Raw genomic sequence first — 114382 nt, 5'->3', positions numbered from 1 at the left:
GACGCCTACCCGTTCGCCGGCTATGACCGGGTGATGGACGTCATCTTCTCCAGGGTGGTCGGATAGGGGTCACGTCGCGTGCTCGACCTCGGGTTCGGCACGGCTGCGCTCACAGCGCGCCTCTGCGAGGCGGGCTGCGAGATCTTCGGGCAGGACTTCTCGGGCCGCATGGTCGAGATCGCGCGCGAGAAGATGCCAGGGGCGCACCTCTACCAAGGGGACCTCGCAGACGGGCTCGTTCCGGAGCTGGGTGGCAGGACCTATGACGCCATCGTCGCCACCTACTCGCTGCACCATCTCGACGACGCGCGCAAGGCCGCTCTGATTCTCGAGCTCACGGGGCTTCTCGCCCCAAAGGGGTGCATTCACATCGGAGACGTGGCGTTTGAGACGCGCGCGGACCTGGAGGCGTGCCGACGGCTGGTCGGCGACGCCTGGGACACGGACGAGGTCTACTTCGTGTGCGACGAGCTGCGGCCATTGCTGCCCGGGCTCACCTTCGAGCGCGCGTCGTTCTGCGCCGGTGTGATCACGATACCGTCTGCGCAAGAGCGATAGGCCTGCTAGCTCTACCGCCCGGTGACGGCACGCCGCAGCATCGCAACGTAGGCGTCGATGCCCTCGGGCCTGAGGTGCGTCCCGTCGTCCCAGAAGTACTCGTCGTGCCCCGCGCTCTCAGAGAACCAGTCGACGAGCTCGACGCCGTCGCACTCGGAGGCGACCCGCTCGAGGACGGCGTTGTTACGGTCCTGGAACGCATCAGGCATGCGGTTGTTGACGAGAAGGACGCGCCGCCCCGGCCCGCACCCCTCAATCAGCTCTCTCACGTCGTCCTCGGAGACCGGTCCGTTTGTCCCCAGCGAGAAGATCACCACCGGCGCCTCGTGACCGGCCTCCACGCACGACTGATACACGTCCTCGCCCACGTAGATCTGTCGGTTGATGGCGGAGTCCATCCAGCCGTTGGGAAAGACCTCGCCAAAGCGGTCCAGCGTGTCGAGCGACACGGAGTCCCCAATGAGTAGCACCCTGGCATCGGTGGCACCCGTCTCGGGGTCAACCTCGTAGTCCTCGGGCGCGGGCGGCGCCTCGTCCTCCGCGTCCTCCTGCGCGCCCGTCGCGGCCTGGCCCTCACCAGGCGCGCTCGCACCGGCGTCCCCAGGCTGCTCGGCGCTCTGCACGTGAGCGGGCGTATCGGGGCGTCCCGCGGTCGCGTCGACCGGGACCGCCCACAGCACGAGAACCGCGAGGGCGGACGCTCCGAGCGCGGCGGCGCGAGCCCTCGTCTGCCCAAAGCGCCACGGCGTCCCGAGCCCACGCTCCACGAGCGCCCGTGCCGCGACGCTCGCGCCGAGGATGACCGCGAGCTCGAGCACCCAGCCCCACCATGGCAGTTCGGTCGTTCGGGTGGCCGGGTTCATCACGAGGAAAAGCGGGTAGTGCCACAGGTAGAGCGAGAACGAGAGCCCGCCCAGGGCCACGAGCGCGCGACAGCCGAGCGGCCTCGCCAGCATGCTCCCGCTGCGACACACCGTGCCGACGAGGACGGCCGCGAGCAGCGCCGCGGCGAGCAGGCCCCCGTAGTATGCGACGGGCGAGTACCCGTCGATCGTGAGCGCCATGACCGCGAGAAGCGCGATCGCGGCCCCGCCCGCCACGTCGTAGGCCCAGCGAGGGACGGGAGGGCGCTCGGCGGCAAGACGGGCGGGCATCCTGAGCTCCCAGCCCCGCCCCTGCGTCGCCAGCGCACAGAGGGCGCCCACCAGGAGCTCCGCGGCACGCGTGTCGGGTCCGTAGTAGACGCGGCTCGTGTTCGCCGGGTCAAAGAGCGCGGCCATGGCCACGGCAGAGGCGAGCGCGAGCACGCCGACCACGCCGAGAAGCACCTCGCGCCGCGCACAGAGACGTCGCAGCACGAGAAAGACCAGCGGCCAAACGAGGTAGAACTGCATCGTGACGCCGAGGAACCACAGGTGCGTGAGAGGGGAGGGGAGGCCTGCCGCAGCAAAGTAGGGAACGTCTGCGACGATGTAGCGAATGTTCTCGAAGAAGAGCAGGGCGCTCAGCGCGTCCGCCCTCACCTTGGGCAGAAGCGCGTGCGAGAAGAGGGCGCAGAGAAGCGCCGTTGCTCCCACGACGACCACGACCGAGGGCACGAGCCGCCTGAGCCTCCGCAGGACGAAGCCGGGATAGTCGAGGGACCCCTCGCGATCGAGCTCGCGTTCCACCGACAGCGTCGTGAGATAGCCCGTGAGCACGAAGAAGACCGTGACGCCAAGGAAGCCGCCCGGGAGCACCGTGGGGGCGGCATGGTAGAGCACAACCGCGGCAATCGAGAGCGCGCGCAAGCCCTCGAGCGCGGCAACCTTGCCACCATGCGGCGCCGTCGCGTCCCGAGGCGCCTGAGCGGGCGCCAAGGGCCCGCCGGAGGCACGCGACGTGTCCCTACGTCGCGAGGCCCTTCTCGTCGCAGCAGCGCGTCCCTCTCCGACCTGTGCCTGTCTTGCGTCCACGCGTCGCTCCGTTCGCGTCGAAGGCTCCTTGGGGTCGACAGTATAGGGCGTCGGGCGCGTCGTGGGGATTCGGGGCGCTGCCGCGCGATGACGTATACTGTTTCAGTTGAAGAGAAAGGACCAGCATGACCGCCTCAGAGAACCCCGTAGAGCTCTTTGGGCTCAGGCTCGCCCACCTGGGCGTCAACACTTCCACCCCCGAGGAGGCAGCCGCCACGGCGGATGCGTTCTGCGCCCTCCTGGGCATCCCGCGCGGCGAGGAGCCGTTCCCGGTCTCCTCGTTTTCCGGCAGCCTCGTCGAGGTCATGAACAACGGCGGGCGCGGGGCACGCGGCCACATCGGGCTGCACGTGGACGACATCGACGCCGCCCAGGCCTGGTACGAGGAGCGCGGCGTCGAGTTCAACGAGGCCTCGCGGACGCTCTGCCCCGACGGCTCGGGTCGCACCTACCTCATCTACTTCAAGGAGGAGATCGCCGGCTTCGCGATCCACCTCACCATCGCCGACTAGCGGGGGAGCACGTGATAGCTCTCGCAGACAAGATCACCAAGTCGTTCGGCGGCCGCACCCTCTACACGGGCGCCACGCTGCAGCTCAACGCCGGCGAGCGCTGGGCGCTGGTCGGGCCCAACGGCTCCGGCAAGACCACGCTTCTGCGCATCCTCATGGGTGAGGAGTCCCCTGACGAGGGTACGGTGAGCTTCGCGCGTGACACCACGGTCGGCTACCTCGAGCAGGAGACCAAGCTCGCGGGGGAGAAGAGCGCACTCGCCGAGGTCGTCGACTCCGCGCATGAGGTCAAGCAGCTGGAGCGCCGCGTGCGCGAGCTGGAGCATCAGATCTCCGAGACCTCACCGGGCGAGGAGCTCGACCGCCTGCTCGAGCGCTACGGTGCGGCACAGGACCGCTTCGAGCGTCTGGGCGGCTACGAGCTGGAGGCGCGCGCCAAGCAGATCCTGGCGGGACTCGGCTTCCCGGTCGAGGACTTCGACAAGCCCGCACGCGACTTCTCGGGCGGCTGGCAGATGCGCATCGCCCTCTCCAAGCTGCTGCTGCGCCACCCGGACCTGCTGCTGCTCGACGAGCCGACCAACCACCTCGACCTCGAGAGCGTCCGCTGGCTCGAGCAGTTCCTCGCGGGCTACGACGGCGCCGTGCTTCTCGTCTCCCACGACCGCGCCTTCATGGACGCCTGCGTCTCCCACGTGGCGGCAGTCGAGAACCGTCGCATCACCACCTACACCGGCAACTACTCGAGCTACCTCAGGCAGCGCGAGGACAACCTCGAGCAGATGCGCGCCAAGCGCGCCGCCCAGGAGCGCGAGATCGCGCACATGCAGGTCTTTGTCGACAAGTTCCGCTACAAGCCCACGAAGGCCGCGCAGGCGCAGGAGCGCATGAAGAAGATCGAGCAGATCAAGAGCGAGCTCGTGATCCTGCCCGAGGGCACCAAGAAGGTCCACTTCGCCTTCCCCGAGCCGCCGCGCACCGGCGACGAGGTCGTGAGCCTGGAGGGCGTGGCCAAGTCCTTCGGCGAGAACCACGTCTACTCGGGCGTGGACCTCAAGCTCTATCGCGGCGACCACGTGGCGCTCACCGGCCCCAACGGCGCCGGCAAGTCCACGCTCATGAAGCTCATCAACGGGCTTCTCGCCCCTGATGAGGGCACGGTCGAGCTCGGCAAGAACGTGACGAAGGCATACTACGCACAGCACCAGCTCGAGCAGCTCAACGAGGCCAATACCGTCCTTGCCGAGATGGACTCCGTGGCCGCGGGCTGGACCACGTCCGAGGAGCGCCGCCTGCTCGGCGCGTTCCTGTTCCACGGCGACGACGTCGAGAAGCGCGTCGGCGTGCTCTCCGGCGGCGAGCGGGCGCGTCTGGCCCTGGCCAAGATGCTCGTCGCGCCGGACCCGCTGCTGCTGCTCGATGAGCCGACCAACCACCTCGACATCGACTCGGTCGACGTGCTGGAGCGCGCGCTCGTGGACTTCAAGGGCACGATTGTGCTCATCTCCCACGACGAGCATCTCGTCCGCGCGGTGGCAAACAAGGTCGTCGACGTCCGCGACCACCAGGTCACGGTCTATGACGGCGACTACGACTACTTCCTCTTCAAGCGCGCCGAGCTCGAGGCGCGCGCCGCCGAGGAGGCCGTCGAGGCCCCCGTGCCCACGGCCGCGAAGGTCGTCCCCGAGCCCGCCACCGGCCGTAACGTCAAGACGCGCGAGCAGCGGCGAGCGGAGGCGGAGGAGCGCAACCGTCGCAACCGCGCGCTCAAGGCCGAGCGGACCCGCCTCAGGGAGGTCGAGGCGGCCCTGGAGCCCGCGCAGGCGCGCCTCGCCGAGCTCGAGACGATGATGGCCGACCAGGAGCTCTACAACGACGCCAAGCGCTTCGACGAGTGCATGACCGAGTACGCCGCGCTCTCGAAGAAGGTTCCCGCCCTCGAGCAGGAGTGGCTGGAGCTCACCGAGAAGCTGGAGGAGGCCGCCCGTGTCTAGCCTTCTGCGCCTTGGCGCCTTCGTCTGTCGCACCCTCGCCTGGGCTTTCGTCGCGCTGGTCGTCGCGAACGCCGTCCTGCCCGCCGGCCCCCGCGCGCTCCTGCTTGGAGTCAACGCGCTCGCGTCGGCGGCGGTCCCCGGGCCCGTGGCGGGCCTCTTCGTCTTCGTGACTCCCTTCGGTGGCGCGTTCCGCGGGGACTTTGCGATCGTTGCTATAGTGTTGCTGGTTCTGGACTGGCTTCTCTGCAGGATCTCCGTCCCGGCGCGCCGCCTGGCCGCCTAGGGGGTGCGCGTGCCCTACTCCTTCGACACCCTGGTCTCCGTCGCGATCACCGTCGTGCTCGTCATGCTCTCGGCGATCGTGCACGAGGTCGCGCACGGCTGGGTCGCCCTGCGCTGCGGCGACGCGACCGCGAAGGAGGCCGGTCGCCTCACGCTCGACCCGAGGGCGCACCTCGACGGCTTCGGCTCGGTCGTTCTGCCGCTCGTGATGGCGCTTCTCGGCGGGCCGGTCTTCGCGTTCGCGCGCCCCGTCCCCTACGACCCTCGCAGGCTGCGGCACCCCCGTCGCGACGAGCTGCTCGTCGCCCTGGCGGGCCCGGCCTCCAACGTGCTGCAGGCGCTCGTCGGGGCGCTCGTGCTGCGCGCCGCCTGGGACCCGCTCCTCGGTGCCGTCGTCTCGGGCGCCGCCCCGTTCGAGGTCGTGAGCTGGGTCGTGACGATCCTCTCCACCTACGTGTCGGTCAACCTCGTCCTCTGCTTCTTCAACCTCATTCCGCTGCCCCCGCTGGACGGCTCCAAGGTCGTGCTCTACTTCCTGACGGGTGACGCGCGCCGGGCCTACTACCAGATCCAGCAGTACGCGATGCCGATCCTCGTCGTCGCGCTCTACATCGTCCCGCAGCTCCTGCACGTGGACCCGATCGGACGCTATCTGGACGCCACGGCCGGGAGCCTCTACGGGCTCCTTCTCGGGGGGCTCTGACATGGCCTCCTACCGCGTGCAGACCCAGGCCTACTCGGGGCCCTTCGACCTGCTGCTCCAGCTCGTGAGCAGGCAGCGCGTGACCATCGGCTCCATCTCCATCGCGGAGGTCGCCAACCAGTACCTGGCCGAGGTCGAGCGCATGAGCGAGATCGACCTCGACGTGGCGAGCGACTTCGTGCTCGTGGCCTCGACGCTGCTCGACATCAAGGCGGCGTCGCTCGTGCCTGACGAGCCGATCGCCCGCTCCTCCGACGACCTCGACGAGGAGGACGCGGACCTCGAGGGGCTCACGCCCGACGAGGCGCGCGAGGTCCTCATCGCACGGCTCATCGCCTACAAGCAGTTCCGCAGCGCCGCCGCCGCGCTCGGCGCCCGTGCCGAGGCGGAGGCCCGCATGCACCCGCGCACGGTCGGGCCCGACCCCGAGTTCCTCGGCCTCATGCCCGACTACCTTGAGGGAATCACGCTCCGGAGCCTGGCCGTCATCTGCGCGGACATCGACAGCCAGCGGCAGACGCTCCTGCTCGAGGCCGAGCACGTCGCCCCGCGCCGCCTTCCGGTAGCGCTCACGATCGCCGCGGTCGACCGTCTGGTCCGCGGGCGCGGGCGTGTGACGTTCACCGAGCTCCTCGACGGTCAGGACGCGCCCGAGGCCGTCGTGGCCAACTTCCTGGCGATCCTCGAACTCTACAAGCGCGGTCTCGTCGACGTGCGCCAGGACGAGATATTCGGCGAGATCGACGTCGAGCACGTCGAGGGCGCTCCCGCCTACGAGCTCGACGAGTCGGTCCTCGCCGAGATGCGCGAGTGGGACGAGGACGGCCGGGACGGGGACGAGGGCACCGTGACCGAGAAGAACGACGGGGGAGAGTAGTAGATGGCTGACCTTTCACGCATGGAGTCCGGCTCGCTCAAGGGGCTTCTCGAGGCCCTCCTGCTCGTCTCGGACGACTCCGTCCCGGCGACGGTGCTCGCCGAGGCCGCCGGCGTCCAGCCGGGCGAGGCCGCCGAGGCGCTCGCGGAGCTCGCCGCGGAGTACGCCGACGCCAATCGCGGCTTCCAGCTCCGCGAGGTCGCGGGCGGCTGGAGGCTCTACACCCATCCCGCCTACCACGACCAGGTGGCGAGCTACGTGCTGTCCTGGGACACGCGGCGTCTCTCGCAGGCGGCGCTCGAGACCCTCGCCGTCATCGCGTACCACCAGCCCGTCTCGCGCGAGGGCGTCCGCGCCATCCGCGGCGTCAACTCCGACGGGGTCATCGCCTCCCTGCGCGAGAAGGGCCTCGTCCGCGAGGTCGGTCGCGAGCGCGACCGCGGCGGCGCCCAGCTCTGGGGCACCACGCGCCTCTTCCTCGAGCACTTCGGCCTGCGCAGCCTCCGCGAGCTCCCGCCGCTCGAGGACTTCGCGCCGGACGAGGAGTCCAAGCGCTTCATCCGAGAGCGCCTCTCCGGCCGCTCCATCGCCTCGACGCTCGAGGAGACCGCCGCCGACATGGATGACGAGCGCGAGCTTCTCGACGACTACGAGCGCGACGAGGACGGGGGAGCCCAGGCAGATGAGTGAGCCGCTCCGGACAAGCGGGCTCTACCCGATGCGCCTCCAGCGCTTCCTGGCGCGCGCCGGCGTCGCAAGCAGGCGCGGTTCCGAGCGCCTCATGACCGCCGGGCGCGTCAGCGTCAACGGCGTGGTCGTGACCGAGCTGGGCAGCAAGGTCGACCCCGAGCGCGACGTCGTGACCGTCGACGGCAGGGTGTGTCGCATCGACGAGAGGCCCTTCTCGGCGATCCTCAACAAGCCGTCGGGCTACGTCACCACCATGAGCGACCCGTTCGGCCGCCCCACCGTCGCCGAGCTCGTGCCCAGCCGCGAGCACCCAGGCCTCTTCCCGGTAGGGAGGCTCGACCAGGACACCACCGGGCTCCTGCTCTTCACGACCGACGGCGACCTGGGACAGGCGCTGCTGCACCCGTCTCGCCACGTCGAGAAGCACTACGTCGCCCTCGTCGTGGGCACCCCGAGCGAACGGGAGCTCGACCGGCTGCGCCGCGGCGTCATGCTCGACGACGGCCCGACGGCGCCCGCCCGCGTCGAGCTGATCCCGCATGACGACCCGCGCTTCTCGGTGGTCGCGCCCAACGGGGCGGGCCGCAGGGGAAGCGGCGAGCCAAACGCCGTCGTCGGCCTCACGATCCACGAGGGCAGGAAGCACCAGGTCAAGAAGATGCTGCTCGAGGTCGGACATCGCGTCCTCGCGCTCCATCGCGACGCGTTCGGCCCGCTTCGGCTGGGCGACCTCGCCGAGGGAGCGTGGCGCGAGCTCACCGAGGCCGAGAGCTCCGAGCTCACGGAGATCTGCAACGAGAGAAGGAGTGACCATGATCGTAGCCATTGACGGTCCGTCCGGTTCCGGCAAGTCATCGGTGGCGCGTGAGATCGCGCGGCGCTGCGACCTCACCTACCTCGACACGGGCGCGATGTACCGCTCCGTCGCGCTCACGTGCCTGGAGCGCGGCGTCGACCCCGACGACGCCGAGGCCGTTGCCGCCGTCGCAGACGGCGTCCGCATCGAGTTTCTGCCGTCCGAGGGCGGGCAGCGGGTCGTCGTCGACGGCACCGACGTCACGAGCGAGATCCGCACCGCCGAGGTCGAGCGCGCCGTCTCGGCGGTCTCCGCCAACCCTGCGGTCCGCGTGACCATGGTCGCGCTCCAGCGCCGCTTCGGCGAGGAGGGCGACGTCGTGGCCGAGGGACGTGACATCGGCACGGTCGTGTTCCCCGCGGCCGACGTGAAGGTCTTCCTCAGCGCCTCGCCCGAGGCGCGGGCGCGCCGCCGAGCCGTCCAGCGCCAGGGCGGCAACCTGGCAACGGGCGACGAGGTCGCCGTCGACGCCGGTGACGAGCAGGCGATCCTCGCCGACCTCGTCCGTCGCGACACCTACGACTCGACGCGCGAGACCTCCCCGCTGCGCCCTGCCGACGACGCGGCGCGCATCGACTCCTCCGAGCTCTCCTTCGAGGAGGTCGTCGAGGCCATCCTCGCGCTCTCGCCCGAGCTCGCCGCGCGTGCGGGGAGGGCCGACGCATGAGCGAGAAGGACGGGCGCATGCGCGCCTTCGCGGGCAACACCCTCGACGACTATTACGACCACGACATCCGACAGCACCCGCTGCCCGGGCGGCTCCTCATCGGCGCCGTGGTCCGCATCCTCTGGGTCGTCACCAAGTTCCTCTGGCCCTGGCGAGTGGAGAACATCGAGCTGCTCACCGAGGACCCGCGCGGTCGCGTCATCATCATGAACCACGAGTCCATGCTCGACCCCGTCGTGGTCGTGGTCGCTCTGTGGCTTGCCCACGTCCCCGTGCGCATCGTCTACAAGAGTGACTTCGACCGCATCGGTCCCGCCGCCTGGCTCTTCTCGCGTGCGGGCGGCTTCCCGGTGCAGCGTGGGACGGCCGACATGAAGACGGTCCGCCGCGCCCGTGCCATGCTCGCCCGCGGCGAGTCCGTCCTCATCTACCCGGAGGGGACGCGCGTCCGCGACGACGCGGACGCCCAGACCCACGGCGGCTACGCCATCATGGCCCAGCTCGCCAAGGCACCCGTCCAGCCTGTCGCCATCATCGGCGCGCGCCGCCTGCGCTTCCGTCGGCCCGTCTACGTGCGTGCCGAGAGGCCCATCGAGTGGTCCGAGATCCTCGGCGAGAAGCGCAAGGAGCAGCTCGCCGAGATGGAGCGTCGGGGCATGGAGCGCGTCTACGCCCTGCGCGACCAGATGCGCGCCGACTACCCGGGGGTGGACTGAGGTGCCCGAGATCCGCATCGCGAGCGAGGCGGGCGCCTGCTACGGCGTCGAGCGCGCCCTGCAGATGGTCGAGGCCGCGGCTGACGAGCACGAGGGGGCCGTCCACACGCTCGGCCCGCTGATCCACAACCCGCGCGTCGTCTCCGGGCTCGCCGAGCGCGGAGTCGACGCCGTGTCCTCGCCCGAGCAGGCCGCGGGTGACACCCTGCTGTTGCGCACGCACGGGACTGTGCCCGAGGAGGAGGCGCGCGCGAGGGAGCTCTGCAGGCGCGTCCTCGACGCGACGTGCCCCTTCGTGAAGAAGGTGCATCTCGCCGCCGAGCGCCTCTCCCGCGAGGGATACCAGGTCGTCGTCGTCGGCGAAGCGGGGCACCCCGAGGTCGAGGCGACGCTGCCGCATGCGCCCGGCGCCGTGGTCGTGGGGTCTGCGCAGGAGGCAGCCGGGCTCCCGCACGCGCGCAAGGTCGGCGTGGTCGTTCAGACGACCGCCCGCCGCGCCCTTCTCGCCGAGGTCGTCGAGGAGCTGCTCGCCCGCGCGGAGGAGGTCCGCGTCATCAACACGATCTGCGAGGCCACGGCCGGCCATCAGTCCGCCGCCGACGAGCTCGCCCGCGAGGCCGACGTCATGGTCGTGATCGGAGGGCGCAACTCCGCCAACACGACGCGCCTGGCCGAGATCTCGGCGGCGCGCTGCCCACGCACCCATCACGTGGAGGGCGACGACGAGCTGAGGCCGGAGTGGTTCGAGGGCGCGGGCCTGATCGGCATCACCGCGGGTGCCAGCACGCCCGCGAGCCAGATCGAGGCCGTGCGCGACGCCATTGCCGCCATGGTGGGGGAGTAGCGCGCGCGTCCTTCTCGCCCTCCGGCGAATAACGCACAAAATCGTACGTGTGCGTTATTTTCAACTGGGCATATAGATTATTGTGCTGGATTTTGTACGTTGTTGGTGCGTGGCAGACGTCGGGCGAGAAGAGCGGGGGTGCGGCATGGCCGAGCAGAAGCGCGCGGACTACGCCTCGACGCGCGAGCGCGCGACGGGCGCCTGGGTGGCTGCCGTCGAGGAGGGGAGCCCCGCCTGGGAGGCCGGGATCGAGCCGGGCATGCGCGTCGATCGCGTGAGCGGCGTCGTGCCGCGCGACCTCATCGACTGGCGCTGGGAGGCCGACGGCGCCTGCTGCGAGCTCGAGGTCTTCGACCCGCGCGACGGCAGCGTGACCCCCTGCGAGCTCTGGCGCGAGCCGGGCCAGGACTGGGGCATCGACTTCACTGACGTCCTCTTCGACGGCATTCGCACCTGCGTGAACGCCTGCCAGTTCTGCTTCATGGCGATGCTGCCGCCCGAGGCGCGCGCCACGCTCACGCTGCGCGACGACGACTACCGGCTCTCCTTCCTGCAGGGCAACTTCGTGACGCTCACCAACGTCTCCGACGAGGAGGCCGAGCGGATCGTCGACTGCGGCCTCTCGCCGATGAACGTTTCCATCCACGCGATCACGCCCGAGGTGCGCAAAAGCCTCATCGGGCGCCGCGCGGACCGCGGCATCGAGGTGCTCGAGCGCCTGCTCGCGGGCGGCATCGAGGTGCACGCCCAGATCGTGCTCTGCCCGGGCATCAACGACGGCGCCGAGCTCGCCGCCACGCTCGACTGGGTCGAGGCACGCCCCGGCATCACCTCGCTCGCCATCGTGCCGCTCGGCTATACCAAGCACAGCCGACGCTTCAAGAGCTCCTACTCCGATGACCCCGAGGCCTCCCGAGCCGTGGTCCGTCTCCTCGAGCCGTATCAGGAGCGGGCGAGAAGCACGCTCGGCATCACGCGCTTCCAGCTCTCCGACGAGTTCTATGTCGACGCCGACCTGCCCGTCCCGCCGGCCGAGACCTACGACGGCTACCCGCAGTTCTACGACGGCATCGGCATGCTTCGGAGCTTCCTCGACGAGACGGTGCTCGTCGCGCGTGAGCGCGCCTGCGACCTGCGACGCGTTGACGAAGTCCTTGGCGAGCGGGGCCTGCGCGTGGAGCTCGTCTGCGGCGAGGCGGCGTCCGAGACGATCGGCGCCTTCTGCCGTGCGCTGTCGCCCGCAGGCCGAGCACGGACGCGCGCGATCAGGAACGACTACTTCGGCGGCGACGTCAACGTGACGGGCCTCATCGTGTCCGAGGATCTGCTCGTCCAGATGCCGGATGAGCTCGCAGGCACGCTCGTCGTGCTCCCCGAGGTGATGTTCAACTTCGACAAGCTCACCCTCGACGGCGACACCGAGGCCCGCATCCTCGACGAGCTTCGGGCCCGCGGCGCCCTCGTGACCGTGAGCGTCCCCAACCCAGGCGACTACCTCGACGCCCTTCTCGCCATCCTCGGCCTGACGTAGCCCCCGACCGGCGCGGCCACTGTCCGCCGCGAGTTCTTGCCGAGCGCCCTTCTCGGCAAGCTGTCTGAGCGCCGGACAGTGGCCGCGCCGGTCGGGGGCGGACGACCTGTGAATGTCTCGCGCTCACCGGCGAATATGCACCGTTCGTGGTAAGATTTCCCCGCAAATCGAATAGCGAGGAGACGAGATGCCCAAACCCGTAGTCGCCGTGGTCGGCCGGCCCAACGTCGGCAAGTCCACGCTCGTGAACCGCATCGCGGTGAGTCGCGACGCCATCGTGCACGAGTCGCGCGGCGTGACGAGAGACCGCTCCTATCACGAGGCCGACTGGAACGGACGCGAGTTCACCCTCATCGACACCGGCGGCATCGAGTCCGTCAAGTCCAAGGACGTCTTCGCCCCGCGCATTCGCGAGCAGGCCCTCATGGCCTGCGAGGAGGCCGACGTCATCGTCTTCGTCGTCGACGGCAGGACCGGCGTGACCGACGAGGACGAGGAGGTCGCCCGCATCGTCCGCCGCACGGACAAACCCGTCTTCCTCGTCGTGAACAAGAAGGACGACCCCGCCACCGAGCAGGACGGCCTCTGGGACTTCTACGCCCTCGGCGTCGGCGAGCCGCGCCCGCTCTCGGCCGGACACGGCCACGGCACCGGCGACCTGCTCGACGAGATCGTCGCCGCGTTCCCCGAGGAGGAGGTGGAGGAGCCCGAGGACGACGTCCTCTCGCTCGCCATCATCGGCCGGCCCAACGTCGGCAAGTCCAGCCTCGCGAACCGCCTCGCCAACAAGAAGCGCTCGATCGTCTCCGACGTCGCCGGAACCACGCGCGACGCGATCGACACCATGATCGAGTGGCAGGGCCAGACCATCCGGCTCGTCGACACGGCGGGCATGCGCAAGAAGTCCCAGGTCCACGAGGACGTCGAGTACTACAGCCTCGTCCGCGGCCTCCAGGCCATCGAGCGTGCCGACGTCTGCCTGCTCGTCGTCGACGCCACCGTCGGGGTCACCGAGCAGGACCAGAAGGTCGCCGGCATGGCCATCGACCGCGGTCGCGCGCTCGTGCTCGTCCTCAACAAGTGGGACCTCGTGGAGACCGAGCAGCAGCGCGACGAGATCGTCGCATCGATCGACAAGCGCCTCGCCTTCGCGCCCTGGATTCCCTCCGTTAACGTCTCCGCCCTCACGGGGCGCGCCACGGACAAGGTCCTGCAGCTCGCCGTCCGCGCCGCCGAGGCGCATTCGTCCCAGCTCAGGACCACCGAGCTCAACGACTTCCTCGCCCAGATCCGCGAGGGGGGCCACACGCGCAGCGAGAAGGGCCGCCGCCTCAAGATCCGCTACGCGACGCAGACCGGCACAGAGCCCCCCGTCATCTCCTTCTGGTGCAACGCCCCCGACCTCGTTGACGACAACTTTGAGCGGTTCCTCGAGAACCGCCTGCGCCAGCGCTTCGACCTCACCGGCACGCCGGTGCGACTGAAGTTCCGTCGCTCCACCGAGGGGGGCGAGCGCTGATGCAGGGGCTCGCGCTCTGGACGGCCGTCTTCACGCTCGGCGCCTACCTCGTCTGCGGCATCCCGTTCGGCCTCGTGGTCGCCCGGCTCATGGGCCACGTCGACGTCCGCGAGGTCGGCTCGGGCAACATCGGCACCACCAACGTCGCGCGCTCCGTCGGGAAGGGCGCCGCGGCGGCGACGCTCCTGCTCGACCTGGGCAAGGGCCTCGTGTGGATGCTCGTCGCCCGCCACGCCGTGGCGGCGCTCGCCCTCGGCGGCGACGTCGCCGCGCTCGACCACACCACCGCCTTCGGGGCGTCGCTCGCCTTCGTCTTCCTCGGATGCATTTGCGGTCACGTCTTCTCGCCCTACCTTCGCTTCCACGGCGGGAAGGGGATCGCCGTCGGCTTCGGGGCGGCCCTCGGCCTCTACTGGCCCATCGGCCTCGCCGCGCTCGCCGTGTTCCTCGTGCTCGCCGTCCCCACGCGCTACGTCTCCCTCGGCTCCGTCTTCGCCGCGGCGTCGCTGCCCGTGTGGTGCGTCGTCTTCGGCCTCCCCGCGGCCGCCATCGCCCCCGTCGCCGTCGCAGCCGTCGTGGTGATCTGGTCTCACCGCGAGAACGTGCGCCGGCTCGCCCGCCATGAGGAGCGCCGCTTCTCGTTCCACCGCTCTGACAAGGAGGAGACGCACTGATGTCCGACAGCGTTCTCATTGCCCCGTCCATCCTCTCCGCCGACTACCTGCGCCTCTCCGACGAGCTCGAGCAGGTCTCCTCGGCCGACCTGATCCACTTCGACGTCATGGACGGCCACTTCGTCCCCAACCTGACGTTCGGCCCCGACATGCTCCGCGCCGTCGCGGCGGCGAGCGGCCTGCCGGTCGACGCCCACCTGATGGTCTCCAACCCCGACGAGGTGACCGAGAAGTACCTCGACGCGGGCGCCTCCATCGTCTCCTTCCACTACGAGGCCGCGCTGCACGCGCATCGCCTCGTGCAGCTGATCAAGGACCGCGGCGCCAAGGCCTCGATCGCGCTCAACCCCGCCACGCCCGTGAGCGTGCTCGAGCCGATCCTGGACGACCTCGACATGGTCCTCGTGATGAGCGTCAACCCCGGGTTCGGCGGCCAGACGTTCATCGAGTCCACCCTCCGCAAGCTCCGTCGCCTCCGCCGCATGTGCGACGAGCACGGCGTGAGCCCGCTCGTCGAGGTCGACGGCGGCATCTCCGCACGAAACGTCGCCGAGGTCACGGCCTCCGGCGCCAACGTCTTCGTGGCCGGCAGCGCCGTGTTCGGCTCAGCCGACCGTGCCGCGGCCATCGCCGACATCCGCGCCAACGCGGTCGCCGCCGTCTCCAAGACCGCCTAGGGGCGCCGTGACGGACAAGCTCACATATCTCGACTATGCGGCCTCCTCGCCGCTGCGCCCCGAGGCCCTCGAGGCCATGCGCGCCTACGACGAGGCGCCGTACGCCGGCGCGAACCCCAACTCGCTCCACACGCTCGGCCGGTTGGCGGCCAGGGCGCTTGACGGGGCGCGCGCCGACCTCGCGCGTGCGCTCGGCGGCGGGTTCCGGCCCTCCGACGTCACGTTCACCTCGGGCGGGACCGAGTCGAACAACCTCGCACTTCTCGGCATCGCCGAGGGCGTCCGGGCGCGCTCGAGCCGCCGGAGGCGCGTGGTCGTCTCGGCCATCGAACACGACTCCGTCCTCGACCTCGTGGGCCCGCTGCGCGAGCGCGGGTTCGAGGTCGACCTGGTGCGCCCCGACCGCTCCGGCGTCGTGGGCACGGGCGCCCTCGCCCCGCTTCTCGACGAGACCTGCGCGCTCGTCTCCGTCATGTACGCGAACAACGAGACGGGCGTGATCCAGCCGGTCACCGAGCTCGCGCGAGCAGCCCACGCCGCCGGCGCCCTCTTCCACACCGACGCGGTCCAGGCGTTCGGGCACGTTCCCCTCGACCTCGGGGACGTCGACGCCGTGAGCGTCGCCGCGCACAAGATCGGCGGGCCTGTCGGCGTCGGCGCGCTCGCGCTGCGCGGGCGCGTGCCGCTGCGCCCCCAGAGCTTCGGCGGCGGGCAGGAGGTCGGTCGCCGCGCGGGTACCCAGGACGTGCGGGGAGCGCTGGCCTTCGCCGCGTCGGCCCGTGCCTGCCAGTCCTCGCTGGGTCCCGTGCGGGAGCTCGTCTCAACGCGTGCGAACACGCTCTACGAGCGCCTCTGCGCGCCGGGGACCGGCGTCGTCGCGACCGTCTCCGCCTCGGTCGACGAGGGGCGCCTCCCCGGCATCGTGAGCGTCATGGTGCCCGGGCTCGACTCGGAGACCCTCATCCTCGCCCTCGACCAGTCGGGCTTCGAGGTCTCCGCCGCCTCCGCGTGCTCGTCGGGGTCGCTCGACGCGAGCCACGTCCTGCTCGCCATGGGCATCCCGCGCGACGAGGCCCTGGGCTCCCTGCGCGTCTCGTTCGACGAGCGCGTCGCCGAGGAGGACCTCGACCGCTTCGCCGCAACGCTCCTGAACGTCGTCTCCGAGCGCACCCACCGCTCGAACCGCTAGAGAGAGGTACCGATGACCGAACCCGCCGCCCTCATGAGGCTCCAGGAGCTCGACCTCGAGCTGCTCAAGCACGCCTCCACGCTCTCCGCCATGCCGCAGCGCAAGCGCCTGCAGACGATCGAGCTCGCGAGCCGCAAGGTCGCCTCCGAGCTCAAGGGCATCGTGGGGCAGCGCAAGGACGCGCAGACCGACGTGACCGAGGCCGAGGAGGCGCTCGCGCACTATCGCGCCAAGACAGCCGAGGTCCAGGCTGAGGCGGACGCCGGCGAGCACACGCACCGCGAGATCAGCTCGTTCGAACAGCAGCTCACCTCGCTCGCCAAGCGCATCGAGAAGTCAGAGTTCACCCTCGGGCCCCTGCGCGAGCGCCTGGAGCGCCTGGAGCGCGCCGAGCGCAACGCCCGGCTCACGGCCGATCGGCTCGAGACCGAGCGTGCGACGACGCAGTCCGAGCTCGAGGAGGCTTCGCGCGACCTGCGCGCCCAGATCGTGAGTCTGTCCCGCGAGCGCGAGCAGGTGGCCGCCGAGCTCCCCGCCGCGCTTCTCGAGCGCTACGAGGCCGCTCGCAAGCGCTTCAAGGGGCTCGGGGTGGAGCGCCTGCGTGGCAACGTGCCGTCGGTGTGCCGCGTGAAGCTCCAGCCGAGCCAGTTCCACGACCTCGCGCAGCACGGAGAGATCACCGAGTGCCCGTACTGCCACCGCATCCTCATCACCTCTGAGGAGGAGTAGGCATGAAAGCCGAGAAGAGCCGCGTACTGCTCGCCGTCTGTGGCGGTATCGCCGCCTACAAGGCCTGCGAGGTGCTGCGCGGCCTCCAGAAGGCGGGCTGCGAGGTGCGGGTGGCCATGACCGAGGACGCCTCGCGCTTCGTCGGCACCGCGACCTTCGAGGCGCTCTCCGGATCGCCCGTGGCAACCTCGCTCTACGACTATCCCGGCTCCGCCATCCCGCACATCGAGCTCGCCGAGTGGGCGGACGCCGCCGTGGTGGTGCCCGCCACCGCCAACGTCCTCGCCAAGATGGCGTGCGGCATCGCCGACGACTGCCTCACGACGACGCTTCTTGCCTGCGCATGCCCCGTTCTCGTGGCGCCGGGCATGAACGTCCACATGTGGCGGAACGTCGCCACGCAGGCCAACGTCGTCGCGCTGCGCGAGCGCGGGGTTCGCTTCGTCGGTCCCGACAGCGGTCGGCTCGCCTGCGGGGAGGTGGGCGAGGGAAAGCTCGCGGACGTCGACGAGATCGCGGCGGCCGTGCTCGCGCTTCTCGCCCCGCGTGACCTTGCCGGGCTGCGCGTTCTCGTGGACGCCGGTCCCACGCACGAGGCCATCGACCCGGTCCGCTACATCGCGAACCGCTCCACCGGCAAGATGGGCTACGCGATCGCCGAGGCCGCCGCGCGCCGCGGGGCCGACGTGACGCTCGTCTCCGGGCCCACGTCGCTTGCCACGCCCGCCGGCGTGCGTCGCATCGACGTCGAGAGCGCCGCGCAGATGCACGACGCGATGCTCGCCGCGTTCGAGGGTGCCGACGTCGCGATATGCAGCGCGGCGGTGGCCGACTACACGCCTGCGGCGCCCGCGGACCACAAGCTCAAGAAGAATCGCGAGCATCTGGACGCGATCAGGCTCACGGAGACCGCCGACATCCTGGCCGGCCTCTGCGCTTCCAAGGGCGCTCGCCTCGTCATCGGCTTTGCCGCCGAGACCGATGACCTTCTCGCGCACGCGCAGGACAAGCTCGAGCGCAAGGGCGCCGACCTCATCGTGGCCAACGACGTGAGCCGTCCCGAGTCCACCTTCGGGGCGGACACCAACCGCGTCGCGCTCGTGAGCGCAGAGGGCGTGGAGCAGCTCGAGACCATGCCGCTCGCTGGCGTGGCCGACGCGATCCTGGACTGGGCGCGGCAGAGGGCCGCACGATGAGCGGGCTGCTCATAGGCTGCCACCTCTCCACCGCGAACGGCTACGCCGCCATGGCGGCCGACGCCGTCCACATCAACGCCACCACGTTCGCGTTCTTCACGCGCAACCCGCGCGGCGGCAACGCGCGCGAGCTTGACGAGAGGGACCTCGGATTATTTCTCGCGACGCTCGAGGAGCACGGAATCGGCCCGCTCGTCGCGCACGCGCCCTACACCTACAACCTCTGCTCCTCAAAGCCGGAGACCGTCGAGTTCGCGCGTCGTGCGATGCGCGAGGACCTGGCGCGCATGGAGCGCATGCCGGGACATCTCTACAACTTTCATCCCGGCGCGCACGTCAAGCAGGGAGTTGACGAGGGGATTCGCCTCATCTGCGAGGGCCTGAACGAGGTGCTTGAGCCCGGCCAGCGCACCACGGTGCTTCTCGAGACCATGGCCGGCAAGGGCACCGAGATCGGGCGCTCCTTCGAGGAGCTGGCCCGCATCATCGAGGGCGTCACTCACGACGAGCTGCTCGGCGTGTGCCTGGACACCTGTCACGTTGCCGACGCGGGCTATGACATCGTGGGCGACCTCGACGGCGTGCTCGACGAGTTCGACCGCGTGATCGGCCTCACGCGCCTGCGCGCCCTGCACCTGAACGACTCCAAGAATCCGCTCGGCTCACACAAGGACCGACACGAGCGGATAGGGGAGGGCACGCTTGGCCTCGAGACCTTTCGCGCCGTGGTCACTAACCCGAGGCTTGTGGGCCCGCCCATGGTCCTTGAGACCCCTCAGACGGGCCTTGACGGCTGGGCTGCGGAGATTGCCCTACTCCGGAGCCTGAAGATTGACCATCTCTCACCACAGTAGTCCGACAGCGAGGTAGAGCGTATGGACGCATTTACCTTTCGGCTTCTTACTCATATCAAGCGGGCCTATGAAACCTCCTGCGGCGTCGCTCGCTACGAGCTTGTTGATTCGGGTGCCGCGGTCGGTACGCGTCAGTTCTATGTGCGAGACCTCACGGACAATTTGATTCGCCCTATGAGCGAGCGACACAAAGCGGAGTTCTCCCACGGCTCTGGAAAGGAGCTTGAGGATAAGATGCGTGCCCTACGCTCCTCGTCAGCAATGACCTTCAACGTGTTGGGCAACGAGATTTTTTCTGTACAGACTTCGTCGGAATCGCTCTTCGAAGCGCTTCCACCGGGCTGCTATCACGTCACATACGAGTACCAGATTCCCACGTTGCGACGAGGGCTTCCCGCCAACCTTGACGCGTTGCTCCATGACGGGAAAGGCCGGATCGTCGCCTGCGAGTTCAAGTACCTCGAGTGGGTACTTGGGGCTCCCAAACCGTTAAGGCCTGCGTATTTCGAGCGCGCGAGGTACCGTCATGCTCATGCTGCCGAGGCCTTTGTCCCGGCAGCGAAAGGTTTGGAGTCACGTGGTTTCGAGCGACTTGACTACGCTCAGCTCTTCAAGCACACGCTGGCGCTCTACAACGCCTGCGTGGAAGGTCGTCTCTCGCACGCGCATACGCTGACATTGCTCAATGTGGTTTGGGAGCCACCCAACAGGTCGGAGGCCCTGAGCAGAGACGAACTTCGTCAGCTGGCGGCAAAGTGCGAGGACGAGCGACATGAGTTCGCGAAGTTTTTGGAGGAGATGGCACCGGCACGCAAGTCGTTTGAAGCGTTTGGCGTTCGCTTCTCCATGGTCTATCTGCCGGTCTCCAAACTGATTTCTATTGGCAGCTACCCCGCCGCCGAACGAGAGCGTCTGTACCGCTACGTTTGGTAACGCAGCAACACCCATACCCGTTCGAATCGACTTGTCACCCATTTTTCGCTGGATTTGGGTGATGGCGGACGGACCTGATTACCCTACAGTTTTTTAAGACATCACGTTTGAGTGGACGTAGCACGCCTGCTTGCAGGGGGTAATCAATGGGTATGGCATGGCTCAAAAGATTCGTCGCGCTAATGACTATGTTTACAGTGCTTTTGCTTGCCCCGCCCCTTCCAGCATTAGCGGCGACAGGAAATTCCGTCTACGTCAAGGGCGACGAGTCCACCAGCGGCGAGACCTACGTGTTCCATGCGAACATCAGCAACAACCTCACCAAAACGGATACCACGAACAGGCTCCTGACGGCTGACACGTTCATTCCTGCTTATCAACAGGGCACGTCAACCACTGCGTTCAGCTTCGATGATGACGGGAATCTCTGGGCCAACAGCAACGACCTCGCTCAGTACGAGTTCGAGGTGACGGCGGTTCAGGGCGACATGGACGAGGGGAATCAGGGCTACCACATCCGCATGACCGGACAGAACGTCGATGGTGCCCAATACCTCGCGGTGACACAGACCATCATCGAAACAGTCTATCAACGTTCTGCAGACGCTTACTATCTCACCGGTGGAAAACCAACGGAGTTTGATGGCGTGGTGTACCCGACGCTTCCCTTCGTTTATCTTTCGAATTCCCCGTGCACCTGGCATTGGGACGACGTAGAGGGAGAATTCTACACGCGTTTCACGAGTGATATCGAGAATTCAGGAACCCCAACGCCTGGCTGTCTCGAGGATGGAACCCCATGGGGAACATATTGTTCGTATGATGGCAATGACGGGAATAAGTACCTTATTGGATGGATAGGTTACCTTTCGTACATTGATTATGATGATCCTGAGTACGCAGGTTACTTAAACCTCTATGCCGATGCTTATGAAAATACCAATGGCTCCGATACTAAAGTTTCTCTTGTCGGCGTTAATGCGCCCAATGGAGTCAACAGGCTCGTCCGCAACTCCCTTGCTGAGGTGCTGCGCAATCCCTTGTTCGTCTTCAACAGAATCTGGCCTATCGACGGCGTGACAGCGGGCTGCGCTTCGCTGTCGGTGACTGCCCCCCTTACAATATATGGCGATTATGGTGAAGCTTTTGGTGCCAGTGCCGATGCGCAGAGCCTCAAGCTGTATGAGAAAAGCAACACCTGCACGCTGACCGTTCAGGATGGCCCCGGTGGCGGCGACTATGTCGCTGGGAGCGCCGTGCAGATCTCTGCCTCCGAGAAGACCGCTTCGGGCCACTTCGTAAGGTGGGAAGTCGTCAGTGGTAACGCAACGTTCGGGGACGCGTCATCGGCGAGCACCTCGGTGACGCTGTCCGGGTCCTCCGTGACCGTGAAGGCCGTCTACGAGCCCCACGCCGGCACCGATGACGGGAACTGCACAACAGCTCTGACATGCGATGAATGTGGGTATGAAATCAAGGCGGCGAGTACCGGGCATGTGCTCGGTGCGTACCAGAAGGGGGCCAACGGACAGCACGGGCGCAGCTGCACGAACGAAGGCTGCGCCTATACCGAGTGGGAGAACTGCACCTATTCGATCGAGGCGACCTGCAAGACGCCAGCGAAATGTCCCAAGTGCGGCGGAACGACCGGTGGCGTCGATCCGGGCAACCATGAGGGAAAGCCGGTGTGGGAGCAGACCGCGACGACCCACGAGCAGGCCTACGAGTGCTGCGGCGCCGTCGTGGTCGCCGAGGCGGATCATACGTGGGAGGACGGCGCCTGCACGGTCTGAAACTACGCGTGCCAGCACAGCGGCGGTACCGCCACCTGCGCGGACCTCGCCGTCTGCGCCATATGCGGAGAGTCCTACGGCAACCTGGACTCCGACAACCATGACCCGTCGGACGTGTGGACGCAAGAAAACGGCATGCATTACCACGCCTGCGAGAACGGTTGCGGAGCCCATCTCGACGAGGCGCCGTGCTCGGGCGGCAAGGAAAGCCATTTCGCGCTGCCGGTCTGCGAAGTGTGCGGGAACGAGTACGGTTCCCTTTTGACCGACGTGACGGCTCCCACCGGCGAGATCTCGATCAAGAACGACATGTGGGCCTCGCTTCTGAACACCCTCACGATCGACCTTTTCTTCAAGGAGACCCAGACGGTCGAGATCGCCGCCGACGACGACAGCTACGGCATGGTGGGCCATTCGGATGACGATGCCGCCAAGGTGGCGTACCTGATCGACGACGGCGACACGGCGTTCACGGTCGACGAGCTCGAGGGCATGCGCTTCACCGAGTACACGGGTCCCTTTAGCATCGAGCCCGACCAGCGCCTGGTCGTCTACGCCAGGATCACCGACCATGCGGACAACGTGACCTACATCTCCTCCGACGGCCTCGTGCTCGACGCGACGCTGCCCGCGGTCACGGGCGTCGACGACGGCGGAACCTACTACGCGACCCGGGCCGTCGACGTTGACGATGAGAACCTCGCCACCGTCACGCTCGACGGGGCGCCTGTCACCGGCGGCTTCGAGCTCGAGGGTAACGTGGACCGAAGCTACACCATTGTCGCCACCGACCGGGCGGGCAACGTCACCGAGGTCACGGTCACGATGAAGCCCGTCGAGGACCTCGCCGGCCAGATCGAGGGCCTCACGTCGGACACCGTGGGCCCAGACGACCGCGAGACGGTCGAGGCGGTGAAGGACGCCGCCGAGGAGAACCTCGGGGACGCGACGGATGAGGAGCGTGCCGAGCTGGAGGACCTGATCGAGCGCTGCGACGAGCTGCTCAGTGAGATCGACGCCGCCGAGGCGGCGGTCGCAGCCGAGGCAAAGGCCGCGCGTCTCGCGGGCACCGGCGACACGCTGCCCGTCATGGCGGTGTGCTCGCATCTCGCCATAGGCGTGCTCGCGATCGTAGGCGGGGAGCTCCTTCGCCGCGGCTGCCGTTTCTGAGGTGCGGACCGTCGTCCTTCTCGCCTGGGTTGGAGCCCGTATAATGTGGGACGCAAACCTCAACCGAGAGGCTGTCTCACATGGGAATCCTCATAGGTCTCGAGCGCGTGGGGCACGAGTGGCCCGGCAAGCGCGTGCTCGAGGACCAGACCATAGGCATCAACGAGGGCGAGCGCATCGGCATCGTCGGCCGCAACGGCGACGGCAAGTCCACGCTGCTGGAGATCGTGGGCCATGTGCTCGAGCCTGACGCGGGCGCGGTGACGTGGCGACGCGGCATCAACGTGGGTTATCTCGGGCAGGCGGACGAGCTCGGCGACAAGGACAGCGTGCGCCGCGCGATCTTCGGCGACGTACCGGAGTACACGTGGGCCTCCGACGCCCGCATACGTGCGATCCTGGACGAGCTCGTGGGTGACCTCGACCTTGGCGGCCTCGTGGGCGAACTCTCCGGCGGGCAGCGCCGCCGCGTGGACCTCTGCCGCGTGCTCTGCCACACCTGGGACGTCATCCTCATGGACGAGCCCACCAACCACCTCGACCTAGCCGCCATCGAGTGGCTGGCGGACCACCTCAAGCGTCGCTGGCCGATGGGGGAGGGCGCGCTTCTCGTGGTCACGCACGACCGCTGGTTCCTGGACGAGGTCTGCGAGCACATGTGGGAGGTCCACGACCGCCGCATCGAGCCCTTCGAGGGCGGCTACTCCGCCTACATCCAGCAGCGCGTGGAGCGCGAGCGCCAGGCCGCCGTCATGGAGGAGCGCCGCCAGAACACGCTGCGCAAGGAGCTCAACTGGCTCGCGCACGGCGCCAAGGCGCGCACGAGCAAGCCGAAGTTCCGCGTGGAGGCCGCACGCGCACTCATCGCCAACGACCCGCCGCTCAGAAACCCGCTCGAGCTCAAGCGCCTCGCCGTGAGCCGCCTGGGCAAGCAGGTCATAGAGATGAAGGGCGTGAGCTTTGCCTATCCCGGTGGCCCGCGCGTGATCGACGGCGTGGACTGGCTCATCGGCCCCGGCGACCGCTACGGCATCCTCGGCGCCAACGGCGCGGGCAAGTCCACGCTGCTCGCGCTCATGACGGGAGCGCTCAAGCCAACGTCCGGCACCGTGAAGATCGGCGCGTCGGTGCGCTTTGGCTTCATGAGCCAGCACCTCGACGCGCTGGGCGAGAAGGACGACTGGCGCGTGCTTGAGGTGCTGGGTCGCTACAAGCGAAGCTACCTCGTGGGCGGCAAGATGCAGAGCCCCACGCAGCTCATCGAGCGCCTGGGCTTCGAGCAGCGCGAGCTGCAGAACTTCATCAAAGACCTTTCCGGCGGACAGCGTAGGCGCCTCGCGCTCCTCTGCGTGATCCTGGAGGAGCCCAACGTGCTCGTCCTTGACGAGCCGGGCAACGATCTGGACACGGACATGCTCGCCGTCATGGAGGACTTGCTCGACAGCTGGCCGGGAACGCTTCTGGTGGTGAGCCACGACCGCTATCTCATGGAGCGCGTGACCGACGACCAGTTCGCGCTGCTGGACGGCCATGTACGCCATGTTCCCGGCGGCGTGGACGAGTACCTTCGCCTGCTTGGCGAGAAGAGCGGCGGCGCCGAGCCCGTCACAGAAAACGAGCCACAGGCAGATGGCCCTTCTCGGCCGACCGAAACAGGTCTTTCCAACCAGGAGCGCCGCGAGCTCAAGAAGCGCTTCGACGCGGTGAGCCGCAGGCTGGAGAAGACGGCGGGGGAGCCCGAGCGCCTGAGAGCCGATATGGCCGCCGTGGACGCGAGCGACTACGCCGCCCTCATGGCCGCACAGGAGGCGCTGGACGCGTGCCTCGCCGAGCGCGAGTCCCTCGAGGACGAGTGGCTCGAGCTCTCCGATCGCCTCGGCATCGAATGATTCAAAAGGGGGCTGTCCCCCTTTGGATCATAGTGCGGAGCGTAGGGCGTTCTCGAAAGCTGTGAGGTCGGCGGCGTCGGGATGCCCCAGCGCGCGGTCGAAGTTCTCGATCATCGGCTCGAACCTCTTCGGGTCCTGCTCGGCCATCTTGACGTAGCGCTCGCGCACGGCGGGCGGCATCTGGCCCTGGCACATGAAGCGACCCACGACCTGAGCGCCCTCGGGAAGCGCAGACTGGAAACGGTCGAGCACGCGGTCGTAGTACGCCTGGCTGCCGCCGAAGCCGCAGGTGCCGAAGAGAAATACGCGCTTGCCCGCAAGCGGGGGGAGCGCCTCTGCAAGCGCGGGGTCCATGCCGCCCTTGTCGGTCCAGGAGCCCACCAGCACGAGGTCGGCATCGGCAACCGGGCCCTCGTCCTCCTCGCCCAGGATCTCGCGTGCGCGCTGCGCGAGCTTCTCGGTGTTGCCGGTCTTGGAACTGCAGATGATCGCGTATGACATGGGTCCTCCTTGGTCGACTGGCGTTCTTGTACCCGTTTGCCGGGTGCTAGACCTCCCAGGCGGACTTCTTCATGTCCACGCGCCCGTCCGGCCGGAAGCACACGCCCTCTGCCTCGAGCATGCGGCGCTGCTCTCCCGGCCCTCCGAAGGCAAAACCCGGAGCGAGCGAGCCGTCTGCGAAGACCACGCGATGGCACGGCACGCCGCCGGCGACCCCGGGGCTTCCGTGCATGGCGTAGCCCACCTGGCGAGCACAACGCGGCGCACCCATGAGCCGCGCGACCTGACCGTAGCTGGCCACGCGCCCCTCGGGGATCTGGCGCACCACGTCCCACGCGCGCTCGAAGAACGACTCCCTCATGCGATGTTCACCCCATACTCCCAGGAAGGTCTCAGAGGCAAATTTCGAGCCCACCTGTGTCACTATATGCGTCATCTGTGTGAATATATTCGCTGGCTTCGTCAGATTGAACGAAGGCTGAAGCGTTTTCGCAGGATTATCGCGCCCGTGCGATCTCCGTCGAAGAGACTTCTCTAGGCTCCCCACACAGCAGAGCTAAATTGTGACACAGGTGGGTAGCTATTCTGCCCTGGGGGCATTAGGTTTCCATTCTGCTGCGGATGGCTTGTTTGATCCGTGGCCGTGGTAACGTCCTCGTGACGTCAATCGGAGGGAGCATCATGGAGCTCGACAAGAACACTACCGCACTGCTCGTCATCGACGCCATCGAGGCCGTGGGCGACGACTCGCTCTACGATCCCGACGCCGCGACCGCCGCCTATCGCGCCGCCGTGGCGCGCTCCGTGGCCGCCTGCCACGCCGCCGGCATCCCGGTTATCTACTGCAACGACGCGCATATCCGCGGTCTTGACCGCGAGCTCGACCTCTGGGGCGAGCACGGCGTCGCCGGAGAGGTCCGCGTCTTCCCCGAGATCGAGCAGGCCCCCGGCGACATCACCATCCCCAAGCGCCGCTACTCCGGCTTCTTCCAGACCGACCTCGACCTCACCCTGCGCGAGCTGGGCGTGAAGACCGTCATCGCCGTGGGGGCCGACACCAACATCTGCGTGCTCCACACCCTGGCCGACGCCTACTTCAACAACTACGCCTCGGTCGTGGTGACCGACGCCACGATGACCTTCCTCTGCGGCACCCAGGAGGGCGCGCTCGAGCACTGCGAGAAGTGCTACGGCTCCAAGCTCGTGAGCGTGGCGGAGCTGGAGGCCGCCCTGGCGTAGCGGCGACGAGCCGTGACCTCCTCAAATCACGCATTGACCGACAGGTTTTACCGCTCGCGGGCGAGGGATCGCCTCGGCGAGCGGTAAAACCTGTCACCTTGCCAGGCGGCGAGAAGAGCGGTCGGCAGATACGAAAAAGGACCGGGGAGCAATCCCCGGTCCTCTTCACATCCTGGTCGGGTGGACTGGATTCGAACCAGCGACCCCTTGACCCCCAGTCAAGTGCGCTACCAAACTGCGCCACCACCCGTCGTGCGAGGAAGAACTATAGCATCCCGTCGCACATGACGCAAGCGAGACCGCCAAGTATGCGAAACCCGTGTATCGCGAGCGTTTCAGGTGCGCACCTTACGGGCTCCTCGTGCCTATGATGGTTCCACGGCAAGGCCAACCCTAGGAGGAACGATCATGGCACGCGTGTACAACTTCTCCGCCGGTCCCGCCGTGCTGCCCGAGGGCGTCCTCAAGCAGTGCGCGGACGAGATGCTCGACTACGCCGGCTGCGGCATGAGCGTCATGGAGATGAGCCACCGATCTTCCGTCTTCAAGGGCATCATCGAGGGCGCGGAGGCGCGCCTGCGCTCCCTCATGGGCATCCCCGACAACTACAAGGTGATCTTCACACAAGGCGGCGACTCGCTGCTCTTCTCGACCGTCTTCATGAACCTCGCCACCAACGGCAAGGCCGACTACGTGATTACGGGCAACTGGGCCAAGAAGGCCTTCCAGGAGGCGCAGATCCTCGGCGACGCCGCGGCCGTGGCCTCCTCTGCGGACAGGAACTTCTCCTACATCCCCGACTGCTCCGACCTGCCCATCCGCGATGACGCGAGCTACCTCTACATCTGCGAGAACAACACGATCTACGGCACCAAGTTCGGCGAGCTGCCCAACACCAAGGGCCACGTGCTCGTGGCAGACCAGAGCTCGATGTTCCTCTCCGAGCCGGTCGACGTCACCCGCTACGGCCTCATCCACGCGGGCGTCCAGAAGAACGTCGGCCCCGCGGGCGTCCAGATCGTCATCGTGCGCGAGGACCTCATCCCCGAGGACCTGCCCGGCGTGCCCACCATGCTGCGCCTCAGGACGCAGGCCGACGCCGGATCGCTCTACAACACGCCCAACTGCTGGGGCATCTACGTCTGCGGCCTCGTCTTCGAGTGGATCGAGAAGAACGGCGGCCTCCAGGCGATGGGGGAGCGCAACGCCGATAAGGCCAAGGTGCTCTACGACTTCCTCGACGAGTCCTCGCTCTTCTCGTCCACGGTGGACCCGTCCTGCCGCTCGCTCATGAACGTGCCCTTCGTCACGGGCGACAAGGACCTCGACGCCGCCTTCGTCAAGGAGGCGGCCGAGCACGGGCTCGTCAACCTCAAGGGGCACCGCTCCGTCGGCGGCATGCGCGCGTCGATCTACAACGCCATGCCGCGCGAGGGCGTCGAGGCGCTCGTAAGCTTCATGAAGGACTTCGAGACGCGCAACGCGCGCTAGGGGAGGGGACATGTACGCCGTCCACTGCATGAACAACATCTCAACCGTGGGCACCGATGCCCTCGAGCGAGCCGGCTACGAGTTCGTCGACGACCCCGACAGGGCCGACGCCTGGCTGGTGCGCAGCGCCAACCTCCACGAGATCGAGGCGCCGGCCGGGCTCCTCGCCATCGCGCGCGCGGGCGCGGGCGTGAACAACATCCCCGTCGAGCGCTGCGCCCAGCGCGGCATCGTCGTCTTCAACACCCCGGGCGCCAACGCCAACGCCGTCAAGGAGCTCGTCATCTGCGGCATGCTCCTCGCGTGTCGAGACGTCATCGGCGGCGTGGAGTGGGTCCACGAGGCAAGCGACGACCCGCAGATAGCCAAGCGCGCCGAGAAGGCGAAGAAGCGCTTCGCCGGCTGCGAGCTCGCGGGCAAGCGCGTGGGCGTCATCGGCCTCGGCGCGATCGGCGCGCAGGTGGCCGACGTCCTCATCGCCCTCGGGGCCGAGGTCATGGGATACGACCCCTACCTCTCGATCAACGCCGCCTGGGGCCTCGACCGCCGCATCGAGCACGCGACCGAGCTCTCCGACCTCCTCGCCGCCTGCGACTTCGTGACGCTGCACGTACCCGCGACCGACGAGACGCGCGGGATGATCTCGTCCGTGGCAATCGCCCACATGAAGCGCGGCGCGGTGCTGCTCAACTTCGCCCGCGACGCCCTCGTCGACGAGCAGGCGCTTGCCGAGGCGCTCGACGACGGTCACCTCGCGCGCTACGTGACGGACTTCGCCAACCCCGCATCCGCCAACATGAAGAACGCCATCGTCCTGCCGCACCTCGGCGCCTCCACCGGGGAGGCCGAGGACAACTGCGCCGTCATGGCCGCACGCCAGCTCCGGGACTACCTCGAGAACGGAAACATTGCAAACTCGGTCAACTACGGCCGCGTCGACCTCGGGCCGCTCGGCGAGGGGTCGCGCGTCGCGCTCTTCCACGACAACGCGCAGGGTGTCATCGGCCAGCTCACGCAGGTCCTCGCCAACAGCGGCCTCAACATCGAGAACATGAGCAACGTGAGTCGCGGCGCGTACGCGTACACGCTCGTGGAGGTGAGCGGTGCGGTGTCTCCCGAGACGGGGGCCGAGCTCTCCGCCCTCGACCACGTGACGCGCGTCCGCGTCATCGCCCGCGAGGCCTAGCGGGGGCCCGAGTGAGCGGCCTTCCCGAGAAGGACCCCTGCGCCCACTTCGCGCACGAGGACGACTATCCCGGGCTCGACCTCGAGGGCGCCGCACGGCGTCTCGGGGCCGCGCTCGCGCTGCGCACTGTCTACGACACGCCGCAGACCACCGACTTCGCACCCTTTGACGCGCTCTATGACCTCATCTGCTCCTCCTTCCCGCTGATCTCCCGTCACGGGCGCACGGAGCGGGTGGGCCACTCCATCCTGATAACTGTGAGCGGCACGGATCCAGAGCTGTCCGCCGCGCTGCTCCTCGCGCACCAGGACGTCGTTGACGTCGTCCCCGGGACGGAGGAGCTCTGGGAGCACGACCCCTTCGGCGGGCACGTCGACGAGGAGTGGATCTGGGGAAGAGGCGCCCTCGACATCAAGGAGATGCTCATGGGCGAGCTCGAGGCGCTCGAGCACCTCCTCTCGCTCCACGGGCGGCCGAGAAGGACCGTCATCCTCGCGTTCGGCGAGGACGAGGAGGTGTCCAGCCTCGGTGCGACCGCGCTGGCGGCCGAGCTCGAGAGACGGGGCGTCCATGCGGCGTTCTCGCTCGACGAGGGCGTGAGCACGTTCGCCGACGCCGCGCCCTACGGTGCCCCCGGCACGGTGGTCTCGGACGTCTGCCTCTCCCAGAAGGGCTATCTCGACCTGCGCCTGACCGTGCGCGGCGAGGGGGGCCACTCCTCCAACCCGTTCGGGGGCACCTCGCTCGAGCGGCTCTGCGTGGCCATCGCCCGGCTTGCGGAGCACCCGCTCCCGCCGAGGCTCGTCGGCCCCGTCGCGAGCACCTTCGAGACCCTCGCGCCGCTGGTCTCGTCCGAGCCCGTCCGCTCGCTCGTCGCAGACGTCGAGGGCAACGCCGACGAGCTCGCACGTTACGCCGCCTCGGTGCGCGCGCTCCACCCGCTCGTGTGCACGACCATGGCTGTCGACCAGATAGGCGGCAGCTCGCCCGCCCCCAACGTCATGCCGGCGGACGCGACCGCCACGCTGAACCTCCGCCTCCTGCCGGGAACCACGGTCGAGGACGTGCTCGCCTGGACGAGCGGCCTCGTTGGACCTGAGGTTGAGGTCGAGGTGCTGCACGCCACGCCCGCGGGCCGCGTCGACGAGGCAGGCGGGCCGGGCTACGACGAGCTCGTTGGGGTGATGGGTCGCTACCACCCCGGGACCCTTGTCGTCCCGTCGATCATGTGCGGAGGCACCGACTCCGTCCGCTACGAGCGCGTCTGCGGCAAGCTCCTGCGCATGACGCCCTTCCGCCCCGCGCACGACGAGCTTGCGCGCGGCCTTCACGGCGTGAACGAGCGCATAGCGCGCCGCGTGTACGCCCAGGGCATCCGCGTCCTTCTCGCCCTTCTCGAGCGCACTGTGCTCTAGACGGCTGACGATGCGCTGACGCGCGGAGGGCCCGGGGACGTATCGATTTGCGCTAACATGGGTAGCCTGTGAATGGCTTCAGACAACTTCGAGCTGAGAGGGCGCACGTGTCAGAGAGAGTAGACCGCACCAAGGATCTCCTCAAGAACATCGCGGACGCCGACGCGGCCGAGCGCCAGGCAAACGGTCGCGCCGATGCCCTGGTGGGCACCTCCGATAACCCCTCGACGCAGGTCTTCACCGTCGCCAACGTCATCACGTTCTGCCGCCTCGGGCTCACGATCGCGTTCCTCCTGCTCTTTGCCGCCGGCCACGAGCGCACCATCGCGCTCGTCTGCTACGTCGTGGCGGCGACCACGGACTTCCTGGACGGCCAGGTGGCGCGCCGGACGCAGACCGTGAGCTGGCTCGGGAAGATCATGGACCCCATCATGGATCGCATCCTGCTGTTCACCGGCGTGCTGGGGCTGCTCATCGTCGGCGAGCTCCCGCTCTGGGTGCCCGTCTTCGTCATCGGCCGCGACGTTTATCTCGCCGTCGGGAGCCTTGTGCTGCAGCACTACCGCCGTCGTCCCGTCGATGTCGCCTACGTCGGCAAGGCCGCGACGGCACTGCTCATGTTCGGCTTCTGCGACCTCCTGCTCGGGCTTCCCGTGGTCGAGGGCCTCGGGCTCGTGGACGTCGCGTGGCTGCCCGGCCTCAACGACCTGAGCGCCGCGGTCGGCATCTTCTTCGTCTATGCGGGCGTCATCTGCTCCTTCGTCACGGCGATCGTCTACACCGTCGAGGGCGTCAGGATCGTCCGCGGCACCAGGGCGCAGCGATGAGCGACGCGCGCACCGGCGTCCTGCACGAGGAGCACGCGCTCCTCGGCGCCTCCTTCGTGCCCTCCGAGACGACGGGCCTGCTCGCGGTGCGCTCCTACGCGCGCGAGGCCGTCGGTGCGCCCGCCGCGGGGGAGGCGAGGCTCACCGACCTCACCGGCGCCACCTACCTCCTCGTGAGCGGATCGGACGCGGAGCCTCTCGCGTACGCGACCTTCGCCGGGAAGCCGCTGCCGGTCGGCGAGTGCTCGTTCTCGGCGACGCTCTCGGGCGACGGCTCGCTGCTTTCCATGCCGCTGGTCGCCCGCTGCGGCGACACCGAGTTCGTCGTCATCGACCCGTCTCCGCGCGGGGAGGCGCTCGCCGCCTGGACGGGGCTTCTCGCACGCGCCGAGTCCGATGGCGCCCGAGCCTTCCCACTCGTCTCCATCTGTGACGCGAGCGAGATGCTCGTCCCGCTCGCGCTCTGCGGCCCGGCAGCCGAGCACGTGCTCTCCGACTACCTCCACGACGCCTCTCTCCCGACGCCGGGACAGGTTCGCCAGCTGCGGCTCGATGCCATCGACGTCGTTGTCGTGCGGCCGGGCGCACCGCTCGCCCAGGACATTGTCGTCGTGCTCGTCCCGCCCGCGCGCGCTCGCGTACTATGGAGGAGCCTGCTCTCCTTCACCGAGGTCTCTCCCGTTGGCGTGCCCGCGTTCGCAGGCCTTCTCGCGGGCGCCCTTCCCTGGGGGGAGCTGCTCGTCGGGGCCGGTCCCGAGCGCGTTAGCCGCGACCGACTCGTCCGCTGGGGCCTCGTGAGGGACGGGGGCGACTTCGTGGGCGGCCGAGCGTTGGCATAGTCGTCTTCAGTCGAGAGAGGGGACGCGATGAAGTACTCGATCAACGCCAGGAAGGCGCCGGAGGCCTTCGGACCCTACTCGCAGGGGACCACCGCCGGGCGCCTCGTCTTCGCCTCCGGACAGCTGCCGATCTCGCGCGAGGACAACCGGCGTCTCGTCGACGGGGGAATCCGCGAGCAGACCGAGCGCGTCATCGACATCATCGAGGACATCCTGTCCGAGGTCGACTGCACGCTCTCCGACGTCGCCCAGACCACCGTCTACCTCGCGAGCCTCGACGACATGGCCGCCATGAACGAGGTCTATGCGCGCCGCTTCTCGACGCCCGCGCCGGCGCGGGCCGTCGTCGGCGTGAACGAGCTGCCGCTCGGCGCACTCATCGAGATGGACTGCGTCGCCTGCCGCTGATCCGCGGTATTATTGAGTGAGCTAACCCAACGAGGGGAGAGACATGCCCACAGCCAACCCTGACGCGACCGAGATCTTCCGTATGTCGCCCGCCGACGCCACGGTCCCCGACCTTATGGGCGCCCACCGTCCGGCTCACCCCACGCTCACCATCGTGAAGGGCCCCCAGATCGGCGAGGTGTTCGAGCTTGACTCGCCGCAGATCACGCTCGGCCGCGACCCGCACAACAGCGTCTTCCTGAACGACATGACCGTGTCGCGTCGCCACGCCCGCATGGAGCTCGGTCCGGTGGGCTCCGGTCAGGCCACGATCGAGGATCTCGGGTCGCTCAACGGCACCTGGGTCGACGGCGCCATCACCACGCGCGCCGCGCTCAAGGACGGCTCCACGATCCAGATCGGGACCTTCCGCATGGTGTTCCACACCAACGCCCGTCCGCGTCGGATCGACACAGAGGCGTAAGCCACCATGCCCGACGCCGGCTACCTGACAATCGGCAAGGTCGTCAAGAAGCTGCAGCAGCAGTATCCCGATCTTTCGATCTCCAAGGTGCGTTACCTCCAGGACGAGGGGCTGCTCAACCCCTCCCGCACGCCGAGCGGCTACCGCCTCTACTCGCAGCGTGACGTGCGTCGCCTCGAGACGATCCTCTACCTCCAGAAGAACCGGTTCCTGCCGCTCTCCGTCATCAAGGAGGAGCTCGAGCGCTCCGACGCCGGCCAGCCGAGCGCCGCGTCCGAGACCGGTCCGGACCGTCTCGCCGACACCATCACGCTCCCCGTCGACGACGAGGAGACCGTCGGCAAGCTCCACCCGCTCGACCGCGTCCCCGAGCTCACCGGCGTCTCCGCCAGCTTCGTACGACAGCTCTCCGAGGCGGGGGTCATCAAGCTCACGCGCTCGCCGCACGGTCGCGACCTCGTGGACGGCCACGACCTCGGCCTCATCCGAATCTGCGACGAGCTCAGGCACTTTGGGATCGGGCCCAAGAACCTCAGGCAGTACGTGATCGCGGCCAACCGCGAGTCCTCGATGTTTGAGCAGGCGCTCGTCGTCTACGCCGCCAAGGCGGGCGGGGTGGAGATCGAGGACACCGAGGTCGCACGCAGTAGGTACGAGCAGGCGTTCTCGCGCATGCTCGGCCTCACCAACGCCGTCCGCGACGAGCTCATCGCCCGTCGCGTCGCCAAACCGTTCCAGAACAAGGGTCCCGAGAAGAACGACGGGGCTCGATAGGGGAGGACCATGGACACCTTCGACTTCGAGAGCCGCATCATCGACATCCCGGACTATCCTGAGCCCGGCGTCGTCTTCAAGGACATCACCCCGCTCTTCGACGACGCTGAGGCCCTGCGCGCGGTCGTCGACGCGATCTGCGAGCACTTCTCGGACGCCGGTATCACTAAGGTCGTCGGCGCCGAGGCGCGCGGCTTCATGGTCGGCGCCCCCGTCGCCTACCGGCTCGGCTGCGGCTTCGTTCCGGCCCGCAAGCCCGGCAAGCTCCCCCGCGAGGTCTACTCTGAGTCCTACTCGCTTGAGTACGGCACCGACGAGCTGCAGATCCACCGGGACGCTCTCACCCCGGGGGACCGCGTACTGCTCGTCGACGACCTCGTCGCCACCGGCGGGACGGCCGTCGCCACGGCGCGTCTCGTCGAGCAGTCCGGCGCCAGCGTCGCCGGCTTCGCCTTCATCCTGGAGCTGAGCTTCCTCAACCCACGCGAGGTCATCGCCCGTGACTACCCGCAGGACGTGTTCACGCTGGTCAAGGTCTCCTGATCGGCCTCCCCAAACGTACGACAGGGCCGTATCTGGCCTTGTGCCCATCGTATGGTGCTTGCGTACCTGCGGTGGGTTGCTCCTATAATGGGGTCCGTACACCAACGAAGGGATGACATTGAACCTCTCGAGAAGAGCCGTCCTCTCCGGACTCATCACGCTGCCCGCCGTGGCAGCTTCAATACTTTGCGCAAACGACATCGCCCGTGCCGACACCGCTGACGAGCTCGCCGCCGCCCAGGCGCGGCTTGAGGCGCTCGGCGCCGAGCTCTCGAGCATGCAGTCGCAGCTCGCCTCGGCCACTAACAAGCTCGAGGAGACCGACTACGCCATCGGCGAGAAGAGCGCGCAGATTGACGAGCAGCGCGTCCTGCTCTCGGACAAGCAAGCCCGTCTCGGCGAGCTCATGAAGGCCTCGTACAAGACCGGCGGGACCTCGATGCTCGACTTCGTTCTCAGCGCCGCCAGCTTCGAGGAGCTCGTCACGCGCGTCTACTATCTCGACAGCATCTCCGAGAGCGAGTCCGCCGCCATCGACGAGGTGAGGACCCTCGCCGCCAAGCTCGAGCAGGATATGGCCGACCTCGAGGAGCAGAAGGCCGACCAGCAAGACCAGGTCGACGCGCTCAACTCCCAGGTCAGTGACTACCAGTCCCGCGTCGCCGAGGCGCGCGAGGTGTACAACTCGCTCGACGCACAGCTCCAGGCGGAGCTCGAGGCGCAGCGCAACGCCGAGATCCAAGCCGCGCTCGAGGCCGCTGAGCGCGAGGAGCAGCAGAGCGGCGGCGGGAACGGCGGCGGGAACGGCGGCGGGAACACCAATAACAACCACGACTCCGACCGCGAGCCGGCCCATGACGACGATGACGATGACGACAACTCCGGTGGTGGCGGTGGGAACACCGGCGGCAGCGGCGGGCACGCTCCCTCCGGCGGCGGCGTGGCCACCGCGCTCGCGATGATCGGCAAGCCCTACGTCTGGGGTGCGACGGGTCCGAACTCCTTCGACTGCTCCGGTCTCGTCTGCTACTGCTACGGCTACGCCCGCGGCCGCACGACCTACGACATGATCAGCAGCCTCAAGAATACCGGCGACTGGAAGACGAAGATGTCCCAGCTTAACTATGGTGATCTCGTCTTCCCGCACAGCGGCCATGTCGGAATCTACCTCGGCAACGGCGAGATGGTCCACGCCTCGCAGCCGGGCGTCGGCGTCGTCCGCGGCTCAGTCTACTCCTTCTACGGTGGTGGCCCCTACTAAGCTAGGATTCGCATGAGTGAGGGTGCCTCGGAGGACCAGTTCGTCGGTCGACGGCTCTCCCGTCGCTTCCAGGTGAGTCTCGTCTGGGAGGGCGCGCTGGTCGGCCTCGTCGGCGGGGGAGTGGTGACGCTCTACCGGCTGGCCCTCTCGCTCGCCGAGCGCGCGCTTCGCATGGCAACGGGTGCCGCCGCAGGCCACGCTCTCCCCATGCTCGGGTGGCTCGTTCTTCTCGCAGTTGCGTTTCTCTTGGTTAGACACCTCATTCTCTGGGAGCCGGCGACCTCGGGGTCCGGCATCCCGCAGATTGACGCCGAGGTCATCGGCCGCTACGATGCCCCCTGGGCGCGCGTCGTACCCGCTAAGTTCCTTGAGGGGACGCTGCTTGCGCTCTCCGGCCTCTCACTCGGGCGCGAGGGTCCCTCGGTCCAGCTCGGCGGCATGTCGGGCAAGGCCGTCTCGCGCGCACTCGGGCGCAGGAGGGGAGAGGAGCGCCTGCTCGTCACCTGCGGTGCTGCGGCGGGCATGTCTGCGGCCTTCCATGCGCCGCTCACGGGAGTGCTCTTCGCGCTCGAGGAGATCCACAAGGAATTCACCGCGCCGCTCATCATCTCGGTCATGTGCTCCGCCGTAGTCTCCGACCTCCTCGTCTCGCAGGTTGTGGGCATCTCGCCGGTGGTGAGCCTCTCGTTCGTGACGAACCTGCCTCATGTGGACTATCTCTTCGTCGTGGCGCTCGGGCTCGTGTGCGGGCTCCTCGGCGCCCTTCACAACCGAGGGATGTTCGCCGCCCAGGGGCTCTACGCGCGCATACCCGAGCGGCTCGCCGTCCTCCGCCTGGCGATTCCGTTTGCCGTCGCCGGCGTCGTCGCCTTCACGTGGCCCGAGCTCATGTGCGGCGGAGATGCGATCGTCGAGCTGCTCAAGAGCTCCGCCTTCCCATCTGTCGCAGCGCTGCTTGCGCTCCTTGTCGCAAAGTACGCCTTCACGGCGCTCTGCTTTGGCTCCGGGGCCCCGGGAGGGACACTCTTTCCGCTCGTGGTGCTCGGCGGCCTCGTGGGCGCTGCGTTCGCAGCCATCGCAATGAGACTCGGCTTGCCGGCGATGTTCAGCCCCAACTTCATAGCGCTCGGCGTCGCCGGCCTCTTTGCGGGCGTCGTACGGGCGCCGGTGACCTCCGTCGTGCTCGTCTTCGAGCTGACGGGGTCCCTGGACGCCCTGCTCTCCGTCTCGATTGTCTCGGTCCTCGCGTACGTCGTCTCCAGCCTCACGAGGGTCGACGCCTTCTACGAGCACCTGCTCGCCAGCCTGCTGGGCTCTCTGCCAGAGGAACGGATCACGGACGCCAATCGGGCCGAGAAGGACCTCGCAACCGTGCGGGTGGGGTCGGGGAGCCGCCTCGAGGGGATGCTCGTGCGAGAGGTTCCCTGGCCGGACGGCGTGCGCGTCCTCATGATCGAACGGGCCGGAGAGCATGTCATCCCGACGGGCGACACGAGAATCTGCGCGACAGACGAGCTCCTGTTCGTCTCTAGGTCCGGATTTCTTGACGACGCGCGTCTCAAGCTCTCGCTCATGTGCGAGCAGCGCGTGAGACCCTCATAGGGGAGCGATGCGGTCGCGTATTTCTCTGATTTGCTTGCTTACCTCAAAAATCTCCACTTTACATAAGATATATTATCGCGGTTGTATTTTAGAACCAATTTATCAAAAAGGCAGCCGTAGAGAATCGTTATTCGAACCTCATCCTGCTTATGCGAAAATAATCGTATGGCTGAAGTTCGGAGGCTCCAATGTTCTCACAACTCTACGAACTCTCTTTGATTAGCACTGTATTCCTCCTTGTTGTTATAGGAGTTTGTCTACTCAACCTTTACTTCCGATTCGCCCACTCCCAGTATGGCCGCCAAAGCGATACGAGTTTTCTCACTGCCTATCTCAATGACGGCGCACGCGGCGAATTTGATACCGGCCATCTTGTTGAACGTGCTCTTCCTGGCGCCCGACTATTCTTTAACGCTTACTTACCTTTGAACGACGGTTACACTGAACTCGATGTAGTTGCTGTTCATACTAGTGGGTGTTACGTTTTCGAAAGCAAAAACTATTCCGGATGGATATTCGGCAACTCATCAGACATTAAGTGGACTCAATCGCTCAACCGTCATACTAAGTGCCGTTTCTACAACCCCATCCGTCAAAACTCTACGCATGTAAAAGTTCTAGTTACAGAATCTGGTGTAGAAATCTCAAAGATCATCCCTGTCGTTGTGTTCTCTGAGCGTTGCGAGCTGAAAAAGCTCACTCTTAATCTCAATGACATAGTTCTAAAGCGTTCTGACCTTTCTCGCTGGCTCTCCAACCGCTCATCACTCTCGATTCTCGATGACGAGGAAGTCTCAAGACTCTGTAAGATTCTTGAAACCAGTGTCGGACGATCCAACGAATTCAAACTGCTACACGCTAACAAGGTCGCTGAGAAAAACGCTCATTGATTCCTTCCAGAAAAAATGAGAGCATTTCAACCCTCGACAGGCAGGCCGAGAAACGCCGCCGCGCTCGTGGCGGCCACGGCGCCGTCCGAGGCCGCCGTCACGATCTGCCTGAGCGGCTTGCGTCGTGCGTCGCCGGCTACGAAGAGCCCTGGCGTCTCTGTGGCCATGCCCTCGTCTGTTATGGCATACCCGGCCTCATCGAGGCTTACGAGGCCTCTCAGGGCCTCGGTCTCGGGTACGCGCCCCACGAGCACGAAGACGCCGCGCGAGCCCTCCTCAAAGTTCTCCGCGTACTCTCGTCCCGTCGCATTGTCCCGAAGCCTCATGTCGCTCAGCAGAGCGTCGCCGGAGACGGACACGACGCTCGTCAGATACCTCAGCTCGACCTTCTCGTTACGCTCGAGCTCCTCGACGAGCGCGCGCTGCGCGCGCATGTGGTCCTTTCTCACGACAACCGTGACCTCGGACGCGATCCTGGACAGAAAGAGCGCCTCCTCGGCAGCAGAGTTGCCGCCGCCAATGACGAAGACATGCTTGTTCCGGTAGAACATGCCGTCACAGGTGGCGCAATATGATACTCCCCTGCCTACATATTCCGATTCGCCCTCGAAGCCGGCCGGTCGCGGCCGTGCCCCCGGCGCGGCTATGACGGCCCGCGAGACGTAGGTTGCCTCGAGCCCGCTGACCCTGAAGAGGCCCGAATCGTCTCGTTCGATCGACGTGACGGGGTCCATGACGATTCTCGCCCCAAGCCCCTCTGCCTGTGCGCGCATCGCTTCGACCAGCGAGAAGCCGTCGGCATGGGGCACGCCCGGGTAGTTGTCAATCTCGCTCGTGAGGATCGCCTGGCCGCCGAGCGCCTCGCGCTCGAGCGTCACGGCGTCCAGCATGGAGCGGCTCGCGTAGATGGCGGCGGAGAGCCCGGCAGGGCCGCCGCCGACGATTACGAGGTCATGGACGTGCTCGCTCATGGCTCTCCCCTCTCGGTCCGTTGCCTACTGGATACCCAGTTTCAGACATTCTAGTCTAAATGAGAGGCGGCGACTCACATTTGAGCCGCCGCCCCGAACGTGCCGGTGTCTCCCCTACCGAGGAGCTAGGACTCCTTCGGCCTGGGCAGGACGAGGTTCATGAGGATGCCGACGAGCGTGGAGGTGGCCATGCCAGGAAGCGTGTAGTCGCCGAGCGGAATGGAGATGCCCGACGTCTCCATGCCGACGCCCAGGATGATCACGACTGAGGCGATCATCAGGTTGCGGTTGACGTCGAAGTCGACGCGGTTGGAGACGAGCATGCGCAGGCCGTTTGAGGCGATGAGGCCGAAGAGCAGCAGGCTCACGCCGCCCATGACCGGGCTCGGGATCGACTGGATGAGCGCCGCCAGCTTGGGGCAGAAGCCGCCGACAACCAGCGCGAATCCGGCCGCGTACCAGAAGATCTGGGTCGAGTAGACGCGGGTGACGCTCATGACGCCAATGTTCTCGGCGTAGGTGGTCGTCGGGGGGCCTCCGAGGAAGCCGGAGATGACGGTGGAGATGCCGTCGCCCGCCAGCGAGCGCGGGAGCATCTCGCGGTAGTCCTTGCCGACGATCTCGCCGACGGCGAGGAGGTGGCCGATGTGCTCGATCACCACGACGACGGCAACGGGGGCCACCAGGGCGATGGCACCCGGGTCGAAGCGGGGCATGGACACCTGCGGGAGACCGATCCACGCCGCCTCGGCCACCGGGGCGAAGTCCACGAGGCCGAGCGCGAGCGAGACGAGGTAGCCGACGATGATGGCGAGAAGGACGGGAACGGTCCCGACGATGCCGCCCATGCTCGAGAAGACGACAGCCGCGGCGAGGGTCACGAAGGCGACGATCGCACCGGTGCCGTAGAAGACGCTCGCCCCGGCGTCGTCGGTCGTCATGAAGGCCATGTCGGCGGCCGTGGCGGCCAGGCCGACGCCGATGACGACCATCACGGAGGCGACGAGCACGGGAGGCAGAAGCCGATCGAGCCAGCCCGTGCCGACGAGCCGGATTATGCCGGAGACGGCCAGGAAGACCAGACCAGCCACGACGACGCCGGACATGGCGGCGTCGAGCCCCTGCGTCGCGCCGACGGCGAGGATGGGGCTGATGAAGGCGAAGGAGCTTCCAAGGTAGCTCGGAATCTTGTTCCTCGTGACGAGCAGATAGCAGATCGTGCCGATGCCCGAGCACATGATGGCGACGTTGGGGTTGAGCCCGGTGAGGACGGGCACGAGCACCGTGGAGCCGAACATGCTCATCATGTGCTGGATGCCCAGCGGGATGGCACGTCCCACGGAGACGCGGTCGTCGACGCCGATGACCTCACGCTCGTGTGCGCTCATGTCTCACGCTCCCTTCTTGAGGATGCGGATATGAAAAAAGCGCCCGGGCATGTTGCCCGGGCGCGTCCGCGTCGCTAGACGACGAGGAAGTACACCAGGAAGGCGAGCGCCGCGACCCACATGAGCGGCTTGACCTTCTTGAGCTGACCGGTCACCGCGGCAACGACGACGTAGGCGATGAAGCCGAAGCCGATGCCGTTGGAGATCGAGTAGGTCAGGGGCACGCCGGCGACGATGAGGAACGCGGGCAGACCCTCGAGAAGATCGGACCAGTCGATCTCGGTGACCTCACTCATCATCAGATAACCGACGAAGACGAGTGCGCCGCAGGTGGCGGCGGAGCTGACCACGGAGATCAGCGGCGAGAAGAACGCGGCGACGATGAAGAGGACGCCGGCGACCACCGAGGAGAGGCCAGTGCGGCCGCCGTCGGCGGCGCCGGAGGCGGACTCGACGAAGGTGGTGATGGAGGAGGCGCCCACGAGGCCGCCCACCGCAGCAGCGGCGGAGTCGACGATGAGGATGGGCTTGATGTCCTTGACGCGACCGTCATCCTCGAGGAACTCACCCTGCTTGGCCACCGCCATCGCGGTGCCCATGGTGTCGAAGAAGTCGGACATCATGAGGGAGAACGCGAAGACGAGCAGCGTGGGGTTGGTGACGACCTTGGCAATGCCCGTGACGCCTGACTCGTCGGTCAGGAAGGGCGCTCCGAAGGTGGAGAAGTCGAGGCCGGAGACGATGCCGGCGGGCATCTGGGTGACGCCGAGGGGGATGCCGGCGACGACGGCGATGATGATGCCGAGGAGCAGGGAGCCCTTGACGTTCATGGCGTAGAGCACGATCGTCACGAGGAGCGAGATCAGGCCGACGAGGAAGGTCGGGCTGAAGATGTCGCCGAGGGCGACCATCGTGGACTCGTCCGCGACGATGATGCCGGCGTCGGCGAGGCCGATCATGGCGATGAAGAGGCCCAGGCCGACGGAGATCGCGTGGCGCAGGGACACCGGGATGGCGTCCATGATCGCCTCGCGCAGGCCGCAGAGGACGAGGATGAGGATCGCGACGCCCTCGATGAAGATGACGGCGGAGGCGGCGTGCCAGTCGCCGCCGGCGATCGCGGTGAGCGTGAAGGCGAAGACCGCGTTGACGCCCATGCCGGAGGCGCAGGCGAGCGGGCGGTTGGCGATGAGGCCCATGAGAATGGTCATGATGCCGGCGCCGAGGCAGGTCGCGGTCACCGCAGCGGTGGCCGGAATGCCCGCGGACGTGAGGAGCGAGGGGTTCACCGCGATGATGTACGCCATCGCGAGGAAAGTCGTCAGGCCGGCACGAACCTCCTGGCCGACGCTGGAGCCCCTCTCACCTGCCTTGAAGAATGATTCCATGTAACACATCCCTTTCAAATTGCCACGTACACTGTCGCTCTGCCCGCGCCAGCGGCGCGGGCGGGAAGCCAATCAGACGCCGCTTGAGCCGAAGCCGCCGGCACCGCGGTCGGTCTCGTCGAGCTCGTCGACCTCGACGAGGCTCACCTGGGGGACCCTCTGGATGACGAGCTGGGCGATGCGCTCGCCGCGCTCGATGCAAATGGGCTCGGCGTCGTCGAGGTTGACGGCACAGACCTTGAGCTCGCCGCGGTAGTGCGCGTCGACGAGGCCCGGGGTGTTCGCCATGGAGAGGCCGCGCTTGAGGGCGAGCCCGCTCCTGGGCTGGACGAAGCCGGCATAGCCCTCGGGGATGGCGACCGCGAGCCCGGTGGAGATCAGCCGGCGCTCGTGCGGCGCGAGGGTGACGTCCTCGTTCGCCCTCAGGTCGAGGCCCGCGTCGCCCTCGTAGGCGTAGGAGGGAAGCTCGACCGAGGGGTCGAGGCGCTTGATTGGCAGCTCTATGCGGTCATCAGTCATTGAGACTCCTCAGCTCCTCGCTGAACTCGTCGACGTCCTTGAAGTCGCGGTACACGGAGGCGAACCTGACGTAGGCGACCTTGTCGATGGAGATGAGGCGCTTGAGCACCATGCTGCCGACGTCGACGGAGGACACCTCGAGGGTCCCGCCGTCGCGAAGGCTCGCCTCGACGTCGTCGATGAGGCCCGTGAGCGTGGAGATGGGGATGTCGCGCTTCACCGTGGCCGTGAGAAGGCCCCTCAGAAGCTTCTGCCGGTCGAACGGCTCCTTGTGGCCGTCTCGCTTGACGACGACGATCGGCATCTCCTCGCAGCGCTCGTACGTCGTGAAGCGGAAGCCGCATCCCGCGCACTCGCGGCGACGACGTATCGCATCGTTGTTCTCCGAGGGACGAGAGTCAACGACCTTGGACTCCTCGCAGCCGCATCTGGGACAGCGCATCGAACCTCCTCCGCAATTCGCAGAGGACAAGGTATCACAAAACGCACAAATTTGCCTTCGGCAACCGCGTTGGTAACCTTTTGGAAAGGCCACGCGGCAAATGAAGCGTCCGGTCTACCCCAGAACTGCGGAGGGCACCACGAGGGTCTGGCCGGCGACGAGGGCGGCACCGGTGCCGTTCCTCTCGGCGATCCAGCTGACGATGTCGCGCGTGGGGACCCCGTCCACCCCGAGCGACTCGGCGATGCCCCAGAGCGTGTCCCCGTCGTCGACGACGACCGTGCGCTCGGGCAGCTGGTCGAGGGCCTGGGTGCGGGCGGCCGCGCCGAGGGCGTCCGTGACGAGGCTGGCGACGCACAGCACGGCGATGACGAGCGTGCAGCAGAGGGCGGCGCAGAGGCGCTGGCCGAGGCTCAGGCGCGCCGGACGTGCGGGGCGACGCGCACCCTCACGGGAGAGCCCGCCCTCGATGAGGACGAGATGGGGGCGCATGCGGGTCTCGAGTGCGGCGTTGCCGTCGTAGGCCTGCGCGGCGATCATGGTGCTTGCGGTCATCTCTGTCCCCTTTCTCTTCTGGTCTGGGTCAGTTATACCGACCGGGGCGGACAACAATTGCCCCTTGCAAACCAGAACGTCTGTACCCTATTATGTGAGTACAGATGTTCGTGTCAAGAGATTTTTAGAACAAATGTTTGCGCCCAACGTTCGGGTGTCGTAGTATGGGACCAAGATCAAGGGAGGTACCCATGGCAAAGGGAAAGCTCGGCAAGCGGCAGCTGGCAATCTATGACTTCATCCGCTCCTACTCGGACGAGCACGGCTACCCGCCCTCGGTGAGGGAGATCGGCTCCGCCGTCGGTCTTGCCTCCCCCTCCACCGTCCACATGCACCTCAAGGTTCTCGAGGAGCAGGGCCTCATCAAGCGCGACTCCAAAAAGCCTCGCACGATCGAGGTCATGGGCAAGCAGGAGGAGCCCGCCTCCGACCTCGCGAGCGTCTCCCAGGATCCCAACGACAACGTCATCCGTCTCCCCCTCGTCGGTCGCGTGGCCGCCGGAGTCCCCATCCTCGCCGAGCAGAACGTGGAGGAGACGCTCGCCCTGCCCACCTCGATCGTGGGCGACGCGAGCTCCTTCATCCTGCGCGTGAGGGGCGAGTCCATGGTCAACGCCGGCATATTCGACGGTGACTACATCGTCGTCAAGGAACAGCAGGACGCGCATGACGGAGAGATCGTCGTCGCCCTCATTGACGACTCCGCCACGGTCAAGACCTTCTATCGCGAGAAGGACCGTGTGCGCCTCCAGCCCGAGAACGACACCATGGCCCCGATCTACGTGGAGAACCCCGTCATCCTCGGGCGCGTCACCGCCCTCATCCGCTCCGTCTCATGACGCCTGTGACCCCAAGCTCGTCTGACGATGCGCCTGTCGCCACCGGCGGCGGGCGCATCGGCGTGTTCGACCTTGTGCGAGGCCTCTCCGTCATATCCATGGTCCTGTTCCACCTCTGCTACGACCTCCGCTTCATAGCACAGGTCGGGAGCTCAATGGACTGGTTTGCCCCTCCCCTGCAGGACGTCTGGCGCTGCAGCATCTCCTGGACGTTCCTCTTCGTCGCCGGCTGTATGTGCCCCCTGTCGCGCAGCAACCTACGCCGCGCCGCCCAGTACGGTCTCGTCGCGCTCGCCATATGGGTCGTCACCTCCATCGCATCCGTGGACACGCCCATATCCTTCGGCATCATCTACTGCATGGCCGCCTGCACGCTCGTCGCCTGGGCGCTCGGCCGTGCCGGCCTGCTGCCTCGGGGACCTCTCGCCGCCCTCGTCCTTCTCGCGGCGTTCCTGGCGCTTCAGGGGATCTCGGACGGGGTCGTGGGCTTCGGGCCGCTCTCCCTCGACCTTCCTGGCGAGCTGTACGCGACTCCCTGGCTGTCGTGGCTCGGCCTGCCCGACGCGACCTTCTCCTCGGGCGACTACTATCCCCTGCTCCCCTACCTCGCCCTGTATCTCTGCGGCGCCGCGATGGGCGCCTGGTGGTCAGGGCGCGGCTACCCGGAATGGGCAGGGCGGGCAAACGTCGCGCCGCTGAACTTCGTCGGGCGCCACGCGCTGGCCGTCTACGTGATCCACCAGCCCGTCCTTCTCGCCCTCTGCGCCCTCGTGGGCTAGCCCTCCTCCTCGACGGAGTACGGGGCGAGCGTGGCCGCCATGCGGGCGTCGGCGCGGACGGTGGCGAGCAGGCCCTCCTGCACGTAGCTCTCTCGAATGACCTGGCAGCGCTCGTGGACCATCTTGAGCAGCAGACCCTTGTCATAGGGGACCAGCACCGTCATCGAGACGCTGTCGGCGCTCGCCTCCTGGGCGATCCGGTAGAGCAGGCCGTGGACGCCCTCCCCCGAGAGCGCGGAGAGGAACTGGACGTCGGGATGGGAGACGCGGGCGTCGCGCAGCTCGTCGGCGTCGAGCAGGTCGCACTTGTTCATCACCTCGACGCAGCGGATGCGGTCGGCGCCGATCTCCTCGAGGACTGAGCGGACCGCCGAGATCTCGAGCTCGCGATGCGGGTCCGAGGCGTCGACCACGAGCAGCACGAGGTCTGCGGCGCGGACCTCGGCTAGGGTCGACTTGAACGACTCCACAAGCATCGTCGGCAGCTTCTGGATGAAGCCGACGGTGTCCGTGACGGTGATCTTGCGGCCCTCCTCGAGGTCGAGGGCGCGCGTCGTCGGATCGAGCGTCGCGAAGAGCTCGTCTCGCACATAGACGCCAGCCCCGGTGAGGCGGTTGAGCAGCGTGGACTTTCCGGCGTTGGTGTAGCCGACGAGCGCCACGCGGTAGACGCCGGAGTCCCAGCGCGCCTTGCTCTGGACGCCGCGACGCCTCTCGAGGCGCTCGAGCTCGCGCCGCAGCGTGGAGATGCGAGCGCGTACGAGGCGACGGTCGACCTCGAGCTGGCTCTCGCCCTGGCCGAAGCGGCTTCCGATGCCGCCGCGCGTCTGCTCGCCGACGAGGTGGCTCCACATGCCGCGCAGGCGCGGGAGCACGTACTGGAGCTGGGCGAGCTGCACCTGGAGGCGACCCTCGTGCGTCTTTGCGTGCACGCCGAATATGTCGAGGATGAGGGCGGTGCGGTCGATGATCTTGACGGGCTCCCCCACCGCCCGCTCGAGGTTCGCCTGCTGGGAGGGCGTGAGCTCGTCGTCAAAGATCACGACGTCGGCGCTGAGGTTGCGCACGTAGGAGCAGAGCTCCTCGACCTTGCCCTTCCCGATGAAGGTCTTGGGTACGGGGGCGTCGAGCCGCTGCGTCATGGTGAGGACGACCTCGGCACCGTCGGTCTCGGCGAGGCGGGCGAGCTCGGCGAGGGACTCCTCGCAGCTCCACTCGGAGCGTCCGAGGTCGACGCCGACGAGGATGGCCCGCTCGGGGGCCGGTGCGGTGGAGAACGGCTCGAAGCGCGCCATCTAGCCCTCCCTCCGCTCGAGGTCGGAGACGATGCGCTCGCAGGCCTCCTCGAGACTCACCTCGCCCATTTCGAGCCACCTGACGCGCCCGTCGTGGCGGAACCACGAGAGCTGGCGCTTGGCATAGCGACGCGTTCGGCGCTTGACGAGCTCGACGGCCTCCTCGAGCTCGATGCGACCGGAGAGCACCTCGAGGATCTCCTTGTAGCCAATAGCCTGTCCCGCGGTGACGTCCGTGGTGAGACCCCGGACGGCGAGGGCGCGCACCTCCTCCACAAGGCCCGCCTCGACCATCTGGTCCACGCGAGCGTCGATGCGAGCGTAGAGGTCCTCACGGGGCCACGAGAGGCCCCATATGCGGGCCGGGTAGTGGGCCGCGCGCTCATGGAGGCCCTCGTGGTGGCGGGCATAGGAGACGCCCTCGTCGGACATCTCGAGCGCGCGCACGACGCGCCTGACGTTGTTGGGGTGGATGAGCGCGGCGCTCTCGGGGTCGCGCTCGGCGAGGAGCGCATGCAGGGCATCGGCGCCCCGATCAGCGGCGATGCGCTCGTAGCGCTCGCGGACGCCGCCGTCCTTCTCGCCGACAGGGAATGCCATCTCGTCGATAACGGCGTTGAGATAGAGCCCCGTGCCGCCGCAGAGCACGGGCGTGAGACCCTCGGCGAGGAGCGCGTCGACGCAGTCACGGGCGTCGGTCTGGAAGCGTTGGACGGAGTAGTCCTCGTCGGGGTCGACGACGTCGACCATCAGAAGCGGGCGTCGGCGCTCGGCGACGGGCGTCTTGGCGGTGCCGACGTCCATGCCCCGATACACCTGCATTGCGTCGACGGAGACGACGGAGCTCCCCAGGCGCGTCGCGACGAGCTCGGCGAGCGCGCTCTTGCCGGACGCCGTGGGCCCCACGACGCAGACGACGGAAAGCCCTCTCACCGAGGCTCGCCCTCCACGCTGCCGCGGAGGTACCAGGTCCTTGCCTCCTCGACGCGGACGTCGACGATGCGACCGACCAGGTCCTCGGCCGCATGTCCCTCGGGAAGCGAGAAGTGCACCGTTCGGTTCTTCTCGCTGTGCCCGACGAGAACGCCGCCGTCCTTCTTAGAGCCCCCCTCGACGAGCACGCTCACGAGCTGGTGGAGGTCCGACTGGTTGGCGTCGTGCGCCTGCTGGGCGACGAGCTCCGCAAGCCGGTCGAAGCGCTCCTGGATGACCTCGCGCGGCGTGTCGTCCGGCATCTCGGCGGCGGGCGTGCCGGGGCGCGGGGAGTAGATGAAGGTGAAGGCGGAGGAGAAACCGGCCTCTCGGACGAGCGAGAGGGTGTCCTCGAAGTCCTCCTCGGTCTCGCCGGGGAAGCCGACGATGATGTCGGTCGAGAGGGCGAGGTCGGGCATCGCGGCGCGCAGGCGCCCGACGAGCTCGAGGTACCCCTCGCGCGTGTATCTGCGGTTCATGGCCTTGAGCACGCGCGTGGAGCCGCTCTGGACGGCGAGGTGCAGGTGCGGCATCACCGCAGGCGTCTCCGCCATGGCGCGAATGACCTCGTCGTCGAGGTCCTTGGGGTTGGAGGAGGTGAAGCGAATGCGCTCGATGCCGGTGGCGGCGACGCGGCGCAGGAGCTCGGCGAACCTCGGCTCGCCGTAGATGTTGCGCCCGTAGGAGTTGACGTTCTGTCCGAGCAGCGTGACCTCGCGCACGCCGTCGGAGACGAGCTGCTCGACCTCGGAGACGATGGCCTCCATGGTCCGGCTCTTCTCGCGCCCGCGGACGTAGGGGACGATGCAGTAGGTGCAGAAGTTGTTGCATCCCGTCATGATGGGCACCCACGCGTGGAAGCGCTGGGCGCGGTGGCTGGGAAGGTCGGTCGAGAAGGGACGGTCCTCCTCGACCGTGTCGACGGCAACGCGCGACCCGTCGCCGACGAACGCATCCGCGAGCAGCGTCGGCAGGCTCGCGAGGGCACTCGTGCCGAACACGACGTCGGCGCAGGCGACGTGCTCGCGGATCTTCTCGCCGTCCCGCTGGGCGATGCAGCCGCCGATGGCGACGACGCGGCGTCCCGAGGGAGGCACCGGGGCGCTCACCATGGCCGAGGCCTGTCCGTAGAGGTGCTGGTCCGCCTTCTCGCGCACGCAGCACGTCATGAAGACGACGATGTCGGCCTGGTCGGGGTCGTCCACGCAGACGCACCCGCACTCGTCGAGCACGCCGGCGACGCGCTCGGAGTCATGGAGGTTCATCTGGCAGCCGAAGGTCTTTACGTAGTACGTCTTTCCGACGAGCTCGACGGGGTGCTCCATCAGGCCTCGACCGCCTCGACGCCCGCAGGGGTGGCGGGGGCGGTGATACGGTGCACGTAGACGGCGATGCGGATGGCCGTTCTGCTCTCGCCGCCGATCTCTACGTCGGAGAAGGTCGGGGCGCAGGAGATGTCGATGCCGGTGGGGATGAGGAAGCCGCGCGCGATCGCGATCGCCTTTATGGCCTGGTTGACCGCGCCCGCGCCGACGCACTGGATGTTGACGGGGATGCCGTCCTTGACGAGCCCGGCGATCGCGCCGGCGACCGACGCCGGCGAGGACTTGCTCGAGACCTTCAGATAGTCCATGTGAAAACTCCTGTTGCGTTGCTACGACGTTACTGCTTCGTTGTTGGTCTGTCGATCAATTCTAGAGGTTGTCGGCCGTGCTGAGAAGTGCGGAGCCGCTAGTCTGAGGGCCTGAGGTCGAAGGTCACGGTCAGGCGGTTGCCCGTGACGCGGACGCGCGGCTCGCCGGCGAGCGAGAGGTAGTACCTGTCCGCGAGAAGGCCGAAGTCGCGCTCCATGACGCGGGAGAACTCGTCGACGTCCGCGGGGGCGAGCCTGAGGCCGCGTCGGTCTCGCGTGAGGTCGACCTCGTGGGCCGCGGCGGCGCCAGGGCTCGCTGAGGAACGCGTCAGCCGCGCGAGGACGCTTCGGACCGGCGCGATCTGGCCGGAGACGATCCGGTGGGCCGTGCGCTCGGACATCTCGAGGCCGAGCGCCGTCGCCTGCTCGCGAAGCTCGCGGGCATCGGAGGCCGCGCGCAGGCGCTCCACCACGGGCAGCTCCTCGAATGAGTCCAGGAAGAGCAGGTCCGCACCCTCGACGGTCTGCCGCGCGCGGGCGCGAGCCGTCGCAGCGACCTCAGCCGGCGAGCCGAGGTAGACCTCGCAGGTCCCGCGCTCCTCGAGCGCGAACTCGCAGCAGGTGCGCACGATGTTGTGAGGCCCGCGCACGCACGTCTCGTTGCCGTCCTCATCCACGCCAAGTGCGGGCCAGCTCGACTGGTCCGCGCGCTCCGGGAGGACCGTGGTGTCGGTGACCACGCGAAGGGCGGACCCCTTGCCGGGGGCCGAGGACATGACCTCGGCGGAGACGGCGTTCTCGCGGATGGAGAAGAGCGCCATGCCGCGCCCGTGGACGCCCCATCGGTCCATGTGGACAGACTCGAGCTTGGAGGTGACGCGCGCCTCGAAGACGCGGTCGTGCATGTCCTCGGGGATGCCGGAGCCGTCATCGAGCACGCAGGTGGTGCGGCGGTCCCCCTCGCGGGAGGTGGCTACGTAGATGTGTCGCGCGCCGGCGTCACGTGCGTTGCGGAGCATCTCGATGAGCGCGTCCTCCACGCACCTGACGTCATGCTTTGCCTGACGGCGCTCGGCCTCGGCGACGCGGAGCCTGACGAAGCCCTCGCCGAGGCTCTCCTCGACGCGGAGGGCGCGGTCCCCGCCCATGGTGGAGACGAAGCCAGCGAGGTCTGAGGCGCCGGACATGGTCCTACTTGGCGACGTCGACGGCACGGGACTCGCGAATCACGACGACGCGCACCTGACCGGGGTACTCCATCTCGTCCTCGATCTGCTTGGCGATGTCGTGCGCGAGCACGGTCGCCTGGGCGTCGGAGATCTTCTCGGGCTCGACCATGACGTGGAGCTCGCGACCGGCCTGCATGGCGTAGGTGCGCTCGACGCCCTCGTGGGCGTTGGAGATCTCCTCGAGCTTCTCGAGGCGCTTGATGTAGTTCTCGGCGGACTCGCGGCGGGCGCCGGGACGGGCGGCGGAGATTGCGTCGGCGGCCATGACGAGGACGTCGAGGACGGTGTCGGGGTCGACGTCGGCGTGGTGGGCCTCGATGGCGTGGACGATCTCGGGGCGCTCGCCGTGACGACGGGCGAGGTCGGCGCCGATGACGGCGTGCGGCCCCTCGACCTCGTGGTCGATGGCCTTGCCGAGGTCGTGGAGAAGGCCGGCGCGCTTGGCGGGCGCCTCGTCGAGACCGAGCTCGGAGGCCATGATGCCGCAGAGCGCGGAGACCTGGATGGAGTGCTGGAGGACGTTCTGCCCGAACGAGGTGCGATAGCGCAGGGCGCCGAGGGTCTTCACGAGCTCCGGGTGCAGGTCGTGGATGCCGGCGTCAAACGCGGCCTGCTCGCCGGCCTCGCGCACGCGCTCGGCGACGAGGGCCTCGGCCTTCTTGTAGAGCTCCTCGATGCGGGCCGGGTGGATGCGGCCGTCGGCGATGAGGTTCTCGAGGGCGACGCGCGCGGTCTCGCGACGGACGGGATCGAAGCTCGAGAGGACGACGGTCTCGGGCGTGTCGTCGATGACGAGCGAGACGCCGGAGACCTGCTCAAAGGTGCGGATGTTGCGCCCCTCGCGGCCGATGATGCGACCCTTGAGGTCGTCGGAGGGGATGTGGACCGAGGTGACCGTGATCTCGCCGGCCTGGTCGGCGGCGCAGCGCTGGATGGCGGTGGAGATGATCTCGCGGGCGGTCTTGTCGGCCTGGGCGCGGACGCGCTGCTCGGACTCCCTCAGGATCTGGGCCTCCTCGCGCACGGACTCGGAGCGGACGCGCGCGAGCAGCTCGTCGTGGGCCTCGTCGGAGGAGAGCCCGGCGATGCGCTCGAGCTCGGCGCTCTGACGGTCGAAGAGCTCGTCGAGGTCGCTCTTGCGGCGGTCGAGCTGACCCTGGAGGCTGGAAAGCTGGTGCTCGCGGCGGTCGAGGGCGTCGTTGCGGTGGTCGAGGGACTCCTCGCGCTGCATGATGCGGTTCTCGAGTGACTGGAGCTCGCTCTTGCGCTTCTTCTCCTCGGCCTCGGAGGTCTGCTTGAGCGCGAGGATCTCCTCCTTGGCCTCGAGGACAGCCTCCTTCTTGGCGTTCTCGGCCTGGCGCGCGGCCTCCTGGGCGATGCGCTCGGCCTCGGACTGGGCAGAGGCGAGGCGCGCCTCGGCGTCCTTGAGCTTGGAGCCGCTCTTGCCAGCCAGGAAGAAATAGACGAGTGCGGCGCCGACGACGAGGCAAACCGCCCCGACGACGATGGTAATTGGGTCTGTCATGTCTGCTCCTCAGGTTCAGTTCATCAGTGGGTTCAGGAGACCGTGCGCGAGCGCGACGGAACCCGCCGTGGAGGTGCAGTCTGACGCTTGCCGCATGAGCGGCTATGGCAGCTATCGTGACGTACAGAGAAACATAATCGGCAGCTGGCAGACCAGCGAGAGAATGCGCTCCACGAGCAGTCCTATCCTAGCCCCGTTGTAAGGATTCTGTCAAATGCGCCGCAGGTAGGACCACGCCGCCGTCCCGAAGTCGACAGGATTCTCGGCTTGCGAGAAAGACCCGTCTTGTTTTCGACGACCTTCCGCACGCGGAGGGGCAAGGCGTCCCGATATCGGCGAGGTTCCCCGGTCGCACCGCGCGCCGGCAGCGGAAGGCCGCCGTTTTTGGGACAGGATTGACGGCTGTCTGCGGAACATCGCCATTTCCGGGAAGACCTCGGCATCGAGGTGCGGAAGGCCGTCAAAAGCTGGACAAGGATGGCGTCATGTTGCGGAAGGCCGTCGATTCCAGGAGAGTCTGTAGCTCGCGCAGAAGGCTGCTACCCCTCCGCCCGGTCGAGGACCTCTCGCGCGACGGACGTGGAGATGCCCACGGAGAAGCCGCGAGAGCACAGGAAGCGGACGAGCTTCTGATAGTCGTTCCTTCCGGTCAGACGGCGTCTCGAGGCAAGGGACAGGGCCCGCTCGCGCTCGTCGCCGGCAGAGACGAAGTCCTCCGGCCAGCCGGGAACGTCAGAGGGCGAAATCCCGCGGCGGGAGAGCTCGCGCTCGATCTTCAGCCTCCCCCACCCGGCCAGCACCTTGGAACGGGCGAAGGCGGCGGCGTAGCGGCAGTCGTCGACGATGCCGACCTCCACGGCACGTTCGACAAGCTCATCCACGACCTCGGAGCGATAGCCGTCGCGAAGAAGACGCTCGGTGAGCTCCGCTCGGGAGTAGTCACGCCGTCCGACGAGGTCCTCCATGCGGGAGTGCGCGCACAAGCGCGCGATCTCCCGAACCGCGTACAGAAGCTCCGCACGACTGGAGGGTGCGAAAGAATCGTCCTTGGCCAGGGCCTCGAGCCGTCTCCCAACGGCGACGGGGATCGACAGGGACTCGTCGCCGTGGTCAACGGAAGAGACGAGCAGGGTCGCACGAGGGGCCCTGCCGGCCATGGATGCCCTCGAGCCGCGCTCGGGCAGGCGGACCTCCCAGGAAAAGGCGGGGGCAGACACTAGAGGGCGTCCCCGTCGAGCCCGGGAACCTCGACGCCCTCCACGATCTCGCCCACGCGCTCGTCACCGAGCTCGAGCCCGCAGGCGACGCGGACCTTGTGGTCGATCTCTTCCATGAGGTCGGGGTTGGAGGCGAGGAACTCCTTCGCCGCCTCGCGACCCTGGCCGAGGCGCTCCTGCCCGTAGGTGTACCAGGCGCCGGACTTGTTCACGACCTCGTAGTCGACGGCCATGTCGAGGATGGAGCCCTCCTTGGAGATGCCCTGGCCGTACATGATGTCGAACTCGGCCTGCTTGAAGGGCGGGGCAACCTTGTTCTTGACGACCTTGACGCGGACGCGGTTGCCGATGACCTCGTCCTTGTTCTTGATGGAGTCGATGCGGCGGATGTCCATGCGGACGGACGAGAAGAACTTCAGCGCGCGGCCGCCCGGGGTGGTCTCGGGATTGCCGAACATGACGCCGATCTTCTCGCGCAGCTGGTTGATGAAGATGCAGGTGGTGTTTGACTTGGAGAGCGAGCCGGCGAGCTTGCGCAGCGCCTGGCTCATGAGGCGGGCCTGAAGGCCGACCGTGGAGTCTCCGATCTCGCCCTCGATCTCGGCACGCGGGGTGAGCGCGGCGACGGAGTCGACGACCACGACGTCGATGGCGCCGGAGCGGACGAGCATGTCACAGATCTCGAGCGCCTGCTCGCCGGTGTCCGGCTGGGAGATGAGGACCTCGTCGATGTCCACGCCGATACGGGCGGCATAGCCCGGGTCGAGCGCGTGCTCGGCGTCGATGAAGGCGACGACGCCGCCCATGGCCTGCGCCTCGGCGAGGATCTCGAGGGAGAGCGTGGTCTTGCCGGAGGACTCGGGGCCGTAGATCTCGACGATGCGACCGCGGGGGACGCCTCCGATGCCGAGCGCCGCGTCGAGCGCGATCGAGCCAGTCGGGATGGCCTCGACCTCGAGGCTGGGGCCGTCGTCACCGAAGCGCATGATGGCGCCCTTGCCGAACTTCTTCTCGATCTCGCTGGTGGTGTCGTCGATTACCTTCTGACGCTCCTCGCCGGTGGTGCGGGGACGAATCTCCTTGGTGATGCCCTTGCTCTTGGCCATTCCAGCTCCCTTGTTCGCGTTCCGATGCGATGGTATACGAACACCCGTTCTGTGTCAACGGGTTTGGGAAAAGCGTACCGGGACGCTCTTGCGCCAAAGTGACGCTCGCTCCCCGCTGGCTGACCGGAAGCTGCCGGGCCGACTGCCGCACGCCGTGAGACCCGAGGCAGCGGGCCCGGTCGGAATTCTCACCGCCAGGTGGCGTCCAGGACGAGAGACGAAAGGCTCACAGGCTCTCCATGACCGCGGCACGCAGGAGCTCGACCGCGGCGGAGACGGCGGCGTGACGCACGTCCGCGCGGTCGCCCTCGAAGCGGAAGAGCCGTGACGCGGCCACGTCCGGGCCCGCGACGCCCATCCAGACGGTCCCCACGGGCTTGCCCGGCTCCTCGCCGCCCGGTCCGGCGATGCCGGTGACGGACACCGCGTAGTCGCACCCGAGCACGCACCGGGCGCCCGAGGCCATCTGCTCGGCACACTCCGCGGAGACGGCACCGAGGGAGGGGTCGTCGAGGACGTCGCCCGAGACGCCGAGGACCTCGTGCTTCACGGGGATCGCGTAGCTCACGACGCCGCCGTGCACGACGTCGGACGAGCCCGGGACGGAAGTGAGGGCGCCGCAGACGAGCCCGCCGGTGCACGACTCGGCGGTGCCGACGGTGACGCCCCGTGCGCGCGCAAGGTCGAGAAGCTCGGAGCAGGCACCGTACAGCTCGGGGTCGTCCGAGAAGATCGAGCGCTCCCCCATCGCTATCTCCCGAAGACGACGTGGCGGGCGTTATAGAAGTACTGCGCCCCGGAGATGACGGTGAGCACAACGGCGACCATCATGAGGTCCCAGGCGAGGAGCCATACGGGTCCAGCGAGGTCATAGATACCCGCGGCGTCCAGGGCGAGGTAGAGATAGTACGCACAGAGCGAGACCATCGTGACCGCGGTCTTCGCCTTGCCGAGCTTGTCGGCCGCGATGACCTCGCCGTTGGAGGCCGCGACCATGCGCAGCGCGCTCACGAGGAACTCTCGGGCGAGGATGACGAAGACGACCCACACGGAGACGTAGCCGTGCGAGAGCAGGAGCAGCAGTGCCGAGAAGACCAGGAGCTTGTCGGCGATGGGGTCGAGGAACTTGCCGAAGTCGGTGATCTCGCCACGCGAGCGCGCGAGGTGCCCGTCGAGCTTGTCCGTGAGCGAGAGCGTCGCGTAGATGAGGAACGCAGCCACGGCAAGGGGGGCGTCGTCGCGGATGTCCGCAATGGCGGCCACGATCATGAAGACTGGGATGAAGGCGATCCTCACGCAGGTCACGATGTTCGCGGGCGTCCAGATGTCCTTCTCGCCGGCCATGTCACTCACCCTCCCCCACGAGCTCGCCCACGAGCTCGTAGCAGAACGAGTCGACGAGGTCGACGGTCACGATGTCGCCGACCGTGGCCTCGCCGTACGGAATGTGCACGGCACCGTCGGAGTCGGGCGCCTGGAACCAGGCATGTCCGATGAGCTCGGGGCCGTCCTCGCCCTCCTCGATGCCGTCGACGATGACGCGGACGCGCTCGCCCACGTGCGAGGCGGTGGCGGCAAAGCCGAGCTGCTCGGTAAGGTCGATCAGGTGCTGTGTCCGCTCGAGCTTGACGTCCTCGTCCACCTGGTCGGCCATGCGGGCCGCCGCGGTGCCGTCCTCCTGGGAGTAGGCGAACACGGAGCAGTAGTCGAAGGCCTCCTCGGAGATGAACTCGTAGAGCTCCTCGGCCTCCTCGTCCGTCTCGCCGGGGAAGCCGGCCATCCCCGTGGTCCTGAGAACCATGCCGGGAATCTCGGAGCGAAGGCGCGCGAAGAGCGCGTGCAGCTCCTCGGGGGAGCCACTGCGACCCATCGCCTTGAGCACGCGCGCGGAGCAGTGCTGGATGGGGATGTCGATGTAGGGGAGGACCTCGGGCACGTCGCGGATCGTGGCGATCAGCTCGTCGGTCATGCCCTCGGGCTGAAGGTAGAGGACGCGGACCCACCCGCCGTAGGGACCGACGGCCTCCGCGACGCGACGAAGCAGGGACGCAAGCGTCTCCCCCTCGCCGAGGTCGCAGCCCCAGACGCCGGTGTCCTGGCCGATGAGGACAACCTCGCGGACGCCGCCCTCCATGAGCGAGCGCACCTCGGAGACGATCTCGTCGGCGGGGCGCGAGTGGTAGCGCCCGCGGATGTAGGGGATCGCGCAGAAGGTGCAGAACCGGTCGCAACCCTCGGAGATCTTCACGAAGGCGCTGGTCCCCTCGACGGTGCGGAGCGTCTCGGGCCTCTCTTCTCCGTCGCTCTCCCCCAGGCCGAGCACGCGTCGAACGACGGCGACGATCCCGTCCTCGTCCTCGGCGCGCACGAAGGCAGCGACCTCGGGCAGCTCGGAGGCGAGTGCGTCGCCGTAGCGAGACGGGACGCATCCGCACATCACGATCGGGAGGTCGCGGACGCCCTCCGCGCGCTCCTCGGCGAGGGAGAGGGTCGCCTCGACGGACTCCTCGGTGGCGGAGGCGAGGAAGGAGCAGGTGTTGACGATGGCCACGTCGGCGTTTGCGACGTCGGCCGTCTCCTCGAAGCCGTCGGCGAGCAGCAGGGCCCTCATGCGGTCCGAGTCGACCTCGTTCTTGGCACAGCCGAGCGTGACGATGAGAAAGCGCACGATGCTCCCCTCGCTAGCGGTAGTTGACGAACTGGAGCGGCTGGCCGTAGTCGCGCTGCCTGAGCTCGGCGATGACGGACTGGAGCACGTCCTTCGAGGCGGAGCTCACGCGAAGCTTGTCGCCCTCGACGGTCGCCTTGGCCTTGAGCTTGAGGTCGCGGATGTCCTTGGCGATCTTCTTGGCGGTGTCCTGGTCGATGCCCTGGATCACGGTGCCCGTCTGACGGACGCTCATGCCGGACGCGGACACGGGGTCCGCCCAGCGCACCGCGGTGAGGTCGACGCCGCGCTTGACGAGCTTGGACCCGAGGATGTCGCGAACCTGGGACGCGACGAACTCGGAGGGGGCGGCGATCTTGAAGACCCCCTCCTTCTTGGAGAGCTCGAGCGTGGCGCCCGTGCCCTTGAGGTCGTAGCGCTGCGTGAGCTCGCGCGCGGCCTGCTGGCACGCGTTGTCGACCTCCTGCATGTCGACGACCGAGACGACGTCGAAGCTGGATTCCTTTGCCATGCTCAACTCCTGTTCCCGGGGCGGCGCCCCGAACGTTTGCTATTCGCCCTCGTCGGCGGCGCTCCCGTCGGCGGAGGCGTCGGCCTTGACGGCCGGCGTGCCGTCGATCTTGACGGAGCCGAGGCCGCCGGCGCGCTGGGAGAGGGCGACCTTCTCGCCGTTCTTGGTGACGGTCACGGCGTCGGGGTTGGCGACCTGGATGGAAATCGAGTCCTCGACGGTGTAGGACTTGGTCCAGGGGCCGGTCACGCTCTCGGCCACCTCGCTCTTTCCGTCGCAGGTGATCTCGACCCAGGAGACGGAGCCCTCGGCGACGCTCACCTCGACGACCGTCTCGGTGGGCTCGTCGGCCTTCGCGTCCTTGCCGTCTTCGGCCGCCGCGTCGTCGGCGCCCTCCGCGGGCTCGGCGTCGGCGTCCTTGCCCTCTGAGTCGTCCGCGGCGTCCGCTGCCGGCTCGTCAGAGTCTGTCGCGTCGTTGTCACCGGCGGCGCCATCGTCGTCCGACTGGGTCCCGTCCGTGCTCTGGACTGGGACGACCTGCCCGGTCGCCGGCTGGTTGCGAGCGTTCACGCAGGAGCTCACCGAGAAGACCAGCACGGCCGTAAGCACCACGGCGAGCAGCAGGATGAGCGCGAAGAGCGCCCTGCGGGGGTCGGAGAGGAACTGTCCCACGAGGCCGCCCCGCGCCGGCGGACGGCGCCCGCGCGACCCGTCGGACTGCGCGCGCGGCGCGCGACGACGGACGTTGGGGCGCTCGACGTTGGCGATGTTGCGCGAGGAGCGACGGCCCGACGCCGTGGCGGCGGAGACCGACGGGCGCGCCTCGCCGTCGAGGCGCAGGTCGTCGGTGTACTCCCCCGCGCGCACCCGACGCGTGCTCACGTCGTCGCGCATGTAGACGGCTCCGTCGGCGCCCCGCGTTCCCCGGGCGGGATAGCCGCGGGCGCCGTCGAGCCGCGCGGTCTGGTCGATTCCGCGCCGGCGCGAGGCGGGCGGCCTGCGCCGTGACGTGCTCGAAGACTCGCGCTCGCGCGCGGACGGGGCGTTGTAGGGTCGCCCGGATCCGCGACGGCCCGGGCGCTCGTCCTCGCGCGCCGGGGCGCCGGTGTAGCCCCGCGTGCCGGGAGCGGCCGTCCCGGCGCCGGCGAGGGGCACCGACATGCGCGGGCGCGCGGGCGCCGTGGTCGCAAAGTCACCGAGGTCGCCCGCGGGGCCGCCGCCGCTCGGAAGCAGCGGCCGGTACTCGACGTAGGCCTTCGGGCGGGACTCGACCTCGTTGGGGGTCTCGTACCCGGAGATGATGCGGCCGGACTGCGTGTGGCGGGTGCGACGCCTGAGCTCATGCGACGACGTCCCGTGCTGGTACTCGTAGAGCTCCTCGGTGAAGAGGTCGACGATCTCACGGGCGTTGAGCCCGAGGTAGCGCGCGTAGCTCGAGAGCATGCCCTGGGCGTAGCCGCTCTGGGGCATGTGCCCGTAGTCGCCGTTCTCGAAGGCGAGAAGCACGTCCTCGCGCAACTTGAGCACGCGCGAAGCCTGCGCGGTCGTGAGCCCGAGCTCACGACGGCGCGAGGCGAGTATCTCACTGAAGCGGGGAATGGCCATCTCCCTACTCGACCTCCCGGTACGTCTCCTCGGCGACTCTCAGCTCCTCGAGGCCGTCCTTGTCCAGCAGGACCTCCCTCGGCTTGGAGCCGTTAGCGGGTCCGACGACGCCCTTTGCCTCGAGCATGTCCATGATGCGGCCGGCGCGGGCATACCCGACGGAGAGCGCCCGCTGCAGGCCCGAGGTCGAGCCGAGCTGGGAGTCCACGACGATGCGCGCAGCCTCCCAGATCAGCGGGTCGTCGTCGGAGCGCGCGCCACCCTCTGCGCCGCCGGGCGAGTTGGGGACCACGGCCGTGAGGATGTCCTCGTGGTAGTCGGCGACGACCTGATCGCGAATGAACGCGACGGTCTTCTCGATCTCCTCGTCCGAGACCCAGCAGCCCTGGGCGCGCCGGGGCTTCTTGCCGCGGAGCTTGACGAGCATGTCGCCCTTTCCGAGGAGCTGCTCGGCGCCCTTCTGGTCGAGGATGATGCGCGAGTTGATGGAGTTGTCGACCGAGAGCGCGACGCGGTTGTCGATGTTGGCGCGGATCAGGCCGGTGACGACGTCGGCGGAGGGGCGCTGCGTGGCGACGATGAGGTGGATGCCCGCGGCGCGGCCGAGCTGCGCGATGCGCACGATCGACGACTCGACGTCCTTGCCGGCGACCATCATGAGGTCGGCGAGCTCGTCGATGACGATGACGAAGTACGGCATGTGCTTCGGCGGGTTCTCCATGTCCGCGTACTTCTCGCCGTCGACGTTCTTGTTGAAGGTCTTGATGTCGCGCACCTTGTAGTGCTCGAAGACCTTGAGGCGGCGCTCCATCTCCGTGACGCCCCACTGCAGGGCGCTCGCGGCCTGGCGGGGCTCGGTGACGACCGGCACGTAGAGGTGCGGCAGGCCTGCGTATCCCGTGAACTCGACGCGCTTGGGGTCGACCATGATGAGGCGCACCTGCTCGGGGGTGGCGCGCATGAGCATGGACATGATGATGGCGTTGAGCAGCACGGACTTGCCCGAGCCGGTGGTGCCGGCGACGAGCAGGTGCGGAAGGCCGGCGAGGTCGACCACGATGGGCCGCCCCTCGGAGTCGCGGCCGAAGGCGCAGTCGAGCGGGCCGCCGGTCGCGTAGGGCAGCACGTCGGAGAGGAACACGGGCTGGGGCTTCTCGTTGGGGATCTCGATGCCGACGAGCGAGGTGCCCGGGATCGGCGCGAAGATGCGCACCGACTTTGCGGCGAGCGAGAGGGCGATGTCGTCCTCGAGGTTCACGATCTTGCTCACGCGCTCGCCCTCGCCCATGGAGATCTTGAACGTGGTGACCGAGGGGCCGGCGATCCAGCCGGCCACGCGAGAGGTGAGGCCGAACTCCTCGAGCGTCCCCTGGAGACGCTCTGCGGTAGCCCTGAGCTCGGCATCCCCGGTGAACGAGGCGCCGGCGTCGGGGTTCTCGCGCAGGATCGAGAGCGGCGGGAGCCGATAGGTCTCGTCGCCGTCACCGGGGCGGCTGAGCGTGGCGGGCGGCTCCTTCGGGGCGGCCTTCTGGTCCTTCTTGGCCCTCCCCTTCCCCTTCTTGGCGGCGGCGCCGAGAAACGCGGGCACCGCGGAGGCGTCCGACGCGGCCTCCGCGTTCGGCTCGGGGGCCGCGACGTGCTCGAGGGCGGCGGTCGGCGCGACCTCCTGGACCGGGTCGAGAAGGGCGGCGCGCCCCTGGGCTCGACCACGTGTGCCGCGCTTGAGGACCGTCGTCTTCCTGTTGCCGATGAAGGTGGTCGCCCCCTCCTCCTCGGGCGCGGGGGCGTCGAAGAGGGACTGTGCGGGGGCGGCGACGAGGTCCTCGTCGGCCGCCGCGTCGATGATCTCGCGCTCGCGACGCTCGCGGACGCGCTGGTCGTGGGCGGCCGCGGCCGCGGAGAGACGCTCGCGGGCGTGCGAGACGGCACCGGACACGGAGAAGCCGCACACGACGACGCCGGCGAGAATCACGCCGACGAGCAGGATGTTGCCGACGACCGTTCCGAGGAGCGTGAGCAGCGCCCACGCGAGGGCGCCGCCGACGTAGCCGCCCGTCGCGCGCGCGACCTCGGGGTCGAAGACAGACTCGGGGCTCGCCGCGGAAGCGGGCGCGTTGAGCGAGACCATGGCGAGGATGGCGATGACGACGAGACCCAAGCCGAGCGCTATGCGACCGGGCAGCCCCTGCTCGCCGTCGACGAAGAAGGTGCACGCGAAGGCGAGGACGGCGCAAGGGACGAGGGCGGCCGCGACGCCGAAGGAGAGCGCGAGGAAGTCGCGGACGGCGCTCGTGACGACGGCCGTGGAGGGGACGAGAAGCGCCGCGAGCAGGGCGCAGGCGACGACGACGAGAACGATGCCGACGATGTCACCGCGGACGGTTCCGACGAGCACGCCCGAGCCCGCGCGCGCGGCCGCGGAGCGGGAGCGAGACTTGGAGCTGCCCTTTTTTGCTGCGTTTGAGGTGCGGTTTGCGGGCATGCGCTAGACCTCCATGACGACCGGGATGATCATCGGCCGCGTGTGCGTCTTGTTCCAGAGAAGGTTGGAGAGCGAGTTGCGGACGCCGCGCCTGAGCGCGTCGACGCTCGCCCCGTCACCAGCCATGAGCTTGGTGACCTGGGAACGGACCGCCTCGCGCCCCTCGGAGGCGAGCAGGCCCTCCGCCGAGGAGGAGAGGCCGCGCCCGAGCACCTCGACGGCGCTGACGGAGCCCCCGCGCTTGGAGACGACGACGCTGGCGGTGATGACGCCGTCGGCGCCGAGCTTCTGGCGGTCGCGCAGGACCACGGGGTTGGCCTCGGTGACGGTCCCGCCGTCGACGTAGACGACGCCGGACTCGACGGCGCGGCCGCGACGGACCTTGTGCTTGACCATCTCGAGCGAGTCGCCGTTGTCGAGCACGAAGACGTGGCTGGCGGGCACGCCCATCTGGACGCCGAGCTCGGCGTGGGCGCGCAGGTGCTGGGCCTCGCCGTGGACCGGCATGAAGTAGCGCGGGCGCGCCATGGCGAGCATGAGCTTGAGCTCCTCCTGGCTCGCGTGGCCGGAGACGTGCACCGTGCCCTTCGACTTGTCGTAGATCTCGCAGCCGATCTTGGAGAGCTCGTTGATGATCGACTGGACACTCTTCTCGTTGCCGGGGATGGGCGTGGAGGAGATGATCACGGTGTCGGACTCGTGGATGGAGAGCGACTTGTGCTCGCCGGTCGCCATGCGCGCGAGCGCGGAGAGCGGCTCGCCCTGGCTGCCGGTGCACAGCACCACGACCTTCTCGTCCGGGATGCGGTCGACGTCGTAGGCATCGATGATGTCGTCCTCGGCGATCCTGAGGTAGCCGAGCTCGCGCGCGACCCGGGTGTTGGTGAGCATCGAGCGGCCCGTGACGACGACCTTGCGGCCGACGGCCACCGAGGCGTCGCAGATCTGCTGGAGGCGGTGGATGTGGCTCGAGAAGGCGGCGACGAAGACGCGGCCCTTGGCGTTCTTGATGACGTGGCGCAGGTCGCGGCCCACCGCGGCCTCGGAGGGCGTGAAGCCCGGCCTGGTGGCGTTCGTCGAGTCCGAGAGCAGCAGGTCGACGCCCGAGGCGCCGAACTTGTTGATCGCGTGGAAGTTGGGGCGGCGGCCGTCGATCGGGGTCTGGTCGAACTTGAAGTCGCCGGTGTGCATCACCGTGCCGGCGGGCGTGGACATGAAGATGCCGAACGCCGCGGGGATGGAGTGCGTCATCGAGAAGAACGTGATCGTGAACGCGCCGAGCGTGATCGTGGTGCCGTCACTCACCTCGCGCGTCTTGGGGTTCTTGATGTTGTGCTCGTCGAACTTGCCCTGGATGATGCCCAGGGTGAGCTTGCTCGAGTAGATGGGGACCTTGCGGGTTAGGTCGGCGAGGAGGTACGGCAGGGCGCCGGTGTGGTCCTCGTGACCATGCGTGATGATGATGCCGCGGAGCTTGTCCTCGTTCTCGAGCACGTAGGTGTAGTCGGGAAGGATGAGGTCGATGCCGGGCTGGGCCTCGTCGGGGAACATGAGGCCGGCGTCGACGAGGACCATGTCGTCTCCGTACTCGAAGGCGGTCATGTTCTTGCCGATGCCGGCCAAGCCTCCCAGCGGGATGATCTTGAGCGCGATGTCTTTCTTGGGCATTCCGGGGTGGATCCTTTCGTCGGCTTATGGCTATGTCAGACGGCCCGTGGCCGTGCCAATTCGCATATGGTTCGATTGTAAACGAGAAGCACGTCGACCCAAGAGGTTCCACGATGGTTCCACGGGAGCACGAGGCCCGAGAAGAACCCTCAGCCTCACCCTTCAGGTAAGCGCCCCAGCCGACTGACAAAGCGGCCCGGGTGTTCCGGAGAGAAGTTCCGCGAAGCGCACTTCTCGTAGGAACACCCGGGCCGCCCTTACACGTCAGAGGATGACGTCGCGCTAGGCTCCGTGGTGACGACGCGGGCGCGGACGCTCGTCGCCGCCGTTGTCGCCGGGACGACGGCGCGGACCACGGTGCTCGCGGTGGCCGCCCTTCTCTCCGCCCTCGTGGGAGCGGCCGTGGCCGGAGCCGGCGGGAGCCTCGGGCTTGTCGATGCGGTCGAGGCTGATCTTGCCCTTCTCGTCGACCTCGAGGACGCGGACCTTGACCTCGTCGCCGATGTTGAGGACGTCCTCGACCTTGTCCACGCGGCCCTGGGCGACGCGGGAGATGTGGAGCAGGCCGTCCTTGCCGGGCAGCAGCTCGACGAAGGCGCCGAAGGGCTGGATGCCCACGACGCGGCCGGTGTACTCCTCCCCCACCTCGGGGACCTTGACGATGGCCTTGATGCGCTCGGCCGCCGCGTCGCCGGCACCGCCGACGCCCGCGATGAAGACGGTGCCGTCCTCCTGGATGTCCACGGTGGCGCCGGTGTCCTCCTGGATGCCGCGGATGACCTTGCCGCCGGAGCCGATGACGTCGCGGATCTTGTCCGTGGGGATCTGGAGGCTGATGATCTGGGGCGCGGACTCCTTGGTCTTCTCGCGCACGGAGGGCACCGCGTCGAGCATGGCGTCGAGGATGAACATGCGGCCCTCGTGCGCCTGCATGAGCGCGGAGCGCAGGATCTCCGGCGTGAGGCCGGTGGCCTTGTTGTCCATCTGCATGGCGGTGATGCCCTTGGTGGTGCCGGTCACCTTGAAGTCCATGTCGCCGAGGAAGTCCTCGAGGCCCTGGATGTCGGTGAGGACGACGGTCTTGCCCTCCTCCTGGATGAGGCCCATGGCGACGCCGGAGACGGGGCGCTTGATGGGCACGCCGGCGTCCATGAGGGCGAGCGTGGAGCCGCAGGTCGAGCCCATCGAGGAGGAGCCGTTGGACTCCATGACCTCGGAGACCACGCGGATCGTGTAGGGGAACTCGTCCTCGGACGGGATCACCGGGAGCAGGGCGCGCTCGGCGAGGTTGCCGTGGCCGATCTCACGGCGCTTGGGGCTGCCCATGCGGCCGGTCTCGCCGGTGCAGAACGGCGGGAAGTTGTAGTGGTGCATGTAGCGCTTGCCGTCGACGGGCTCGATGGTGTCGAGGCGCTGCCACTCGTTGAGCATGCCGAGGGTGCAGACGGAGAGCACCTGGGTCTGGCCGCGCTGGAAGAGGCCCGAGCCGTGGACGCGCGGGAGGTAGTCGCCCTTGACCATGAGCGGACGCACCTCGGTGGGCGTGCGGCCGTCGACGCGCTCGCCGGTCTCGACGACCATGAGGCGCATCGCGTGCTTCTCGAGGGACTTGAGCTCGACGGGGATGGCGCGGCTCCACTGGGCCTGCTCCTCCTCGGTGAACTCGGCCTTGATGGCGGCCTTGAGCGCCTCGACCTTGCCGATGCGGGAGAGCTTGTCGGCGTCCTTGAGGGCGGCCTCCATCTCGTCGTAGTGCGCGAAGACGCGGTCGTGGACCTCGGGGATGGGCTCGTCGAGGATGTACTCGCGGACCGGGAACTCGCCGTTGACCTCGCGGACCTTGTCGAAGAACTTCTTCTGCTCCGCGCAGAAGGCAGCGATGGCCTCCTGGCCGAAGGCCATGGCGGCGAGCATGTCCTCCTCGGAGATCTCCTCGGCGCCGGCCTCGAGCATGGAGATGAAGCCCTCGGCGCCGCCGAGCTCAAGGTCGAGGTCGGAGTTGTCGCGCTCCTCATAGGTGGGGTTCACGATGAACTCGTGGGTGTCGCGGTCGCGGCCGATGCGCACGCAGGCGAGCGGGCCCTCGAAGGGCACGCCGCCCACGGTGAGGGCCGCGGAGGCCGCCATGATGCAGATGGTGTCGACGGGGTTCACCTGGTCGGCCACCAGCGTGGTGGCGACGACCTGGACCTCATTGCGGAAGCCGGCCGGGAAGGACGGGCGCAGCGGGCGGTCGATCATGCGGGCCGTGAGGGTGGCCTTCTCGGACGGGCGCGCCTCGCGCTTGAGGTAGCCGCCGGGGATGCGGCCCACGGCGTACATCTTCTCGATGAAGTCGACCGTCAGCGGGAAGAAGTCGTAGTCCTTGCGCTCCTTGGAGACCACCGCGGTGAGAAGGACCGTGGAGTCGCCGCACTTGACGAGGCAGGCGCCGGTGGCCTGCTTGGCCAGCTCGCCGGTCTCGAGCACGTAGTGCTTGCCGTAGAGGTCGAACTCGTGTGTAACCTTAGCCATTTCTTTTCCCTTATCTCCGCCTGCCCCGTTGCAGGCGGGCCGTCTCGACGGCCTCCCGGCCGCCCGTCCGCGCTTCTCGCGGACAAACCAAAGAAGGGGCGCCCGCGGGCGCCCCTCCGAAGAACCGCTTTACTGGATGTTGTCGCGGATGCCGAGGCTCTTGATGAGGGTACGGTACTCCTCGATGTTGCGAGCCTTGATGTAGGACAGCAGGCGACGACGCTTGCCGACGAGCATCAGCAGGCCGCGACGGGTGTGGAAGTCCTTCGGGTGGACCTTCATGTGCTCGGTGAGGCCCTTGATGCGCTCGGTGAGCAGGGCAACCTGCACCTCGGCGGAACCGGAGTCCTTCTCGCCCTTGCCGTACTGGGCGACGAGCTCGGCCTTGCGCTCCTTGGAAACTGCCATGTCAAACCACCTTTCACATAGATTCGCCCCGAACTGGGATGGCCGTCAGGCAGTTGGCGGGCCACCAGGTACGGGGTACTGACCTGCGGTAGTGTAGCACAGCCGAACGGCGGACGTAAGGTCCTTCTCGCCTGCGCGGCTTCTCCACGACTGCAGGTCTCGTCTACCAGCGCTTCTCGATGACGTAGTCGCCGTTCCCGAGGAAGCCCGAGTGCTCGCGCACGTAGCGCTCGGCAGTGGACTCGTCGACGTTGTCGAGGACCACCTCGTCGGAGAGAAAGCCCTTCTTCACGACGCGGTAGGACCCTCCGAAGAAGCGCGCGCCCTTCTCGACGACGCGATAGTCTCCGGCGCCGAACGCCCCGGAGTTGTCCCTGACGTAGCGCTCGGCCTCATCGCGCGTGACATTGTCGAGCACGACCGTCTCGCCCCCAAAGGCGCCGACCTTCAGGACCTGGTAGTTGCCGCCAAAGAAGCCCATGACTAACCTCCTCGCTCTGATTCTTTCGCATTAGGCGAGCTGTGCAAGCCTGGCACGGAAGCCGTCCCAGTTCACGTACCACGCGAGCGCCGACATGATGACCCGCTCCGAGACGTAGGTCTCGAGGTACTCGTCCGCAGGCAGGTAGTCCTTGGTCCCGGTGTCGAGCTTGATCGCGTTGACCAGCCATGCCATGCACAGGAAGCTGCCCGCGCACGAGCGGGCGTTCATCGAGAAGACCGCCACGGCTATGGAGCCGAGCACGGGGTCCGCGTGGTAGAGCCCGCTCGACATCACGAGCCTCGTGAGCTCGGCGCAACGCTCGTTGAAATCCTCCGCGTGAGCATACATGGCGTCCGCGAGCTGGGCCGCGGCGGGGAGGCGACGGCCGGCGACGACGAGATGGTCGTGGAAGTTGTCCGACAGCACGGTGGCGGCGAGCGACGCGTCCTCGTCGAAGTGACCGTCGCCCCTGAACCCGGCCTTTCTTGCGAAGCCCACGAGCTTGTCGAACCCACGGTCGATGAGTTCCTCCTGCTCGGGGGTGTCGGCCCCGACCCCTCCGAAGGGAAGCTGAGGAGTGCGGTCGATGTCGCTGCGGAAGTCGCGGTAGTTGGTGAGCCACATGATCGCGGCGCAGACGCGTTCCTGCTCGGGGGTGGGGTCGATCGGTCCCTCCAGGGCCGATTCGACGAAGCTGGCCGCGGGCTCGAAGGCTCCCCCACTCGCCAGCTGGGAGAACGACAACGCGAGAAGGACCGTGATCGGGTCGTCGTTCACGACGCCGCTCTCGTTGGCATAGTTGCCGATCACGATCGCCCCGTTTGGCCACCCAGCGCGGGCGTTGTCCCGCACGGCCTCAGCGAGGCCACGCAGCCTCTCTGATTTGGCGGAAGCCGAGTCGAGAAGTCCCCACATGCTCGCGAGGTCGTCGAGCGCCTGGTCGTGCGTCTCCTCCCCGCTCGTATATCCGGCCTCCTTCGCGTGAAGCAGCGCGAAGCACATTCTGTGACGCATGAGCCCATCGTCTGCCATCGAAGCCCCCTTAGATCCGGTCTGCGTAGTACTCGAGCTGGCTCTGAGCCCTTCGAAGCGTCGCATCGATGCACGCGTACTGCTCGGCGGCCCTTCGGAGGTAGGTGACGAAGTCCTTGTTCGAGTCGAAGCCGCCCATCTTGGTCGAGAGGGCCGTCGCCTGGCTCTCCACGAGTTCCTTGCGCGCCCGGGCGGTCTCCACGTGCTCTCCGACACGCTCGCTCATGTCGAGCACGTAGCCCTTGAGGTCGTCCATCGTTGCCCCCTAACTCCTGAGTGCGTTGAGATAGTTGCCCATGTCGCTCGCAGCGCTGGACAGCTCGGCGGAGATAGACCTGAGCTCTTCCGCGGCCATGTCGACGGCCTGCGCCGCCTCCTCGCCGCTGCGGCTCCCAGCCAGCTCCCTCGACATCTCCGCGGCGATATCCTCGAGCTGCTGGGCGATGCTCATGGCGAACCCCGACCCGTTCTCGGTGTCGACCCGCGCCTGGGTCATGAAGTCGATCCTGTCTTGCACCGACATGCGTTCTCCCTTCACTAGATTTGAGACGAATACTCCTCGAGCTTCTCCTTGGCCCTCCAGATGATGTCGCCGGCATTCGAGTAGGACTCCCTGGCCCTGACCATGCAGTCGATGAAGTCCTGCACCTCGCCCCTGTCCGCGCCGGAGAACTCGTTGCAGAGATCGGCGATCTGCCCTTGAAGGGTCAGCTGCATCTGGACAAGTCGTGCGCTGTACCGTGAGAGCTCGTCGAGATAGCAGTCAATGAGCGCTCGCAGGTCGTTCATGGGACCACCCCCTTCACACGAGCCCGGACAAGATGCCCTCGCACCCACGGGCATCGAGGGGCAGATACGGAATGACGGTCGCCGGCTCCGAGCCGAAGACCGAGTCGCTCACGAGGGCGCGGTTCCTCCGTCCGCCCCAGGAGACAAAGGGACCGAGGAGATGGCGCGTCTCGGTCTCGTCGAGGCGCAGCAGGACCTTGGCGTCGAAGTAGCGCGCCCCGTCCAGACCCATTCCGTCTCGGCCGTCGAACGAGCTCGCCTTCTGCCACCAGGTGATGAAATGGACGCCGCGCGCGGGGCCGTCCTTGGCGAGACGTCCGACCTCGGGCGGCAGAGAGCCGGCCTTCTCCATGCACAGGCACACCAGATACACCCTGTCCGACTCCTCGCTACGCGAGGGAAGCTCGGCATAGAGCTCTCGGACCCTGTCGAGGAAGGCGCCGGCGTCGAGGGTCTGGACGGCAAGGCCGAGCGACTCCACGACGTGGGAGATCCCCGTAACGTGGTTTCGACGAGAGGTGTCGTGGTCACAGAGGTCGCAGACGACGAACTCGGCGTTGCCGAGCTCGTTGCCCCAGGCCAGAGAGATAACCGCCGCCTCGACCATGCCGATTGCGGCGTTGGACAGCCCGTCCTCCGCCTCGAGGCGGTCCTCACCTGCGCCGAAGACGGCGAGGTTTCGCCCGGGCTCGTCGGCAAAGTCGACGAGGAGGGGCGCGTCATCGACGGAGATCGTCTTCCCAAGCAGCAGCTGAGGGCGCTTCCCGCGCAGGGGGCGGAGAGCATCGACCGCGTCAACGAGACGAACCGCGCGGCTCCCGTCAAATACCGACGGCGCGGCGAACTCGGACTTTGCCTGATCCCACCACGAGCGCCTCAGCCGCGCGAGGAGGGCGTCGTCCGCCCAGGCGACCTGAACCTTGCGGTTGGAAGCCACCGCACCGTAGTCCAGGTTCACGATCGCCTCTCCCATCCTGAGGTCGGCCGCCGCCGTGTTGCCCATCCCGAGCGTCGCCTCCGACTCGCGCACCGAGTTGCGATGGGCGAGCCGGATTGGGGTCTGGGCGAAGATGTCGGAGTCCTTGCTGAGGTAGACGCCGCTGGCAATGGTCTGGGAGGCGAGGATGAAGTGGATGCCCGCCGCCCTGAACAACCTCGTCGAACGGGAGAGGAGCTCGACGACCTCCTTGGCCGTGCCCTTCTCCTCGAGCATCATCTGGAACTCGTCGATGACGACGACGATGCGAGACACGACCTCGCCCGTCTTCTCCCGATATTGTTTGAGGTTCTGCACGCCGGAGCGCTTGAAGAGCCGCATGCGCCTCTCATAGACCGCAAAGAGGTGGTTCAGGACTGCGATGCCGAAGTCGACGTCGGCCTCCAGCCCCAGGGCACGGGCATGCGGGAGGTACTCCTCGTGATCCACGTTGGAATACGCCTGCAGAGTTACCCCCTCCTTGAAGTCGAGCAGGTAGAGCTCAAGCTCAAGAGGCGAGTATCGTTGGCAGAGGCTGTGGACGATGACAGCTATGAGATTTGACTTTCCCTGGCCGACCGCACCGGTAACCAACGCGTTATGGCGCTGCTCCTTGTTGGAGCCCATGGTGATGCGCACGGTGTCGAGGCCGAAGCGGCCCACGGAGAAGGTGACCCCGTCCGTGGAGTCGGCATACCACATTCTGCCGAGGTCCTCGACGTCCGAGAAGAGCACGGGGTCGGCGGCGCGCGAGTCGACCCTGCGAAGCAGCTCCTCGCACGCGTCGACAATGAACTCGGCGGACACCTCGGGATCCAGGGCTCGGGGGTCAACGGCGACGCAGCGGTTCTTGAGGAAATCGAACTCCGCGTCGGAGGGCGAGACGATGAGGAAGCTCACGCCGGCTCCGGGCCCCGCACTGAGAAGAATCGAGAGGTCCTCCTTGGTGCGGTCGTCCAGGAGGTACATGTCCGCACAGATGACGACGAGCCGGTAGCTCTCGACGGCGCGCCCCGTGACGCGACGGAAGGAGACGAGGCTCTCCTCGCGACCCTGCATCACGTTGCGGACACCCTGGATGTGTCGCTTGAGGGACGCGATGTAGTCCGTGAGGTCACGCTCGGTGAGAAGCGTCCTCAGGAGATGGGCCTCCGAGAGAGAGGAGAACGGGGCCGCGACGCCACGAAGGCTGTAGTCGAAGAAGGCAAGCTCGAGGTCTCCCGGCGCCGTCCCACACAGGGCCTTGACCACGATCTCCTGGGCGATGCGCAGCGTTCGAGGCGTGAAATCCTCGTCAATCCAGATGTTGGCCGTCCCGACGCAATCCACCGGGACGCGAGCGCGTCCGAGCGAGATGGTGGAGGCGACGGCGAGCCTGTCGACAAAGCCTGACGCGCTCATGACGGCACCTCCCGTGGTCCCGATGCGACGATGACGTGCTGGGGTCGGAGCACGGAGCCGTTGAGGGCGTACCCCTCCCGGACGACCTCGAGAACCGCCCCCTCCTTCGCACCCGTCTTCGGGCGCGTCGAGACGACCCTCTGGATAGCGGGATCAAAGGAGGGGGTGGTAGGAATCCGCTCGAGACCGTAATGCGCGAGAATCTCCTCGAGCTCCTCGCCCAGCGAGCGTGCGAAGTCATCCTCGGATGCGTCGATGCGGTCGAGGAGCAGGATGAGCTCGCGGCACAGCGGCGCGAGGCGCAGGTCGTCGACCTGCGCCCTCAGCGCCTCGACTGCCCGCGCCTGGGCCCTGTCCTGCAAAAGCCTCCTGCGGAAGAGGTCCGTCAGCTCGTCGAGCCTCTGGGCGATCACCTCAGTCGCGCTGCTCCCCGCATCCATCGTCAACCACGCCGCTCGCTCGCCATGAGAGCGTTCCCTAGCGAGCCCCGAAGGTGGCGAGGATGAAGAAGCCGATCAGGATCATCCCAAGCTCGATCAGGAGACACCTCGTGCGGCCCATGGTCGCCATGAAGCAGTTGTTCGTGTTGGGACTGAGAACCTCGAAGCCGAAGGCGGCACCACTGTTGAGGAAGTTGATGACGCCGACGCCGAGAAGAAGCGCGAGGAGGCCGAGCAGCGGGCCGCCGATCAGGGTCGCGACGAGAACGACGCCCAGCACGATGCCGTTAGCGATGAGCGGCCTCTGGAAGTACTTCTCGTCTTCCTCCCGGCCGGCCTCATAGCCCTTGACACACTCGTCGAGAATGTCGAGCTGCTCCTTGTTGTACTGCTTGAACCAGTCGGAGGGCTCGGGAACCGCATCATAGATCTCGTGCACCTGGCTCCTCACGTTGTTCGTGTACTTTTGGAGCCGCTCGAAAGCCTCGCGGCGCGGGTTGAGCCCGACGGCCGAACCGGCCTCGTCCTCGAGGCGAATAATGTTGGGGACCTCCTCGTTCATGAGCTTCTCGATCCTCATGCTGGCGATCTTCTCCTGCGCCTCGCGGGCGTAGTCGTCGTTCTCTCGTGCGGTCGCGGTCTGGTACATGCGCTCGTACTGCTCGATCGCCTTGTCGATGTTCTTTTCCTTGTCGTGGAAGTAGTCGCCGCGGACGCCGTAGGCAGAGGGGTTGCCGGGGTCGATGAGCAGGAGCTCCTGGGCCGCGCGGTTCGCCTCGTCGTACTTGTTCTGGGACATGTAGATGATGGAGGCGAGGAACCATGCGTTGGGGTTGTTCGGCTGCTGGGCGAGCGTCTTTCCGAGCGCGAAGTCGGCCATGTCGATGTCGCCGTTGAGGAAGAGGCTGAAGGTCTCGTCGAGCCAGTCCTTCTCGTTGGGCTGGACCGTGGGCTGGTAGACGGGCTCACCGCTGTCCTGGAGGCTCTTGTCGTACTCGGCGCGCGCCGTCGGGTCGAGAAGGGTCGCCTCGGCGTCGGCGATTCGGGCCACGACCGCGCGGGCCTTGGCGCCGATCTCGCCGCCCTTGGGCACGCGGTCGGACCAGCGCGTCCTCTCGGTCTTGATGGCAGAGCGGATCTCGTCCTCGGTCGCCGTCTGGGCCACGCGGAGCAGCTGGTAGTAGTTCTGGTCGAGGACGTCGGCGATCTTACCGGAGGAGGCGTTGGCGCTCGGGGCAAGATCGGGCGCAGCGGCAGTGGCAGCCGGGGCCGCTGCGGCGACCGGCGCGCCGCACTTGGGGCAGAACTGAGTCCCTTCGTTCAGGGGGTTTCCACACTTCTCGCAGAACATGGGCATCTCCTTTGATCGTTGGCTACACGACGGATATTGCGTCTATCTTGTGCTGCAGGGTGTTGACCTGCGAATCACTGAGGTTCGAGGAGCGGTCGAGCTCGAACGTCCCGAGGGACTGGCCGGTGACGAGGTCGGTGAGCTCTATGTACACGGTCTGGTCGATGTCGTAGGCGTAGGTGACCTCGACCGGCGATTCAGCGGGGTGCGGCGGGAGGGGAAGCTCCCTCTGGCCGACGATGCGCACGTACTCGACCTCCGTGTCGTCGCCCTCCGTCACGCGCACGAGGACGCTGCTCTGCCCGTCGACGACGGTGTAGAAGGTCTGGGAGCACTTGGTGGGGATCTTCGAGTTGTGAGGGATGACGACGAAGTTCCGCTCGCGGTTCTCGACGACGTCGTTCGCGATGATGCCAAGGGACTGGGAGGTGACGTCGGAGACGAGGATCACAGGGGTCTCGTAGGCAGCCGCCTCGAGGTCCCCGGCGGGGACGAGGACGCCCTCCCCCGCCCCATCGACAGAACCCTGCGCGAGGGAGCGAGCATAGATCGCCGCCCCGATGGCGACCGCGGCGTCTGGGTTCACCTCGTGCCTGAGCTCCTTGCCGGAGATCTCCTCGAGCATGCTTCGCACCATGGGCATGCGCGTGGACCCGCCCACCATGAGGACGCGGTCGATGTCGTCCCAGCCCATGCCCTGCCCCTCGAGCAGAAGCTCGACCCGCTCGCGCGTCCGGGTGAGCAGCGACCTGGTGGCCGCCTCGAACTGCTCGCGCGTCAGGCGTACGCGATAGGTCTTCCCGTCAACGGTGAAGATCGAAGTGGCCTGGGCGACGTTCGTCAGGCTGCGCTTCATGACCTCGGCCTTCTCGTCAATCTCAGCGAGAAGCGCGTCGTCCTCGTACTCGTCGACGGGGCGTCCCTGGCGGGCGAGCTCCTCCTTGATCAGGCGGGCGAGCTCCCGGTCGAAGTCGTCTCCGCCGAGCTCGGGGTCGCCGCCCGTGGCGATGACGTCGAATCGCCCGTCGCGGATGTCGAGCAGCGTGACGTCGAACGTGCCGCCGCCGAGGTCGTACACCAGCACGCGACCGGCATCCCGCTCGTCGACGCCATATGCTATGGCCGCAGCGGTCGGCTCGTTGAATACCTGCAGGACGTTGAGGCCGGCCAGCTTGCCCGCCTGCTTGGTGGCCGTGCGCCGTGCGTCGTCGAAGTATGCCGGAACCGTGACAACGGCACCCTCGACCTTCTCGCCGAGGTCGAGCTCAGCGTACTGCTTGAGATACTTGAGGATGAGGGCGGAGACCTCCTCCGGGTGGAACTCGTTTCCGTTGAGCGAGTAGTACCGGTAGTCGGGGTCGCCCATCATGCGCTTGATCGAGCGGACGACAGCGCTCGGAGCCGCCGCGGCGGAGTTCTTCGCCATGGCACCGACCAGCGGCTCCTCCGTGCCTGTCTCGGTGCCGGGGAAGTAGACCACGGAGGGCGTCGTGTCCATCCCCTCGAGGTTGGGAAGCACGCGGGCGCCGACCCCGTCCTCGCTCACGGCGACGGCGGAGTAGGTGGTACCGAGGTCAATGCCGATCACTGCCATTCGAAGCCTCACGTTTCCTTGAGGGATGTGGAGAGGGTATGTCGGTGAGTTGCCACAGAGGGACCGACCGTAAGAAATGCGGCGTTCGTCGTCATGTCCGCAGCGGCTCAGACTGAGCGCGCATAGCCTGCGATCCTCTCGCGCGTGAGCGCCCGCCGCCGCTGGCTCACCGGGATCGACTCGCCGGAGACGAGGATGATGCGGTCGCCCGTGAACACGCTCACGTACTCGAGGTTCACGAGGTAGCTCTTGTGACACTGCACGAACGAGCTGGGGAGCAGCTCTCCGAGGCGCTCAAGGGTCGCGTAGGTGTCAATGCGCGTGGCAGCGTGCACGTGCAGCGCCCTGCGCTCGCTCTCCACATAGCGAATCTCCTGCGGAGACACGAGATGGACGATGTTTCCGCTGGTCAGACACAGCGGCTTGTTAACCCACTCGACGATTCTCCCGACGGCACCCACGAGCGCCTCCTTGAGACGGTCGATTCTGAGGTGGAGGAACCCCTCCTCGCCGCCTCGTCCAAGGGGGAGCTCGGCGAGCGAGATCAGCTGGACCGTCCCGCACTCGAGCAACGAATCCGGCAACGCGCGAACAGCCTCGCGTTCCGCCTCTGACGAGCAGCAGATCACGATGCCCCTCGTGAAGGCGGCGGCGCGCTCGGCGACTCTCTCCGCTTCCAGCCAGGTCTCGATGTCAAAGAGCACCGTCAGCGCCGAGCCAGGCGAGATTCTCCTCGCTCGTGGGGAGCATCCGCGCGAGACGTTCAGCTGCATTCTCGACACATGCGCCGCAACGACCGCGGCTCGCGCGGCGATGTCATCCACGACGGCGACCGAGACATACGTCTCCCGACCCATCGCATCACCCCAACTCGTACCCACTGGCTCCGGCAGCGTCGGATTCATAATGATTTGATGTTCAGGTTCGACCGGGCCAGTCGTAATAAAGTACGCGACTGCCGATACGAACGCAGTCAACCTACTGTAAAGACCGGTCGCGCTTCGGATGACGAGCTCCTACAGCCCGAGGTAGAACTCAGTCGCGCAGAGGCGCGCGTCGAGATGGGTGGCGGCCCAGACGTGGGCGGCGCCGAGAAGCACGACCGCGGTCTCGGCGTCGATCTGCACGACGAGGAGCTCGTCGAAGGTGAGGCCCAGCAGCGCGCGCAGCCAGGAGACTTCGGACCTCGAGAGCTCGCGGGCACCGGCCACCTCGCGGGCGCAGCTCGCGCAGAGGACGCCGCCGGCGGCGGCCGAGAAGTAGGAGACGTCCTGGTCGCCGCAGGCGCAGCATCCTGCGAGCTCCGGCCGCCACCCGCCGTGGGCGAGCACCTTCATGGCGTACGCCGCGACGACGAGGTCGAGATGGGCGCGGTCGGCGGCCCCCTCGCACGCGCGCAGGGCCCGCGAGCAGATCGGGTGGAGGAAGCCGTCCGGAGCATCCTCGTAGCAGGTGAGGCGGGCGACCTCCGCGACGGCGCTCGCCGCCGCGACGCGCTCGTAGTCGCCGCGCAGCGCGGCGTGGGGCTCGACGGTCTGCGCCTCGCTCACGACGTCGAGGCTTCGCCCGGCCGCGAGGAGGAAGTCCGTCTCGCAGAAGAGCTCGACGCGCGCCGCGAGGCGACCGCCCGGCTTGCGCGCGCCCTTTGCGACGGCTCTCACCTGGCTGCCGTCGGCGGCGAGCAGCGTCAGGATGAGGTCCTGCTCGGCCAGCTTGGTGCGGTCGAGCACGATCGCGCGGGTGCGATAGGTGCGGCGACCGGCCACCGCCTACTCCTCCACGGAGTAGCCGAGGCGCCGGATCTGCCGCTCGTCGCGGCGCCACGCCGGCGAGACGCGCACCGTGAGGTCGAGAAAGACCTTGCAGTTGAGCAGGCGCTCGATGTCGCGGCGGGCCTCGATGCCCACCTGCTTGATCATCTGGCCGCCGCGGCCGACGACGATGCCCTTCTGCCCCTCGCGCTCCACGAGGATCGTGGCCGTGATGGTGGCGTGTTCGTCGTCGGTGAAGTCGATGTCGTCGCAGATGACGCCCACCGAGTGCGGGAGCTCCTGGCGCAGGTGCAGGAAGAGCTTCTCGCGCACGAACTCGGCGACGAGCTCCTCGGGCGAGGCGTCCACGTCCATGTCCTCAGGAAACCACCGCGGACCCTCGGGAAGGTGCGCGGAGACGAGCTCGACGAACGCGTCCACGTTGAAGCCCTCCGTGGCCGAGACCACGAGCTCGTCGTCGAAGTCGCAGAGCGTGCGGGCCGCCTCGAGCTGGGCGGCGACCTGCTCGGGCTTGGCCACGTCCGCCTTCGTGAGCACGAGCAGCTTGTAGTCGGCGTCAGAGCGGGCCACGTGGTTGGCGACCCACTCGTCGCCGCGGCCCACGGGCTTGGTCGCATCCACGAGGAAGGCGACCACGTCTGCGTCCGCGAGCTCGCCAAGGGCGCTCTTGTTGAGCTCGGAGCCGAGGGCGTCCTTTGGCTTGTGCAGGCCCGGCGTGTCGATGATCACGAGCTGCGAGTGGTCCGTGTTCACCACGGCGCGCATGCGACGTCGCGTGGTCTGCGCGACGGGGCTCGTGATGGCGAGCTTCTCGCCCATGATGACGTTGAGCAGGGTTGACTTGCCGGCGTTGGGACGGCCCACCAAGGCGACGAAGCCGCTGGTGAAGGGAACGTTCTTCTCGGTCATACCACTCCTTGGAAGGTCACATGCGCACGATGATCGCGTTGGCGAAGACGAGGACGCCGACGATGGCGACGAGGCACGAGAGCACCCACACGGCGGCCGCCGCAATGTCCTTTGCGCGGCCCGCGAGCGGGTGGAACTCCGGCGACACGAGGTCGACGACCGTCTCGACGGCGGTGTTGAGCAGCTCGGCCATGATGACCACGCCGCAGCAGAGCAGGATTATGGCCCAGCTGAGCAGGTCGATCTGCAGGGCGAGGCCGGCGACGACCGCGCAGGCTCCGACCGCGAGCATGACCTTGATGTTGCGCTCGGTGGCGACCGCGGTGCGGAAGCCCTGGATGGCGAAGAGGAAGCTCTTGCGGAAGCCGGGGTGGTCGCTCTTTGATCCGGGTATCATGCGTCGGCCTCCTCGCGATGGCGGGTGAGCACCACGCGCGTGAGCGTTCCGTCGGTGGCGACGCGGCCGAGGACCTCCATCTCGAGGTCCTCCATCTCCTCGGCCGACGCCTCGTCGAGATGGTCGTAGCCGAGCAGGTGCAGCATGCCGTGGACGACGAGCAGGCGCTCCTCGTCGGCCGGGGTCGTGCCGAAGGAGGCGGCCTGGCGGGCCACGTAGTCGGGCGCGAGCACGATGTCGCCGAGCTCGCAGGGCTCGTCGGGCGCGAGGTCAGGGTCGTCGGGGCGCTCGCACTCGAGCGAGAGGACGTCGGTGGGCGCGTCGACGCCGCGCCACCGGGCGTTGAGCTCGCGCATGCGCGCCTCGCTCACGTAGGAGACGGAGACCATGCAGTCGCGGGCGACGCCCTCGTGCTCGAGCGCGGCCTCGCAGCACAGCTCGAGCTCCCCCTCGTCGAGCAGCGGCGTGACGCCCTCCTCGACGTCCAGGTAGCACTCAGCGGGCATCGCGGCCCTCCCCTCTCTCCGCGGCGTCGCGCTCGTAGGCGTCCACGATGCGGGCGACGAGCGCGTGCCGGACGATGTCGTTTCTGTCGAAGTCGACGAACGAGACGCCCTCCATGCCCTCGAGGACGCGACGGGCGGACTCCAGGCCGCCCTCTCCAGGCAGGTCGCGCTGGGTGGCGTCGCCCGTCACCACGAAGGTGGACGAGAAGCCCAGGCGCGTCAGGAACATCTTCATCTGCTCGGGCGTGGTGTTCTGCGCCTCGTCCAGGATGACGAAGGCGTTGTTGAAGGTGCGACCGCGCATGTAGGCGAGCGGGGCGATCTCGATGATGCCCTGCTCGATGAGCACGTTGCCCTTCTCGATGTCGGTCATGTCGAAGAGCGCGTCGTAGAGCGGGCGCACGTAGGGGTCGAGCTTCTCGGCGAGCGTGCCCGGGAGGTAGCCGAGCGACTCCCCCGCCTCCACGACGGGGCGGGCGAGCACGATGCGGCCGACCTCGTGGCGCTTGAGGGCCGCCACGGCCATGGCCATGGCGAGGTAGGTCTTGCCCGTGCCGGCCGGGCCCAGCCCGAACGTGACGGTGCTTTTGCGGATGGCGTCGACGTAGCGCTTCTGGCCCGCAGTCTTGGGTCGGATCGCGCGGCCGCGGAACGTGAGCAGGATGTCGTCGCCGGCAAGCGAGACGCGCTCCGCGCCGTGACGGACCTGGTCGATTATGACATCGACCTCACCGGTGGACGGGGTCTCGCCCGCGTCGACGAGCCGGATGAGCCGCGAGAAGACCGAGGTCACCTGGTCGACGACGTCGGCCGGGCCGGAGACGCTCACGACGTTGCCGCGCACCGAGACCATGGCGTCGAAGCCGCCCTCTATGCGCCTGAGCAGGGAGTCGGCCGGCCCCATGAGCACGGTCGGGTCAACGGAGTCGGGGATGGTGAGACGGACCTGCGTTGGCTCCATGTTCCTCCTGGGACGGGTGCTGAGTCGATGATAGCCCATCGGCGCGGGCTGCGCCGCGCCACCATCACGGTTTGGGTTTGAGCGCTGGGCTGCGGGCGACAGACTGGGATCGAAGCGAATTGTCTAGCTGCGTTTATATGATTTCGAATTGTCATCTCGGACGTCGTGCTTAGGAATTCGAACCCAAACCCGAATACGGTTTGGGTTCGAATTCCCGGACGACATGACGCATGTAATTTTAAACGACGCTGCTACCAGCCACTTTACGGATGCCTCGAGTTCCCGGCCGACGGCAGCGAACCCAAGCCGTCAAAGAGCGTCGGCTGCGGGGCTAGAGCAGCTCCGCGAGGAGCGTCGCGTCGTCGCGAACGCCGGCGAGGCGCACCGGGACGAGGCTGTCAACGGGAATCGACGCTTCGAGAAGGACGTCGAACAGGCCGCCGGACACGCCGCGCCCGGGATACTGGACGACGACGAGGTCCCTCTCGCCCACCAGGCGGCTCGCCTCCGCGAGGCGCAGCTCGTCGGCGAGCGCGCGGGCTCGGTCACCACGCTCGGCCATGACGTGCGGGTCCACCTGCCCCGCCATGGTCGCGGCGGGGGTCCCGGGGCGGCGCGAGTAGCGGAAGACGTGCATCTTCGCGAAGCGGGCCTCGCGGCAGAAGTCGAGCGAGCGCTCGAAGTCCTCGTCCGTCTCGCCCGGGAACCCGACGATGAGGTCGGTGCCGAGCGCGACGTGCGGCAGGTGCTCGCGGGCGGTCTCCACGACGCGCCGAAAGTCGGCCGTGCGATACACGCGCGCCATGCGCCTGAGCGTCTCGTCGCACCCGGACTGGAGGCAGACGTGGAGGAAGGGCGCCACGCGCTCCCCCGCCGCGGCCATGGTGCGGCAGAGCTCGGGCGTGACGTCGGGCGGCTCGATCGAAGAGAGGCGGATCCGCCCCACGTCGGTCTTCGACAGGAGCAGGTCGAGGAGCGCGGGGAGGCGCAGCTCGCGCCCGGTCGCGTCCGACGCCCGGTAGCTGCCGAGGTTGATGCCCGTGAGCACGACCTCGTGGGCGCCCCGGGCCTGCGCGGCGCGCACGGCCGAGAGGACCTGCTCGGGGGGCAGGGAGCGCCCGGCGCCGCGGGCGCGCCAGACGATGCAGTAGGTGCAGCGGTTGTCGCAGCCGTCCTGGATCTTGATGCCGGGGCGCGTGCGCCCGGTCGGCGTCGGCGTGGGCGCGCAGCCCTCCGCGGGGGCGTCGGGGCCGCCGCCGGCACCGTCGAGCCCGAGCTCGGCTAGGGCGAGGGCGGCCACGGCGGTCTTGTCGCGCTCGACGCACACGTTGGGCGCGAGCGCGGCGATCTCGTCGGCGAAGAGGTTGGCGACGCAGCCGGTGGCTATGACGAGCGGCCGGCCGGGAAGCGACGCCGCGCGGCGCACCGCCTTTCTCGTCTTGGCCTCCGCCTCTCCCGTGACCGCACAGGTGTTGACGACCACGACGCGCGCGTCTCGCTCGGCGACGAGCCTCGCGCCCGCGCGCTCGAGCTCGAGCGCCATGGCGTCGAGCTCGACCCGGTTGACGCGGCACCCGAGGTTGACGAGGGAGACGCCGTTGGCCTCGCTCACCTGCGGCCGTCCTTGAAGGGGTTCTTGGGGGCGCGCCAGCGCTCGTGCGCGAAGTGCTCTGCGGCGTTCTCGGCCGCGGCGGAGAAGCCCTCGGGCTCGAGGTCTCTCTCGGACGGGCCGTCGCCGCCGCGGACGGAGACGATGGAGGCGATGTCGTCGAGCTGGGAGGGGGTGAGGTCGCGCGGAGTCTCGATCTGGACGACGGCGACGAGGTTGCCGCGGGCGGCCATGCCGAGGCGCGGCATGCCGTGGCCCTCCACCACGACGCGCTGCCCGAACTGGCAGCCGGCGGGCACCGAGACGGTGACCTGCTCGCCCTCCAGGATGCCGTCCACGCTCACCGCGGTGCCGACGATCGCCTGCAGCGCGTCGACCGTCACGGTGCAGTAGAGGTCGTCGCCCTGACGCTCGAAGCGCTCGCTCTCGGTGACCTCGACGCTGACCACGAGGCTTCCGCAGGCGTCGCCGCGCAGCCCCGCCTCGCCCTTGCCCTCGATGGTGAGGGTCTGGCCCGAGTGGACGCCGGCGGGCACCTCGACCTCGACCTTCTCGCGAGAGGGCGTACGCCCCTGGCCCTCGCAGGTCTCGCAGGGCCGGTCGATGACCTGGCCCTGGCCGTTGCAGGCGGGGCAGGTGGCCTGGGTCTGCATCTGGCCGAAGATGGTGCGCTGGACCTCGACGACGCGGCCCGTGCCGTGGCAGCGCTCGCAGGTGTGGAGGTGACCGCCCTCGGCCGCACCCGTGCCGCCGCAGTCCTCGCAGGGGGCCAGGCGCGTGTAGGCCACGGTCTTGGTGCAGCCGGCGGCCGCCTCCTCGAGCGTGATGGTGAGACGGATGCCCATGTCACGGCCGCGCGTCCGCTGGGCGGCGCCGGAGGTGCCGCGGCCGCCCATGCCGCCGAAGAAGGAGTCGAAGATGTCGCCGAAGCCGAAGCCGCCGCCCCCGAAGATGTCGGAGACGTCGACGTAGTCGGAGCCGAAGCCGGCGGGACCGTTGGGGTCGCCGTAGCGGTCGTAATTGGCGCGCTTCTGGTCGTCGGAGAGCACGGTGTAGGCCTCGTTGACCTCCTTGAACCGCTCCTCGGCGTCGGGCGCGTCGTTCACGTCCGGGTGCAGCGTGCGGGCCTTCTTGAGAAAGGCGCGCTTGATGGTCCTTGCGTCGGCGTCACGAGGCACCTCGAGCACCTCGTAGTAGTCCCTCTTCGGTTCCACGTTCCCCTATCTCCCTGAACGAACTCTCGACCCACGGAATGGCGCCCGGGCGCGAGCGGCCGGGCGTCGAGAAAAACCTAGTAGTAGAAGCCCATCATAGGCCTCATGGTGCACGAGAACATCGCGGCGAAGAACAGCGCGATCACGAGACCGTTGGTGAGGCCGTTGAGCGTCGCCACGCCGGCGTTGCGCCACCAGCGCGGCGCGAGCCTGATCCCGTCGCGCGCCACGAGGTAGGCGCCGAACACGAACAGGATCACGAGGAACACGGCGTTGGCGGACAGCGACGAGGTGAGCAGGCCGAGCGCCAGGAACGGCAGCCCGAAGCCGATGAGGTTGAAGCCGGTCACCTGTCCGCGGCTGAGGCGCTCCTCCGGCACGCAGACCCGGCAGACGAAGTCGCCGGCGGTGGAGCCGTTTGTGCCGGCGTTGCCCATCCCGGCGACGCGGACCTCGCCGCCGTCGTGCGAGCCCGCCGGGATGTCGACGACGACCTCGCTGGCGGAGATCGTGCGGCCGGATCCCCCGCAGGCGGAGCACGGGCTCGCGACGACGCGGCCGGTGCCCTCGCACTCCGGGCAGGTCATGGCCATGACGCCGAAGAGGCCGGTGTCGACGGTGATGGAGCCGCGCCCGCCGCAGGTCGGGCAGGTGGCGGCATGGTCCGAGGCGACCGACCCCGAGCCGTGGCAGGCGTCGCAGGAGACGTAGCGCTGGTAGGTGACGCCGCGGCGGGTCCCCTTGGCGGCGGTCTCCGCGTCGACGGTGAGCTCGTAGACGACGTCCGCGCCGGCGCGCGGGCGGTACGCCCGTGAGCGGCGGCGCGAGGTCGCGGCGCCGAAGGGGCCCCAGCCGAACGGGCTTCCGCCGAAGCCGAACGGGTCGGCGTATCCCCCGGGCTGGGTGGGCGCGCCGGAGCCGGCGAAGGGGTTTCCGGAGCGCATGGCGTCGTAGCGCTGGCGCTTCTCGGGGTCGGAGAGCACGGCGTAGGCCTCCGAGACCTCCTTGAAGCGCTCCTCGGCGTCGGGCTCCTTGTTGACGTCGGGGTGGAGCTTGCGCGCCTTCTGCTGGAAGGCCTTGCGTATGTCGTCGGAGGAGGCGTCCTTCTCGACGCCCAGGATGGCGTAGTAGTCCTTGTCGTTCATCGATGCCATGTGGCGGGTCTCCCGTATGCGCGGTGCTCAGAACCCTAACAGTATAACCGCGCCCGACAGCCTCTATTCAGAAAGCGCAATCTGGCGGTAGGCGATCCCACAACGCTGAAGGATGTTCTTGGAGATGAGGTTGTCCTCGGTGCCGTCGTACTTGTCGTCGAGGTAGACGACCTCGCCGATGCCGGCCTGCACGAGGGTCTTCGCGCACTCGTGGCAGGGGAAGAGCGTGACGTAGACCGTGGCCCCGGTCATGTCCTTGAGCGAGCCGCGGTAGTTGAGGATCGCGTTGGCCTCGGCGTGGATGACGTAGTTGTGCTTGTCGTGAAGCGGGTCCTCGTCGGTGCCCCAGGGGAACTCGTCGTCGTTGAGCGCCGAGGGCGTGCCGTTGTACCCCACGCTGAGGATGCGGTGGTTGGTGTCAGCGATGCAGGCCCCGACCTGCGTGTTGGGGTCCTTGCTGCGCAGGCTGGCCGCGACGGCCACGCGCATGAAGAACTCGTCCCAGCTGATGACGTCGGTGCGCTTGCCCGGCATGACGCTCCCCTCTCCACGGCGTTTGTCCTGCTAGCATGCCGCATTTGCGCGTACGGCGCAAGAGCCGTGCGAGAGGGGCGGTTGCGCGCCTAGCAGCGGGCGGTGACGACCTCGCCGGGAGCGAGGTCCCAGAGGGCTCCGTAGAGCTCGTTGCCGAGGAGCCAGCCCTGCTCGGTGGGCGCGAGCCGGCCGTCCTTCTCGGCCAGGAGCCCGCGGGCGAGAAGGGCGTCGACGGTGTCGTCAAAGCGGGCGCCAAAGAGCTCGCGGGCACGGGCCACGAGCTCGGAACGCAGCCCCTCGACGAGCCGCGCGCCGAGCATGAGGTCCTCCGCGACGGCCTGCGCCCCGGTCAGGAACTCCAGCGAGAAGGACAGAGCGGAGAGGCGCGGGCCCTCGGCAAGCTCATGCCGCGGCGTCTCGACCGTGAGCCGGACGCGCCGGGCGTCCGACGGCGCCGCCGGGAGCTGTGGGCAGACGCTTAAAAGTCTCAGGTAACCCTCTAGGTCGAGCATGCTCGAGGCTGCGGTACCCAGACCCAGATAGGGTGAACCCGTCCAGTAGACTTTGTTGTGACGACACGCTTTACCTGGGCGTGCGTAGCTCGCAACCTCATAGCGGGAATACCCATGAGTCTCAAGTGCGGCCTGAGCCTCGGTCATTCTCTCAGCCTGTACCTCAGGGTCGTTCCATGCGCAGGGGTCGTCCGCGTAGCGACGGTCGAGCGGCGTGCCCTCCTCGATCTGCAGCGGGTAGACGCTCACGTGGCCCACGTCGAGCGCGACCGCGCACGCGAGCGAGCGCTTCCAGCTCTCCGGCGTCTGTCCCGGCGTCGCGCACATGAGGTCGATCGAGACGTCGAGGCCCGACGCCACCGCAGCCTGCACGCGTTCGCGGGCGCAGGCAGCATCGTGCAGGCGGCCGAGCTCGCAAAGCTCCCCGTCATCGAGGCTCTGCACGCCGACCGAGAGCCGTGTCGCCCCCGCCTCGCGCACGGCGAGAAGGACGGCGTCGGAGAGCGAGTCAGGGTTGGCCTCGCAGGTGAGCTCCGAGGGCCGCGCCACTGCCATGACCTTCTCGACCAGCGAGCCGAGGCACTTCTCGCCCAGAAGCGTCGGCGTGCCGCCGCCCACGTAGGCGGTCTCGCACCCCTCGAGCAGCCCGAGCGACGCGATCTCGTCAAGCTGCGCCTCGAGCGCGCGCTCGTACGCGCCCATGAGCGCATCGCCAGCGGGCGTCGCCCACGAGGCGAAGTCGCAGTACGCGCACTTGCGCGCGCAGAACGGCACGTGCAGGTAGAGGGCGCTTGTCATATGCTCTCCATCAGCTCGAGCGCCTTGTCCAGATCGACAGCGAAGCACGGCTTACCGAGTCTCTCATACTCGTCGAGATAAGCCTGGCACTCCCTTACAAGCCGACTTTGATTTGTGTCAAGTATGGCAACGAGCTTCTCGTAGTACGCATTGCCCTCAGTCCTGAATCTCCTGACGAGGCAGCGCCGAACCGGAAACATCTTTATGTAGTGGACTCCATGTCTGCACTTTGGGCGAGTGGCAGGACGGGGCGGCAGGGCAAAATACTGTTCCTTTGGTACGTTGGGCGCAATATTCGATCGCAGGGGAACAGCAAAGTCGTGTCGCTTGACCCGAAACCTCAGTCTCACGAGAAGGACGCAGGGCCTGCCATGCTTCTGCATGAACTCCCTGTCTCGTGACGACAGCAGGTCAACGTAATCGTCGGCGATCGATACGAGTCTCATCGTCCTCCCTATACGACAACGGGGCCCGCCAAGGCAGGCCCCGCAACACGTGGACGATATTCTACGCTTGCGCGCCCCGTCGTCCTCGGAGGCTACACGTACACGTGAGCCGAATTCTATGCCGCGACTCCCGGCACCTGCATTGTACCCGATTCGGCGAGAAGCTAGCTGCAGGCCTCGGGACAGACATGCGCGCGCACCTCGGCGGCCACGGCGAGGAACTCGTCAGCCGTCACGCAGCTCATGGCGGCGTTTCGCCAGCGGGCGGCGTCGGGCATGCCCTTGAAGTACCAGCCGGCGAGGCTGCGGGCGCGCTTGAGGTGGGCGCCCGTAGCCTCGAGCAGGCGCACGTGGCACTCGAAGGCCGCGACCTTCTCGGCGACGCTCGGCTCGTGGCCCGAGAAGACCCATGGGTTGCCGTAGGTGCCGCGCGCGACCATCACGGCCGTCGCTCCGGTCTCCGCGAGCACGCGCCTCGCGGCGTCGTGCGAAAGGATGTCGCCGGAGGCTATGACGGGGATGCCCACGGCGTCCGCGACGCGGCTCACGGCACCCCAGTCCGCCTCGCAGTGGTACATCTGCGTGGCAAAGCGACCGTGCACGGCCACCGCGGCGGCTCCGGCGTCCTCCATCGCCCGCGCGAACTCGGGCGCGACCTCCTGCCCCATGTAGCGGCCGCGACGTATCTTCACCGTCACGGGCACGTCCGGCGCGCCCGAGCGGCACGCGCGCACGATGTCCGCGGCGAGCGCGGGGTTCTCCAGCAGCGCCGACCCCTCGCCCTTCTTGGTCACCTTGGGCACGGGGCAGGCCATGTTGATGTCGATGAGCGCGAGCCTCTCGCCCAGGCGGGTCGCCACGCGCTCCGCGGACTCGCGGAAGAGCTCCGGCTTGGAGCCGAAGAGCTGCACCGCGATCTCCGGCTCCGCCGGGTCGGGGTCCACGAGCTCCCAGCTCTTCTCGCCGTAGTAGAGCCCCGCGCACGAGACCATCTCGGAGTAGGCCAGCGCGGCGCCGCCGGCGCGCGCCATGAGGCGATACGCCGCGTCGGAGACGCCCGCCATCGGCGCCATGAGCAGCCTGCCGGAAAGCTCGCCGTCCCAGGCGGGCAGCGCGGGGCAGAGCGCGGCGGCGGGAGCAAACTCGGCCAGGACCTCGGCGGCCGTCACTGGTCGTCCACCTTGAGGACGGCGAGGAACGCCTCCTGCGGCACCTCCACGGAGCCGATCTGCTTCATGCGCTTCTTGCCCTCCTTCTGCTTCTCGAGGAGCTTGCGCTTGCGCGAGATGTCGCCGCCGTAGCACTTGGCCAGCACGTCCTTGCGCACGGCCTTGACGGTGCTTCTCGCGATGATCTTGTTGCCGATCGCGCCCTGGATGGGCACCTCGAACTGCTGGCGCGGGATGATCTCCTTGAGCTTGTCGCACAGCCCGCGCGCCATCGAGTAGGCCTTGTCGCGGTGCACGATGAAGCTGAGGGCGTCCACCTCGTCGCCGGAGAGCAGGATGTCGAGCTTCACGAGGTCGCTCGCGCGGTAGTCGGAGAACTCGTAGTCCAGGCTCGCGTAGCCCTTGGTGCGGCTCTTGAGCTGGTCGAAGAAGTCGAGGATGAGCTCGGCGAGCGGGATGTCGAAGTGCATCTCGACGGACTTCTCGGAGAGGTAGACCATGTCCTGCGTGATGCCGCGGTGCTCGATGGCGAGCTGCATGACGGCGCCCGTGTACTCGGGCGGCACGATGACCTTGGCCTTGAGGTAGGGCTCCTCGATGCGCTCGATGCGCGTGACGTCGGGCAGGTCCTGCGGGCTGCGGACCTCGATCATCTCGCCGTCGGTCTTGTAGACGTGGTAGTCCACCGAGGGAGAGGTGGCGATCAGCGACAGCGCGAACTCGCGCTCCAGGCGCTCCTTGACGACCTCCATGTGGAGCAGACCCAGGAAGCCCACGCGGAAGCCGAAGCCCAGGGCCACCGAGGTCTCGGGGCTCCACGTGAGCGACGGGTCGTTCACGCGCAGCTTCTCCAGGGCGTCGCGGAGGTTCTCGTAGTCCTTGTTGTCTATGGGGAAGATGCCGGTGTAGACCATCGGCTTTGCCTCGCGGTAGCCCGGCAGCGCCTCGGCGCAGGGTCGGTCGGCCCCGGTGAGGGTGTCGCCCACGCGCACGGCCTCAGGGTTCTTGAGGCCCGTGACGACGAAGCCGACCTCGCCGACGCCCAGCTCGTCCACGAGCTGCTCGGCCGGGCGCTTGACCCCCACGCCGTCAACGAGGAAGCCCTCGCCGGCCTGCATCATCCGGAGCTGGTCGCCCTTGCGGATGCGGCCGTCGAAGACGCGCACCGTGGCCACCACGCCGCGGTACTCGTCGAAGTAGGAGTCCAGGATGAGGGCCTTGAGCGGCGCAGCGGCGTCCCCCTTAGGCGGAGAGACGAGCATGACGATGGCCTCGAGCAGGTCGTGGATGCCCTCGCCGGTCTTGCCGGAGACGCACACGGCGTCGTCGGCCGGGATGGCGAGGTCCTCCTCGATCTCCTCCTTCACGCGATCGGGCTCGGCGCTCGGCAGGTCGATCTTGTTGATCGCGGGAACGATGTCGAGGTTGGCGTTCATGGCCAGGCTGGCGTTGGAGACGGTCTGCGCCTCCACGCCCTGCGTGGCGTCCACCACGAGCACCGCGCCCTCGCAGGCGGCGAGGCTGCGGCTGACCTCGTAGGTGAAGTCGACGTGACCCGGCGTGTCGATGAGGTTGAACTGGTAGGTCTCGCCGTCGTCTGCGTCGTAGGTCACGCGCACGGCGTTGGACTTGATGGTGATGCCGCGCTCCCGCTCGATGTCCATCGTGTCCAGGAGCTGCGCCTCCATGTCGCGCTCCTCCACCGTGTGGGTGAGCTCGAGGATGCGGTCCGAGATGGTCGACTTGCCGTGGTCGATGTGCGCAACGATCGAGAAGTTGCGGATATGTGAGGTATCGGTCGTAGACATGAGGTGAATGATAGCGAAGAGCCGCGCCGCATGCTATACTCAGCAGGCTGACCTCACCGTGTCTCAAACAGAGGCCTCAGAACAGAAGCTTTTTGAAAGGAACCGCACGTGGCTAACATCAAGTCTCAGAAGAAGCGCATCATCACCGCCGAGAAGGCCCGCCAGCGCAACCGCGCCGTCCGCTCCGAGCTCAAGACGGCCGTCAAGGGCGTTCGCGCTGCCGTCGAGGCCGGCAACGCCGAGGACGCGCAGCTTGCCGCCAACAAGGCTTGCCGCCTGCTCGACAAGGCCGCTTCCAAGGGCATCATCCACAAGAACCAGGCCGCTCAGCGCAAGAGCGGCGTGCAGAAGCTCGTCAACACCATCAAGTAGCTTCCGCTGACAAAGCGCGTCAAGGGGACCCGGGGTGCTGCCCGGGTCCCTTTTTCATGCCGACGACCTTCTCGACAGCAAAGTTGACTGAGTCCCCCACTCAATGAATGACAAACTTTACCGTTCGTTTTATCTCATCCGCGTCCAAGGCACGCAAACCTTGTCACCCAGCGGACGGGCGGGGTCGCGTCATTCGTGTCATTCTCATAATCCCGTCTGATTAGTGACAGAATATGCGGCCCACCCGGACCATCCCATCCCAACGAGACGTCAATTCAGTCAATCATTTGGCGAGCGATCGCACATCGTGCGCACCTGTGCGCTTTCGTGCTGGATTGGACTGACGCACGCTTCGCATGCCGTGAGGATTGCCGTCTGAAGCCCGCAATCGACCGCTCGCGTATTTCTCCTGTCGGCGGTCGTAACAGTCCAAAGCTCTGACGTGCAGCGGAAAGTGAGCTGCAAGACAGCGAATAGTCAGCCGACAGCACCCTTCGCTACCATCTTCCGATCAACGGAAGGGGGCGACGATGCAGAGGCGCGTGACCCAGGAGATCAAAGAGCTGCTTGCTGAGGCCGAGAATAGCGGCGCATGCCTTGCGACGCGGTCGCGGCGAATACGAGAGGCGCTCGAGCGTCGCGTGGCGGACGGATCGCTCGTCTCGCCGCTTCCCCTCCTCTATGTCGATCGCGATCTGTGGCTTGGCCTCACCGAGACGCAGCGGACTCTTCATCTCATGCGCGGAATCCATACGCTTCACCCGTCATGGGTCTTCTGTGGGACGTCTGCGGCAGTCGCCCACGGCCTCAGCTTGACCGAGCGACTCCAACATCCACTAGAGGTAGCGACCTTGTCCGGAACCAGACGCTGCCACGCACGCGGCTCCGTACGACAGGTCCACGTCTCCGGCGACGAACCTGTGATTGCCTCAGGTGTCCCGGTTACCTCGGTGGAGCGTACGGTCTTCGACTGCGCGCGGCGTCTGGGATTCCGCGAAGGATTGGCAATCGCTGACTCCTCGCTTCATGTTGGCGCTACGGACCGAAGCGGGCTCATTTCCTATGTGAGGTCGATGGGCACCCGTCACAGAGGCTCGGAGATCGCCCGCCTCGCGACGTCGTTGGCCGATCCGCGGCCGGAGAACGGAATGGAGTCCATCGCCCGAGCGACCATGTTCGAGCTTGGGTTTGCCGCTCCCGAGCTCCAGGTCCCGTTCTGCGACCCGATGGACCCGCGCAAGGTCCATCGGGTGGACTTCCTGTGGGTCCTCCCAGACGGCACCCTCGTCATCGGCGAGCTCGACGGTGGCGAGAAGTACGTAAGCCCGACCATGAACGGAGGAACGCCCCTCGTCGCGATCCGCGGCGAGCGACGTCGTGAGTCGCGGCTCACCCTCGAGCGGCCGCGCATCGTCCGCTTCTCCCCCGAGGAGGTGCTCGACGTCGGCTACTTCGACCGGCTGCTGGAGACCTTCGGCGTCCCGCGCGACCATGCGCCGCTCATCAACGTACCCGAGGAGCAGCCGTTCAGCGAGACGGTGCCGGTCGAGGCCTACGGTCTGCTCTAGTGCGATATGGCGCTGGGTGACAACCTTTACGTCTCGCAAGGTCTAATCCATCTCTGCAATACGTATAACCCGTCACCCTAGTAGGGGTGAAGGAGCAGGGACACGATCGAGAAGGACGTCACGCGCCGCAGATGCGGGTGATGAGCCGCACCATGGTGTCCTCCTCCTCGGCGCCGCTCTTGAGGGCGCGCTCGGCCTCGGCGCACGCGCCGAGAAGTGCCTCGAGCTCGCCGTCGGCGAAGCGGCGCGCCCAGCGCACGTGGTTCTTCACCTGCCAGTCCTGCTTCCCGAGCTCGTGGGCGACCGCCGCACCGTCCCCGCGCGCGGGGAGCGAGCGCGCGCAGACGAGCTCGCGCAGACGGCCCGTGACGAGCGAGAGCAGGCCCAGCGCCGAGCCGTCGAGCAGACGGTGGAGCGAGAGGGCGCGCCGGACGTCGCGGGCGCTCAGCACGTCGAGGAACTCCCATGGCTTGACCTCGGCCACGCGCGCGACGTTCGCCTCCACGAACTCCGGCGAGATCGTGCCCGAGCCGCCGAGAAGCGCGGCGAGCGAGCCGAGCTGCGTGTCCAGCATCGTGGTCGACTCGCCCACGCGCGCCACGAGCTCACGGGCAGCGTCGGCCGTGATGGACACGCCGTGCGCCTGCGCGAGCTTCTGGACGTAGGGGGGCAGGTCGCACCCCTTCTTCGCGGAGCAGTCGACGACCGAGCGGGGGCCCACCCCCGCAACCGCCTTGTAGAGGCGCGTCGACTTTGCGAGCGTCCCCGCCACGAGGGCGAGGGTGCAGCTCTCGTTGGGACTGGAGAGATAGTCGACGATTGCCTCGGAGACCGCCTTGGGAAGCTTCTCCGCCGCCTCGATGACCACCACGCGTCGGTCCCCGCCCATGGGCAGCGTGTTGAGGGAGGCGAGTACCTCCACGGGGTCCATGTCGTCGTTCGCGACGAGCTCCTCGAGGTTGAAGGCGGCGAGCGGCCCGTCCACGCGGGCGCGGAGCCGTGCCACGGCCTGCTTGCGCTTGAGCTCGTCGGGCCCCACGATCAGGTACGCCGGCAGCAGCGCGCCCTTCTCGGCCATGTCACTCCCCTCGTCGTCTTGGCGCGGGACGGATGCGTCGCCCCGCTACCTCAGTGTAGCATCACGCACGCTCCCCCTCTGGCAGCTGACGACGGGACCCTCGACGCCCGGCTCCACGCACACGTCGCCGACGTCCATCGTGCAGAGGAAGGTCGAGCCCACGTCTTCGAGAATCTCCACGCATGCGGGGTCGGGGTGGCCGTACGCGTTCCCCTCACCCGCGCTCGCCACGCTCACCTCGGGCATGAGCGCCGCGGCGGCGCCCTCCGAGACGGAGACCTCCGACCCATGGTGCCCGACCTTGAGAAGGTCAACGTCGCCGACGTCACCTGCCTCGACGAGGGTGTCGGTGACGTCACGCTCGGCGTCGCCGGTGAGCAGCGCGTGGAGCGTGCGACCCTCCTGGTCCTCGTAGGAGAGCGAGCACACGACCGAGTCCTCGTTCTCCAGTCCGTCAACGGGTCCCGACGGCGAGAGGACCTCCAGCGAGAAGCGACCGACACGCACGACGTCTCCCCGCCCCACCGTGGAGACGGGCACGTCCCCCGCCTCCAGCGTGACGCCCTCGGCGACGATCACCTCCCCCACCGAGACCACGCCGCGAAGCGCCTCGACCCCACCCACGTGGTCGTCGTGCAGGTGGGTCACGAGGATGGCGTCGAGGTGCGTCACGTTGTTGCGCGCGCAGGCCCCGACCACGGCGTCGCCGGGCCCGGTGTCCACGAGCAGAGACGACGAACCGTCGGTGACGAGGATCGCGTCCCCCTGGCCGACGTCGAGCACGCGCACGCAGGCCGGGGCGAACAGACGCCAGCGCAGGTGCCAGGCCAGGCCGAGGGCGAGGGCCGCGCACAGCGCGCCGACCAGCGCGCGCCTCGTGACGCGGGGCCAGACGACGAGCAGTGCCGCGAGAAGAATGCCGAGAAGGGCGAGGGCCGGCCCCTCCTCGACGCTCACGGGGACGCAGGCGAGGGGCAGGCCCGCGAGCCGTCGGGCGAGCCGCACCACGGCCGTCCCGACGGCATCGCACGGCACGAGCACGAGCGCCTGGAGCGGAGGCGCCCAGGCGAGGAGGGCCACGGCCAGCCCGAGGACCAGGACAAGCGAGAAGAGCGGCGCGAGAAGGACGTTGGCGAGAGGCGCGACGAGCGACAGTGTTCCGAAGGTCGCGCAGGTGAACGGCATCGTGACCGCCTGGGACACCACCGTGAGCGCGAGCGCCTCCTGCGCCGAGGAGAGGGCCGCCCGCACGGGCACATGGCCCCGCGTCCCACCGCTGCGCCACACGAGCACGCGCAGCACGTAGCGCGCGTACCCTCCGAGGGCGCAGATGCCGCAGACGCACGCGACCGAGAGGACGAACCCCAGCTGTCCCGTCACCCCCGGTTCGAGGGCCGCCATGGCGAGCGCGGTGACGCTCGCCGACGAGAGCGGGTGGGCGCGGCGCCCCGCGAGCCGGGAGAGCTCGGCCGCGAGCACCATCACCCAGGAGCGCACCGCCGACACCGGAGCGCCACAGAACGCCACGAAGAGCGCTGTCGCGCCGAGCAGCGTCAGCGCGCGCGGAAGGGTCCCGAGTCGGGTGCGCCTGAGCAGGGCGGACACCACGGCCGAGACGAGGACGAGGTGGCCCCCCGACACCGCCACCAGGTGCGAGACGCCGCACGCCGAGAAGAGCTCGTCAAGCCCGCGCTCTGACATCGCCCGCGTCGAGGCGCAGATCGCGCCCGCCACGAGCGCCCGGGGGTCGGAGGACCCCGCGTCGAGGCTCCTGAGCACCGACTCCCGCAGCATGAGCACGACACCGTGCAGACCCTCGGCAGGCCGCGACGAGAGGACCCTCACTGCACGCACCGTCCCCGAGAGTCCCTGGGCCCGCGAGCTCGCACCCCACTCGTCGTCCTCGTTCTCCGAGAATCGCCCGACGCACCTCAGGGTGTCGCCGAGCTCGTGAGGCTCCTCGGCGAGCAGCCACACGCGACCGACACGCCCTCCGTCCCGGAGGACGGCCGCACGACCGCGCCATCCGGACGCCCCCTCGCTCATGTCCGACTCGACCTCCAGCTCCCACGCCGAGACCGGGCTCGACGAGAGGGCCTCCGCGAGCGCCCCCTGGCGCGCGAGCTCGCCCGCGCAGGCGAGACCGGCGCATCCCGCCCCGAGGGAGAGCGCGGCAACCACCGAGACGACCGTACTGAGCCTCGTGCGCGAAAGGACGACGCATGACGCCAGCAGAGTCGCCAGCACGCCCGCCGACGCGGCGGCGAGCGTGCCGGGCCGCGGCCCGACCCACAGGGACAGGCGCGCGCACGACAGAAACGAGACGAGCGACCAGAAGGGCGGCGTGAGGAGCGGGCGGTCGGGGCGCTCCGGCGCCGCGCGCTCAGACACGGATGAGCCCCTCGAGCTTGGCGAACTTCTTCTCGCCGATCCCCGAGACGCGCATCAGGTCCTCCGGCGTCGAGAAGGGCCCGTTCGTCTCGCGGTCCTCGACGATCGCGCGCGCCGTCGCCTCCCCGACGCCGGGCAGCGCGTCAAGCTCCTCAACGCTGGCGGTGTTGATGTCCACCATCGACGGGCCCGCACCACCCGTCCCCGTACCCGACTCTTCGACGTCCTCGCCCACGACGGGCACATGGACCTTCTCGCCGTCCGACAACGGGGCCGCGAGGTTGAGAGACGTCGTGTCAGCCCCCTCCAGGAAGCCCCCCGCCGACTCCACCGCGTCCGCGACGCGCGCACCCTCGGCCAGCTCGTACACCCCGGCAGACGCGACGGCCCCGTCGACGTGGACGACCACGGTCGAGGCCTCGGCGACCTCGCCGGCATCCGCCTCCGTGTCACCCTCGCCTGGCGCCCCGTCCTCGGCGGCAGGAACCTCATCCTCGGACGCGCGCTCTATCATGACACCGCCACCGGCGCCCGCGAGCACCATGCCGGCAACCGCCAGTCCAGCGAGCAGGCACGCCAACGCCACCAGGACGGCGACGCGCGCACCCGCACCGTACCTTCTCGCGACCCTTCGCACCCTCTCCTGAGCCATCGGACCACCCCCTGCATCGAGCATGGGGCACCACGCGCGGGCCGTGCGCCTCGTCGGGAGAAAGTCGTTCACGAATCTGCCGCGAATGTGACACAAGCTGCCACGCAACGGAGAACGCCCCCGTCACCGAGGGCGTCCAATAATAATTGCTCGAACCTGTCGCCGCCAGCGGCGGGACGATGCGCTACCGCTCGCCGGCGTCCGCCGGGGCGAGGTCACGATGGTGCGCGGAGAGGCGCCCCTTGGGCGCGCGATACGACGGGCACTGCGCGTAGTCGCGCCACTCGGCGCGGTCGACGAGCTCCTCCACCATTGCCTCGTGGTCGAAGCTCTCCCAGGCGGCGAGCACCTCGGGCATGCGGGCGTGCGTCTCGGGGCGCCGCGGCATGAAGAGCGTGCAGCAGTCGGGCGCGGTCTGGCAGCAGAGGTCGTAGGTGCCGATCTCGTGCGCGCGGGCGATGATCTCCTGCTTGTCGGAGCCGATGAGGGGCCTCAGCACGGGCATCGTGACGGCCTCGTTGACGGCGGCGATGTTCTCGAGCGTCTGCGAGGCCACCTGCCCGAGCGACTCGCCGGTCACGAGCGCCTTGGCGCCCTCGAGACGCGCGATGCGCTCGGCGACCTGGAGCATGACGCGCCGGTACATGATGATGCGCATGCCCTGCGGCACGGCGAGCGAGATCTCTCGCTGGCGCTCGCCGAAGGGGACGACGTAGAGACGTCCGACGACTCCCGAGGGCGCCAGCGCGTCGCAGAGGTCCTGGCAGAGCCACTCGCTCGTGTCCGCCGTCATGGGGCGTCCCGAGAAATGCACGGGCACGCAGATCGCGCCGCGGCGTCCGACCATCCACGTGGCCACCGGGGAGTCGAAGCCGCTGGAGAGCAGCGAGACGACCTTGCCGGCCGTGCCCACGGGTAGCCCGCCGACGCCCGGCGCCGAGGCGGCGTAGACGTAGGTGGAGCCCTGGACGGCATGGACGATGACGGTGACGTCGGGGTGGTGGACGTCGACCTTCTTGTCGGGGAAGGCCTCGCAGAGGGCCGCCCCCACGAGACGGTTCATGTCGAGCGTGTGCAGCTCGTAGGTGGTCGAGGAGCGGCGGGCGTGGACCTTGAAGGTCTCGAACTCCCCCGCCTCGCCGAGGGCCGTGATGGCCGCGGCCACGTACTCGCCCTCGTCGAGCCCGCACTTGTACGCGAGCGAGACGCGCGCCACGCCGGGCACGCGCCTGATCAGGGCGGCAAGCTCCTCGCTCGCGCGACGGTCCTCGGTCTCCACGACGATGTAGCCGGAAATCCGGCCGATGTTGGAGACGCCCCGGTCGCGCAGGGCGCGATGCAGGTTGGAGACGAGCTGGTTCTCGAACGTGGAGCGGTTCTTGCCCTTGAGACCGATCTCGTGGTAGTGGACGAGACAGAGCCTCTCAGTCATGGCGCCGCCTAGAGGGCGATCGTGTTGGCGCCCTTGATGTCCTCGTCGAAGTCCTCCTTGACGAAGCCGAGGGTGCCGTCCTCGATCTCCTGCATGGCGACGGAGATCGGGTCCTTGCCGGAGACGACGGTGGTGATGTCGTCGAAGTCCTGGATCGCGGTAACGCGCAGGTGCTGGCCGCGGATCATGTTGTTGATGTCGCACGCCCGCTTGGAGGCAAGGGAGCAGAGCAGAAACGGGTTCTGCTCGGTCTTGTCGAGCAGGCCGTCGATCTCGGGCTTAATCACGGACATCTTCTGAGGGACCTCCGTCCATCTCGTACGTGTGTATCACTTCTTCGAGCTCCGAGCAGGCGCGGTCGAGGTCGTCGTTGACGATCCTCACGTCGTACTCGGGTGCGCGGTCCATCTCGCTGCGGGCGTTCTGGAGGCGCGTCTCGATCTGGGACTCGTCCTCGGTGCCGCGCCCGCGCAGGCGCCGCTCGAGCTCCTCGACGCTGGGCGGCTCGACGAAGACGAGAACCGCGTCGGGCATGGACGCCCGCACGGAGAGCCCGCCCTGGACGTCGATCTCGAGGACGACCGAGGATCCTGAGGCGAGGACGCGCTCAACCTCGGAGCGCAGGGTGCCGTAGCGGTGGCCGTGGACCCATGCCCACTCGAGGAACTCCCCCGCAGCGACGCGACGGTCGAACTCGGCGTCGTCCATGAAGTAGTAGGAGACGCCGTCCTTCTCGCCGGGGCGCGGCTCGCGCGTAGTCGCCGAAACCGTCAGGCCAAGGCAAGAGAGACGCTCACGCAGTAGCGCGACGAGCGTTCCCTTGCCAACGCCTGACGGTCCAGAGACTACGAAGATTCGAGCTCTTCTGGCCACCTTACTTGGTGAGGGCCTCGAGGAGCTGCTCGCGCTGACGGGCGCCGAGGCCCTTGACGCGACGAGAGGCGGAGATGCCCAGCTCGTCCATGATCTTGGCGGCCTTGGCCTTGCCGTAGCCCGGGAGGGACTCGATGAGGGTGGAGACCTTCATGCGGCTGGCGATGGGGTCGTCGGACTCGAGCACGGACTCGAGGGAGACCTTGCCGCTCTTGATCTTCTCGCGCAGCTCAGCGCGCTCGTGACGGGCCTGGGCGGCCTTCTCGAGGGCGGCCTTGCGCTGCTCGTCGGTAAGCTGGGGTAGAGCCATGTGATCCTCCAAACATCGTTCGTTCCTAAGAGTCGCACCTGAGGACGGGGCGGCTCGCACCAACTAAGTTTGCCCGTTGAGCGGGCATTTTGCAAGACCTTTCCACCAAAGGTGCAGGTCATGCACACGACCGGTTGAACGCCTGGTTCACCCCGAACGTTTTCGCAGCTAGAGACCCTACGCCATGAGCTCGGCGCAGATGGCGTCGAAGGCGGCGACCGGGTCGTCGGCGCCGGTGATCGGTCGGCCGATGACCAGCTTGGACGCGCCGGCCGCGATGGCGGCAGCCGGGGTGGCGATGCGCTTCTGGTCCCCCACCTCGGCGCCGGCGGGACGCACGCCCGGGGTGACGATCAGGGCGTCGGGGCCGAGAAGCTCGCGCATCTCGGCGGCCTCCTGCGGGGAGCAGACGATGCCGTCGGAGCCGGAGCCGTAGGCGAGGCTCGCGAGGCGCGCGACCTCCTCGGCGACCGGCGACTCCACGCCGATCTCCGCGAGCGCGGCCTGGTCCATGCTCGTGAGCACGGAGATGGCCACGAGTCGCGTGCGGTCGCCGCCGCGCTGCTCGGCAGCCTCCTCGGCGCCCTTGCGCGCCGCCGCGATCATCGCGGAGGAGCCCAGGCCGTGGATGGAGAGGATGTCCGCGCCCGTGAGCGAGGCCGCGCGGACGGCGCCCTGCACCTGGAACGGGATGTCGTGGACCTTGAGGTCGAGGAAGACGCGCAGCCCGCGCTCGCGCATGGCGTCGACGATGGCGGGGCCCTCCGCGTAGAAGAGCGTCATGCCCACCTTGACCCAGGTGGCCTTGCCGGCGAGCAGGTCCGCCAGCTCGAACGCGCGCTCCTTCGAGCAGTCCAGCGCGATGATGATCTTGTCGCTTGCCTCTTCGTACGTCAGCATTCGAAGGCTCCAATCAGCTCGTTGATGTCCGTGACGCCCTGCTCGGCCGCCCAGGCGGAAAGCCCGTCCACGATGTCGGCCGCGCAGGCGGGGTCGTAGAAGTTGGCGGTGCCCACCGTGACCGAGGTGGCGCCGGCGAGGATCATCTCGGCGGCGTCTCTCCACGTGGCGATGCCGCCCATGCCGTTGATCGGGATCTTGACGGCCTGGGCCGCCTCCCAGACCATGCGCACGGCGATGGCGTGGATGGCGGGGCCGGAGACGCCGCCCGTGGGCTTGGAGAGGCGGCTCCTGCGGGTGCGCACGTCGATGGACATGCCGTTGATCGTGTTGATGAGCGAGAGGGCGTCCGCGCCCTCGGCCTCGCAGGCGCGCGCGATCTCCGGCACGCGCACCGGTGCCATCTTGACGAGGAGCGGCCGGCGCACGCGCGGGCGCACCGCGCGCACGACCTCGGCGGCGCTCTCCGGCGTGCCGCCCACGAGGACGCCGCCGCGGGCAATGTTGGGGCAGGAGATGTTCATCTCGACGCCGCTCGCCCACGGGCAGAGCTCCTCGATGAGCTCGACGGCCGCCACGTACTCGTCGACGGAGTGGCCGGCCGCCTGCACGATGACGCGGCAGCCGCGCCCCTCGAGCCCGGCGAGATACTCACCGTACTGCTCGACCATGCCGGCGACGCCCGGGTTGGCGAGCCCCACGGTGTTCATCATGCCGCTCGGCACCTCGCACATGCGCGGCGCAGGGTTGCCGGGCCACGGCTCGGCCGAGCATCCCTTGAGCGTGATCGCGCCGAGGCGCGAGACGTCGAAGAAGTCCTCGAAGACCGAGCCGAAGGCGAAGGTGCCCGAGGCGGTGTTGACGGGGTTCTGCATGCACACGCCACCGAGGTCGACGGCCATGCTCACGTTCTTCTCGGCCATCACCACGCCACCTCCTCGGCATCGAAGACGGGGCCGTCCTTGCAGCAGGACTTGTAGGTGCCGTCGGCCATGGCGACGTTGCAGGTGCCGCACGCGCCGAAGCCGCAGCACATCATCCGCTCCATGGAGACCAGGCAGCGGACCCCGGCGTCGCGGCAGAGGCGCGCGACGCCCGCCATCATGACCTCGGGGCCGCAGGTGTAGACGACGTCGTAGTCCTTCTCGGCGAGAAGGTCGGCGAGGGCGTCGGTGGTGAAGCCCCTGCGCCCGGCGCTACCGTCGTCGGTGGTCACGGCGACGGCACCGGCACCGAGGCCCTCAAGCACGTCCGTGCCCCAGAGCTTGCCGGCGGTCTGAGTGCCCACGACGGCGTCGAAGGCCACGCCCGACGCGGCGAGCATGCGGGCGCACGCGACGACCGGCGTCACGCCCACGCCGCCGGCGACGACGCAGGCGCGGCGGGCGGCCGGGACGGTCGGCCAGGGGTTGCCGCAGGGGCCGACGGCCGTGGAGGTCTCCCCCGCCGTCATCTCGGAAAGGCGCCGCGTGCCGTCGCCGACGACGGCGTAGACGATCTCCACGGTGCCCGCGGCGGCGTCCGCATGCGAGAAGGACAGCGGGACGCGCAGGATCTGGCTCGCGTCGCCGGGCACGTGGATGTTCACGAACTGGCCCGGGGCGAGGGCGGCGGCGAGCTCGGGCGCAGAGATGACGATGCGCATGAGGCCGTCCGCCACGCCCTCGTTGAGCGCGACCGTGAACTCGTGGACCGCGAGGCCCCCCGACGTCATCGGAGCACCCGCTTGACCGGGGTCACGACGCCGTCCGTCAGGGTGTGGCGTCCGGCGACGAAGACGTGGCTGGCGGCGCCGGCGAGCGTCTTGCCGAGCCACGCGGAGTTCTTGGAGCGGCTCTCGAGCCAGTCCTCGGTGACCGTGACCTCGGCCTCCGGGTCGATGAGCGTGAGGTCGGCGGTGCAGCCGGCCTCCACGCGGACCTCCGGCAGGCGCAGGCAGCGGCGCGGGTTCACGGCCATGACCTCGACGAGGCGAGACCAGCTCATCTTGCCCGGCAGCACGAGGTTGGTGAGCATGAGCGGCAGCGACGTCTCGAGGCCCACGATGCCGAAGAAGGCGATCTCCCACTCGCAGTCCTTCTCGTGCGGCGCGTGCGGCGCGTGGTCGGTGACGACGCAGTCGATCGAGCCGTCGAGGATGCCCTCGCGGAGCGCCTCGGCGTCGGAGGCGCGGCGCAGCGGCGGGTTCATCTTGAGGTTGGTGTCGTAGGCGTCGGTGATGTCATCCTCGCAGAGGAACAGGTGGTGCGGGGTGACCTCGCAGGTGACCGGCAGGCCCTCGGCCTTGGCGGCGCGCACGAGCTCGAGGCCCTTCTCGGTGGAGATGTGGGCGATGTGCAGGGCGCAGCCCGTCATGCGGCACAGCTCGATGTCGCGGTAGATCTCGAGCTCCTCGCCGAGCGCCGGCCAGCCGAACATGCCGAGGCGCGTGGAGGCGCGGCCCTCGTTGATGACGCCGTGCGTGGTGAGCGACTCGACCTCGCAGTGCGCCGAGACGACCTTGTCGAACTGGCTCACGTACTCCATGCAGGTGCGCATCATGCCGGCGCTCTGGACGCCGTGCCCGTCGTCGGAGAAGGCGACCGCGCCCTCCATGACCATGTCGCCGATCTCGGCGAGCGTCTCGCCCTTCTCGCCGACCGTGAGGGCGCCGATCGGGCGGATGTGGCAGAGGCCGGCGTGACGGGAGCGGTCGATCTGGTAGCGGACCTCGGCGCCGGTGTCGGTCACCGGGTCGGTGTTGGGCATCGTGGCCACGTCGGTGAAGCCGCCGTGGGTCGCCGCACGGGCGCCGGTCTCGATGGTCTCCTTGTACTCGAAGCCGGGATCGCGGAAGTGCACGTGCATGTCGACAAGGCCGGGCACGAGGTACTTGCCGGCGGCGTCGATGACGCACGTCCCCTCCGGGGCATCCAGGCTCTCCCCCACCGCGGCGATCTTGTCGCCGTCGATGAGCACGTCACGGACGTCGTCGAGGCCCACCTGGGGATCGACGACGTGGGCAGACTTAAGCAGATACGCCATTGCTCTCTCCTCCCAGAAGCAGGTACATCTCGGCCATGCGCGTGAGTACGCCCGCGTTCACCTGGTCGAGGATGCGCGAGCGTGCGCAGTCGGCAACGTCAGCGTTGATCTCCATGCCGCGGTTCATGGGGCCGGGGTGGCAGATGATGGCCTCGGGCTTCATCTTGTTCACGCGGGCCATGTCCAGGCCCCAGAGACGGTTGTACTCCCGGCGGGACGGGATGGCCGCGCCCTCCATGCGCTCGAGCTGGACGCGCAGCATGTAGACGACGTCCATCTCAGGGATGACGGCGTCGAAGTCGGCGGTCTGCGGGACGCCGTAGTAGTCGGGGTCGTCGACCTGGAAGGTCGGGGGGCCGACGAGCGTGACGTCGGCGCCCATGGTCTTGAGCGCGGGCACGAGGCTGCCGCAGACGCGGCTGTGGCTGAGGTCGCCGACGATCGCGACCTTGAGGCCGTCGAGGTGGCCGAAGTTCTCGCGGATCGTGTAGAGGTCGAGCATCGCCTGGGTGGGGTGCTGGTGCTTGCCGTCGCCGGCGTTGATGACGATGGCGTCGGTGTGCTCGGTGATCTTCTGCGGCGTGCCGGCGAGCTTGGCGCGGCAGATGAACATGTCGACGTTCATGGCGTCGATGGTCTCGATCGTGTCCGCGAGGCTCTCGCCCTTGACGACGGAGCTCGTGGCGCCGCCCATGGAGAGGCTGTCCGCGGAGAGGCGCTTCTCGGCGAGCTCGAAGGAGCTCTTGGTGCGGGTGGACGGCTCGAGGAAGAGGTTGACGATCGTGCGGCCGCGCAGCGCCGGCACCTTCTTGATCGCGCGCTTGTTGACCTCGGAGAACGAGCGGGCCGTATCGAGGATCTGCGTGATGTCGTCGGCCGTGAGGCTCGTCGTGTCGATCAGATGCTTGACGGAGAGCATCAGTTGGCACCTCCCTGGTTCTTCTCGGCCACGGTGTCCCAGATCTCCACCGAGGTCGTGCTGTCATACGGGGCAATGGAGACGCGGACGTCCTCCTCGCGCGAGGAGGGGACGTTCTTGCCGACGTAGTCGGCGCGGATGGGCAGCTCGCGGTGGCCGCGGTCCACCATGACGGCGAGCTGGACGGTCCGCGGGCGACCGAGGTCGATCAGGGCGTCGAGCGCGGCGCGGATCGTGCGGCCGGTGTAGAGCACGTCGTCCACCAGGACGATGTCGCGCGCGTCGACGTCGAAGGGGATGTCGGTGGCGAACTCGACCGGGGCGATCTTGCGGCGCACGTCGTCGCGGTAGAAGCTGACGTCGAGCGTGCCCACGGGCGGGCGCGTGCCCTCGATCTTGGCGATCTCGTCTGCGAGCAGCGGGGCGAGCGCGGCGCCGCGGCGCACGATGCCGACGAGCGCGAGGTTGGACGCGCCCTCGTTCCTCTCGATGATCTCGTGGGCGATGCGCGTGAGCGCGCGGGCCATGGCCTGCTCGTCCATGATCTGGGCCTTGAGCCGGGGCTGTTCCATGGGTCTCCCTTCTACGAAAAAGACGCCCTGCCGTTGCGGCGCGAGCGTCGGGAAGGGTGTTATGGAAGCGCCCCCTGGGCCTGACCTTGCTGGCGTCTCGCACCGGCTTAAAGATTCCCTGCCAGTGTACACCATCGGACGGCGGATTCTGCCGCGCAAAAGAAAAGGACCGGAGGATGTCCTCCGGTCCTGAACGTTTCTGGCTCCCCGGGTAGGATTCGAACCTACGACACGCTGATTAACAGTCAGCTGCGCTACCACTGCGCCACCGGGGAATCTGTGCGCAAGGAGAAAGTATACAGAGTCTGACGCGACGCGCAAGCCCCAATTCCAGAATTCTTCGCGCGGGCGACGCGCCGTCCGGAAATCCGCGGGGTTCCCGCGATTCGGCATCTCGTCGTCCCGGAATCGGCGACGTTCTCCGCACCTGCGAGAAGCGCGTCCCGGAATCGGAGGGGTTCCCCGGGCGCCGTCCCGGAATCGGCGACTTTCCGCGCGCCGAGCACGCTCGACCTGCGGAACCCCGGCGATTTTGGAACGGCCACGCCTCCGATCTGCGGAAACCCGCCATTTCCGGGACGCGGGAAGCCCACGAGCGGAGAACCTCGCCATTTCCGGGACGCGGGAAGCCCACGAGCGGAGAACCTCGCCGATTCCGGGACGCGTCGACGGCCAGGGGTCCTCGGTAACAGGAAACGGCCCCCGCCGAGGCGAGGGCCGCGTGAGGTGCCGAGAAGGGCGGGCGGGTCGCTCCCCTAGCCCTCCATGTAGTCCTTGAGACGGCCGGAGCGGCTGGGGTGGCGGAGCTTCGCCAGGGTCTTGGACTCGATCTGACGGATGCGCTCGCGCGTGACGCCGAACTCGCGCCCGACCTCCTCGAGCGTGCGCGGGTGGCCGTCTTCGAGGCCGAAGCGGAACTTGATCACCTTGCGCTCGCGGTCGGCCAGGCCGTCGAGGACCTGGTCGAGCTGCTCGCGCAGCATGGAGTCGGACGCGGCCTCGGGCGGCGCGACGGCGCTCGAGTCCTCGATGAAGTCGCCGAGCTGGGAGTCCTCCTCCTCGCCGATCGGCGTCTCCAGGGAGACGGGCTCCTGCGAGATCTTCTGGATCTCGCGCACGCGGTCCGGGCTCATGCCCATCTCGGCGGCGATCTCCTCGGGGGTGGGGTCGCGGCCGAGGTCCTGGAGCAGCTGGCGCTGGACGCGGATCAGCTTGTTGATCGTCTCGACCATGTGCACCGGGATGCGGATGGTGCGCGCCTGGTCGGCGATGGCGCGGGTGATTGCCTGGCGGATCCACCAGGTGGCGTAGGTGGAGAACTTGAAACCCTTGGTGTAGTCGAACTTCTCGACCGCGCGGATGAGGCCGAGGTTGCCCTCCTGGATGAGGTCGAGGAAGAGCATGCCGCGTCCGACGTAGCGCTTGGCGATGGACACGACGAGGCGCAGGTTGGCGCTGATCAGCTGCTGCTTGGCGTCGAGGCCCACCTGCTCGATGCGCATGAGGCGGCGCTGCTCGGCGCGCGTGAGCTCGAGCTCGCCGGCCTCGGCGGCCTCGAGCTTCTCGGCGGCGTCGGTGCCGGCCTCGATCTTCATGGCGAGGTTGACCTCCTCGGAGGCCGTGAGCAGGTCCACCTTGCCGATCTCCTTGAGGTACATGCGGACCGGGTCGCCGGTGAGCATGGCGGTGGAGGTGTCGGCGCGACGGGCGCGGGCGCGCGAGGAGCGCTTGGGCTTGGCGACCTTGGCCTTGGGGACGGCGCGCAGCGCCTCCTTGACGATCTTGGCCTCGGCGGCGCTCTCGGAGTCGTCCTCGTCGTCCTCCACGTAGGAGTCGACGTCATCGTCGTCCTCGAACTCGTCGTCGGCGACCTCGTGGGAGGAGAAGTCCTCGCCGGCGCCCTCGGCCGGGGTGCCCACGACCTCCATGCCGCGCGAGCGCAGCGCGTCGTAGACGTCGGAGAGCTCGTCGGAGTCGACGTCGATGTCCTTGAGTGCGAGCTGGATGTCGTCCTCGGTCACGCTCGCGCCGGAGCCGGCCCCTGCCACGAGGCCGTCGACGGCCTTGAGCAGGTCGTCGGAGAGCTTGATGTCCGCGTTGGTCTTCTTGGCAGCCACAAAAGTCCTTTCGACGTATAAACCTTTGAGATTATACCCAAAAGCTACGTGCCAAACACCGAAGAGAGTCGCCCGGCGAGCTCGGTGACGCGACGCTGGAGCTGCGTCGCCTCGGCGAAGAGGGCGTCCGAGTCTGGGTCGGGCGCGGCCGAGCGAAGGCGCGAGCGGATCTGCCGTATGCGGCGACGGCACGAGTAGAGTTCGGCGCTGTCGACGATGAAGTCGAGCTTGCGCTCGTCGGAGAGCTCGTCGTCGCCCATGACGCGCCCTCCCGAGAGGATCCGGGGCGCCTCGGGGACGACCACCGCGGCCGCGGCGACCACCTCCGCCGGCGTGCTCCCCTCGGGCGTCGAGAGCATGGCCCACGCCATGGCCTCGTGTCGCCCGTCCGCCCAGACGAGCCCCGCGATCCGGTCGCCGTAGCCCCTCAGGGCGTCCGGGCGCTGCGCGATGGCGCAGAGCAGCTCTCGCTCCGCGGCCACCTGCATGCGCTCGTCGGCCGAGAGCGGACCGGGCGCCACCTCGAGCGCGGGCTCTGCCGTCCCTCCACCCTCGAGGGCGTCGATCGGGACGTAGTCGGCCGGGGCCTCGTCGTACGCCTCGTAGGAGGGGCCCTCCGCCGCGGCGGGCGGTGCGGGCGCGGGCGACGGCGCCGCGGTCCTTCTCGCCGGGCGCTCCTCGTCGAGCTCGCGGACCGGCGCGGAGCGGATGGCGCGCTTGGTCTCGTCCACGTCCATGCCCAGGGCGTCGGCGAGCCGCGTGGCGTACTCGTCGAGAAGGACGGACTGCTTGAGCGGCGCGAGGACCGACGCCATGTCCTCGAGCGCGCGGACGCGACGCCCCGGGCCGGAGAGGTCGTAGGAGGCGAGGCGCTTCTCGAAGACGAAGTCCATGAGCGGGCGCGCGCCGGCGAGCTGCTCGCGCAGGGCGTCCGCGCCGTGGGCCGCGAGAAACTCCATGGGGTCCTGGCCGTCCGGGAGCACCACGCACATGAGCGACGCCGAGGTCTTGTCGAGGTAGCGGACCGCGCGCTCGGCGGCGCGCTGGCCTGCGGCGTCTCCGTCGAACATGCAGATGATGCGGCTCACGCGCTGGCGCTCCATGAGGCGCACGTGCTCGAGCCTGAAGGCCGTGCCGAGGGCGGCCACGGCGTTGGTGAAGCCTGCCTCGTGCATGGCGATGACGTCGGTGTATCCCTCGCAGACGACCGCCTCGCCGGTGGCCGCCATGCCGTCGCGCGCGCGGTCGTAGGCGAAGAGGTGCTTGCCCTTGTTGAACGCCGCGGTGTCGCGCGTGTTGACGTACTTGGCCACCCCCTCGCGCTTCTGCGCGTCGAGGACGCGGCCGCCGAAGGCGATCGCGCGCCCGCGCTCGTCGTGGATCGGGAACATCACGCGGCCCCAGAAGCGGTCCTGGAGCCGCCCCGAGCGCTCCTGGGCCAGGTCCGCGGCGACGAGCTCGGCGGGCGTGAAGCCCTTCTCGCGCAGGTGCGCGACGAGCGCCCCGTGCCCCGGGGCGTAGCCGAGCCGCCAGCGGCGGCAGACGTCCGAGCCGAAGCCGCGTCCCGCGAAGTAGCTGCGTGCGGCGGCGGAGTCCGACCCGCGCCCGCGCATGAGCATGAGGTGGTAGAACGACTCGGCCTCCTCGAGGGCCTCCATGAGGCGGCTCCGACGGGGCCCGCGGCTGGTCCGCTCCTCCGAGAGCTCGATGCCGGCGCGGTCCGCGAGGTAGCGCACGGCGTCCGTGAACTCGAGGTTCTCGCGGCGCTGCACGTAGGAGAATACGTCGCCGCCCTCGCCGCAGCCGAAGCAGTGCCACAGCCCCGTGGAGGGGTTCACCTTGAACGAGGGGGTCTTCTCGCCGTGGAAGGGACAGCAGCCCCAGAAGTCCTGACCGCGCTGTCGCAGCTCGACGGTCTCGGCCACGAGCTGCACGAAGTCGGTCGCCTGGCGGACCCGCTCCTTGTCCTCGTCGGAGATCACGCGGACCACTCCCCCCTCAGCTCGACTTCCCCCGACCCGAGGGTAGCACGCACCCAGGACACGTTTCCGAGCACGACGCGCTCGAGCTCCTCGACGGACGAGAAGGACCTCGGCTCGCGCAGCCACCGCACGAAGGACACGCCGACGGCGGCGCCGTAGAGGTCGCCGGAGAAGCCCAGCAGCGTGGCCTCGAGGAAGCTCTCCCCCTCCTCGCCCGGCGAGAAGGACCTCGGCTTGCCCACGTTGACGGCGGCGGGCCAGACGGAGCCGCCGTACGTGACGTAACCGGCGTAGACGCCCTCGGCGGGCAGGCAGAGGCCGTCGGCCACGCGCACGTTGGCCGTGGGGAAGCCGAAGGACGTCCCCTCGCCGCGGCCGTGCTCGACGGTGCCGGTGACGAGGTGGCAGCGCCCGAGCAGGCCGGCGGCCGCCTCGACGCGGCCCTCGGCGAGCAGGCCGCGGATGCGCGTGGCGGTGACATGCGAGCCGCCCTCGTCGAGGAGGTCCATGCCGATGACGTCGAAGCCGTCGACGCGCCCCAGCTCGCAGAGCGCCTCGACCGTGCCGGCGCCGCCTGCTCCAAGGCAGAAGTCCGACCCAACGACAATGACGTCAAGGTCCATGAGCTCACCGAGCCTCTCCCGCACGAACCGCTCGTACGGCAGCGCAGCAAGCTCGGGCGTGAAGTCGAGCACAACCAGGCGATCCACGCCCTCGATCGAGCTCAGGGTGTTCAGTCGGTCCTCGTCACAAAGAAGCAGTTTCTGTGGGTGATTAGGGTTGAGCACAACCGACGGATCCGGCGAGAACGTGACGACCACAAGCTCGTCCCCGCGAGCGATTGCCTCCTCGCGCGCCCGCGCGATCAGCGCCCGATGCCCGATGTGCACCCCGTCGAACGCCCCGATCGCACACACTGCCCGATGTTCGCGGAGGGTGTTCCGCAGAGAAGTTCCGCGGAGCGCACTTCTCGGAGGAACACCCGGAGCGACCCCCGGCAGCATTCCGCGCAGCGCACTTCCCGTAAGAACACTCCCGACGGCCCCCACCGGGTTATCCGGCGAGAGCGCGAGGAGCCGCTGCTCGAGGTTCTTCTCGCTCATCGCACTCCCTCGATGCCCTGGGGGAAGTTTGACTCGCAGACGAGGTGGCGGCCCTCGCGGCGCCAGATGCCGACGAGCGCGCCGGAGAAGGCGAGCGCGACGCGCTGGCCGGGGGCGGGCTCTCCCCCGTCGCGCAGGGTGCCGGAGGCGATGCGCCGGCCGCACGTGACGTCCGCGACCTCCTCGAGGGCGAGCTCGCGGACGGGCAGGCCGAGCACGGCGGCGGGGTCGAGCGCCCGCTCGTGCACGAGGTCGGTCCCCCGCTCGGCGAGCTCGTCCAGGCTAACGCACGAGTCGATCGTGACGGGGCCGGAGAACGTGCGCCGAAGCTCGCTCACGTGCGCCAGGCAGCCGAGCTCGCGGCCGAAGTCGCGGGCGATGCTGCGCACGTAGGTGCCCTTGGAGACGTCGAGGTCCACGGTCCACGAGCGCGCGGCGCGGTCCACGGAGACGAGCTCGGCGCCGTGGATCGTCACGCGACGCGGCGCAAGCTCGACGTCCTCGCCGGCACGTGCGGCGTCGTAGGCGCGCCGACCGTTGACGGAGACGGCCGAGAAGCGCGGCGGGACCTGGTCCGTCTCGCCGACGAGTCGCGCGACCTCGACGGATGCGCGCTCGCGGCCGAGCAGGTCGTCGGGCACCTCGGCGGTGGAGGTGACCTCGCCCTCGGCGTCGTCGGTCGTGGTCTCGGCGCCGAGCGAGAACGTGGCTCGGTAGCCCTTGCGGTCGAGCGTCAGCAGGCCCAGGAGCTTGGTCGCCTGGCCGATGCCGACGACGAGCACGCCGGTCGCGGCCGGGTCGAGCGTGCCGGCGTGGCCCACGCGGCGCTCGCCCACGGCGCGCCTCACGCGGGAGACGACGTCGTGGCTGGTCATGCCCGCGGGCTTGTCGACGGCGATGAGCGCGGAGAAGGCGCTCGGGCGGCGGCTCACCGCCCGTCCCCGCCGTCCGCGTAGAGCGCGCGCAGCTTGGGCAGGACCACGGCGAGCGCGCGGTCGATGTCGCCCTCGACGGTGAAGCCGGCGGCCGACGGATGGCCGCCCCCGCCCATCTCGCGCGCGACGACCGAGATGTCGCGGTCGGACTTGGCGCGGAGGTTGCCGCGGACCTTGCCGCCGGGGACCTCCTTGAGGAAGAGCGCGATCTCGCAGCCGTCCACGCGGCGGACGATGTCCACGAGGCCGTCGCACTCCGCGACCGGAACCGCGTTGGCCTCGAGGTCGGCCATGGTGGCGTAGCTGTAGGCGATCCTCCCGCGCTCGAAGGTGGTGATCCTGCCCATGACGGTCGCGGAGAGGTGCAGGTAGCTCACGCGGTCGCTCTGGTAGACGTGGAGGGCGACGTCGGAGGGAGACGCCCCCGAGTCGACGAGCGCGCTGGCGACGCGGAAGGCCTCGCCGTTTGCGTTCTGGTACTGGAAGCGGCCGGTGTCCGTGACGAGCGCGCAGAGCAGGTTCTGGGCCATCGTCGGCGTGAGCGGGCCGCCGAGGTGCAGCGCGTACTCGGCGACGAGCACGCCCGCGGCGGCGGCGTCGGGACGGACGACGCCCGCGTCCCAGGTGACCTCGTCGGCGGGATGGTGGTCGAGGACCGCGACGCCGCCGGAGCGCTCGAGGACCGCGCGCGCATCGCTCAGGCGGTCGGGGCGCGAGAGGTCCACGCAGAAGAAGAGGTCGGGGTCGTCGTGATAGTCCACGGCGCGAACGAGCCGCTCGGCGCCGGGGAGGAACTGATAGATGCGCGGGACCTCGTCGTCGTCGGCGAGCAGCGCCGTCACGCGCTTCTCGGGCCACACGGACTCGATGAGCTCGACGAGCGCGAGCTCGGAGCCCAGCGCGTCGCCGTCCGGCGAGGTGTGCGCGCACACGGCTATGGTCGCGGCGCCCTCCACGAGGCGCGTGATCGCGTCGAAGCCGGAGCGCTGGAGCTCGCTGGTAGCCTCGTCACACAGCACGGCAGCCCCCTAGCCCTCGCTCGTCTCGCCGGCGCCCTCGACCGGGTAGCCGAACTCGTCCTTCTCGACCGCGAGCGTGGGCGGCACGTCCTCGAGGGCGCGCGAGATCGCCTCGGCCTCGTCGGTGGTGGTGTCGATGCGGAAGTCGAGCTCGGGCGTCACACGCCAGCCGAGCGCGCGGCCGAGCAGCGTGCGGATGCGGCCCTTCGCGCGGGCGAGCGCGGCGGTGACCTCGTCGTAGCGCTCGGCGTCGCAGCTCACGTAGGCGCGCAGGTAGGACTTGTCGACGGAGACCTCGACGCCGGTTATGGTCACGAGCGCGAGGTCGGGGTCGGAGATCTCGAAGAGCAGGATATTGGCGAGCTTGACGCGAGCAAGCTCGTTGGTCCTTCTCGAGTGCTGGTTCTGCTTCATGGTCTGCTCCAAACGGAATGCCCCCGCCCTCCCGCGACGGCGCGCGGGCGGGCGGGGGCGAGGGCGCCTACTCGGTGCGGGCGACCTGGTCGATGCGGAAGCCCTCGATCTGGTCGCCGGGCTTGACGTCCTGGAAGTTCTCCAGGCCGATGCCGCACTCGAAGCCGGCCTTGACGCTCTTGACGTCGTCCTTGTAGCGGCGCAGCGAGGCGATCTTGCCCTCGTAGACGACGATGCCGTCGCGCACGAGGCGCACCTGGTCGTCGCGGGAGATCTCGCCCTCCTGGACCATGCAGCCGGCGGCGATGCCGACCTTGGGCACCTTGAAGGTGTCGCGGACCTCGGCGACGCCGGTCTGGACCTCGACCTCGGTGGGCTTGAGCATGCCGATGCGGGCGGCGTCGATGTCCTCGATCGCCTTGTAGATGACGCTGTAGGTGCGGATCTCCACGCCGTCGCGCTCCGCGGCGCTCTTTGCCTTGGCCTCCGGGCGCACGCCGAAGCCGATGATGATGGCGTTGGAGGCGTCGGCGAGGATGACGTCGGTCTCGGTGATCGCGCCGACCGCGGAGTGGATCGTGTTGATGCGGACCTCGGACTGGTCCATCTTGTCGAGCGAGTCCTGGAGCGCCTCGATGGAGCCCTGGACGTCGGCCTTGATGATGAGGTTGAGCTCCTTGACCTCGGCGTCGGCCATGGTGTCGAAGAGGTTCTCGAGCGTGACGTGCTTCACGCGGTTCTGCTCCTCGATGCGGGCCTTGAGGGCGCGCTCGTCGGCAAGCTGTCGGGCGTCGCGCTCGTCGTGGAAGACGCGGAACTCGTCGCCGGCCATCGGCACGCTCTGCAGGCCGAGGATCTCGACGGCGTCGGAGGGGCCGGCCTCGGTGACGGAGTTGCCCTTCGGGTCGAGCATCGCGCGGACGCGGCCGTAGGCCATGCCCGCCACGAGCGCGTCGCCGATGTGGAGCGTGCCGCGGGTGACCAGCACCGTGGCGACGGAGCCGCGGCCGCGGTCGAGCTTGGCCTCGAGGACGTTGCCGGAGGCGAAGGTATCGGGGTTGGCCTTGAGCTCGAGGACGTCGGCCTGGAGGATGACGGTCTCCAGCAGCTCGTCGATGCCGATCTTCTGCTTGGCGGAGATGTTGACGAACATGTTCTGTCCGCCCCACTCCTCCGGGATGATGCCGTACTCGGTGAGCTCCTGGCGCACGCGGTCGGGGTTGGCGCCGGGCTTGTCGATCTTGTTGACGGCCACGATGATGGGCACGCCGGCCGCCTTGGCGTGGTTGATCGACTCGATCGTCTGGGGCATGACGCCGTCGTCGGCGGCGACGATCAGGATGACGATGTCGGTCACCTTGGCGCCGCGGGCGCGCATGGCCGTGAAGGTCTCGTGGCCCGGGGTGTCGATGAAGGTGATCAGGCGGCCGTTGATCGTGACCTGGGAGGCGCCGATGGCCTGCGTGATGCCGCCCGCCTCGCCCGCTGCGACGCCGGTGTGGCGGATGGCGTCCAGAAGCGACGTCTTGCCGTGGTCGACGTGGCCCATGACGGTGACCACCGGCGGGCGCGGCTTGAGGTCGGCGGGGTCGTCGTAGAAGGTGAAGGAGTTCTCCTCCTCCTTGGTCATGACCTTGACGTCGCGCCCGAGGTCGTCGGCGACGAGCTCGATGAGCTCGTCGGACATGGACTCGGTGAGCGTGAGCGGGGTGCCCAGCAAGAACAGGCGCTTGATGATGTCGTTGGCGGGCACGCCGAGAAGCTCGGCGAGCTCCTGGACCGTGGAGCCCTGCGGCACCTTCACGGTGTCGAGCTGCGAGAGGTCCTGGTCGTTGGCCAGCGCCTCCTCGATGCGCTGCTCCATCGCGGCCTCCTCGGCCTGCTTCTGGCGGCGCTCCTTGCGGCGCTTGCGGCGGCCGGTGGACTCGCGCGACGCCTCCTCGACGGCCACGCGGGCCTCCTCGAGGACGCGGCTGCGGTTGTAGGCCTCGGCCTCGCGGGCCATGCGGCTGTAGCGGTCCTCGCCCTCGTCGCCGCGGCGGCCCTTCTTGCCGCGACGGCCACGACCGCCGTCGGCGGCGCCGGACGGGGCGGCGGCAGCGGCAGCGGCAGCGGCGGAGGGACGCGAGCTCTCTCGACGGGCGCCGCCGCGGTCGCGGCTGGCGGCCTTCTTCTGGCTGGCCTCCTCGGCCTGCTGCTTCAGGATCTGCTCCTGCTGCGCGATCTGGTCGAGCAAGGACGAGAAGGACGGGACGCTCTTCGGCGCGGTGTCGCGCACGCGGTTCTTCTCGGCCTCCTCGGCCGCGCGGCGCTCGGCCTCGGCGCGCTCCGCCTCCTGGCGCTTGCGCTCCTCCTCGGCGGCGGCGCGACGGCGCTCCTCCTCGGCGCGCTCCTTCTCGCGGCGCTGCTCGGCGGCCAGGCGCTCGGCCTCGGCCTTCTCGGCGGCGATGCGCGCCTCCTCGGCCTTGGCCTCCTCCTCGGCGCGCTTCTGCGCCTCGATCTCGGCGGCGTGGGCCTCCAGGATCGGCTTGAGCTTCTTGCGGACGATCGCCACGTAGGCGTCCTCGAGCGTCGAGGACGCGGACTTGGCGGGGATCTTGAGGTTGCCGAGGTGTTCGAGCATCTCCTTGCTGGAGATGCCGTACTCCTTGGCGAGGTCGTGTACGCGGGTCTTTGCCATATGAGCTACCTTCCGAGAGAGGGGTCTGTGGTCCTACCTGCCGTCTTCGGCGGCGCTAGATGAGCGAGTCGGGGTCGGAGGAGACCTCCGCGGAGGCCATCTCCTCGTGGACGCCGCAGAAGCGGGAGCCCGGGCGCGCCATGTTGCGGCACTGGATCCCGTTGGCGCCCACGTACTCGCAGCGGTGCGCCTCGCCGTCGTCCTCGGGCTCGTCGGGGACCGTGGCGCGCGGGAGGTCGCGCAGGACGCCCGCGGCGAGCGACTCGTTCTTGATGTCGATGTGCAGGCCGGTCAGGCGCGCGGCGAGGCGGGCGTTCTGGCCCTCCTTGCCGATGGCGAGCGAGAGCTGGTCGTCGGGGACGATGACCGTGGCGTAGCCGGTCTCGGGGTCGATCACCACGCGGGAGACGCGGGCCGGCGAGAGCGCGGAGGCCACGCAGCGGGTCGGGTCGTCGCTCCACAGGACCACGTCGACGCGCTCGCCGCGGAGCTCGGAGACGACGGTGCGCACGCGGCTGCCCTTGGGGCCGACGCAGGCGCCCACCGGGTCGAGGCGGTCGTCGTTGGAGGAGACGGCCACCTTGGAGCGGACGCCGGGCTCACGGGCGATGCTGCGGATCTCGACGACGCCGTCGTAGACCTCGGGCACCTCGAGCTCGAAGAGGCGGCGCAGCAGGTCCGGGTGGGTGCGGGAGACCACGATGGGCGGGCGCTGGCGCTCGCCGCGGACCACGGGCTGCGTGGAGTTGGGGTCGCGCACGTCGACGATGATCGCGCGGATGCGCTGGTTGTGGCTGTAGCGCTCGCCGGCGGGGCGCTCGTTGCGCTCCTCGGGGTAGCGGCGCTGGTCGAAGTGGGGCAGCTCGGCCTCGACGCCCTCGCGGATCTTGATGATCGTGAAGTCGGGCGTGGTCTGCAGCACGGTGCCGGTGATGATGTCGCCCACGCGCTGCGAGAACTCCTCGTAGATCTGGGCGCGCGCGGCGTTGCGGACGATCGCGCGGATCTCGGCCTTGGCGTGCTGGGCGGCGATGCGGCTCGTGTCGGCGGGCGTGACGTCGACCTCGTCGAACTCGGCGTACTCGCCGGTCTCGGGATCCTCCTCGCCCTTCGGGACGAGCTCGTAGACGTAGACCTTGCCGGTGGCGCGGTCGATCGTGACGCGCGCGCCGAAGGGCAGGTGCAGCACGTCGGCGTAGCTCTTGGCGAGCGACTGCTCGAGGCGGGTGATGAGGTCGAGCTGGTCGATGTGCTTCTCCTCGCAGAGCTGCTCGAGGGCCGCCATCATCTCAGAAGCCATGTCTTGTCCTTTCGTTCCTCCCGCGCTTCCCTAGTCGGAGAAGTCGGGCTTGATCGTGCACTTCCTGATGTCGCCGAACGGGAGCTCCACGCGCTCGCCGTCCACCTCGAGGGCGACGGTGCCGTCCTCAATGCCGAGGAGGGTGCCGGTGTAGCGGCGCCTCCCCTCGCCCGGGACGAGCGAGAGCTGGACGGCCTCGCCGGCAAAGCGCTCGAAGTCGCGCTCCTTGCGCAGCGGGCGCGCCATGCCGGGGCTCGACACCTCGAGGGTGAAGCTGGAGGGGATGGGGTCGAGCTCGTCGAGGGCGGCCGAGATCCACTCGGTCTCCTCGGTCACCTCGTCGAGCGTGATGGTGGGCAGAGACTCGTCGGCGTGGTCGATGCGCACGCGCACGCAGGGTGCCTTGGTCGCCCCCACGACCTCGACGTCCACGACGTCGACGCCGCGCTCGGCCGCGCGGGCCTCCAGGGCCTCGATGATCTCCTGCTCGATGCCGGTCTTGGGCATGCTCCCCTCCCGTCTTCATACAGAAAGGAAGCGGGGCGAGAAGATCCACCCCACTTCCTACGGTTACAGCTTCGAATACGCTGCTAGTCTACGGTTTTTCTCGCCACGCGTCAAACGAGCCTCCACGAGATTGCCACAAGCTGACGTCCTTCTCGGCACCTCCCGCGCGACGGTGACGACTTTCGCGCATCGCGCGCCCCCAGACCCCGCCGCGACCCGCAAAGCCCGTCACCCAACACGCCGCCGCAAGAGGCAACCTCCGCCGAGAAGAACCTCTCGCCAGCGATGAGGGCCATAACCCGCGCGCCCACAGAGCCGTCCGCCGATTGCTTCCCGGCGTTTGTCGTCGCAACGGGTAGAACCCTCCCTACGGCTCGGCGGTCACACCGCGTACCGAGGGCAGCGCCGTACCCGCGA

At 68.2% G+C, this 114382-nt stretch carries 112 protein-coding genes and 2 tRNA genes (1 of these 114 running past the window's edge); 41 read left to right on the top strand and 73 right to left on the bottom strand.

The features are described 5' to 3' along the window. On the top strand, positions 1-66 hold the end of the coding sequence (locus tag INF26_RS08535) for a hypothetical protein (protein ID WP_226371959.1). Its footprint begins 72 nt before the window's first position; only the last 66 of its 138 coding nucleotides appear in the window; the start codon falls outside the window, past its left edge; it ends in the stop codon at positions 64-66. A gap of 12 nt (positions 67-78) precedes the next feature. Further along, positions 79-558, top strand: coding sequence for a class I SAM-dependent methyltransferase (locus tag INF26_RS07470; RefSeq protein ID WP_332307334.1), 480 nt, complete (start codon positions 79-81; stop codon positions 556-558). A gap of 11 nt (positions 559-569) precedes the next feature. Here the strand turns inward: INF26_RS07470 and INF26_RS07465 are convergent, their stop codons facing one another. After that, on the bottom strand, positions 570-2417 hold the full coding sequence (locus INF26_RS07465) for an acyltransferase family protein (RefSeq protein ID WP_193530327.1): 1848 nt from the start codon (positions 2415-2417) through the stop codon (positions 570-572). 221 nt (positions 2418-2638) lie between these two features. On the opposite strand from INF26_RS07465, the gene INF26_RS07460 reads away from it, so the two are divergent. The 22 genes from INF26_RS07460 to INF26_RS07360 all read left to right on the top strand — a co-directional run bounded on the left by INF26_RS07460 (position 2639) and on the right by INF26_RS07360 (position 24808). After that, positions 2639-3025 carry a VOC family protein gene (locus tag INF26_RS07460; RefSeq protein ID WP_193530326.1) on the top strand — a complete coding sequence of 129 codons (387 nt, stop codon included), beginning with the start codon at positions 2639-2641 and terminating at the stop codon, positions 3023-3025. Between the two features lie 11 nt (positions 3026-3036). Continuing rightward, positions 3037-5019 (top strand): ABC-F family ATP-binding cassette domain-containing protein, encoded by a 1983-nt coding sequence (locus INF26_RS07455; protein WP_193530325.1) that lies wholly within the window; start codon positions 3037-3039, stop codon positions 5017-5019. Next, entirely contained in the window at positions 5012-5302 is a 291-nt protein-coding gene (locus tag INF26_RS07450) for a hypothetical protein (protein ID WP_193530324.1), read from the top strand. The genes INF26_RS07455 and INF26_RS07450 overlap by 8 nt, the downstream gene beginning before the upstream one ends. A gap of 9 nt (positions 5303-5311) precedes the next feature. After that, positions 5312-6004, top strand: coding sequence for a site-2 protease family protein (locus INF26_RS07445; protein WP_332307332.1), 693 nt, complete (start codon positions 5312-5314; stop codon positions 6002-6004). Between the two features lies 1 nt (position 6005). Next, positions 6006-6881, top strand: a complete 876-nt coding sequence (locus INF26_RS07440; RefSeq protein ID WP_193530323.1) for a segregation and condensation protein A — start codon at positions 6006-6008, stop codon at positions 6879-6881. A gap of 3 nt (positions 6882-6884) precedes the next feature. Continuing rightward, a complete protein-coding gene (gene scpB, locus INF26_RS07435; protein WP_193530322.1) occupies positions 6885-7571 on the top strand; it encodes an SMC-Scp complex subunit ScpB in 687 nt (228 codons plus the stop codon). Continuing rightward, positions 7564-8400, top strand: a complete 837-nt coding sequence (locus INF26_RS07430) for a pseudouridine synthase (RefSeq protein ID WP_193530321.1) — start codon at positions 7564-7566, stop codon at positions 8398-8400. Before scpB ends, INF26_RS07430 begins: the two co-directional genes overlap by 8 nt. Beyond that, positions 8384-9094 carry a (d)CMP kinase gene (gene cmk / locus INF26_RS08530; protein WP_226371958.1) on the top strand — a complete coding sequence of 237 codons (711 nt, stop codon included), beginning with the start codon at positions 8384-8386 and terminating at the stop codon, positions 9092-9094. Before INF26_RS07430 ends, cmk begins: the two co-directional genes overlap by 17 nt. Next, positions 9091-9810 (top strand): lysophospholipid acyltransferase family protein, encoded by a 720-nt coding sequence (locus INF26_RS08525; protein ID WP_226371957.1) that lies wholly within the window; start codon positions 9091-9093, stop codon positions 9808-9810. Before cmk ends, INF26_RS08525 begins: the two co-directional genes overlap by 4 nt. Position 9811: 1 nt before the next feature. Continuing rightward, positions 9812-10654: a 4-hydroxy-3-methylbut-2-enyl diphosphate reductase gene (gene ispH, locus INF26_RS07420; protein WP_193530320.1), complete on the top strand. Its 843-nt coding sequence runs from the start codon at positions 9812-9814 to the stop codon at positions 10652-10654. Positions 10655-10799: 145 nt separating this feature from the next. Further along, entirely contained in the window at positions 10800-12185 is a 1386-nt protein-coding gene (locus INF26_RS07415; RefSeq protein ID WP_193530319.1) for a DUF512 domain-containing protein, read from the top strand. Positions 12186-12372: 187 nt separating this feature from the next. Next, positions 12373-13704: a ribosome biogenesis GTPase Der gene (der, locus tag INF26_RS07410; RefSeq protein WP_193530318.1), complete on the top strand. Its 1332-nt coding sequence runs from the start codon at positions 12373-12375 to the stop codon at positions 13702-13704. Next, entirely contained in the window at positions 13704-14378 is a 675-nt protein-coding gene (gene plsY, locus INF26_RS07405) for a glycerol-3-phosphate 1-O-acyltransferase PlsY (RefSeq protein ID WP_193530317.1), read from the top strand. The genes der and plsY overlap by 1 nt, the downstream gene beginning before the upstream one ends. Continuing rightward, entirely contained in the window at positions 14378-15055 is a 678-nt protein-coding gene (gene rpe, locus INF26_RS07400; protein ID WP_193530316.1) for a ribulose-phosphate 3-epimerase, read from the top strand. Before plsY ends, rpe begins: the two co-directional genes overlap by 1 nt. Positions 15056-15062: 7 nt before the next feature. Beyond that, entirely contained in the window at positions 15063-16244 is a 1182-nt protein-coding gene (locus INF26_RS07395) for a cysteine desulfurase family protein (RefSeq protein WP_193530315.1), read from the top strand. A 12-nt stretch (positions 16245-16256) separates the two neighbouring features. Then, positions 16257-16973 carry a zinc ribbon domain-containing protein gene (locus INF26_RS07390; protein ID WP_193530314.1) on the top strand — a complete coding sequence of 239 codons (717 nt, stop codon included), beginning with the start codon at positions 16257-16259 and terminating at the stop codon, positions 16971-16973. Positions 16974-16975: 2 nt separating this feature from the next. After that, a complete protein-coding gene (coaBC, locus tag INF26_RS07385; RefSeq protein WP_193530313.1) occupies positions 16976-18169 on the top strand; it encodes a bifunctional phosphopantothenoylcysteine decarboxylase/phosphopantothenate--cysteine ligase CoaBC in 1194 nt (397 codons plus the stop codon). Next, positions 18166-19023 carry a deoxyribonuclease IV gene (locus tag INF26_RS07380; protein WP_193530312.1) on the top strand — a complete coding sequence of 286 codons (858 nt, stop codon included), beginning with the start codon at positions 18166-18168 and terminating at the stop codon, positions 19021-19023. The genes coaBC and INF26_RS07380 overlap by 4 nt, the downstream gene beginning before the upstream one ends. A 21-nt stretch (positions 19024-19044) precedes the next feature. Continuing rightward, on the top strand, positions 19045-19956 hold the full coding sequence (locus INF26_RS07375) for a PGN_0703 family putative restriction endonuclease (protein WP_193530311.1): 912 nt from the start codon (positions 19045-19047) through the stop codon (positions 19954-19956). Between the two features lie 146 nt (positions 19957-20102). Next, entirely contained in the window at positions 20103-21749 is a 1647-nt protein-coding gene (locus INF26_RS07370; RefSeq protein WP_193530310.1) for an InlB B-repeat-containing protein, read from the top strand. A 261-nt stretch (positions 21750-22010) separates the two neighbouring features. Further along, entirely contained in the window at positions 22011-22919 is a 909-nt protein-coding gene (locus INF26_RS07365) for a hypothetical protein (protein WP_193530309.1), read from the top strand. A gap of 80 nt (positions 22920-22999) precedes the next feature. After that, on the top strand, positions 23000-24808 hold the full coding sequence (locus INF26_RS07360) for an ABC-F family ATP-binding cassette domain-containing protein (protein ID WP_193530308.1): 1809 nt from the start codon (positions 23000-23002) through the stop codon (positions 24806-24808). A gap of 27 nt (positions 24809-24835) precedes the next feature. Here INF26_RS07360 and bilS read toward each other — a convergent pair whose 3' ends face one another. Continuing rightward, complete coding sequence (gene bilS / locus INF26_RS07355; protein WP_193530307.1) at positions 24836-25309, bottom strand: flavodoxin family protein BilS; 474 nt, start codon at positions 25307-25309, stop codon at positions 24836-24838. Between the two features lie 46 nt (positions 25310-25355). Beyond that, positions 25356-25670, bottom strand: coding sequence for an MGMT family protein (locus INF26_RS07350; RefSeq protein ID WP_193530306.1), 315 nt, complete (start codon positions 25668-25670; stop codon positions 25356-25358). A gap of 320 nt (positions 25671-25990) precedes the next feature. Between INF26_RS07350 and INF26_RS07345 the strand changes: the two genes are divergently transcribed. Continuing rightward, positions 25991-26548 carry a cysteine hydrolase family protein gene (locus INF26_RS07345; protein ID WP_193530305.1) on the top strand — a complete coding sequence of 186 codons (558 nt, stop codon included), beginning with the start codon at positions 25991-25993 and terminating at the stop codon, positions 26546-26548. Positions 26549-26721: 173 nt separating this feature from the next. Here INF26_RS07345 and INF26_RS07340 read toward each other — a convergent pair. Further along, a tRNA-Pro gene (locus INF26_RS07340) sits at positions 26722-26798 on the bottom strand. A gap of 158 nt (positions 26799-26956) precedes the next feature. On the opposite strand from INF26_RS07340, the gene serC reads away from it, so the two are divergent. The 12 genes from serC to INF26_RS07280 all read left to right on the top strand — a co-directional run bounded on the left by serC (position 26957) and on the right by INF26_RS07280 (position 38247). Beyond that, positions 26957-28039: a 3-phosphoserine/phosphohydroxythreonine transaminase gene (serC, locus tag INF26_RS07335; RefSeq protein ID WP_193530304.1), complete on the top strand. Its 1083-nt coding sequence runs from the start codon at positions 26957-26959 to the stop codon at positions 28037-28039. A gap of 10 nt (positions 28040-28049) precedes the next feature. After that, entirely contained in the window at positions 28050-29225 is a 1176-nt protein-coding gene (locus tag INF26_RS07330) for a 3-phosphoglycerate dehydrogenase family protein (RefSeq protein WP_193530303.1), read from the top strand. Positions 29226-29236: 11 nt separating this feature from the next. Then, positions 29237-30640 carry a M20/M25/M40 family metallo-hydrolase gene (locus INF26_RS07325; protein WP_193530302.1) on the top strand — a complete coding sequence of 468 codons (1404 nt, stop codon included), beginning with the start codon at positions 29237-29239 and terminating at the stop codon, positions 30638-30640. 107 nt (positions 30641-30747) lie between these two features. Further along, positions 30748-31467 (top strand): CDP-alcohol phosphatidyltransferase family protein, encoded by a 720-nt coding sequence (locus INF26_RS07320; RefSeq protein WP_193530301.1) that lies wholly within the window; start codon positions 30748-30750, stop codon positions 31465-31467. Continuing rightward, positions 31464-32306, top strand: a complete 843-nt coding sequence (locus INF26_RS07315) for an aminomethyl transferase family protein (RefSeq protein ID WP_193530300.1) — start codon at positions 31464-31466, stop codon at positions 32304-32306. The genes INF26_RS07320 and INF26_RS07315 overlap by 4 nt, the downstream gene beginning before the upstream one ends. A gap of 27 nt (positions 32307-32333) precedes the next feature. Beyond that, a complete protein-coding gene (locus tag INF26_RS07310; protein ID WP_193530299.1) occupies positions 32334-32714 on the top strand; it encodes a Rid family detoxifying hydrolase in 381 nt (126 codons plus the stop codon). A gap of 43 nt (positions 32715-32757) precedes the next feature. Beyond that, positions 32758-33177 (top strand): FHA domain-containing protein, encoded by a 420-nt coding sequence (locus INF26_RS07305; protein WP_193530298.1) that lies wholly within the window; start codon positions 32758-32760, stop codon positions 33175-33177. 6 nt (positions 33178-33183) lie between these two features. Then, positions 33184-33951: a transcriptional regulator FtsR gene (gene ftsR / locus INF26_RS07300; RefSeq protein ID WP_193530297.1), complete on the top strand. Its 768-nt coding sequence runs from the start codon at positions 33184-33186 to the stop codon at positions 33949-33951. A 9-nt stretch (positions 33952-33960) separates the two neighbouring features. Continuing rightward, a complete protein-coding gene (locus INF26_RS07295) occupies positions 33961-34494 on the top strand; it encodes an adenine phosphoribosyltransferase (RefSeq protein ID WP_193530296.1) in 534 nt (177 codons plus the stop codon). A gap of 118 nt (positions 34495-34612) precedes the next feature. Next, a complete protein-coding gene (locus INF26_RS07290; protein WP_193530295.1) occupies positions 34613-35755 on the top strand; it encodes a coiled-coil domain-containing protein in 1143 nt (380 codons plus the stop codon). A 12-nt stretch (positions 35756-35767) separates the two neighbouring features. Beyond that, complete coding sequence (locus tag INF26_RS07285) at positions 35768-37357, top strand: ClC family H(+)/Cl(-) exchange transporter (RefSeq protein ID WP_193530294.1); 1590 nt, start codon at positions 35768-35770, stop codon at positions 37355-37357. A gap of 188 nt (positions 37358-37545) precedes the next feature. Then, the gene (locus INF26_RS07280; RefSeq protein WP_193530293.1) at positions 37546-38247 is read left to right on the top strand and encodes a nuclease-related domain-containing protein; all 702 of its coding nucleotides are present in this window, start codon (positions 37546-37548) and stop codon (positions 38245-38247) included. Positions 38248-38273: 26 nt separating this feature from the next. On the opposite strand, the gene INF26_RS07275 is transcribed toward INF26_RS07280, so the two are convergent. From INF26_RS07275 to INF26_RS07250, 6 genes are all read right to left on the bottom strand, one after another. Then, positions 38274-39218 (bottom strand): NAD(P)/FAD-dependent oxidoreductase, encoded by a 945-nt coding sequence (locus tag INF26_RS07275; RefSeq protein ID WP_193530292.1) that lies wholly within the window; start codon positions 39216-39218, stop codon positions 38274-38276. 125 nt (positions 39219-39343) lie between these two features. Next, the gene (locus INF26_RS07270) at positions 39344-40606 is read right to left on the bottom strand and encodes a uracil-xanthine permease family protein (protein ID WP_193530291.1); all 1263 of its coding nucleotides are present in this window, start codon (positions 40604-40606) and stop codon (positions 39344-39346) included. Positions 40607-40680: 74 nt separating this feature from the next. Beyond that, the gene (locus tag INF26_RS07265; RefSeq protein WP_193530290.1) at positions 40681-41994 is read right to left on the bottom strand and encodes an NCS2 family permease; all 1314 of its coding nucleotides are present in this window, start codon (positions 41992-41994) and stop codon (positions 40681-40683) included. Positions 41995-42066: 72 nt separating this feature from the next. Continuing rightward, positions 42067-42513 (bottom strand): dUTP diphosphatase, encoded by a 447-nt coding sequence (gene dut, locus INF26_RS07260; protein ID WP_193530289.1) that lies wholly within the window; start codon positions 42511-42513, stop codon positions 42067-42069. Beyond that, positions 42506-42955: a transcriptional regulator NrdR gene (gene nrdR, locus INF26_RS07255; RefSeq protein ID WP_193530288.1), complete on the bottom strand. Its 450-nt coding sequence runs from the start codon at positions 42953-42955 to the stop codon at positions 42506-42508. The genes dut and nrdR overlap by 8 nt, the downstream gene beginning before the upstream one ends. A gap of 114 nt (positions 42956-43069) precedes the next feature. After that, positions 43070-43510 carry a LysM peptidoglycan-binding domain-containing protein gene (locus INF26_RS07250; RefSeq protein WP_193530286.1) on the bottom strand — a complete coding sequence of 147 codons (441 nt, stop codon included), beginning with the start codon at positions 43508-43510 and terminating at the stop codon, positions 43070-43072. A gap of 191 nt (positions 43511-43701) precedes the next feature. On the opposite strand from INF26_RS07250, the gene lexA reads away from it, so the two are divergent. Then, positions 43702-44349 (top strand): transcriptional repressor LexA, encoded by a 648-nt coding sequence (gene lexA / locus INF26_RS07245; protein ID WP_193530284.1) that lies wholly within the window; start codon positions 43702-43704, stop codon positions 44347-44349. A gap of 62 nt (positions 44350-44411) precedes the next feature. After that, entirely contained in the window at positions 44412-45128 is a 717-nt protein-coding gene (locus tag INF26_RS07240; protein WP_332307331.1) for a heparan-alpha-glucosaminide N-acetyltransferase domain-containing protein, read from the top strand. Here the strand turns inward: INF26_RS07240 and hflX are convergent. The 40 genes from hflX to lepA all read right to left on the bottom strand — a co-directional run bounded on the left by hflX (position 45125) and on the right by lepA (position 87817). Beyond that, the gene (gene hflX / locus INF26_RS07235) at positions 45125-46423 is read right to left on the bottom strand and encodes a GTPase HflX (protein WP_193530282.1); all 1299 of its coding nucleotides are present in this window, start codon (positions 46421-46423) and stop codon (positions 45125-45127) included. The two genes, INF26_RS07240 and hflX, sit on opposite strands and share 4 nt — an antisense overlap. Continuing rightward, on the bottom strand, positions 46424-47356 hold the full coding sequence (miaA, locus tag INF26_RS07230; RefSeq protein ID WP_193530280.1) for a tRNA (adenosine(37)-N6)-dimethylallyltransferase MiaA: 933 nt from the start codon (positions 47354-47356) through the stop codon (positions 46424-46426). It lies immediately after the preceding gene. Further along, entirely contained in the window at positions 47353-48720 is a 1368-nt protein-coding gene (gene miaB / locus INF26_RS07225; protein WP_193530277.1) for a tRNA (N6-isopentenyl adenosine(37)-C2)-methylthiotransferase MiaB, read from the bottom strand. Before miaB ends, miaA begins: the two co-directional genes overlap by 4 nt. Continuing rightward, a complete protein-coding gene (locus INF26_RS07220; protein ID WP_193530275.1) occupies positions 48720-49028 on the bottom strand; it encodes a stage V sporulation protein S in 309 nt (102 codons plus the stop codon). Before INF26_RS07220 ends, miaB begins: the two co-directional genes overlap by 1 nt. Before the next feature lie 98 nt (positions 49029-49126). Beyond that, positions 49127-50215 (bottom strand): ATP-binding protein, encoded by a 1089-nt coding sequence (locus INF26_RS07215; RefSeq protein ID WP_193530274.1) that lies wholly within the window; start codon positions 50213-50215, stop codon positions 49127-49129. 4 nt (positions 50216-50219) lie between these two features. Next, on the bottom strand, positions 50220-51782 hold the full coding sequence (gene rny / locus INF26_RS07210) for a ribonuclease Y (protein ID WP_193530272.1): 1563 nt from the start codon (positions 51780-51782) through the stop codon (positions 50220-50222). Between the two features lie 539 nt (positions 51783-52321). Beyond that, positions 52322-52939, bottom strand: coding sequence for a regulatory protein RecX (locus tag INF26_RS07205; RefSeq protein ID WP_193530270.1), 618 nt, complete (start codon positions 52937-52939; stop codon positions 52322-52324). 59 nt (positions 52940-52998) lie between these two features. Continuing rightward, positions 52999-54105, bottom strand: coding sequence for a recombinase RecA (recA, locus tag INF26_RS07200; protein WP_193530268.1), 1107 nt, complete (start codon positions 54103-54105; stop codon positions 52999-53001). 226 nt (positions 54106-54331) lie between these two features. Continuing rightward, entirely contained in the window at positions 54332-54853 is a 522-nt protein-coding gene (locus INF26_RS07195; protein WP_193530266.1) for a CinA family protein, read from the bottom strand. A 2-nt stretch (positions 54854-54855) separates the two neighbouring features. Continuing rightward, positions 54856-55449: a CDP-diacylglycerol--glycerol-3-phosphate 3-phosphatidyltransferase gene (gene pgsA, locus INF26_RS07190; protein ID WP_193530265.1), complete on the bottom strand. Its 594-nt coding sequence runs from the start codon at positions 55447-55449 to the stop codon at positions 54856-54858. A 1-nt stretch (position 55450) separates the two neighbouring features. Continuing rightward, positions 55451-56773 carry a 30S ribosomal protein S12 methylthiotransferase RimO gene (gene rimO, locus INF26_RS07185; RefSeq protein ID WP_408647520.1) on the bottom strand — a complete coding sequence of 441 codons (1323 nt, stop codon included), beginning with the start codon at positions 56771-56773 and terminating at the stop codon, positions 55451-55453. A gap of 13 nt (positions 56774-56786) precedes the next feature. Next, entirely contained in the window at positions 56787-57284 is a 498-nt protein-coding gene (locus tag INF26_RS07180; protein WP_193530263.1) for a YajQ family cyclic di-GMP-binding protein, read from the bottom strand. Between the two features lie 39 nt (positions 57285-57323). Next, positions 57324-58889 carry a RodZ domain-containing protein gene (locus INF26_RS07175; RefSeq protein ID WP_193530261.1) on the bottom strand — a complete coding sequence of 522 codons (1566 nt, stop codon included), beginning with the start codon at positions 58887-58889 and terminating at the stop codon, positions 57324-57326. Between the two features lie 4 nt (positions 58890-58893). Beyond that, the gene (locus tag INF26_RS07170) at positions 58894-61371 is read right to left on the bottom strand and encodes an FtsK/SpoIIIE family DNA translocase (RefSeq protein WP_193530259.1); all 2478 of its coding nucleotides are present in this window, start codon (positions 61369-61371) and stop codon (positions 58894-58896) included. Between the two features lie 3 nt (positions 61372-61374). Continuing rightward, positions 61375-63039 carry a ribonuclease J gene (locus INF26_RS07165; protein ID WP_193530257.1) on the bottom strand — a complete coding sequence of 555 codons (1665 nt, stop codon included), beginning with the start codon at positions 63037-63039 and terminating at the stop codon, positions 61375-61377. Between the two features lie 282 nt (positions 63040-63321). Next, positions 63322-65553, bottom strand: a complete 2232-nt coding sequence (locus tag INF26_RS07160) for a polyribonucleotide nucleotidyltransferase (RefSeq protein ID WP_193530255.1) — start codon at positions 65551-65553, stop codon at positions 63322-63324. 129 nt (positions 65554-65682) lie between these two features. Continuing rightward, positions 65683-65961: a 30S ribosomal protein S15 gene (gene rpsO, locus INF26_RS07155; protein ID WP_193530253.1), complete on the bottom strand. Its 279-nt coding sequence runs from the start codon at positions 65959-65961 to the stop codon at positions 65683-65685. A 163-nt stretch (positions 65962-66124) separates the two neighbouring features. Further along, positions 66125-66442, bottom strand: a complete 318-nt coding sequence (locus tag INF26_RS07150) for a hypothetical protein (protein ID WP_193530252.1) — start codon at positions 66440-66442, stop codon at positions 66125-66127. A gap of 30 nt (positions 66443-66472) precedes the next feature. Further along, a complete protein-coding gene (locus tag INF26_RS07145; protein ID WP_193530250.1) occupies positions 66473-67477 on the bottom strand; it encodes a hypothetical protein in 1005 nt (334 codons plus the stop codon). Between the two features lie 10 nt (positions 67478-67487). Continuing rightward, positions 67488-67733, bottom strand: coding sequence for a hypothetical protein (locus tag INF26_RS07140; protein ID WP_193530248.1), 246 nt, complete (start codon positions 67731-67733; stop codon positions 67488-67490). A 9-nt stretch (positions 67734-67742) separates the two neighbouring features. Beyond that, positions 67743-68000 carry a hypothetical protein gene (locus INF26_RS07135; protein ID WP_193530246.1) on the bottom strand — a complete coding sequence of 86 codons (258 nt, stop codon included), beginning with the start codon at positions 67998-68000 and terminating at the stop codon, positions 67743-67745. Positions 68001-68014: 14 nt separating this feature from the next. After that, positions 68015-68266 (bottom strand): hypothetical protein, encoded by a 252-nt coding sequence (locus tag INF26_RS07130; protein WP_193530244.1) that lies wholly within the window; start codon positions 68264-68266, stop codon positions 68015-68017. A gap of 13 nt (positions 68267-68279) precedes the next feature. Further along, the gene (locus INF26_RS07125; RefSeq protein WP_193530243.1) at positions 68280-70643 is read right to left on the bottom strand and encodes an FtsK/SpoIIIE domain-containing protein; all 2364 of its coding nucleotides are present in this window, start codon (positions 70641-70643) and stop codon (positions 68280-68282) included. Continuing rightward, entirely contained in the window at positions 70640-71056 is a 417-nt protein-coding gene (locus INF26_RS07120) for a nucleotide exchange factor GrpE (RefSeq protein ID WP_193530242.1), read from the bottom strand. Before INF26_RS07120 ends, INF26_RS07125 begins: the two co-directional genes overlap by 4 nt. A 64-nt stretch (positions 71057-71120) precedes the next feature. Beyond that, a complete protein-coding gene (locus tag INF26_RS07115) occupies positions 71121-72434 on the bottom strand; it encodes a zinc ribbon domain-containing protein (RefSeq protein WP_193530241.1) in 1314 nt (437 codons plus the stop codon). A 22-nt stretch (positions 72435-72456) separates the two neighbouring features. After that, positions 72457-74028 (bottom strand): Hsp70 family protein, encoded by a 1572-nt coding sequence (locus INF26_RS07110; RefSeq protein ID WP_193530240.1) that lies wholly within the window; start codon positions 74026-74028, stop codon positions 72457-72459. A gap of 107 nt (positions 74029-74135) precedes the next feature. Then, complete coding sequence (locus INF26_RS07105; protein ID WP_193530239.1) at positions 74136-74885, bottom strand: LytR/AlgR family response regulator transcription factor; 750 nt, start codon at positions 74883-74885, stop codon at positions 74136-74138. A 159-nt stretch (positions 74886-75044) separates the two neighbouring features. After that, positions 75045-75794: a DNA repair protein RecO gene (gene recO, locus INF26_RS07100; protein WP_193530238.1), complete on the bottom strand. Its 750-nt coding sequence runs from the start codon at positions 75792-75794 to the stop codon at positions 75045-75047. Between the two features lie 3 nt (positions 75795-75797). Continuing rightward, entirely contained in the window at positions 75798-76709 is a 912-nt protein-coding gene (gene era / locus INF26_RS07095; protein WP_193530236.1) for a GTPase Era, read from the bottom strand. Between the two features lie 16 nt (positions 76710-76725). Beyond that, entirely contained in the window at positions 76726-77106 is a 381-nt protein-coding gene (locus tag INF26_RS07090) for a diacylglycerol kinase family protein (protein WP_193530234.1), read from the bottom strand. Beyond that, complete coding sequence (gene ybeY / locus INF26_RS07085) at positions 77103-77612, bottom strand: rRNA maturation RNase YbeY (RefSeq protein WP_193530232.1); 510 nt, start codon at positions 77610-77612, stop codon at positions 77103-77105. The genes INF26_RS07090 and ybeY overlap by 4 nt, the downstream gene beginning before the upstream one ends. Then, positions 77602-78573, bottom strand: coding sequence for a PhoH family protein (locus INF26_RS07080; protein WP_193530230.1), 972 nt, complete (start codon positions 78571-78573; stop codon positions 77602-77604). Before INF26_RS07080 ends, ybeY begins: the two co-directional genes overlap by 11 nt. A 331-nt stretch (positions 78574-78904) precedes the next feature. Further along, positions 78905-80185, bottom strand: coding sequence for a MiaB/RimO family radical SAM methylthiotransferase (locus tag INF26_RS07075; protein WP_193530228.1), 1281 nt, complete (start codon positions 80183-80185; stop codon positions 78905-78907). Then, positions 80182-81396, bottom strand: a complete 1215-nt coding sequence (gene dnaJ / locus INF26_RS07070) for a molecular chaperone DnaJ (RefSeq protein ID WP_193530226.1) — start codon at positions 81394-81396, stop codon at positions 80182-80184. Before dnaJ ends, INF26_RS07075 begins: the two co-directional genes overlap by 4 nt. A 77-nt stretch (positions 81397-81473) precedes the next feature. Further along, positions 81474-82550, bottom strand: coding sequence for a DnaJ domain-containing protein (locus tag INF26_RS07065; RefSeq protein ID WP_193530223.1), 1077 nt, complete (start codon positions 82548-82550; stop codon positions 81474-81476). A 63-nt stretch (positions 82551-82613) separates the two neighbouring features. Beyond that, positions 82614-83084 carry a deoxycytidylate deaminase gene (locus INF26_RS07060; protein WP_193530221.1) on the bottom strand — a complete coding sequence of 157 codons (471 nt, stop codon included), beginning with the start codon at positions 83082-83084 and terminating at the stop codon, positions 82614-82616. Between the two features lie 89 nt (positions 83085-83173). After that, positions 83174-84394, bottom strand: a complete 1221-nt coding sequence (locus tag INF26_RS07055) for a coproporphyrinogen-III oxidase family protein (RefSeq protein ID WP_193530219.1) — start codon at positions 84392-84394, stop codon at positions 83174-83176. Further along, entirely contained in the window at positions 84391-84840 is a 450-nt protein-coding gene (locus tag INF26_RS07050) for a hypothetical protein (RefSeq protein ID WP_193530217.1), read from the bottom strand. The genes INF26_RS07055 and INF26_RS07050 overlap by 4 nt, the downstream gene beginning before the upstream one ends. Positions 84841-85004: 164 nt before the next feature. Beyond that, positions 85005-86009, bottom strand: coding sequence for a tRNA dihydrouridine synthase (locus INF26_RS07045; protein WP_332307329.1), 1005 nt, complete (start codon positions 86007-86009; stop codon positions 85005-85007). Next, positions 86006-87817: a translation elongation factor 4 gene (gene lepA, locus INF26_RS07040; RefSeq protein ID WP_193530215.1), complete on the bottom strand. Its 1812-nt coding sequence runs from the start codon at positions 87815-87817 to the stop codon at positions 86006-86008. Before lepA ends, INF26_RS07045 begins: the two co-directional genes overlap by 4 nt. Before the next feature lie 108 nt (positions 87818-87925). On the opposite strand from lepA, the gene rpsT reads away from it, so the two are divergent. After that, the gene (gene rpsT, locus INF26_RS07035; protein WP_193530213.1) at positions 87926-88189 is read left to right on the top strand and encodes a 30S ribosomal protein S20; all 264 of its coding nucleotides are present in this window, start codon (positions 87926-87928) and stop codon (positions 88187-88189) included. Between the two features lie 1148 nt (positions 88190-89337). Beyond that, a complete protein-coding gene (locus INF26_RS07030) occupies positions 89338-89757 on the top strand; it encodes a hypothetical protein (protein ID WP_193530211.1) in 420 nt (139 codons plus the stop codon). A gap of 118 nt (positions 89758-89875) precedes the next feature. On the opposite strand, the gene holA is transcribed toward INF26_RS07030, so the two are convergent. The 23 genes from holA to INF26_RS06915 form a co-directional block, all read right to left on the bottom strand. Beyond that, on the bottom strand, positions 89876-90835 hold the full coding sequence (holA, locus tag INF26_RS07025) for a DNA polymerase III subunit delta (RefSeq protein ID WP_193530209.1): 960 nt from the start codon (positions 90833-90835) through the stop codon (positions 89876-89878). 45 nt (positions 90836-90880) lie between these two features. Next, positions 90881-93226, bottom strand: coding sequence for a ComEC/Rec2 family competence protein (locus INF26_RS07020; protein ID WP_193530207.1), 2346 nt, complete (start codon positions 93224-93226; stop codon positions 90881-90883). After that, on the bottom strand, positions 93219-93878 hold the full coding sequence (locus INF26_RS07015) for a ComEA family DNA-binding protein (protein ID WP_193530205.1): 660 nt from the start codon (positions 93876-93878) through the stop codon (positions 93219-93221). Before INF26_RS07015 ends, INF26_RS07020 begins: the two co-directional genes overlap by 8 nt. A gap of 184 nt (positions 93879-94062) precedes the next feature. Further along, positions 94063-95310 (bottom strand): tRNA uracil 4-sulfurtransferase ThiI, encoded by a 1248-nt coding sequence (gene thiI, locus INF26_RS07010; protein WP_193530204.1) that lies wholly within the window; start codon positions 95308-95310, stop codon positions 94063-94065. 8 nt (positions 95311-95318) lie between these two features. Continuing rightward, positions 95319-95603, bottom strand: coding sequence for a DNA-directed RNA polymerase subunit omega (locus INF26_RS07005; RefSeq protein WP_193530202.1), 285 nt, complete (start codon positions 95601-95603; stop codon positions 95319-95321). Beyond that, entirely contained in the window at positions 95590-96183 is a 594-nt protein-coding gene (gmk, locus tag INF26_RS07000) for a guanylate kinase (RefSeq protein WP_193530201.1), read from the bottom strand. The genes INF26_RS07005 and gmk overlap by 14 nt, the downstream gene beginning before the upstream one ends. Before the next feature lies 1 nt (position 96184). Continuing rightward, on the bottom strand, positions 96185-96493 hold the full coding sequence (gene mihF, locus INF26_RS06995) for an integration host factor, actinobacterial type (RefSeq protein ID WP_193530200.1): 309 nt from the start codon (positions 96491-96493) through the stop codon (positions 96185-96187). A 177-nt stretch (positions 96494-96670) separates the two neighbouring features. Continuing rightward, positions 96671-97393, bottom strand: coding sequence for an orotidine-5'-phosphate decarboxylase (gene pyrF, locus INF26_RS06990; protein WP_193530199.1), 723 nt, complete (start codon positions 97391-97393; stop codon positions 96671-96673). Further along, the gene (locus tag INF26_RS06985) at positions 97387-98316 is read right to left on the bottom strand and encodes a dihydroorotate dehydrogenase (RefSeq protein WP_193530198.1); all 930 of its coding nucleotides are present in this window, start codon (positions 98314-98316) and stop codon (positions 97387-97389) included. The genes pyrF and INF26_RS06985 overlap by 7 nt, the downstream gene beginning before the upstream one ends. Further along, complete coding sequence (locus INF26_RS06980; RefSeq protein ID WP_193530197.1) at positions 98316-99107, bottom strand: dihydroorotate dehydrogenase electron transfer subunit; 792 nt, start codon at positions 99105-99107, stop codon at positions 98316-98318. Before INF26_RS06980 ends, INF26_RS06985 begins: the two co-directional genes overlap by 1 nt. Next, complete coding sequence (locus INF26_RS06975) at positions 99104-100417, bottom strand: dihydroorotase (protein WP_193530196.1); 1314 nt, start codon at positions 100415-100417, stop codon at positions 99104-99106. The genes INF26_RS06980 and INF26_RS06975 overlap by 4 nt, the downstream gene beginning before the upstream one ends. Further along, a complete protein-coding gene (locus INF26_RS06970) occupies positions 100401-101336 on the bottom strand; it encodes an aspartate carbamoyltransferase catalytic subunit (RefSeq protein WP_193530195.1) in 936 nt (311 codons plus the stop codon). The genes INF26_RS06975 and INF26_RS06970 overlap by 17 nt, the downstream gene beginning before the upstream one ends. Further along, the gene (pyrR, locus tag INF26_RS06965; protein ID WP_193530194.1) at positions 101336-101908 is read right to left on the bottom strand and encodes a bifunctional pyr operon transcriptional regulator/uracil phosphoribosyltransferase PyrR; all 573 of its coding nucleotides are present in this window, start codon (positions 101906-101908) and stop codon (positions 101336-101338) included. The genes INF26_RS06970 and pyrR overlap by 1 nt, the downstream gene beginning before the upstream one ends. A gap of 200 nt (positions 101909-102108) precedes the next feature. Continuing rightward, positions 102109-102183, bottom strand: a tRNA-Asn gene (locus INF26_RS06960). Between the two features lie 480 nt (positions 102184-102663). After that, positions 102664-104025 carry an RNA polymerase sigma factor RpoD gene (gene rpoD, locus INF26_RS06955; protein WP_193530192.1) on the bottom strand — a complete coding sequence of 454 codons (1362 nt, stop codon included), beginning with the start codon at positions 104023-104025 and terminating at the stop codon, positions 102664-102666. A gap of 44 nt (positions 104026-104069) precedes the next feature. Continuing rightward, positions 104070-106007, bottom strand: a complete 1938-nt coding sequence (gene dnaG, locus INF26_RS06950) for a DNA primase (protein ID WP_193530191.1) — start codon at positions 106005-106007, stop codon at positions 104070-104072. Continuing rightward, positions 106004-107011, bottom strand: coding sequence for a bifunctional riboflavin kinase/FMN adenylyltransferase (gene ribF, locus INF26_RS06945; protein ID WP_226371974.1), 1008 nt, complete (start codon positions 107009-107011; stop codon positions 106004-106006). The genes dnaG and ribF overlap by 4 nt, the downstream gene beginning before the upstream one ends. 95 nt (positions 107012-107106) lie before the next feature. Beyond that, on the bottom strand, positions 107107-108042 hold the full coding sequence (gene truB / locus INF26_RS06940; RefSeq protein ID WP_332307328.1) for a tRNA pseudouridine(55) synthase TruB: 936 nt from the start codon (positions 108040-108042) through the stop codon (positions 107107-107109). Beyond that, on the bottom strand, positions 108039-109061 hold the full coding sequence (locus INF26_RS06935; RefSeq protein ID WP_193530491.1) for a DHH family phosphoesterase: 1023 nt from the start codon (positions 109059-109061) through the stop codon (positions 108039-108041). The genes truB and INF26_RS06935 overlap by 4 nt, the downstream gene beginning before the upstream one ends. A gap of 12 nt (positions 109062-109073) precedes the next feature. After that, positions 109074-109478, bottom strand: a complete 405-nt coding sequence (rbfA, locus tag INF26_RS06930) for a 30S ribosome-binding factor RbfA (protein ID WP_193530188.1) — start codon at positions 109476-109478, stop codon at positions 109074-109076. 67 nt (positions 109479-109545) lie between these two features. Then, on the bottom strand, positions 109546-112158 hold the full coding sequence (infB, locus tag INF26_RS06925) for a translation initiation factor IF-2 (RefSeq protein ID WP_193530186.1): 2613 nt from the start codon (positions 112156-112158) through the stop codon (positions 109546-109548). 55 nt (positions 112159-112213) lie between these two features. Next, positions 112214-113458, bottom strand: coding sequence for a transcription termination factor NusA (gene nusA, locus INF26_RS06920; protein ID WP_193530184.1), 1245 nt, complete (start codon positions 113456-113458; stop codon positions 112214-112216). Between the two features lie 30 nt (positions 113459-113488). Beyond that, positions 113489-113965 (bottom strand): ribosome maturation factor RimP, encoded by a 477-nt coding sequence (locus INF26_RS06915; RefSeq protein ID WP_193530183.1) that lies wholly within the window; start codon positions 113963-113965, stop codon positions 113489-113491. Between the last annotated feature and the right edge of the window lie 417 nt (positions 113966-114382).

This window comes from Thermophilibacter gallinarum (assembly GCF_014982725.1).
Lineage (GTDB): Bacteria > Actinomycetota > Coriobacteriia > Coriobacteriales > Atopobiaceae > Thermophilibacter > Thermophilibacter gallinarum.
The sequence above is the reverse complement of the archived record's forward strand: the minus strand, read 5'-3'. Positions and strand labels throughout refer to the sequence as shown.

Coding starts and splice junctions, on each gene's coding strand:
- INF26_RS07460 (WP_193530326.1), top strand. CDS start 2,639: ATGACCGCCTCAGAGAACCCCGTAGAGCTCTTTGGGCTCAGGCTCGCC.
- INF26_RS07440 (WP_193530323.1), top strand. CDS start 6,006: ATGGCCTCCTACCGCGTGCAGACCCAGGCCTACTCGGGGCCCTTCGAC.
- scpB (WP_193530322.1), top strand. CDS start 6,885: ATGGCTGACCTTTCACGCATGGAGTCCGGCTCGCTCAAGGGGCTTCTC.
- INF26_RS07430 (WP_193530321.1), top strand. CDS start 7,564: ATGAGTGAGCCGCTCCGGACAAGCGGGCTCTACCCGATGCGCCTCCAG.
- cmk (WP_226371958.1), top strand. CDS start 8,384: ATGATCGTAGCCATTGACGGTCCGTCCGGTTCCGGCAAGTCATCGGTG.
- INF26_RS08525 (WP_226371957.1), top strand. CDS start 9,091: ATGAGCGAGAAGGACGGGCGCATGCGCGCCTTCGCGGGCAACACCCTC.
- INF26_RS07415 (WP_193530319.1), top strand. CDS start 10,800: ATGGCCGAGCAGAAGCGCGCGGACTACGCCTCGACGCGCGAGCGCGCG.
- der (WP_193530318.1), top strand. CDS start 12,373: ATGCCCAAACCCGTAGTCGCCGTGGTCGGCCGGCCCAACGTCGGCAAG.
- plsY (WP_193530317.1), top strand. CDS start 13,704: ATGCAGGGGCTCGCGCTCTGGACGGCCGTCTTCACGCTCGGCGCCTAC.
- rpe (WP_193530316.1), top strand. CDS start 14,378: ATGTCCGACAGCGTTCTCATTGCCCCGTCCATCCTCTCCGCCGACTAC.
- INF26_RS07390 (WP_193530314.1), top strand. CDS start 16,257: ATGACCGAACCCGCCGCCCTCATGAGGCTCCAGGAGCTCGACCTCGAG.
- coaBC (WP_193530313.1), top strand. CDS start 16,976: ATGAAAGCCGAGAAGAGCCGCGTACTGCTCGCCGTCTGTGGCGGTATC.
- INF26_RS07380 (WP_193530312.1), top strand. CDS start 18,166: ATGAGCGGGCTGCTCATAGGCTGCCACCTCTCCACCGCGAACGGCTAC.
- INF26_RS07375 (WP_193530311.1), top strand. CDS start 19,045: ATGGACGCATTTACCTTTCGGCTTCTTACTCATATCAAGCGGGCCTAT.
- INF26_RS07370 (WP_193530310.1), top strand. CDS start 20,103: ATGGGTATGGCATGGCTCAAAAGATTCGTCGCGCTAATGACTATGTTT.
- INF26_RS07360 (WP_193530308.1), top strand. CDS start 23,000: ATGGGAATCCTCATAGGTCTCGAGCGCGTGGGGCACGAGTGGCCCGGC.
- bilS (WP_193530307.1), bottom strand. CDS start 25,309: ATGTCATACGCGATCATCTGCAGTTCCAAGACCGGCAACACCGAGAAG.
- INF26_RS07350 (WP_193530306.1), bottom strand. CDS start 25,670: ATGAGGGAGTCGTTCTTCGAGCGCGCGTGGGACGTGGTGCGCCAGATC.
- INF26_RS07345 (WP_193530305.1), top strand. CDS start 25,991: ATGGAGCTCGACAAGAACACTACCGCACTGCTCGTCATCGACGCCATC.
- serC (WP_193530304.1), top strand. CDS start 26,957: ATGGCACGCGTGTACAACTTCTCCGCCGGTCCCGCCGTGCTGCCCGAG.
- INF26_RS07330 (WP_193530303.1), top strand. CDS start 28,050: ATGTACGCCGTCCACTGCATGAACAACATCTCAACCGTGGGCACCGAT.
- INF26_RS07315 (WP_193530300.1), top strand. CDS start 31,464: ATGAGCGACGCGCGCACCGGCGTCCTGCACGAGGAGCACGCGCTCCTC.
- INF26_RS07310 (WP_193530299.1), top strand. CDS start 32,334: ATGAAGTACTCGATCAACGCCAGGAAGGCGCCGGAGGCCTTCGGACCC.
- INF26_RS07305 (WP_193530298.1), top strand. CDS start 32,758: ATGCCCACAGCCAACCCTGACGCGACCGAGATCTTCCGTATGTCGCCC.
- ftsR (WP_193530297.1), top strand. CDS start 33,184: ATGCCCGACGCCGGCTACCTGACAATCGGCAAGGTCGTCAAGAAGCTG.
- INF26_RS07295 (WP_193530296.1), top strand. CDS start 33,961: ATGGACACCTTCGACTTCGAGAGCCGCATCATCGACATCCCGGACTAT.
- INF26_RS07285 (WP_193530294.1), top strand. CDS start 35,768: ATGAGTGAGGGTGCCTCGGAGGACCAGTTCGTCGGTCGACGGCTCTCC.
- INF26_RS07280 (WP_193530293.1), top strand. CDS start 37,546: ATGTTCTCACAACTCTACGAACTCTCTTTGATTAGCACTGTATTCCTC.
- INF26_RS07275 (WP_193530292.1), bottom strand. CDS start 39,218: ATGAGCGAGCACGTCCATGACCTCGTAATCGTCGGCGGCGGCCCTGCC.
- INF26_RS07270 (WP_193530291.1), bottom strand. CDS start 40,606: ATGAGCGCACACGAGCGTGAGGTCATCGGCGTCGACGACCGCGTCTCC.
- INF26_RS07265 (WP_193530290.1), bottom strand. CDS start 41,994: ATGGAATCATTCTTCAAGGCAGGTGAGAGGGGCTCCAGCGTCGGCCAG.
- dut (WP_193530289.1), bottom strand. CDS start 42,513: ATGACTGATGACCGCATAGAGCTGCCAATCAAGCGCCTCGACCCCTCG.
- nrdR (WP_193530288.1), bottom strand. CDS start 42,955: ATGCGCTGTCCCAGATGCGGCTGCGAGGAGTCCAAGGTCGTTGACTCT.
- INF26_RS07250 (WP_193530286.1), bottom strand. CDS start 43,510: ATGACCGCAAGCACCATGATCGCCGCGCAGGCCTACGACGGCAACGCC.
- lexA (WP_193530284.1), top strand. CDS start 43,702: ATGGCAAAGGGAAAGCTCGGCAAGCGGCAGCTGGCAATCTATGACTTC.
- hflX (WP_193530282.1), bottom strand. CDS start 46,423: ATGGCGCGCTTCGAGCCGTTCTCCACCGCACCGGCCCCCGAGCGGGCC.
- miaB (WP_193530277.1), bottom strand. CDS start 48,720: ATGGAGCACCCCGTCGAGCTCGTCGGAAAGACGTACTACGTAAAGACC.
- INF26_RS07220 (WP_193530275.1), bottom strand. CDS start 49,028: ATGGACTATCTGAAGGTCTCGAGCAAGTCCTCGCCGGCGTCGGTCGCC.
- INF26_RS07215 (WP_193530274.1), bottom strand. CDS start 50,215: ATGTCCGGCGCCTCAGACCTCGCTGGCTTCGTCTCCACCATGGGCGGG.
- rny (WP_193530272.1), bottom strand. CDS start 51,782: ATGACAGACCCAATTACCATCGTCGTCGGGGCGGTTTGCCTCGTCGTC.
- INF26_RS07205 (WP_193530270.1), bottom strand. CDS start 52,939: ATGGCCGGCAGGGCCCCTCGTGCGACCCTGCTCGTCTCTTCCGTTGAC.
- recA (WP_193530268.1), bottom strand. CDS start 54,105: ATGGCCAAGAGCAAGGGCATCACCAAGGAGATTCGTCCCCGCACCACC.
- INF26_RS07195 (WP_193530266.1), bottom strand. CDS start 54,853: ATGGGGGAGCGCTCGATCTTCTCGGACGACCCCGAGCTGTACGGTGCC.
- pgsA (WP_193530265.1), bottom strand. CDS start 55,449: ATGGCCGGCGAGAAGGACATCTGGACGCCCGCGAACATCGTGACCTGC.
- INF26_RS07180 (WP_193530263.1), bottom strand. CDS start 57,284: ATGGCAAAGGAATCCAGCTTCGACGTCGTCTCGGTCGTCGACATGCAG.
- INF26_RS07175 (WP_193530261.1), bottom strand. CDS start 58,889: ATGGCCATTCCCCGCTTCAGTGAGATACTCGCCTCGCGCCGTCGTGAG.
- INF26_RS07170 (WP_193530259.1), bottom strand. CDS start 61,371: ATGCCCGCAAACCGCACCTCAAACGCAGCAAAAAAGGGCAGCTCCAAG.
- INF26_RS07165 (WP_193530257.1), bottom strand. CDS start 63,039: ATGCCCAAGAAAGACATCGCGCTCAAGATCATCCCGCTGGGAGGCTTG.
- INF26_RS07160 (WP_193530255.1), bottom strand. CDS start 65,553: ATGGCTAAGGTTACACACGAGTTCGACCTCTACGGCAAGCACTACGTG.
- rpsO (WP_193530253.1), bottom strand. CDS start 65,961: ATGGCAGTTTCCAAGGAGCGCAAGGCCGAGCTCGTCGCCCAGTACGGC.
- INF26_RS07150 (WP_193530252.1), bottom strand. CDS start 66,442: ATGGGCTTCTTTGGCGGCAACTACCAGGTCCTGAAGGTCGGCGCCTTT.
- INF26_RS07145 (WP_193530250.1), bottom strand. CDS start 67,477: ATGGCAGACGATGGGCTCATGCGTCACAGAATGTGCTTCGCGCTGCTT.
- INF26_RS07140 (WP_193530248.1), bottom strand. CDS start 67,733: ATGGACGACCTCAAGGGCTACGTGCTCGACATGAGCGAGCGTGTCGGA.
- INF26_RS07135 (WP_193530246.1), bottom strand. CDS start 68,000: ATGTCGGTGCAAGACAGGATCGACTTCATGACCCAGGCGCGGGTCGAC.
- INF26_RS07130 (WP_193530244.1), bottom strand. CDS start 68,266: ATGAACGACCTGCGAGCGCTCATTGACTGCTATCTCGACGAGCTCTCA.
- INF26_RS07125 (WP_193530243.1), bottom strand. CDS start 70,643: ATGAGCGCGTCAGGCTTTGTCGACAGGCTCGCCGTCGCCTCCACCATC.
- INF26_RS07115 (WP_193530241.1), bottom strand. CDS start 72,434: ATGTTCTGCGAGAAGTGTGGAAACCCCCTGAACGAAGGGACTCAGTTC.
- INF26_RS07110 (WP_193530240.1), bottom strand. CDS start 74,028: ATGGCAGTGATCGGCATTGACCTCGGTACCACCTACTCCGCCGTCGCC.
- INF26_RS07105 (WP_193530239.1), bottom strand. CDS start 74,885: ATGGGTCGGGAGACGTATGTCTCGGTCGCCGTCGTGGATGACATCGCC.
- era (WP_193530236.1), bottom strand. CDS start 76,709: ATGACCGAGAAGAACGTTCCCTTCACCAGCGGCTTCGTCGCCTTGGTG.
- INF26_RS07090 (WP_193530234.1), bottom strand. CDS start 77,106: ATGATACCCGGATCAAAGAGCGACCACCCCGGCTTCCGCAAGAGCTTC.
- ybeY (WP_193530232.1), bottom strand. CDS start 77,612: ATGCCCGCTGAGTGCTACCTGGACGTCGAGGAGGGCGTCACGCCGCTG.
- INF26_RS07080 (WP_193530230.1), bottom strand. CDS start 78,573: ATGGAGCCAACGCAGGTCCGTCTCACCATCCCCGACTCCGTTGACCCG.
- INF26_RS07065 (WP_193530223.1), bottom strand. CDS start 82,550: ATGGCATCGATGAACGACAAGGACTACTACGCCATCCTGGGCGTCGAG.
- INF26_RS07060 (WP_193530221.1), bottom strand. CDS start 83,084: ATGCCGGGCAAGCGCACCGACGTCATCAGCTGGGACGAGTTCTTCATG.
- INF26_RS07055 (WP_193530219.1), bottom strand. CDS start 84,394: ATGACAAGCGCCCTCTACCTGCACGTGCCGTTCTGCGCGCGCAAGTGC.
- INF26_RS07050 (WP_193530217.1), bottom strand. CDS start 84,840: ATGAGACTCGTATCGATCGCCGACGATTACGTTGACCTGCTGTCGTCA.
- lepA (WP_193530215.1), bottom strand. CDS start 87,817: ATGTCTACGACCGATACCTCACATATCCGCAACTTCTCGATCGTTGCG.
- INF26_RS07030 (WP_193530211.1), top strand. CDS start 89,338: ATGGAGTCCATCGCCCGAGCGACCATGTTCGAGCTTGGGTTTGCCGCT.
- holA (WP_193530209.1), bottom strand. CDS start 90,835: ATGGCCGAGAAGGGCGCGCTGCTGCCGGCGTACCTGATCGTGGGGCCC.
- INF26_RS07015 (WP_193530205.1), bottom strand. CDS start 93,878: ATGGCTCAGGAGAGGGTGCGAAGGGTCGCGAGAAGGTACGGTGCGGGT.
- thiI (WP_193530204.1), bottom strand. CDS start 95,310: ATGACTGAGAGGCTCTGTCTCGTCCACTACCACGAGATCGGTCTCAAG.
- INF26_RS07005 (WP_193530202.1), bottom strand. CDS start 95,603: ATGTCCGTGATTAAGCCCGAGATCGACGGCCTGCTCGACAAGACCGAG.
- mihF (WP_193530200.1), bottom strand. CDS start 96,493: ATGGCTCTACCCCAGCTTACCGACGAGCAGCGCAAGGCCGCCCTCGAG.
- pyrF (WP_193530199.1), bottom strand. CDS start 97,393: ATGCTGACGTACGAAGAGGCAAGCGACAAGATCATCATCGCGCTGGAC.
- INF26_RS06985 (WP_193530198.1), bottom strand. CDS start 98,316: ATGGCCGAGAAGAACGTGAGCATGGCCGTCGACCTCGGTGGCGTGTGC.
- INF26_RS06980 (WP_193530197.1), bottom strand. CDS start 99,107: ATGACGTCGGGGGGCCTCGCGGTCCACGAGTTCACGGTCGCGCTCAAC.
- INF26_RS06975 (WP_193530196.1), bottom strand. CDS start 100,417: ATGGCGTATCTGCTTAAGTCTGCCCACGTCGTCGATCCCCAGGTGGGC.
- INF26_RS06970 (WP_193530195.1), bottom strand. CDS start 101,336: ATGCTCTCCGTCAAGCATCTGATCGACACGACGAGCCTCACGGCCGAC.
- pyrR (WP_193530194.1), bottom strand. CDS start 101,908: ATGGAACAGCCCCGGCTCAAGGCCCAGATCATGGACGAGCAGGCCATG.
- ribF (WP_226371974.1), bottom strand. CDS start 107,011: ATGCTGCCGGGGGTCGCTCCGGGTGTTCCTCCGAGAAGTGCGCTCCGC.
- rbfA (WP_193530188.1), bottom strand. CDS start 109,478: ATGAAGCAGAACCAGCACTCGAGAAGGACCAACGAGCTTGCTCGCGTC.
- infB (WP_193530186.1), bottom strand. CDS start 112,158: ATGGCAAAGACCCGCGTACACGACCTCGCCAAGGAGTACGGCATCTCC.
- nusA (WP_193530184.1), bottom strand. CDS start 113,458: ATGGCTTCTGAGATGATGGCGGCCCTCGAGCAGCTCTGCGAGGAGAAG.
- INF26_RS06915 (WP_193530183.1), bottom strand. CDS start 113,965: ATGCCCAAGACCGGCATCGAGCAGGAGATCATCGAGGCCCTGGAGGCC.